At 34.5% G+C, this 115,343-nt stretch carries 77 protein-coding genes and 1 pseudogene (1 of these 78 only partly in view); 59 read left to right on the top strand and 19 right to left on the bottom strand.

The window, feature by feature from the left end:
- The 8 genes from ASE40_RS07745 to ASE40_RS07710 all read left to right on the top strand — a co-directional run.
- Positions 1–4,755, top strand: partial view of a pectinesterase family protein gene (locus ASE40_RS07745; RefSeq protein WP_082586775.1) — the 3' portion only. The gene continues 2,532 nt to the left of window position 1, outside the view; 4,755 of the gene's 7,287 nt are visible here — the last part of the coding sequence; the start codon falls outside the window, past its left edge; its stop codon occupies positions 4,753–4,755.
- Positions 4,756–4,840: 85 nt separating this feature from the next.
- Positions 4,841–5,491 carry a hypothetical protein gene (locus tag ASE40_RS07740; RefSeq protein ID WP_057116376.1) on the top strand — a complete coding sequence of 217 codons (651 nt, stop codon included), beginning with the start codon at positions 4,841–4,843 and terminating at the stop codon, positions 5,489–5,491.
- Positions 5,492–5,819: 328 nt separating this feature from the next.
- Positions 5,820–6,389 carry an RNA polymerase sigma factor gene (locus tag ASE40_RS07735; RefSeq protein ID WP_057116375.1) on the top strand — a complete coding sequence of 190 codons (570 nt, stop codon included), beginning with the start codon at positions 5,820–5,822 and terminating at the stop codon, positions 6,387–6,389.
- A gap of 196 nt (positions 6,390–6,585) precedes the next feature.
- The gene (locus tag ASE40_RS07730) at positions 6,586–7,725 is read left to right on the top strand and encodes a FecR family protein (RefSeq protein WP_057116374.1); all 1,140 of its coding nucleotides are present in this window, start codon (positions 6,586–6,588) and stop codon (positions 7,723–7,725) included.
- A 132-nt stretch (positions 7,726–7,857) separates the two neighbouring features.
- The gene (locus ASE40_RS07725) at positions 7,858–11,505 is read left to right on the top strand and encodes a SusC/RagA family TonB-linked outer membrane protein (protein WP_057116373.1); all 3,648 of its coding nucleotides are present in this window, start codon (positions 7,858–7,860) and stop codon (positions 11,503–11,505) included.
- A gap of 4 nt (positions 11,506–11,509) precedes the next feature.
- The gene (locus ASE40_RS07720; RefSeq protein ID WP_057116372.1) at positions 11,510–12,934 is read left to right on the top strand and encodes a RagB/SusD family nutrient uptake outer membrane protein; all 1,425 of its coding nucleotides are present in this window, start codon (positions 11,510–11,512) and stop codon (positions 12,932–12,934) included.
- A gap of 5 nt (positions 12,935–12,939) precedes the next feature.
- Complete coding sequence (locus tag ASE40_RS07715) at positions 12,940–15,384, top strand: zinc-dependent metalloprotease (protein WP_057116371.1); 2,445 nt, start codon at positions 12,940–12,942, stop codon at positions 15,382–15,384.
- Positions 15,381–15,902: a DUF3347 domain-containing protein gene (locus ASE40_RS07710; RefSeq protein ID WP_057116370.1), complete on the top strand. Its 522-nt coding sequence runs from the start codon at positions 15,381–15,383 to the stop codon at positions 15,900–15,902. The genes ASE40_RS07715 and ASE40_RS07710 overlap by 4 nt, the downstream gene beginning before the upstream one ends.
- Positions 15,903–16,053: 151 nt before the next feature.
- Here ASE40_RS07710 and ASE40_RS07705 read toward each other — a convergent pair whose 3' ends face one another.
- Both ASE40_RS07705 and ASE40_RS07700 read right to left on the bottom strand, forming a co-directional pair.
- Positions 16,054–16,872: an alpha/beta fold hydrolase gene (locus ASE40_RS07705; RefSeq protein WP_057116369.1), complete on the bottom strand. Its 819-nt coding sequence runs from the start codon at positions 16,870–16,872 to the stop codon at positions 16,054–16,056.
- 231 nt (positions 16,873–17,103) lie between these two features.
- On the bottom strand, positions 17,104–17,601 hold the full coding sequence (locus tag ASE40_RS07700; RefSeq protein ID WP_057116368.1) for a hypothetical protein: 498 nt from the start codon (positions 17,599–17,601) through the stop codon (positions 17,104–17,106).
- 226 nt (positions 17,602–17,827) lie between these two features.
- Between ASE40_RS07700 and ASE40_RS07695 the strand changes: the two genes are divergently transcribed.
- The 6 genes from ASE40_RS07695 to ASE40_RS07670 all read left to right on the top strand — a co-directional run bounded on the left by ASE40_RS07695 (position 17,828) and on the right by ASE40_RS07670 (position 23,328).
- Positions 17,828–18,796, top strand: a complete 969-nt coding sequence (locus ASE40_RS07695; protein WP_057116367.1) for a YheT family hydrolase — start codon at positions 17,828–17,830, stop codon at positions 18,794–18,796.
- Between the two features lie 253 nt (positions 18,797–19,049).
- Positions 19,050–19,877, top strand: a complete 828-nt coding sequence (locus ASE40_RS07690; RefSeq protein ID WP_057116366.1) for an STAS domain-containing protein — start codon at positions 19,050–19,052, stop codon at positions 19,875–19,877.
- Positions 19,878–19,895: 18 nt separating this feature from the next.
- Positions 19,896–20,294, top strand: coding sequence for an STAS domain-containing protein (locus ASE40_RS07685; RefSeq protein WP_057116365.1), 399 nt, complete (start codon positions 19,896–19,898; stop codon positions 20,292–20,294).
- Positions 20,275–20,688: an anti-sigma regulatory factor gene (locus tag ASE40_RS07680; RefSeq protein ID WP_057116364.1), complete on the top strand. Its 414-nt coding sequence runs from the start codon at positions 20,275–20,277 to the stop codon at positions 20,686–20,688. Before ASE40_RS07685 ends, ASE40_RS07680 begins: the two co-directional genes overlap by 20 nt.
- The gene (locus tag ASE40_RS07675; protein ID WP_057116363.1) at positions 20,681–21,694 is read left to right on the top strand and encodes a SpoIIE family protein phosphatase; all 1,014 of its coding nucleotides are present in this window, start codon (positions 20,681–20,683) and stop codon (positions 21,692–21,694) included. The genes ASE40_RS07680 and ASE40_RS07675 overlap by 8 nt, the downstream gene beginning before the upstream one ends.
- Positions 21,695–21,699: 5 nt before the next feature.
- Entirely contained in the window at positions 21,700–23,328 is a 1,629-nt protein-coding gene (locus ASE40_RS07670; protein WP_057116362.1) for a sensor histidine kinase, read from the top strand.
- Positions 23,329–23,385: 57 nt separating this feature from the next.
- On the opposite strand, the gene ASE40_RS07665 is transcribed toward ASE40_RS07670, so the two are convergent.
- The 4 genes from ASE40_RS07665 to ASE40_RS07655 all read right to left on the bottom strand — a co-directional run bounded on the left by ASE40_RS07665 (position 23,386) and on the right by ASE40_RS07655 (position 26,811).
- Positions 23,386–23,667, bottom strand: a complete 282-nt coding sequence (locus ASE40_RS07665) for a hypothetical protein (protein WP_057116361.1) — start codon at positions 23,665–23,667, stop codon at positions 23,386–23,388.
- Between the two features lie 6 nt (positions 23,668–23,673).
- Entirely contained in the window at positions 23,674–23,838 is a 165-nt protein-coding gene (locus ASE40_RS22000) for a hypothetical protein (RefSeq protein ID WP_157848504.1), read from the bottom strand.
- A gap of 250 nt (positions 23,839–24,088) precedes the next feature.
- The gene (locus ASE40_RS07660; RefSeq protein ID WP_057116360.1) at positions 24,089–24,652 is read right to left on the bottom strand and encodes a ferritin-like domain-containing protein; all 564 of its coding nucleotides are present in this window, start codon (positions 24,650–24,652) and stop codon (positions 24,089–24,091) included.
- Positions 24,653–24,669: 17 nt separating this feature from the next.
- A complete protein-coding gene (locus tag ASE40_RS07655; RefSeq protein WP_057116359.1) occupies positions 24,670–26,811 on the bottom strand; it encodes a catalase in 2,142 nt (713 codons plus the stop codon).
- A 432-nt stretch (positions 26,812–27,243) separates the two neighbouring features.
- On the opposite strand from ASE40_RS07655, the gene ASE40_RS07650 reads away from it, so the two are divergent.
- Positions 27,244–31,281: a PAS domain S-box protein gene (locus ASE40_RS07650; RefSeq protein ID WP_057116358.1), complete on the top strand. Its 4,038-nt coding sequence runs from the start codon at positions 27,244–27,246 to the stop codon at positions 31,279–31,281.
- A gap of 62 nt (positions 31,282–31,343) precedes the next feature.
- A complete protein-coding gene (locus ASE40_RS07645) occupies positions 31,344–31,724 on the top strand; it encodes a response regulator (RefSeq protein WP_057116357.1) in 381 nt (126 codons plus the stop codon).
- A gap of 56 nt (positions 31,725–31,780) precedes the next feature.
- Here ASE40_RS07645 and ASE40_RS07640 read toward each other — a convergent pair whose 3' ends face one another.
- On the bottom strand, positions 31,781–32,206 hold the full coding sequence (locus ASE40_RS07640) for a response regulator (RefSeq protein WP_057116356.1): 426 nt from the start codon (positions 32,204–32,206) through the stop codon (positions 31,781–31,783).
- 271 nt (positions 32,207–32,477) lie between these two features.
- Between ASE40_RS07640 and ASE40_RS07635 the strand changes: the two genes are divergently transcribed.
- Positions 32,478–33,113 (top strand): ferritin-like domain-containing protein, encoded by a 636-nt coding sequence (locus tag ASE40_RS07635; RefSeq protein WP_057116355.1) that lies wholly within the window; start codon positions 32,478–32,480, stop codon positions 33,111–33,113.
- 75 nt (positions 33,114–33,188) lie between these two features.
- On the opposite strand, the gene ASE40_RS07630 is transcribed toward ASE40_RS07635, so the two are convergent.
- Entirely contained in the window at positions 33,189–34,769 is a 1,581-nt protein-coding gene (locus ASE40_RS07630; RefSeq protein ID WP_057116354.1) for an FAD-dependent oxidoreductase, read from the bottom strand.
- A 211-nt stretch (positions 34,770–34,980) separates the two neighbouring features.
- On the opposite strand from ASE40_RS07630, the gene ASE40_RS07625 reads away from it, so the two are divergent.
- The 6 genes from ASE40_RS07625 (at position 34,981) to ASE40_RS07610 (ending at position 40,068) form a co-directional block, all read left to right on the top strand.
- On the top strand, positions 34,981–36,078 hold the full coding sequence (locus ASE40_RS07625; protein WP_057116353.1) for an alcohol dehydrogenase catalytic domain-containing protein: 1,098 nt from the start codon (positions 34,981–34,983) through the stop codon (positions 36,076–36,078).
- 295 nt (positions 36,079–36,373) lie between these two features.
- Entirely contained in the window at positions 36,374–36,544 is a 171-nt protein-coding gene (locus ASE40_RS22115) for a hypothetical protein (protein WP_166669287.1), read from the top strand.
- A gap of 53 nt (positions 36,545–36,597) precedes the next feature.
- Positions 36,598–36,759 carry a hypothetical protein gene (locus ASE40_RS21995; RefSeq protein WP_157848503.1) on the top strand — a complete coding sequence of 54 codons (162 nt, stop codon included), beginning with the start codon at positions 36,598–36,600 and terminating at the stop codon, positions 36,757–36,759.
- A complete protein-coding gene (locus tag ASE40_RS07620; RefSeq protein ID WP_057116352.1) occupies positions 36,756–37,412 on the top strand; it encodes a DUF6766 family protein in 657 nt (218 codons plus the stop codon). Before ASE40_RS21995 ends, ASE40_RS07620 begins: the two co-directional genes overlap by 4 nt.
- A 58-nt stretch (positions 37,413–37,470) precedes the next feature.
- The gene (locus ASE40_RS07615) at positions 37,471–39,657 is read left to right on the top strand and encodes a hypothetical protein (protein WP_057116351.1); all 2,187 of its coding nucleotides are present in this window, start codon (positions 37,471–37,473) and stop codon (positions 39,655–39,657) included.
- Positions 39,658–39,774: 117 nt separating this feature from the next.
- Entirely contained in the window at positions 39,775–40,068 is a 294-nt protein-coding gene (locus ASE40_RS07610; protein WP_057116350.1) for a hypothetical protein, read from the top strand.
- A 124-nt stretch (positions 40,069–40,192) separates the two neighbouring features.
- Here ASE40_RS07610 and ASE40_RS07605 read toward each other — a convergent pair whose 3' ends face one another.
- Positions 40,193–41,701 (bottom strand): hypothetical protein, encoded by a 1,509-nt coding sequence (locus ASE40_RS07605; protein ID WP_128414950.1) that lies wholly within the window; start codon positions 41,699–41,701, stop codon positions 40,193–40,195.
- 126 nt (positions 41,702–41,827) lie between these two features.
- Between ASE40_RS07605 and yiaA the strand changes: the two genes are divergently transcribed.
- Positions 41,828–42,301 (top strand): inner membrane protein YiaA, encoded by a 474-nt coding sequence (gene yiaA / locus ASE40_RS07600; protein ID WP_057116348.1) that lies wholly within the window; start codon positions 41,828–41,830, stop codon positions 42,299–42,301.
- 464 nt (positions 42,302–42,765) lie between these two features.
- Here the strand turns inward: yiaA and ASE40_RS07590 are convergent, their stop codons facing one another.
- The 7 genes from ASE40_RS07590 to ASE40_RS07560 all read right to left on the bottom strand — a co-directional run bounded on the left by ASE40_RS07590 (position 42,766) and on the right by ASE40_RS07560 (position 48,663).
- Positions 42,766–43,227, bottom strand: a complete 462-nt coding sequence (locus ASE40_RS07590; protein ID WP_057116346.1) for a hypothetical protein — start codon at positions 43,225–43,227, stop codon at positions 42,766–42,768.
- An 88-nt stretch (positions 43,228–43,315) separates the two neighbouring features.
- Positions 43,316–44,500 (bottom strand): DUF3570 domain-containing protein, encoded by a 1,185-nt coding sequence (locus ASE40_RS07585; RefSeq protein WP_057116345.1) that lies wholly within the window; start codon positions 44,498–44,500, stop codon positions 43,316–43,318.
- Between the two features lie 18 nt (positions 44,501–44,518).
- The gene (locus tag ASE40_RS07580; protein ID WP_057116344.1) at positions 44,519–44,752 is read right to left on the bottom strand and encodes a DUF4266 domain-containing protein; all 234 of its coding nucleotides are present in this window, start codon (positions 44,750–44,752) and stop codon (positions 44,519–44,521) included.
- The gene (locus tag ASE40_RS07575) at positions 44,749–45,642 is read right to left on the bottom strand and encodes an FAD:protein FMN transferase (protein ID WP_057116343.1); all 894 of its coding nucleotides are present in this window, start codon (positions 45,640–45,642) and stop codon (positions 44,749–44,751) included. Before ASE40_RS07575 ends, ASE40_RS07580 begins: the two co-directional genes overlap by 4 nt.
- Before the next feature lie 40 nt (positions 45,643–45,682).
- Positions 45,683–46,120 (bottom strand): thioredoxin family protein, encoded by a 438-nt coding sequence (locus tag ASE40_RS07570; RefSeq protein WP_057116342.1) that lies wholly within the window; start codon positions 46,118–46,120, stop codon positions 45,683–45,685.
- A gap of 109 nt (positions 46,121–46,229) precedes the next feature.
- Positions 46,230–46,919 carry a VIT family protein gene (locus ASE40_RS07565; RefSeq protein ID WP_057116341.1) on the bottom strand — a complete coding sequence of 230 codons (690 nt, stop codon included), beginning with the start codon at positions 46,917–46,919 and terminating at the stop codon, positions 46,230–46,232.
- A 235-nt stretch (positions 46,920–47,154) separates the two neighbouring features.
- Positions 47,155–48,663, bottom strand: coding sequence for an ATP-binding protein (locus ASE40_RS07560; protein ID WP_057116340.1), 1,509 nt, complete (start codon positions 48,661–48,663; stop codon positions 47,155–47,157).
- Between the two features lie 829 nt (positions 48,664–49,492).
- Here ASE40_RS07560 and ASE40_RS07550 point away from each other — a divergent pair.
- The 19 genes from ASE40_RS07550 to ASE40_RS07460 all read left to right on the top strand — a co-directional run bounded on the left by ASE40_RS07550 (position 49,493) and on the right by ASE40_RS07460 (position 87,813).
- On the top strand, positions 49,493–51,664 hold the full coding sequence (locus ASE40_RS07550; protein ID WP_057116338.1) for an alpha-N-acetylglucosaminidase: 2,172 nt from the start codon (positions 49,493–49,495) through the stop codon (positions 51,662–51,664).
- 277 nt (positions 51,665–51,941) lie between these two features.
- Positions 51,942–54,953 (top strand): SusC/RagA family TonB-linked outer membrane protein, encoded by a 3,012-nt coding sequence (locus ASE40_RS07545; protein ID WP_057116337.1) that lies wholly within the window; start codon positions 51,942–51,944, stop codon positions 54,951–54,953.
- Between the two features lie 19 nt (positions 54,954–54,972).
- Positions 54,973–56,586, top strand: a complete 1,614-nt coding sequence (locus tag ASE40_RS07540; protein ID WP_057116995.1) for a RagB/SusD family nutrient uptake outer membrane protein — start codon at positions 54,973–54,975, stop codon at positions 56,584–56,586.
- 348 nt (positions 56,587–56,934) lie between these two features.
- Positions 56,935–59,247 carry a GH92 family glycosyl hydrolase gene (locus tag ASE40_RS07535; protein ID WP_057116336.1) on the top strand — a complete coding sequence of 771 codons (2,313 nt, stop codon included), beginning with the start codon at positions 56,935–56,937 and terminating at the stop codon, positions 59,245–59,247.
- Positions 59,248–59,267: 20 nt separating this feature from the next.
- Entirely contained in the window at positions 59,268–61,544 is a 2,277-nt protein-coding gene (locus tag ASE40_RS07530; protein WP_082586774.1) for a GH92 family glycosyl hydrolase, read from the top strand.
- A gap of 13 nt (positions 61,545–61,557) precedes the next feature.
- Entirely contained in the window at positions 61,558–62,124 is a 567-nt protein-coding gene (locus tag ASE40_RS07525) for a hypothetical protein (RefSeq protein ID WP_057116993.1), read from the top strand.
- A 154-nt stretch (positions 62,125–62,278) separates the two neighbouring features.
- Entirely contained in the window at positions 62,279–63,130 is an 852-nt protein-coding gene (locus ASE40_RS07520) for a DUF4861 family protein (RefSeq protein ID WP_057116335.1), read from the top strand.
- Positions 63,131–63,144: 14 nt separating this feature from the next.
- Positions 63,145–64,974 (top strand): metallophosphoesterase family protein, encoded by a 1,830-nt coding sequence (locus ASE40_RS07515; protein ID WP_057116334.1) that lies wholly within the window; start codon positions 63,145–63,147, stop codon positions 64,972–64,974.
- 52 nt (positions 64,975–65,026) lie between these two features.
- A complete protein-coding gene (locus ASE40_RS07510; protein ID WP_057116333.1) occupies positions 65,027–69,061 on the top strand; it encodes a two-component regulator propeller domain-containing protein in 4,035 nt (1,344 codons plus the stop codon).
- A 286-nt stretch (positions 69,062–69,347) separates the two neighbouring features.
- Complete coding sequence (locus tag ASE40_RS07505; RefSeq protein ID WP_057116332.1) at positions 69,348–70,226, top strand: inositol oxygenase family protein; 879 nt, start codon at positions 69,348–69,350, stop codon at positions 70,224–70,226.
- 42 nt (positions 70,227–70,268) lie between these two features.
- A complete protein-coding gene (locus tag ASE40_RS07500; protein ID WP_057116331.1) occupies positions 70,269–73,409 on the top strand; it encodes a glycoside hydrolase family 2 TIM barrel-domain containing protein in 3,141 nt (1,046 codons plus the stop codon).
- Between the two features lie 103 nt (positions 73,410–73,512).
- Complete coding sequence (locus ASE40_RS07495) at positions 73,513–74,655, top strand: acyltransferase family protein (protein WP_057116330.1); 1,143 nt, start codon at positions 73,513–73,515, stop codon at positions 74,653–74,655.
- Between the two features lie 57 nt (positions 74,656–74,712).
- Positions 74,713–76,350 (top strand): sodium/sugar symporter, encoded by a 1,638-nt coding sequence (locus ASE40_RS07490; RefSeq protein WP_057116329.1) that lies wholly within the window; start codon positions 74,713–74,715, stop codon positions 76,348–76,350.
- A 30-nt stretch (positions 76,351–76,380) separates the two neighbouring features.
- On the top strand, positions 76,381–77,943 hold the full coding sequence (locus ASE40_RS07485; RefSeq protein ID WP_057116328.1) for a glycoside hydrolase family 28 protein: 1,563 nt from the start codon (positions 76,381–76,383) through the stop codon (positions 77,941–77,943).
- Positions 77,944–78,045: 102 nt separating this feature from the next.
- The gene (locus ASE40_RS07480; protein ID WP_057116327.1) at positions 78,046–79,485 is read left to right on the top strand and encodes a glycoside hydrolase family 28 protein; all 1,440 of its coding nucleotides are present in this window, start codon (positions 78,046–78,048) and stop codon (positions 79,483–79,485) included.
- Positions 79,486–79,504: 19 nt separating this feature from the next.
- Positions 79,505–81,484 carry an alpha-L-arabinofuranosidase C-terminal domain-containing protein gene (locus tag ASE40_RS07475; RefSeq protein ID WP_057116326.1) on the top strand — a complete coding sequence of 660 codons (1,980 nt, stop codon included), beginning with the start codon at positions 79,505–79,507 and terminating at the stop codon, positions 81,482–81,484.
- 14 nt (positions 81,485–81,498) lie between these two features.
- Entirely contained in the window at positions 81,499–83,967 is a 2,469-nt protein-coding gene (locus tag ASE40_RS07470; RefSeq protein ID WP_241774341.1) for a glycosyl hydrolase family 95 catalytic domain-containing protein, read from the top strand.
- Between the two features lie 23 nt (positions 83,968–83,990).
- Entirely contained in the window at positions 83,991–86,411 is a 2,421-nt protein-coding gene (locus ASE40_RS07465; RefSeq protein WP_057116325.1) for a sugar-binding domain-containing protein, read from the top strand.
- Between the two features lie 31 nt (positions 86,412–86,442).
- Positions 86,443–87,813 (top strand): glycoside hydrolase family 27 protein, encoded by a 1,371-nt coding sequence (locus tag ASE40_RS07460; RefSeq protein WP_057116324.1) that lies wholly within the window; start codon positions 86,443–86,445, stop codon positions 87,811–87,813.
- Positions 87,814–87,945: 132 nt separating this feature from the next.
- Here the strand turns inward: ASE40_RS07460 and ASE40_RS07455 are convergent, their stop codons facing one another.
- Positions 87,946–88,758, bottom strand: a complete 813-nt coding sequence (locus ASE40_RS07455; protein WP_057116323.1) for a T9SS sorting signal type C domain-containing protein — start codon at positions 88,756–88,758, stop codon at positions 87,946–87,948.
- An 853-nt stretch (positions 88,759–89,611) separates the two neighbouring features.
- Here ASE40_RS07455 and ASE40_RS07445 point away from each other — a divergent pair.
- The 6 genes from ASE40_RS07445 (at position 89,612) to ASE40_RS07420 (ending at position 96,765) form a co-directional block, all read left to right on the top strand.
- Complete coding sequence (locus tag ASE40_RS07445; RefSeq protein WP_057116321.1) at positions 89,612–90,949, top strand: DUF6734 family protein; 1,338 nt, start codon at positions 89,612–89,614, stop codon at positions 90,947–90,949.
- A 1,047-nt stretch (positions 90,950–91,996) separates the two neighbouring features.
- The gene (locus tag ASE40_RS07440) at positions 91,997–92,674 is read left to right on the top strand and encodes a GNAT family N-acetyltransferase (protein ID WP_241774340.1); all 678 of its coding nucleotides are present in this window, start codon (positions 91,997–91,999) and stop codon (positions 92,672–92,674) included.
- A gap of 165 nt (positions 92,675–92,839) precedes the next feature.
- Entirely contained in the window at positions 92,840–93,874 is a 1,035-nt protein-coding gene (locus ASE40_RS07435) for an SDR family NAD(P)-dependent oxidoreductase (RefSeq protein WP_057116320.1), read from the top strand.
- A 61-nt stretch (positions 93,875–93,935) separates the two neighbouring features.
- Positions 93,936–94,766: an AraC family transcriptional regulator gene (locus ASE40_RS07430; RefSeq protein WP_057116319.1), complete on the top strand. Its 831-nt coding sequence runs from the start codon at positions 93,936–93,938 to the stop codon at positions 94,764–94,766.
- Between the two features lie 289 nt (positions 94,767–95,055).
- A complete protein-coding gene (locus ASE40_RS07425) occupies positions 95,056–95,508 on the top strand; it encodes an Hsp20/alpha crystallin family protein (RefSeq protein ID WP_057116318.1) in 453 nt (150 codons plus the stop codon).
- A gap of 57 nt (positions 95,509–95,565) precedes the next feature.
- Entirely contained in the window at positions 95,566–96,765 is a 1,200-nt protein-coding gene (locus ASE40_RS07420) for a cation:proton antiporter (RefSeq protein WP_057116317.1), read from the top strand.
- A 115-nt stretch (positions 96,766–96,880) separates the two neighbouring features.
- Here the strand turns inward: ASE40_RS07420 and ASE40_RS07415 are convergent, their stop codons facing one another.
- Positions 96,881–97,696: a tyrosine-protein phosphatase gene (locus ASE40_RS07415; protein WP_057116316.1), complete on the bottom strand. Its 816-nt coding sequence runs from the start codon at positions 97,694–97,696 to the stop codon at positions 96,881–96,883.
- 26 nt (positions 97,697–97,722) lie between these two features.
- Positions 97,723–100,626: a TonB-dependent receptor gene (locus tag ASE40_RS07410; protein ID WP_082586773.1), complete on the bottom strand. Its 2,904-nt coding sequence runs from the start codon at positions 100,624–100,626 to the stop codon at positions 97,723–97,725.
- 219 nt (positions 100,627–100,845) lie between these two features.
- On the opposite strand from ASE40_RS07410, the gene ASE40_RS07405 reads away from it, so the two are divergent.
- From ASE40_RS07405 to ASE40_RS22325, 10 genes and pseudogenes are all read left to right on the top strand, one after another.
- The gene (locus ASE40_RS07405; RefSeq protein ID WP_057116315.1) at positions 100,846–102,033 is read left to right on the top strand and encodes a helix-turn-helix domain-containing protein; all 1,188 of its coding nucleotides are present in this window, start codon (positions 100,846–100,848) and stop codon (positions 102,031–102,033) included.
- Between the two features lie 140 nt (positions 102,034–102,173).
- Entirely contained in the window at positions 102,174–102,797 is a 624-nt protein-coding gene (locus ASE40_RS07400; protein WP_057116314.1) for a hypothetical protein, read from the top strand.
- A gap of 811 nt (positions 102,798–103,608) precedes the next feature.
- On the top strand, positions 103,609–105,654 hold the full coding sequence (locus ASE40_RS07395) for a GEVED domain-containing protein (protein WP_057116313.1): 2,046 nt from the start codon (positions 103,609–103,611) through the stop codon (positions 105,652–105,654).
- A gap of 647 nt (positions 105,655–106,301) precedes the next feature.
- Positions 106,302–109,304, top strand: coding sequence for a SusC/RagA family TonB-linked outer membrane protein (locus ASE40_RS07390; RefSeq protein WP_082586772.1), 3,003 nt, complete (start codon positions 106,302–106,304; stop codon positions 109,302–109,304).
- A gap of 11 nt (positions 109,305–109,315) precedes the next feature.
- Positions 109,316–110,665: a RagB/SusD family nutrient uptake outer membrane protein gene (locus ASE40_RS07385; RefSeq protein WP_082586771.1), complete on the top strand. Its 1,350-nt coding sequence runs from the start codon at positions 109,316–109,318 to the stop codon at positions 110,663–110,665.
- Between the two features lie 95 nt (positions 110,666–110,760).
- Entirely contained in the window at positions 110,761–111,714 is a 954-nt protein-coding gene (locus ASE40_RS07380; RefSeq protein ID WP_057116310.1) for an isoaspartyl peptidase/L-asparaginase family protein, read from the top strand.
- 8 nt (positions 111,715–111,722) lie between these two features.
- The gene (locus ASE40_RS07375; RefSeq protein ID WP_057116309.1) at positions 111,723–112,616 is read left to right on the top strand and encodes a cyanophycinase; all 894 of its coding nucleotides are present in this window, start codon (positions 111,723–111,725) and stop codon (positions 112,614–112,616) included.
- 4 nt (positions 112,617–112,620) lie between these two features.
- Positions 112,621–114,009, top strand: a complete 1,389-nt coding sequence (locus ASE40_RS07370; protein ID WP_057116308.1) for a YfcC family protein — start codon at positions 112,621–112,623, stop codon at positions 114,007–114,009.
- Between the two features lie 12 nt (positions 114,010–114,021).
- A complete protein-coding gene (locus ASE40_RS07365) occupies positions 114,022–115,071 on the top strand; it encodes a cyanophycinase (RefSeq protein ID WP_057116307.1) in 1,050 nt (349 codons plus the stop codon).
- Positions 115,072–115,138: 67 nt separating this feature from the next.
- A pseudogene (locus tag ASE40_RS22325) lies at positions 115,139–115,343 on the top strand (amidinotransferase); the annotation flags it as partial.

Raw genomic sequence — 115,343 nt, 5'->3', positions numbered from 1 at the left:
GAATACAATAGTGTAAACGGAAACGGAATTGCCGTTAATACTGATAATAGAACCAATACATTTACAGTAAACGGCATTTCGCAGACAGGAAATTATAATCCAGTTTTGACAAAAGCTCAAGCAGATGAATTCACAATTGAAAATGTGCTAAGCGGTACAGATAAATGGGACCCGCGCAGAGTTGTAGAACAAGTTACAAAACCAGCCAATCTTATTGCTGCTGGAAATAACACTTTAAAATGGGATGAAAATCAATATGCAATGTGTTATGTTGTGAGTAGAGACGGTAAAATTTTAGCTATTACGACTGAAGCAAGTTATGTAGAAACTTCTAAAACAGCAGGTACTTATGTTTATACCATACAAACTGCAAATGAATATGGCGGATTAAGTGATGCAAGCACTATCAATATGACAATTGGCGGAGCTGTTAAATCTTCTATTGCCTATTTAAATTCGATTGATGGTACTACTATATCAGGTTTAACACCAATAGAATATACTGAAGGCACAGCTCAAACACTTCCAGTTCCAACTTTAAAAGGTTACACTTTTTTCGGGTGGTCAGCTTCTGCTTCAGTTCCAAATTCTTTAAAAGAAATTGCAGCGACTGTAACAGGAAATCAAACATTATACGCTTTTTGGGGAACAGCAGGAAACAACAAACCTGACGAAGTAACTCCGCCAACAAATTTTGATTATGAATTTACAGCAGCAGTAAATAAAAGCTGGGATAATGCAGCAAATTTCAGTCCAGCTGAAATGCCAGCTGCAGGTAAAACTGTTTCAAGCACAAAAGAAATAGAAACAACAGCTACTGTTTTTCCAGCTGATATTATTTTTTCTGGCGCAGGTACACTTCGATTAAGAGGTGCTCATAAAGCCACAGGAAATTTAATTTTTAAAGACGGAACACGCGTATATTACAATACAAGCGGTGCAGGAATGACGTTAGAAGCTCCAATAGTAATTTCTGGAAATGTGAAATTTGAAATGATTTCAGGAATAGCCAATCAAACCATAATGACTCTAAGCGGACCAGTTTCTGGAAGTGGAAATATTATTCCGATGAATACGGGTCAAGGCGTTATTGCCAATACAGGTATTTTACTTTTAAAAGGAGACAACAGCGAATTTATAGGAACTTGGGATTTAACTCAAAAAAGTACAAAATTCCCAACACTAAATTATCCAACTGCGATTGATGGGGCATCTGCAAATGCTTTTGGTTCTGGAACAATAAACGTTGGTCAGGATAATTACGTAATTTTTAGTCATGAACGCGCTGCAGGGTCAAACTTAAATTTGAATATAACGGCTAATGGAAAAGCGGTATTAAATACTGTTTTGAATGTTCAAAAGCTTACTATAAATGGAGTAGATTTTAAAGAAGGACTTTATGACAAAACCACAAATCCTGAGTTTTTTACAGGAGAAGGAAAGATTGAAGTGAAAAAAGAAACTACTGGCGGAGGTACAGAAACTGTTCCTGCGTTTCCAGGAGCCGAAGGTTACGGTAAATACGTAACAGGAGGCCGCGGCGGAAAACTAATTTATGTAACCAATTTAAATGATTCGGGAGCAGGTTCTCTTCGTGATGCCATAAATCAGGCAGGTCCTAGAATTGTTGTTTTTAAAGTTTCGGGAAATATCGAATTGAAAAGTGAATTAAGTGTTACGGATAATATCACTATTGCCGGACAAACAGCGCCAGGCGGTGGTATTACGATAAAAGATTACAATGTTAAAGTAAGAGGAAATAATGTAATTCTTCGTTATTTACGTTTTAGAATGGGAGATACCCATGATGTAGAAAATGATGCATTAGGCGGACGTTTCCAAAAAAATATCATTGTAGATCACTGTTCAATGAGCTGGTCAACAGACGAATGTGTTTCTTTTTACCAAAATGAAAACTTTACGCTTCAATGGTGTATCATTTCCGAAAGTCTACGTAATTCAGTTCATGCCAAAGGAGCTCACGGTTATGGTGGTGTTTGGGGAGGTAAAAATGCTTCTTTTCACCATAATTTATTAGCGCATCATGACAGCCGTAATCCAAGGTTGGGAGAATATGCTAACGATATTTTTGCAAAAACCGATTTAGTGGATATTCGTAACAACGTCATATACAACTGGGGAGGAAACAGTTGTTACGGCGGAGACGCTATGAATGTGAATCTGGTTAATAATTACTGGAAACCAGGCCCTGGAACTTCTAATTCTACTAAAGAACGTATTTTATCAACGGGAAGAAGTTTAGATGCCACTTCTCCATTATACGGAATCTGGGGAAAATATTATGTAGACGGTAACTATGTTGTCGGGTCTCCAAGAACTACTCAGGATAACTGGACTTATGGTGTTTACAGTCAGTTTCATAGCAGCCAGCTGCCAGTAAGTGATGCTGATAAAGAAGAAGTTAAAATTGAAGCCCCGCATCCTTTTGGCGAAATTACGACACACAGTGCGACAAAAGCTTATGAATTGGTTTTAGAAAATGCGGGTGCCAATTTATACAGAGATGCTGTAGATAAAAGAGCCGTAGATGATACTCGCTCTGGAACTGCAAGTATTATGAATGGCGGTAACGGAAGTACAAACGGTTATATCGATACACCATCAGCAACTGGAGGATGGCCGGTTCTTCCTACTGGCGAAGCACCTTTAGATACAGACGGAGACGGTATGCCAGATAAATGGGAAACAGAGAAAGGGTTGAATCCTGCAAGTGCTGCTGATGGTAATTTAAAAACAGTTGATGGCATTTATACCAATATTGAAGTTTACATCAACAGCCTTGTGTATAATATTACGTCAACTCAAAACGGAAGTTTAGATGTTTATGTAAATCCGCAAAATTTTGTTGAGAAATATAATGCAGCAGAAGATGGTACAAAGTTTATTATGGCTGGCGGTACGTACACAACAAGTACTCCGCTAGCGGTGAAAAATCATAAATATACATTTGTTCCAGATGAAGGTGCAAAACCTGTTTTTGCTGGATCTTTTTATTCAGAAAATCCAGAAATCTTCTCAGGAAGTTTCAGTTTCAATGGTGTAGATTTTGATTTCACAAATGCTGATTCTAATGTAATGCAGTTTAAAAAAGGAGCAGGTTTATCTAATTTTGAAATAAAAAACGCTTCGATAAAAGGAATCAAACAAAGTTTATTAGTAACAGAAGGAACTAGCGACCATCCAATTTCAAAAATTGCTTTAGATAATTGTTTAATTGACGGAAGCAGCGCTCAGGGAGGTAATTTTATTCAGCCAGATTCACATATTGTAAATTCGGTTTCGATTAAAAACTCGACCATTTTCAATTATTCAAAAGGAAACAACTTTATAATTCTTCAGAAAAAAGATAATGTAAACGAGCCAATAAATGTAACGATCGAAAATAATACAATTTATAATGCCTGCAGTCAGGAAGGAAATGGTTTTGTATTTATAGATAATCAATACAGTAAAACATCAACTTTCACCTTCAAGAATAATATTATGCAGGACGAACGTGAAAATCCGAAAGCGATTTATATGTTCTATTCTAACAATGTCAATGGCGCAGGAACGGCAGTTTTAGACAACAATCTTTTTACAGGAGTATCTGCTCAATCAACAAAAGGAACTATTGCCGTTACAGAAACCAATGTTAAAACATTGACAGGTTTAGGTATGACAGCACTTTCATATCCTAATCCACTACAGGGAAATTTTAGTTTTTCTAAAAATTCTCCATTAGCAGCAGCAGGTATCGGCGGCGGAGCTTTGGGAGATCCGAGATGGTTAAAAGCAGATTCTAAATTTTCACCAATAAATTATCTGAATTCTATCGATGGAAAACCCATAACCCTTTCACCAGCTGAATTTATGGAAGGATCAGTTACCAATTTAGGAACACCAAAATTAGAAGGATATACTTTTTTTGGCTGGTCAAGTACAGCGACTTCGCCTGGATTAATTAAAAGTATTCCGGCTACAGCAACAGGAAATCAAGTGTTTTATGCTTTTTGGGGCGAAGGCGGAAACAACAAACCCGACGCAAAACCAGTTGTAAAATCTGCAATTTCTTATATGAATTCAATTGACGGTAAAGCTTTAACGGGTTTAACTCCCCTAGAATATACTGAGGGTACATTGTTAACGCTGCCCGTTCCAGTTTTAAAAGGGTACACATTTTTCGGATGGTCGGCTTCTGCCACAGTGCCTAATTCTTTAAAAGAAATTGCAGTTACTGCAACAGGAAACCAAGTTTTATATGCTTTTTGGGGAGCAGGAGGTAATAACAAAGCCGATGAGGTTGTGCCGCCTACTTTCTATAATATCTCTTATATGAACTTACCATCAGGAACAGTTAATCCTAATAAAGCAAGCGTAGAAACGGGAACGGTTTATAAACTTGAAGAGGCTTCCTGCGTAGGGTATCGATTTTTAGGATGGTATTCTGACAGCGCTTACGGAAAAGAAATAAGTGGATTTGACAGTAAACAAAAAGAAAACTTTACGCTTTACGGACGATGGAAAAAGTTAGGTGATTTTTATGCATTTCCAACAGTTGCAACTGGTAAAATTACCTTGAAATCCAGCATTGATTATGACAGCGTAGTAATTTTTAGTATGAACGGACTTCTAATAAAACAATTAGATACAGCAGGTTTTGAAACAGATATTTCTATATCAGATCTTGCATCAGGAAGTTATTTCATCAAAAGCCTAAAAACAGGATTATCTACTAGAATCATAGTTAAATAAGTTTGAAATCAGGGACAGGAATTTGATTTATTGTCCCTGATTATGAAAATGAATTCATTAGTATAAAAAATTTAATCATAAAGATATGAGTAACAGTATCAAATTATTAGCGCTGGTTTTCATAACATTATTTTCCTCCTGTTCCAAGGATGATGAGGAAAACTCCAATGGAAATGGAAATCAAGGTTTTTTAAAAATAGGGAATCAAAGTGTCGAGTTGTCGCAGGGTTATCTTGAAAATTTCGGCGTTAGAGGAAATGCCTATAACATTGATTTTTCATTAAAATCAAAGTCGATTTCTGGAGAAGAGGATGGGGCAGTAGTGTATTTTGAATTGTTTTCTTCCCTTCAAAATAATTTATCAAAAGGAGATTATGCCTTTGGAGGTTATTCAGAAGCAACTGCTTATACTTTTACAAGATGGGGACAATCTTTACTTGGCAAAAATATTAATTCTGAAAAAGGAGGAATGTCGGTTAAAAATGGTATCAGCATTAGACCTTCAGGCGGAACTTTTAAAGTTATAGAAAACGGTCAGTCGTATAAAGTTAGTTTTACAGGAAAAGGTACTGCCAGTTATTATAAAGATGGTGTACTAACTTCGAGTGAGAATGATGTGAGTTTTAGTATGCAATATCAAGGCGATGTAAAACGCTCTGAAGGAAAGACTTTTACAGCCAAAAAAGCAGTTTCAGAAGAACATTTAGAAAAAAATCATGCGGTTATTTTTAATTAAAAAAGTTTCTAAGAACAGAAAGCATTAATTAAAATTGCTTGATTGCATTCTAATCGAATTTATAAACAGAAATTGGTCCAAAAGATCATTTTCTGTTTTGTTGTTTTAGAATATTTCTGATTTTAATTGTAAGTGAAAATCTGAAATTTTTCATTAGAAAAAGAGACAGGTAAAATCGCTTTTTTCGCATAATGGAATCATCAATAAAAGGTGATGTAAGAAAAGGATTCTTATAAAACTATGCATCCTTTTGTAACTGAATCATCTTTTAGTTTTTAACACAAAAAATGTTTAATATTGCTTTTTTGATTCTCAACCCTTCCCATAAATGCCTGTTTATAGCGAATATGCTGATCATATTTTAGTTGATCTTCTTAAAGAAGATGATCAGCTAGCGTATACAGAAATTTTTGAAAGGTATTCGAAACTTTTATTGAATCATGCCTATAAAATACTTGAAAATCAAGATGAGGCTAATGATGTTGTTCAAGAAGTTTTTCTTTCGATCTGGAACAAACGTTACGAATTGATACTAACAGGATCTCTTTCTTCCTATTTATATAAAGCGGTAAAAAATAGAGTACTCAATTATATCGCTCACGAAAAAGTGGTTTCCCGCTATGCCGATTCCATTTCTAATTTTGTTGAAAACGACTATGTATTTGCTGATTCTAGACTTAGAGAAAAAGAATTAGAAGCAATAATTGCAAAAGAAATTGCTTTGCTTCCCGAAAAAATGCGCGAAGTTTTTCTCTTAAGGAAAGTAGAAGAACTTTCATACGACGAAATTGCACTTCAATTAAATATTACAGACAAAACAGCCAAACAGCAAGTTTATAATTCCGTTAAAATATTACGAGAAAAACTCAAAAATTTTATGGGTGTTTTTATGTGGTAACTATGTCGCTGTGTTTTTGTTAATTTCTCTCGTAAAATATTGATATATCGTTGTAATCCGTAAAGAAGAGTTAATACTATTCTTGCTTTATTAATGATATGATAATAATTTTTTAATTTTTTTTTGTCATTGTCTATGACAAAAGTCATTTCTAACTGTCTTACTTAAAAACGGGACCAAATTTCGTATTGTATTTATGAATGAAACGGAAATCTTAGCATTGCTAAAAAAATATCAGGAAGGGACTTTATCTCATGAAGATAAAGACAAACTCGATGCCTGGTATTTGCATAAAGCTTCGAATAGTAACAGCCAGCTTAACGAGTATGAACTACAGGATAGTTACGAATTGCTGCAATCGAAGTTACCTTTGTATAAAGAAACAAAGGTAATTCGTATTTGGCCTCGTGTTGCTGTGGCCGCATCAATAGCTGTATTATTGGGTACGGGAATATTTTATTTCACCAAACCCAAACAACAAAATATTGAGGTTGCTGCAAAACCACAAGAAATTGCTCCAGGGGGCACTAGAGGAATCTTAACGCTTTCTAACGGAAAACAAATTGTCCTGTCTGCGATTTCTGGAAAAGATACAATTGCCAAAGAAGGAGACGAGCAAGAAGTGACTATTAAAATGGGAGCAAATGGTGTTATTACTTATATCATTAACCCAAATGCTGATGCTTCAAAAGATGATCCAGATTCATTTAATACCCTTTCAACTCCAACAGGAGGACAGTATAATATTGTCTTGGCAGATGGAACCAAAGTATACTTAAATACCGTTTCATCCATTAAATATCCAACTCAGTTTAACGGCGATCAAAGAGTTGTGGAGTTAGAAGGAGAAGCTTATTTTGAAGTAGCCAAAAATAAAAATAAACCTTTTATAGTAAAGTCAGGCAACCAGTCGATTGAAGTACTGGGAACTCATTTTAACGTCCATGCTTATAATAATGAATCGGTTTTAAAAACCACTTTATTAGAAGGAAGTGTTGCGGTTTCTTATAAAAATCAAAAATCAATTTTAAAACCCGGACAGCAGTCTAGTGTATCTGACAATTTTGCTAAAATTAAAATTAAAGAAGTGGATACCGAAGCTGCGATTGCCTGGAAAAACGGCCGTTTTAAATTTGATAATGCCGACTTAAAAACAGTCATGAAACAATTAGAACGCTGGTATGGAATTAAAGTAGAATACCGCGGCGATGTTTCGGATGTCAGATTTAACGGAGGTACGTTTATGAATAAAAATTTATCTGAAGTATTAAAAGTACTTGAGCTTAGTAATATAAAATTTAAGGTCGAAGGAAAAACAATTATTGTTTATCCCTAAAGCTAGATTTACCGTATATATTGGTCTATAAACTAAAAAACCAGAGGCAGTTGCGATGCTTCTGGTTGTTATAAAAGTTTATAGCCAGTATAAGTTGTCCACCTATTGTTTAACTATAACCAATGTAAATGTATGAAATTAAATTTACAACCAAAAAAACCTTACAAAAAATCTGGAAAAAATATCCCCAGATTTAATTTTTCTACTTGTTTAAAGATATTCGGTGCACTTATTATGCTGCTTTGCAGTTATTCAGGACAAGCGCAGAATATTAGCATTAATTTCAAAGACGCACCGCTTGAAACGGTTTTAAAAGAAGTTGCTAAACAAAGTAACTACGAAGTCTTTTATACTCAGAAATTGCTCAAAGATTCGAATCCTGTTACTATTAATGTAAAGAATTCGAGTTTAAAAGAAACATTAAATCGAATTTTCAGTTCGCAAAATTTAAAATACTCGCTTACCAATCAAACCATTGTGGTAACTGCAGGAAAAGAAAAAGCGGAAAATTTGGGAAACGGATCAATCGACGTCCGAGGAAAGGTTTTAAATAATAAAAATGAGCCTTTTCCTGGAGTCACTGTTACCCTTGTAGGAACAAACAGAAATAGTATAACCGATTTTGACGGAAGTTTTACATTTGATAATGTTCCAGAAAATGGCATTCTTGAATGCTCTGGATTGACTATTGAGAAAAAATCTTTTGGTATCTCAGGCAAAACACAGCTGACCCTAGTTGTAGAGGACAAAGTGGCTGCGATGAAAGAAGTTGTGATAACGGGATTTCAAACCATAGCAAGAAGTAATTTTACTGGAGCAATTGCCAAAGTTGATGAAAAAACATTAAATGAAAACATTAATACTGATTTATCAAGTGCGCTGGAAGGTCGTGTTGCAGGTTTGATGTTTCAAAAAAATCCAAGCGGCGCTGCAGCAGATAAACCAATCTTGAGAGGTATAGGTACTTTTTCTTCTCTTGAAGTTGGTTACAGTCCGCTTATTGTAATAGATGGTCTTCCAACAGAATTGACTCTAAATGATATTAATCCTTATGATATAGAAAGTGTAGACGTTCTTAAAGACGCAGCTGCGGCTTCTATTTACGGTTCAAGAGCAGCAAATGGTATTATCGTCTTAACAACCAAAAAAGGAAATGGAAAATTAAAAGTAAGTATAAATTCAGATTTCTTTATTGCCGAAAAACCGAATTTGCGAGATATGAATTATGCTTCTACAAGTGATATAATTGATCTTGAACAAGCTGTATACAATAGAGAAAGAGCCAGATTTGCAAACACATCGACGATGTTTAACAATTATGGAGATATTGGAAACAGCAGTATGAAATATTACAGTCCTCTTTATCAACTGAACAGAAATTTGGAAGAAGGAAAAATTAGTAATGCTGATTACGACAGCACACTTGCGCAATGGAGAAAAAACGACTACATACAAGATTATCATGATAATGTATGGCAGAATGAATTCAGACAGCGTTACAATATTGCATTTTCTGGTAGTACAAGTAAACAAAATACATACGTGTCGTTAAATTACGACGAATCAAAAAATCGGGTAAAATTCAACCAAAGCAGAGCCTTTAATCTTTATGCAAAAAGCAGTTTTCAGATCAATAACTGGTTGAATGCAACATTTGGGGTAAATGGAACTTATAGCAATGACGACGTAACCGATGGTGATTATAATGATTACCTGACTATTCAAAAAAGATACGAGCGAATTACAGATGACAATGGAAATCTTGTAATAGCACCTTTTGTTGGAATTAGAGATGGTTTTACTTCCAGCGGTGTTATTAATCCAGCTGTTGCCGAAAAACTGGCAAGTTTAAGTGGTTTTAAACCAATGTCTTTTAATATTTTAAACTCACTTCAAGAAGGGATTGAGAAACAAAATTCACTAAGTTTAAGAGCATTTGCTAATCTAAAAGCTAAAATTTGGAGAGGACTAAGTTATAATACACAGTTTCAATATGAGGTAAGAAGAAACGATAATGAACAGTATTATGACATTAACTCTTATAAAATGCGTTATGCAATTAATACACTGACAGGATATAATCCAACAACAAATGTTTATACACCAGTAGAAGGCTTTTCTACAGGAGGACGTTACGAACAATCTAGTAATCAATCTACTAATTACTCTTTTAGAAATCAATTAGACTATGCTGAGGAATTTGGTGAAGGGAAACATTCTATTAATGCTTTAGCCGGTTTTGAAATGCGCGAAACTTTTCTGCCAAGAACTGTCGAGTCGCTGCGTTATGGTTACGACCCTGTAACGCTTACATCGGCTGTAATGAATAATCTTGCATTAAGTCAGACTGGAGTTTCAAGTTATATATTCGGAAATAATAGAACTTTAGGGGCTTTAGCGAGAACACAAAAAGAAATACTGCACCGTTATTTTTCAGTATTTAGTACTGCGAGTTACACCTATTTATCTAAATATAACTTAACAGGAAGTTACCGTGTAGATAGAGCAGATTTATTTGGAGTAGATCCGAAGTATAAAAATCGTCCTTTATGGTCTGCAGGTTTAGGATGGAATGTCAGCAATGAAGAATTCATGAAAGAAGTAAAGTGGGTAACCTCTCTTAAACTTAGAGGAACTTATGGTATTAACGGAAATATAGATCAAAGTACAACTCCATACATTACCGCTACAAGAAGAAACGATAACTTATATCAATCTTTACAATACACCAATATTACAGCACAGCCTAATCCTATGTTAAGATGGGAGAAAACGCAAAGTACAAACGTTGGTTTAGATTATAGTTTGTTTAGGGCGAAGTTAAATGGTAGTATTGATTTATACCGTAAATATAGCAGCGACTTATTGGCAACGACAGATTTAGATCCTACAGTGGGAGCTTTGACAAGAAGAATTAATGCGGGAGCCTTATTAAACAAAGGAGTCGAATTTACTGTTGGGTCTGAATGGTACAACAATGGTAGTTTTCGTGTAGCTTCTAATGTTGTATTTGCTTACAACAAAACAACTGTTAGAAAAGTGACAAGAGCACAGTCATCAGCTTCTGTATATATTGCTTCGCCTGGAGATTTCTTTGAAGAAAATGAATTGTACAATAGTTTATATGCATACCAATACGGAGGAACAACAAATGGTTATCCGTATGTTTTAGATGAAAATGGCAATCCATCAATTACTTTTGATGCAAATGGCAATCCAATTTCTACAAGTATAAAAACGGTAACAAATCCCGATGCATTAGTAAACATGGGAAGTTTAATGCCAACTTATACAGGTTCGTTATCACAGCGATTTTCGTATAAGCAGTTTGATTTGAATTTCTTATTTGTTTTCTCTGGCGGGAACGTAATGCGTAAAGAAGTTCTTGCGATGGATACAGATGTGGTAAACCTATCAGGTATTGCAGATCGTTACACAGATGCCAATCAAAATGGCAATACGCGTCTATATGTAGATTTAGACGAAAGTGTTAGAAATTACGCAACTACTATAAGCAGCCAGTGGAAAAATTCAAGTGCAAATGTTGTAGATGGAGATTATATCAAACTTAGAAACATTTCACTAGGTTATAATCTGCCAAAAACCTTTGCTGCTAAAATGAATATTTCATCAGCAAAATTTACTTTTCAAATGAATAATATTTGGTATTGGAGTGCAGCCGGAAATCGTATCGACCCAGAAGTTTACAGCGCAAACTCTGCTACACGTAATTTGCCATCGCCAAAAACGTATTTATTAGGCTTTAACCTTACTCTTTAAAAAAATGAAAAAGATATATATAACACTGCTGTCGCTGATGATGCTTACAGTAACATCATGCGAAGATTATACAGATATTACGCCAAAAGGAGCTTTAGTTATTGAAACACCAGAACAATTTCTTGAATTGGTATCGTTGCCAAACAGAGGTTATCCAATCAATAACTTTCAGTATTTGTCAGACGATCAATGGATGAAAGAAGCAAACGTAATAGGCAAAACTCCAAATGTAGATATTGTCAATTTTACTTTTGATGAAAGTGTAGATAGAGTTTCTTTAATTGGAAGTTCTAGTTTTTATAATCAGGCTTACACCTATATTAACAGATGGAATACCATTATTTCATTAGTAGATGAAAGTAAAGGTGATGAAAACACCAAGCGTTTAGCTAAAGCAGAAGCTAAAATTTACAGAGCTTATGATCACTTTTTATTGGTGAATACTTACGCAAAAGGTTATGATCCTCAGACTGCTGCTACAGATGGCGGAATTTGTATTATGGATAAATTTGATTTAGAAGCACAGCCTTCAAAATCTACCGTAGCCCAGGTTTACGATTTTATTCAGAAAGATATTGAAGATGCACTGCCGTTTCTCCAAGAAAAACCACTTGACATTTACCATCCTTCATTAGCTTTTGCTTATGCATTTAAGGCTAAAGTTCATTTGTTTAAACGTGAAATTGCCCAAGCAAAAGAAGCTGCAGAAAAATCATTAAGCTATAACAATCAAATATTTGATATGGTTGCTTATAATGCCCAAGGCGGACCAAATGTACTTGCTGTTCCAGCAGCAAATAATGTTGAAGTCCTAAGTTACATGTATATGACGGGTTATAATGAGATGAACTTTGCTTACCAATATATCATCAGTCCCGAGTTAAGGACTTTATTTGGTACAAACGATGCGCGTTTTAATTTGTTTTTCAATACTACAAGCGCAACCAATCTGGATCAGGGTTCAAATACCGCCTATTGGGCAACGGTATATACGAAATTCTTTTATCCGACAGTTGGTATGAAAACAACAGAGGTATATTTAATGCTCGCAGAATGTTACGCAAGAGATAACCAGTTTAAAGAAGCCGTTGATGTTCTAAATACATTAAGAGCAAAACGTATTTTATCTGGTACTGTTAACTTAACCGTTCCAACTACTCGTAAAGAAACAATGGACTTGGTTATTAACGAAAGAAGAAAAGAACTGCTTTTAGGCTTTAACCGTTTTTTTGATTTGAAGAGATTAAATACCGAAACAGAATATGCTAAAACAGTTACGAGAGTATTTCCAATTGTAAACAAAACTGTTCCTCAAAAAACATATACGTTGCAGCCAAACTCTAGATTATATATTATACCATTTCCTTTATCTGTTCTGCAAAAGAATCCTAAACTTACCTTAAACACAGACGAAAAGGTTCCATTTTAATTCTCATGAAGAAATTATTTATTTTAACAATCATGCTGGTGGCTATACACCAGCATGGTTTTGCCCAAACGCCCGAAAAAAAAGCGGATAGTATAAGTACACAGCCGAAAGGTTTACAGCCCTACGAGAAAATCATAAAAGACAATTCTAAAAATAAAGCTGGTCTTTTTACGATTAGCCAGGTAGATACGAAGTTTTACTTTCAAATTCCTGATAGTTTGTTTAACAGATATATGCTTGTTGTAACAAGATACCTTTCTACTCCAGAAGGAATGGGGGTTTTTGGCGGTGAAAAAGCCAACGAGCAGACTATTTATTTTGAAAAAGGAGCAAATAATACCGTTTTTTTAAGATCGTTACAATACAAACAAGATGTCCGCAACGCAGATTCGATGCTGGCAAAAGCATTAGCAGGTAGTAATGAAAATCCAATTGTGGCCGCTTTTCCAATAAAAACAACCAATCCTGAAACAGGAAATGTTGTTATTGATGTAACTGATGCCTTCAAGAAAGATAATCCAATGTTTTCTTTGGAAAGTAAAGAGAAAACAGAGAAAAAACTAACCTCTCTTGCAGATGATAAATCTTTTATTGAATCGATCGATACCTATCCAATTAACATTGAGGTAAAAACAACAAAAACGTACACCAACTCAACAGCGAGCAGCGGAAGTGTAACCTTACGATTAAATACTTCTATTGTACTATTGCCAAAAACACCAATGCGCAAACGTTTTGCCGATGAAAGAGTTGGTTTTTTTGCCAATAAATATGTTTTGTTCGATGATGATGAGCAGCGTGCGCAAACGAAATTCATAATTCAGCGTTATCGTTTGGAACCAAAAGACAAAGACATTAAGAAATATCTAAATGGCGAATTGGTTGAACCAAAGAAACAAATTGTTTACTACATCGACCCTGCAACGCCAAAAAAATGGAGACCGTATTTAATTGCGGGAATCAACGATTGGCAGAAAGCTTTTGAAGCTGCAGGTTTTAAAAATGCGATTGTGGGTAAAGAATGGCCGGAAGACGATAAAACAATGAGTTTAGAAGATGCAAGATATTCTGTAGTAAGATATTATGCTTCTGAAACACCAAATGCTTATGGACCGCGAGTAAGTGATCCACGAAGTGGAGAAATTATAGAAAGCCATGTTGGCTGGTATCACAATGTGATGAAATTAGTGCAAAGATGGTACATGATTCAGGCAGGACCTTTAGACGCCAGAGCCAGAAAAATGCATTTAGATGATGAATTAATGGGACAACTAATTCGTTTTGTGTCTTCTCATGAAATTGGCCATACAATCGGTTTACGTCATAATATGGGAGCGAGCAGCGCCACTCCGGTAGAAAAATTAAGAGACAAAAAATGGGTTGAAGCAAATGGACATACCGTTTCTATAATGGATTATGCACGTTTTAACTATGTTGCACAGCCAGAAGATAATATTAGTCCGCAAGGTATTTATCCACGAATTGGCGCTTATGACAAATGGGCTCTTAAATGGGGATACAGCTATTTTCCAAAAGCAAAAGATGAGTTTGAAGAAGAAAAAATGCTTGCAAAACTAACGACTGACAGCTTAACTGCAAATCCTAAATTATGGTTTGGAGGAGAAGGAAAAGATGAAGATCCGCGCAGTCAGACAGAAGATCTTAGTGACGATGCAGTAACTGCAAGTGATTACGGAATCAAAAATTTAAAGCGTGTAGTTCCAAATCTTATTCAATGGACGTATCAGCCAAATGATGCATATGATAATTTATCAGATATGCACAAAGCAGTTGTAAGACAATATGGTTTGTATTTATATCACGTACTAAAATATATAGGTAATAACTACATTACTAAAAGAACTGTCGATGAAAAAGGTGTAGTATACCAGCCCGTTCCAAAAGCAAAAGTAAAAGCAGCGATTGATTACGTAGGAAGACAATTGTTTGTTGCGCCTCTTTGGATGTATCCGCAGGAAATTAATCAATTAATTGCTTTAAAAACAGAAGATCAAATAGCAGATCAGCAAAATCAGGTATTAAATATGCTTTTGAGTTCTGGAATGCTTTATAACATCAGCCTTAAAGCAATGCAGTCAGAAGGAGCTTATACCGTTCCTGAATTTTTAAACGATCTTGGGCAAACCGTATGGATAAATTTTAGCGGGAATGAAAAATTAGATTTTTACAGAAGAGGTTTACAGCGTAGTTATATTGAAAAACTAAACTTGTTGTTATTGCCTAAAGAGGCAGACCCAGGGAAAGCTTTAAATACAGCGCAGCGCAGTGATGTACGATTATACGGAAAACAACATTTGGTCAAATTAAGAGCTGATGTTACAAAACTAATGAACGGAACAGCAGGATTAAATAAAGAACATTTCGATAGTATTTTGATTGAAATCGATAAAATCCTTTCAAAAATTAATACCACTACAACTACAATATGAAAAAAATAATAGCACTAGCATTTATTTGCTTAAGCAGTCTGGCTCAGGCTCAGTTAACATCAAAAGAAGAAGTTGCTCCAGAATTGACAGCAAAACGAGAAGCACAGAAAAAAGAAATCACAAGCAATTATCTGGCTTTAAAAAACAACCTTCTAATTTCAGATAGTGTTGCAGTTGTAAAAAATGCCACAGCATTACAGAATTCATTACAGAGTTTTAAGTTTAAAAAACTAACTCTCGAGAAAATGAACGAAGCAACGATAAAAAGAAAAGAAATCATAGAACTTGCGGCTCAAGTTGCTGCAACAAAAAACATCAATAAACAGCGCAAAGTTTTTCAATCATTGTCTGTCAAGTTTTGGGATCTGGCACCTAAATTCAAAGCAGAAGATACTGCATTGTTTTTACAAGTTTGTCCCATGACCGGGGCAGGATGGGTGAGTGACAGTAAGGAAATCAAAAATCCTTATTATCCAAAAAACATGTTGACTTGCGGTGAAGTGAAAGCAAGTTTATAGTTTTTTTTTAATTGAATTAGTTTGATAAATGCGGTATCCTTAATAGGAGCCGTATTTGTTTTTTAGCCAAATTGTTAATTACCTAAAAATAAAAACCTCCAAAAACATTTTGATTTTGGAGGTTTTTATATAGAAAAGCAGTTTGTTATTTTTAAGATTTAATAAATTCTAAAATATCTTTATTAATAGTCGCAGCTTCAGTTGTTGGCATACCGTGAGGAAATCCTGGATAAGAAATTAGTTTACCGTTTTTCAATAATTTAGCAGCTTTTGGTGCTTGATTATAAGGAACAATTTGATCGTCTTCTCCATGCAGTACAAGAACAGGAATATCTAAACTCTTAAGATCTTCTGTAAAATCAGATTCAGAGAAAGCCTTAATTCCTTCATAATGTGCTAAAACAGAACCCATCATTCCCTGACGCCACCAATTATGTTTAATTCCTTCCTGAACTTCTTTTCCTTCGCGGTTCCATCCATAAAAAGCAATTGGAAAATCATAAAAATATTGTGCTCTATTAAATCCAGTACCTTCCCTTATTTCGTCAAAAACAGATAGCGGAACACCATCAGGATTGGCTTCATTTTTTATCATAATTGGCGTTACTGCGCTAATAATGATAGCTTTTGCAACACGGTCTTTTCCGTATTTTGCTGCGTAGCGAATTACTTCACCGCCGCCGGTTGAGTGGCCAATATGAATAGCATCTTTTAGATCAAGTTCAGCTGTTAATTCCGCAATGTCTGATGCGTAGGTTTCCATGTTATTTCCTTCAGAACTTTGACCAGAGCGACCATGCCCGCGTCTATCATGTGCAATAACACGATATCCTTGTTTTAAGAAAAACATCATTTGTGCATCCCAATCATCACTTGATAAAGACCATCCGTGGTGAAAAACAATTGGTTGTCCAGTTCCCCAATCTTTATAATAAATTTCTGTTCCGTCTTTTACTGTAATTGTACTCATTTTTTTGGTTTTTTAAGATTAATAAATTTAGGAATATCCCAATTTGGTATTTGTTATTAAGATCTAAGTTTTTATCTGTTTTTTTTCTTAGATTTCTTTTACAAATTTATATAGGAGGCAGCAGCTTATCGATTAATCTAGATTAAGTTCTGAGGATTTATTTGTAAAATATTGTAATTTAGGTTTTTATATAAATTTAGCAGAATAAATTTAATTAAGGCTTTATATTTATCATTTCTTTTTATTCTCAAGCTGCACCTTAAATTTACCCCAATAAGGATTGTCAGCCATTTGCGAATGTCCAATTACAATAATATGATTTCCTTTTTGCGTTAACGGAATTTTCAAATCCATTCCAAAAGGTCCGTCTGAATTTTTATTTGGGAAAATAATTTGATTGAAACGAATGTTTCCTTTGCCTGCAGCTGGAATAATATTGCCATTCAATTCGCCTAAATCTTCATTTTTAAACTTAACATATACTTTTGGATGAATAGAATCCAGTAAACCATCAGCAATAAATAAACCTTGCTCATTTTTAGAATCCATGAAGATTGTGTCACCTACTTGTTTGTTTATTTCTTGTTTTGTATTCGTGACCATTTTAGTAGTTAAAGTGTCTTTATTGGTAGCAATTGAATCTGAGCCAGATACAGAAGTGTTTTTATTTTCTTTTGATTGACATGAAAAAAAGAAAATTGATAATAAAAGCATTAATAGATTTTTCATAATTGTATTTTTTAGTAAATCATCTCAAATTTATTTGTTTTCAGAGAATGAGCTATTACATAATAGCATTTCGATTTTGCAAGATCTAGACATAAATGTATTTTTCCTTAAAAAATACATTCGCATATTATTAATAATTCAGAAAATTGAAATTAAAAAGGCTGTATTAAATTTCCTATCGATTGATTTCTTAGCTTTGTATAAAGCACATTAAATCTTTTTTATCATGCCACTAATTGAACAATCAGAATATGATTTTCCTTCTATTATTCATCGAAACAGGCACGTTTCTACTATTTATGCTGCTTTGTTTAAGAAGTTTGATGTGCCAGGATACACAAGAGAAAAACTGGAGTTAAATGACGGTGATTTTATCAATATCGATTTTATGATAAATGATCCTAAAAAAGCGGTTATTCTGTGCCACGGTTTAGAAGGAGATTCTAGAAGAACTTATAATAACAGCTGTGCAGCTTATTTTCAGCAAAAAGGAGTTTCAGTCTTTGCATGGAACAATCGTACCTGTGGAGGAGAAATGAACCGCCTGCCAAGACTTTATCATCATGGTGCAGTTGACGATCTGGATGAGGTCGTGCAGTTTGTTTTAAAAAAAGGATTCGAAGAAGTTTATTTAATCGGATATTCAATGGGCGGTGTACAGCTTTTAAATTATTTTGGCTGGACAAAACTCGACGAACGCATAAAAGCAGGGGTTTCTATTTCAGTGCCAACTCATATTGCCACCAGTGCCGAAGTACTCAAACAAGGATTCAACAGAGTTTATCTGAAGAATTTTACAATTGATATTAAAAGAAAACTCAAATATAAAGCGGCTCAGTTTCCAGATTTTATTAACCGTGATCAAATCGATAAAATTTCTTCGTTTGATGAAGTTGATCAATATTTTACGGCACCGCTGCATGGTTTTGCGAGCAGAGATGACTATTACCAGCAGGTTTCCCCTGAATTTTCACTTAAAAATATTACTATTCCGGTTTTAATTATCAATTCGCTTGATGATCCTTTTTTAGGTGAAAGATGTTATCCTAGAGCTATAGCAAAAGAAAGTGAATACGTGTATCTGGAAACTCCAAAATATGGAGGTCACTGCGCTTTTCCGTTGCGTAATTCAACGTATTCCTATGCAGAAAAAAGAGCTTATGAATTTTTTGAATCCTGCAAGGCATTAGCATAGTATTATTTCCTGAAAATAACCTAATAACAACTATATGTTGAAGCAAAAAATTAAGGTTGTTTGTATGATGATTTTTTAAATTTTTATAATTGCTTCATACAATTTTTCTCAAAATTAATAAGTAATTACCTGTCATATAAAACGATAAAAGTTTCAAAATTTAGTAATTTTTTTTTTACATGTATTTTCTTGAATTGGAAATTATGGAGAATTATTTGTCTATATTTACATAAATATCCAAATATCACAGCAAATGCAAAATAATCTCCTTGGAAGCTTGAAAGAGCACCAAAACAAATTATTGACTACATGGTCTCAGCTTTTACAAGCAAATGGTTCTACTGATGGGGCGACAGAAGAAGAAGAATCAAAAGAGTTCGCAGCCCTTTTATTAGACGCCTTACAGCATTCAAACGGCAATACAAACTCACAAGAATTTGAGAGAGTAAATGATCTGCTAATTGGAATTTCAAGTTCAAGAGGGAGACGTGGTTTTTCACCTCGTGAAAATGCTCAGTATTTAATTACTTTTAAAGAAGCTGCTTCAAAAATCCTTTCAGAAATTGAGCCTGAATCTTCAAAATTATACGACGCAAATTTACAGCTAAGTACACTTTTGGACAATATGACGATTCTGACTTTCGAATCTTATATGAAAGGACGTGAAGATGTTATCGCTAGACAGATTGATGAAATCAGCGAAATTTCTACTCCGGTTATTAGAGTTTGGGACGGTGTTGTGGCACTGCCTATTATTGGTACACTTGACAGCTCAAGAACTCAGGTTGTAATGGAAAATCTTTTACAGCAGATTGTTGATACAGGAAGTTCTATTGCTATACTTGATATTTCAGGAGTGCCTGCAGTAGATTCGCTTGTAGCACAACATCTTATCAAAACGGTAAGTGCAACCAGATTAATGGGAGCAGAATGTATCATTAGTGGTATTCGTCCTGAAATTGCACAGACTGTAGTGCATTTAGGAATAGATCTTACAGGAATTATTACCAAAGCTTCACTTGCAAGCGCTCTTCAAACAGCTTTTGACATGCTTCAGCTTACGGTTGTGAAGAGAAAATAACGAATTAAGATTATTGAAATGGAAAGAATTCCTATACTCAAGATGGGAGATTTTCTTCTAGTTACAATACAAGTAGATTTGTATGACCAATTAGCGGAAAATCTTGAATCTGATTTAATAAATACTATAAATAAACATAATTCAAAGGGTGTCCTAATTGACATATCAGCGGTTTCTATTATTGACTCTTTTATGGGACGAATTTTAGGAAATATTGCGGTAATGTCAAAAATTATGGATGCACAAACAGTCGTAGTAGGTATGCAACCAGCAGTGGCTATTACACTCGTCGAACTTGGATTATCTTTAAATGGTGTTATAAGTGCCTTAAACGTTGAAAAAGGCATGGATTTGCTTCGCGCGAAAATGTACAATGGCGATAACGAGGAGCAGGTATATGACGACAGCAACGAATAAAGAAGAACTGCTTATTGTAAAAGAGCAGGATGTAGTTCCGTTACGCAATCGTGTAAAGGAATATGGCGTACAGATTGGAATGAGTATTTTAAATCAAACCAAATTAATTACGGCCACAAGCGAACTCGTCCGTAATCTTTTAAAGTATGGCGGAGGAGGAAAAGTCATTATTGAATCTGTAAGCAACGGACGCGATAATGGCGTGCGTGTGACTTTTATTGATAAAGGACCGGGAATAAAAGATATTGGAATGGCTATGCAGGATGGATACAGCACCGGAAAAAGTCTTGGACTTGGCTTGCCAGGGACAAAAAGACTAGTGAATGAATTTGATATACAAACCGAATTAGGAAACGGTACAACCGTTACTATAATAAAATGGAAAAATGGATAATACTTTTTCCGTTTACAAAATTGACGATAGGAGCTTAATTGCTTTTATAAAAAGAGAAATACATAATTTAGCATTACAGTTAGGTTTTACACCACACAGAGCTGCTGAAACGGATATTATAATTGCAGAACTTACTTCTAACCTTATTAAATATGCCGACGGCGGTGATCTGCTTTATAGAGCGCATTACAACGGAAGTCATAATGAAATAGAAATTTACTGTCTGGATAAAGGAATAGGAATTGAAAATGTAACCAAAATAATGAATGATGGTTACTCTACTTCAAACACACTTGGTCAGGGACTTGGAGCAATCAAAAGATTAAGTAATGATTTTCAGATTTACTCCATGCGCGGATGGGGTACTGTGCAGTATATAAAAATTTGTGATAAGGCTGATTTTTCCGTTATCCATTCAGAAAATGAATTAAACCTTTCTGCTATAAGTGTAAATTATCCTGGTGAAAGAGTTTGCGGGGATGGATATTACATTAAATATAGTAAAAAAGGTTTTCAGATTTTTTGCGGCGACGGATTAGGCCACGGTGCAAAAGCAAATGAAGCCGTACAGCAGGCTATAAGAGCCTTTAAACAATGTACAGAGAACGATCCGACATCTATTTTACGATATGTTCACGAACATGCTAAAAAGAGCAGGGGACTTGTCGCAACTATTGCCTGCGCAGATTATACAACCGAAACTTGGAATATATGCGGTATAGGAAATATCAATACACGTATCTATAACGGACTTGATAATAAAACTTATACGCCTTACAATGGTATTATTGGGCATAATATACCACGTACCTTAAACAATACGGTTGTTCCTTATCAAAAACATCAAATTATTATTATGCACAGCGACGGACTCCGTACTAGATGGAATCTCGCTGAGCTGACTTCGATAATTAAGCAAAGTCCTGGTATTATTGCTTCGGCTTTATATAAAGACAATGTAAGAGGAACAGATGATGCTACAATTTTGGTTGGAAAAATATTTTAGGGATCATGAAGGAAATTGTAAAAATTAATCTTGATAATGAAATGGACCTTATACTGGCCCATAAGCGTTCAATGAAAATTGCGGAAATGTGTGGCATGCCTTTACAGGCTCAAACCAGATTTTCGACAGCAGTTTCAGAAGTAGCAAGATGTTCCATAGCTAATGGAAAAAACTCTGTACTGGTATTAGGAATTAATATTATCAGAGCTACTCAAAAAGAGATATTGGCTGTTCTTACGGATGAAGTTGATCTGAAAAAATGCAATCCCGAGGCGTATAAATATGCAGCCAAAATATCTGGAAATATAGAATATATTTATACAGATAACCATTCAAAAACCACTCTCAGTCATCAAGTGCCTTCACCAGGACTTCTTTCAGATGCAAAAATAAAGACATTGGTAGACTACTTTAAATACGAACCGCCAATATCTGCTTATGATGAAATCAGAAAAAAGAATATTGAGCTTGTAGCACTTTCCGAAAAGCTTGGAGAAAGTGAAAATCGCTATAGAAAGTTAGTTGACACTATTCCTGTTTTAATCTGTATTGTAAATGACCGCAATAATGTACTGCTTTCAAATAATGCCTTCGAAGCCTATTTAACAGCACCTTTTAGTTCTTTTGATAAAAAAAGCATAAGTACTTTTATACATGATGATGATGTAGATCTTTTGATTGAAGGATGGAGCAGAGCCAAAAAGATTAGAGGAGATTTTTCGGCAGATATTAGAATTAAAAAAGATGATTATTATATCTGGCATAATGTTTCTATTATACCAAATAAATCTGAAGATGGTTCTTTTAGCAGCTGGCTTATTTATTTTGTCAATAATAATGCTCAGAAAATGATTGTTGAAGCCCTAAAAGACAATTCAGAATTAAAGGAGATTCAGCTTGAGCTCGAAAGTGCAAATTCAAAATTAAAATTCAAAAATAAAGAGCTGGAGCAATTTGCTTTTATAGCCAGTCATGACCTGCAGGAACCACTTCGAAAAATTATGATCATGCTGTCACGCGCATCAGAACATCTGACTGAAGAGCAGAAACAACTGTATTATTTTGATAAGATAACCTCTGCTGCGGGCCGATTGTCCAATTTAATATCAGATGTACTGAATTACTCTCGCATTAATAATCATGATAAATTTATTGGCAAAGTTGATCTTAATGAAGTCATCTCAGAAACTTTAGATGATTTAAGCCTGATTATCGAAGAAAAAAATGCAATTGTAAACGTAAATGTGCTTCCAACTGTGACTGGGCTTGAACCTCAGCTTCGTCAGTTATTTTATAATTTGATAAATAATGCGTTAAAATTTAATACTTTACAACCAGCGGTAAATATATCTTATCAAGAAATCTCAGCTAGCAGCGACAAATCTTTTGATCAGGCTGCTCCTGTAGGTAACTTTCACGTAATCTCGATTGCAGATAATGGTATCGGAATGAATAATGAATATTCAAGCCGTATTTTTGATATGTTCCAGCGTCTGCACCAAAGAGATCAGTACGGCGGAAATGGTATAGGTCTTGCTCTCTGCAGACGTATTATTGAAAATCATAACGGAATTATTAACTTCACCAGTATTCCTGAAGAAGGAACAACTTTTTGGATTTATCTGCCTGTTTAAGACCATATAAATAAAGAAGCCGCCTAAATTAGGCGGCTTGCTGTAAGAGAATATCCATTATTCGTTATCATAAGTGTCTCTTTCTTTCTTAATACTTTCTTCAGAATCTTGATCTTCGTCATCTTCATCGTCAAGATCATTTTCTAAATCATCATCGTCCTCTTCTTCAAGATTGGCATCTTCATTAATAACGAAATCCGTACTATAATCTGGTTCTGCATTTTCTGTAATAGAATGATCTACAGGAGGCAAATCAATATCTGGATCTTCATATTCATCTCGGTCGTTTTGAAAATACTGGTCTTTTTGCCCGTAATTTTCTTTTTCATCTAAATTCATACATCACTATTTTTTAGTTGTGGTTGTTCCTTTTTTTGTATCTGAAGCAACTTTTGAATCTTTCTTAGAATCATCCTTAGAATTGCTTTTTGATGCACTTTCTTTTTTATCAGTTTTTTTATCTGATGCCTTAGCACTATCAGTGCTTTTTTTTGTGTTTGAAGTATTCATAATGTTATTTTTTTTAAATTTTTATACTGTAAAAGTACACTTGCTTTATGTCTATAATTTTACATATGTATTTGTATTAATTGTATAATTAACAGTTAGTTAGGTCTAAGAGTTGGAAGTTTTATGCTTGAATAATGGATTGGATAATTTGGTTAGTAGTTTACTCTGCGCTCATCAAAAAAAAACATCTGCATTTGTACAGATGTTTTTTAGTGAAATTGAAAATATAAGTTAAAATGTTTGAAGAAGTTTATTCGGCTGCTACAATATTAACTGCATTTAAAGCTACATCATTCAGTATGCAGTCAGCTTCTTTTTCTTCTGCAAGAGTTTGCGTTAATAATTTTGCAGCATCATTCTCTCCCAGCGTTTTGGCAAAAGCGACTAAGGTTCCGTATGTTGCAATTTCATAATGTTCTATTTTTTGCGATGCGGCAATTATTCCAGCATCTCTCACCGCTCCAGGAGTAGTTTCTAAAAGAATGCTGTCTCCTTCTTTAAGAAGTCCAGCCATTGCTTCACATTTTTTTCCTTCGGCTTTTTCACCTAAAAGATCAAAAACTTGTTCTAATCTTTTAACTTGGTTTTTTGTGACATCAAGATGTTCTAATACAGCACTAGCAAGCCCTGGATCAGTAGCGTTGTCAGCCATTTTTGGAAGGGCACCTACTAATGCATTTTCAGCCCAGTAAATGTCTTTAAGACTGTCAATAAAAAGATCTTTTAATTCTGTTGCAGCGTCTGATGCAGGTTCAACAAAATTCTTGTTATTTTTTGCTGTTTTGTTTTCTATAGGTTTTTCTGAATTTTTCATGTGTTTTTTCTTTGAAATTAATTGTATAAGTTTGGTTCACGCTGCCAAAAACGGTGCATTGTCATTGCAGCGATAAAATCTTGAGCAAATCCTTCAGTTGCTACATCGCTTGTTATAATAATTCCAGCGTCATCATTTGTGATTTTTGAAGCAAAAGGTGCGCTGCTGATGATTTCTGATGCTTCGCCATCTGCTCCAATAACTTTACAGTGTTTGTAAGCGTCATTAACGAATTCTAGAAGATCTTCATTTTCTGCCAATGCATTTAATCCTAATCCGTGTGGAATGTAAACAGCATCAAATAATACCGATGAAGCCGTTAAAAAACTAAATTCGGCAGCAATTGCACCATCAGAATCAGTTATAATTGACCCTAAATGTGGCGCAATAATACATCCCTTAGCGTCTTCTTTTTTAAGTGCTTTTTTCATATTCAGAACAGCAGCTTCAGAAACACCATCAGAACAAATAATGGCTACTTTTCTAGAAGCAATTGTTGGTGAATTTGTTGGATTTTTAATCATGCTCAATGCTTCTGAAGCAGAAACACTAGATTCTACAGTTTGAGGTTCTTGAGGACCGCCTTCGTTTTCAGGAGATACACCTTTATTAATCGGCGTTTCCAAAATTGGCGGAACAGTAGCTCCAAGTCCAAGAGCCACTTTTTCAGCAAGAGTGGTATCAATTTGCGAAAGCAGTCCTAACACTCTAACTCTTATGGCAGTAGTTTCTACTTTGCCAAGTTCAAAACGCAATGCTTTTACAATATGGCTTTTTTCTTCTGGAGTCTGGCTGTTAAAAAATAATTTTGCCTGTCCAAAATGATCATTAAAGCTTTCGCTTCTTTCTCTTACTTTGTGCGCATCAACTCGTTCGTTAAAACTTGCAAAACCGCCTTGTTCAATTTTTGCTTGATAAGGACAGCCTCCGCCAAGTGAATTTGGATGATAACTTACACGACCTTTATTAATTTCCTGACGCATGTGTCCGTCACGTTGATTGTTGTGAACTGGAGCTACGCTTCTGTTAATTGGAATTTCATGGAAGTTCGGACTTCCTAATCTAGAAAGTTGTGTATCTGTATATGAAAATAATCTTCCTTGTAGAAGCGGATCATTACTAAAATCGATTCCTGGTACAATATGACCTGGGTGAAAAGCAATTTGCTCTGTTTCTGCAAAGAAATTATCTGGATTTTTGTTCAGAACCATACGGCCGACAATAGTTACAGGAACTAATTCTTCTGGAACCAATTTTGTTGGGTCAAGAAGATCAAATTCGTACTTATTTTCATCCTCAGCAGGAATTACCTGAACGCCTAATTCCCATTCTGGGAAATTACCCATTTCAATTGCTTCCCAAAGATCTTCTCTGTGAAAATCTGGGTTTTTTCCTGAAATTTTTTGCGCTTCATCCCAAGCAACAGCGTGAGTTCCTAATTTAGGTTTCCAGTGAAATTTCACAAAAACAGATTCTTCTCTTTCGTTGATCAATCTGAACGTGTGCACTCCAAAACCTTCCATCATTCTATAACTTCTCGGAATGGCGCGATCAGACATTACCCACATGATCATGTGCATGGATTCTGGCATTAATGAAATGAAATCCCAAAAAGTATCATGCGCAGATGCAGCTTGCGGCATTTCATTATGAGGTTCTGGTTTTACTGCGTGAATAAGATCGGGAAATTTAGCGGCATCTTGTATAAAAAACACAGGAATGTTGTTTGCAACTAAATCATAAATACCTTCTTGAGTATAAAATTTAACTGCGAAACCTCTGGCGTCTCTAGCAAGATCTGTGGAGCCTCTTGATCCTGCAACAGTAGAAAATCTTGCAAAAACAGGAGTTTTAAGACCTTTTTCTTTAAGAAAACCTGCTTTAGTTAATTCTGGAATTGGATTGGTTACTTCAAAAAATCCATGTGCTCCTGATCCGCGTGCGTGAACAATTCTTTCTGGAATTCTTTCGTGGTCAAAATGCGTTATTTTTTCCCTTAGTATGAAATCCTCGAGTAGAGAAGGTCCTCTTTCTCCAGCTTTCAGCGAGTTGTTATCATCATTAATTCGAAGGCCTTGATCTGTGGTTAGAAATTTGTTTGTGCCATCTGATTTGTTGATTGATAAATCGCGTTGTTTTTCGTCTTGAAAATTTTTCATAAAATATCTTATTAGTTAAATACTTTGAAATTTTGAAAAATTATAACCCTTACTTGTCAGATCTCTAGCTAGTTAAAAGTTGTAATTTTTCTTTTATCAAATGTAAATTATCCTAATGTCACGTATTTATAATATTACAATATATAGTTCTACAATTACCAGTAGGTCAGATAAATAAAAAATGACCATCAACGAATCACGTATTTTTTTGGCATCAGAACAAGATTAATTTTTTAGAATTTTTACTAAAGTTAATTTTTACAGATAGGGAATGACTTATAAACTAAATGATCTATTATTTATATTATTGAACGTAATTGCTCAAGTAATTACAGTTAATTTAGTTAATGATTTTTCGATACTGGACTTTTAAAAAATTGGTCATTCATTAAAATTGCTTTATCTTTCCACTTAAAACAAAATATTTCGCAGGTGCAGTTAAGTAAAAAAGAATTCGAAAATTCATTTCTAAAAAATGGAGGAGAATTAGGAACCCTAGTAAGGGAAATGAAATGGAGTAATACCTCTTTGGGAGAAACAGAATCTTGGCCGAATAGTCTTCGTACAGCTTTGAGTATTATGTTTGGTTCGAGTATTCCTATGTTTGTTGTATGGGGAAAAGACAAGATTTTTTTTTATAATGATTCTTTTCGCCCCTTTCTTTCTGGTACAGAAAAGCATCCGCATGCTTTAGGAAAATCATTAAAAGAAACTTTGCCGCTGGAATGGAAAAGTGTGTCTGATGCTATTTATAATATGATAGATGATGGTATTTCTAGATCTGAATCTAATATTGTAACAGTTCTCAATAGAAATAACGTTTCACAACGCGTATACCTGACTCTGGGATATAGTTCTATTTTCAATTCCAATAATACAATTGAAGGTGTTTTTGTCACCTGTACAGAAAATTCAGCAATTATTCCCGATCTTATAGAATCTGGATCTGTTCGATCACAGCTCAACAGCGTTTTAATGCAGTCCAATGCAGGAATTGCACAAGCCAATATTGAAGGGCGGGTAATAGAAGTTAATGACCGCTACTGTCAAATGCTGGGTTACAGCAGAGAGGAAATATTAAAAATGAATCTGGGAGAACTAACTCATCCTGATGATTTAGAAAACAATATGATCCTTTTAAAAGATTGTATTGCAAATGGAAAGGATTTTCTAATTACCAAACGCTACATCTGTAAAGACGGTTCTGTCATTTGGGTTAACAATAGTATTTCTTTAGTCAAAGATACAGCGGGAGAAAAATATATTACAGCAATTGCTATAGATATAACTGCCGAAAAAGAAAAAGAAAAACAATTGCAGGTCAGTGAACTTCGTTTTCGTGCACTTATTGAAAAAGCTCCTGTTGGTACTGCTTTATTTCGTGGCAGTGAATTTTATATTGAATTGGTCAACGATGCAATGATGGAATACTGGTCAAAAGACATTGCTATTATCGGCAAGAAGATAAAAGAAGTCTTTTCAGGTAAAGATTACGAGGATTTATATAGAAAGCTCAATGAAGTTTATGTAACGGGAGAAGAATATAAAATTTCTGGAATCAGAATTCGAAACGAAAAATCGAATCTAGAACAGTATTTCGATTACTCCCTTACACCTTTACGTGATGAGAAAAATACTGTTTATGCCATTCTCGTTATGGCTTCTGATGTTACCTCATCATTTAGGGCCCAGCAGGAAATAATAGCACGTCAGGATGAGTTGGTAACAATGTTCGAACAGTCACCTGTAGGTATTGCTACTATTAGTATAGAAGAAGATTTGATTTTTCAAAATGCTAATAAATTTTATTGTGAATTGGTAGGGCGCCAGCCTCATGAAATTATTGGGAAACCACTTTTGGAGGCACTTCCAGAACTAAAAGGTCAGGGATTTGACGACCTTTTAAGACAAGTGATCCAAACAGGTAATGCCTATATTGCCAAAGAAGTAGAAGTAGAATTGCTCCGCAAAGGCAGGCTCGAAGATGTGTATGTTGACTTAACTTATCAGCTTAACCACAATGCGCTTGGAGATGCAACAGTTTTATTAGTAGTAGCTACCGACGTAACGCAACAGGTCCTAAGCCGCCGTGAAGTAGAGGAGAGCGAAACCAAATTAAAAACCCTGATTGCTGCCGCTCCCGCTGGTATAGGTCTATTTGTTGGCCGGGATCTTATTATAGAATATCCTAACCAGACTTTTATTGATATAGTAGGTAAAGGACCAGATATTAAAGGACTTCCGTTGCGAGAAGCTATGCCAGAATTGATAACTGAAGGTCAAGCATACCTTAAAATACTCGATGATATTTTTACTACGGGAGTTCCTTTTATTTCACCTGCTTCGCTGGTCAAAATAAACCAGAATGGAGTCCTTAATGATAATTATTATAATATTTCGTATACACCACTGCGTAACAAGGCAGGAGAGATTTATGCAATTTTAGATATTGCTATTGATGTCACGGCACAGGTTATGGCACAAAAAGCAATGGAAGATAGTGAAGCCCATCTGCAGTTATTAAGAGATACTGTTCCGGCCATGATTTTTTATCTGGACGAAGAACAGCGTTATCAAACTTATAACAGTGTATTTATGGGGTGGTTCTCTGTAAATGAACATGAAGCCATTGGTAAAAGTGTACGGGAGTTTTTAGGAGAAGCTGCCTATGCAAAAACACTTCCGCATCTTGAGGTCGCTTACGGAGGTGAGCAGGAGAAATATGAAATGTTTGCTCCTTCGAGAATGGGAGTTACCAGATGGCTTAGTATTGTATATACGCCGCATAAAAATAACGAAGGAAAAGTAATTGGCTTAATTGTTCATGCTACTGATATCACACAGAGTAAATTAACGGAGATTGCACTTCGAGAAAGCGAATCTAAACTTCGTTCGGTATTAGCAGCTGCGCCTGTATCTATAAGTTTATTTGTAGGCGAGGATTTAATTATTGAGAATGCAAATGAACCCTTTATAAAGAAAATAAATAAAGGAGATTCAATAGAGCAACAATCCTTAATTACAGTCTTGGAAGGAAGTTCTCCTGAATTTATAAAAGCCGTACAAGAGGTTTATCGCAGTGGAGAACATTTGGCTGCCAATGGGGTAGCAGATATCCATACTACAGAAGAAACGCCGCAGTATCACAATATAAGTCTTACGCCTTTGATGGATAGTAAGGGTGAAGTATATGCGGTACTGTATGTAAGTTCTGATGTTACAACAGAGATCAATGCAATTAAGAAAATTGAACAAGCTGAGGAAGCACTTCGATCTGCTGTAGAACTAGCACAGTTAGGTACATGGTCAATGGATGTCAATACAAGAATGAGTACCGTTTCTGAACGCCATGCCGAAATGTTTGGACTTAATGGTACTCATGTATCATCTCAAGATATACAAGCGCTTATCAAGCCTTCAGATCATAAACGGGTAACAGAGGCTTTCTTTGCCGCACAACAAGCAGGATCTAGCGGAAAGTACGAAGCTGAATACCGCATTATTCATGGAGAAAGCGGAAAGGAAAAAGTAATTCATGCTGTTGGGCAAACGTATTTTGATATAGAGGGCAAACCACTAACAATTAGCGGGACGGCACAAGACATTACGATTCAGCGTGAACTGCAATTGGAACTGGAGATTGAAGTAGCACTTAGAACCAGAGAACTTGAAACTGTTTTACAAGAGCTGCAGGCTTCTAATTTAGATTTGGAGCAAACCAACTATGCCTTGAAACATTCTAACGAAGAACTAGCACAATTTGCATATGTAGCCAGTCACGACCTTCAAGAACCTTTACGAAAAATTCGAATTTTTGCAGGTTTGCTACAGGAAGAAAATTCAGGAAGAAATCCGAAAACTTTAGTGGAAAAAATTGCTTTTTCAGCAGCGCGTATGAGTCAGTTGATTTCAGATCTTCTAAGTTTTTCTCGATTAATACAACCCGAGAAAAGTTTACAGCCTGTAGATTTAAATAAAGTAATAGAAAATATATGGACTGATTTTGAGCTGGCTATTGAAGAGAAAAAAGCAGTGATTGAAATGGGAAAACTGCCAGTGGTTCAGGCTGTAGGTTTACAAATGAATCAGCTGTTTTATAATCTAATGAGTAATTCTTTAAAATTTACTAATCCAGAGGTTATACCACAGATTAAAGTTAGTTCGACTTTAGTTTCTCGAGAGTATGTAGCGCAGTTTACAGATTCTCCGCTAGTACTAGGCGAGTATCATCATATTTCATTTACCGATAACGGAATTGGCTTTAAGGAAGATTATAAAAATAAAATTTTTGAAATTTTCAAACGTCTGCATGGACAGAATATTTTTCCAGGAAGCGGTATTGGTCTTGCTTTGTGCAGAAGAATTGTTATGAATCATCAAGGAGTTTTATTTGCAGAATCTCAATTAGGAGAAGGATGCACATTCCATATTTTCCTGCCAGATTTCCCAAAAGATAGAAATAGTATTTAAACCTGATTAAAGAATAATCCGTATATTGGGATAATAGCACGCAAAAAAAAAAGAATAAAATTATGTTATACAAAGAAATTCTACTCATTGATGATGATATAGATGACGCTGAAATATTCATGGAAGCGGTCTATAGTATCGACACAGAAATAGTTTTTCGCGTCGAAAGTAACCCCGTTAATGCATTCAATAAATTAGAAAGCGCCGAAAAGCTTCCTGATTTGATATTTCTAGATTACAATATGCCACTTTTAAATGGTAAAGAGTTTCTGCAGAAAATAAAAAGTCATGAGAAACTGAAAGACATACCTGTAATCTTGATTTCAACGCCTTCCCAAGAATTTGTTCAGGACTTATTGCAAAAAAAAGAAATTATACACTATATGAGTAAGCCCAATAGTTATGATGAACTCATTAGTATGCTCAAATCTGTACTACAATAATCTAACTATTTCTTTATCTTAAGATTCAGTAGATTACACCAAAGTTTTTGATCTAATTAATGAGACGATGAAGGAGTTAAACTTGTACGCCAATATTCCATGATATTTTGAATCATTAACTTGTATGTTGGGAAATTTTCTTCTTTCGTAAAATAACCCTGCACATTATAATTGTAAGCTTTAGTTACATTTTCAGGATTTTTTGAAGTAGAAAGAAAAATATAAGGCACACATTTTTGACTTATTCCGTCATGAGCAAGAATCTGGCTGCGAAGTTCGAATCCATCAATTTTCGGCATATTAATGTCCGAAAGAATAAGAAAAGGATTTGTCTGAGGTTTTAACAAATAAGGAATTGCAAGTGTAGGGTCTTCAATGAATACAATTTTGTTCGGGTAGCCCAGACTATCAAAGATATCTTTAAGAAAATTTCTGTCATCTTCGTCGTCTTCTATTATAATGATTTCTCCATTTCTTCTCATGGTGTAAATATACCACAATTATTGGAAAAAGTAGTGTATTATAAAAAACGAACTTTTATATTTTGCAAGAAATTAAACTATAGTTTTAGTATTTGATTTCCCAATTTTATACAACCTAATTTAATAGTAGCTAAGAATTCATTATATTTTTTTCAATTTTCTACTGGTTGATATTCAAATATTTGAATGTTATAATATTGAATTAGAATTGTATAAGCTAACTGTTTGAATGCTCCCTACATTTGATAAACTAATTTTAAAAATTATTATCATGAAAGATTCAAATACAAAGACAGCTGCAAAAAAGCCAGCTGCATCTAAAACAAACGCATCTAAAACAAGTGCGTCTAAGACAAGTGCATCTAAAACAGCTGCACCAAAAGGAACTGTAAAAGCTAAATCATCAGCAGCAGAAGGATTAAGAGACTTATTTGTTGACTCTTTAAAAGATATTTATTGGGCAGAAAAAGCTTTGACTAAAGCATTACCAAAAATGGCTAAAAATGCAACCTCTCAAAATCTTATTGATGCAATTAATGAGCATTTAAAAGTTACTGAAGGACAAGTTACCCGCTTAGAAGAAGTTTTTGCATCTGTTGGAGAAAAAGCTGTTGCAAAAAAATGCGATGCAATGGAAGGCTTGATCAAAGAAGGTGAAGGAATTATGGAAGAGACAGAGCAAGGAGCAGTTCGTGATGCCGGAATTATTGCAGCATCTCAAAAAATTGAACATTATGAAATTGCAACATACGGAACACTTGCAGCGTTTGCTAAAACACTAGGTGAAGATGAAGCAGTATCACTTTTGGTTCAAACTTTAAACGAAGAAAAAGAAGCTGATACTACCTTAACAGAAGCGGCTTATAATACTATTAATTTTGACGCCACAGAAGGCGATGATAAATAATAGAAACGCTTAGTTATGAAAAAACCTCCATCTGAAATAAGGATGGAGGTTTTTTTATTTTATATTTTTATGAAATTATTTGACGTGTATTGGACTCAAATCAGTTTTTGCAGGACCATTCATTACCGTTCCATCTGATGCAAATCGAGAACCATGACACGGACAGTCAAAAGATTTTTCGTTAGTATTCCATTGCACGATGCAGCCTAAATGCGGACAAACAGCCGAGAAAGCATGCAGCGTATTATCATAATCACGATATACGGCAATTTTTTTCAAACCAGACGAAAGAACACCTCCTTCACCAGCATTTAAATCGGCAGTATTTTTTAAATCAGAAGCTTTTACCCAATCCAGATATTGTGAAGCCATATTCGCAGTTTCTTTAGCAAAATCTCCAATAGATTTGAGTGAAATTCTGGATGGACTGTATAATTCTTCCCATTTGTTCTTTATTCCAAGTATTGCATCACTGATAATCATTGCGCCAATTGTGGCATGAGTCATTCCGTTGCCAGAATCACCTGTTATAATATAAATATTATCATCACCAGGATTTTTCCCCATATAACCTAAACCATCTATAGGTTCCATTATCTGGCCAGACCATCTGTAGGTAATATCTTCAAGTACAGGAAAATAATTTCGTGTCCAGCTTTCCAGTCTTTCATATCGTTCAAATTCCGAAATTCCTTCTTCATCGGCCTGCCCAGTTTTATGATCTTCTCCACCAGAAATCAGCAAGTCATATTCGTCATCAAAATTTTCCAAACGAACATAATGATAGGGTTGCGAAACCCATTTCGAATTTAAATCGCCAGTATCCCACCATAAAGAATTTGGCAGTTTGCCTTTGGGAACTTTGCCCGCAATAACATAACTTCTGTAGGCCGCTTGTTTGGTGTGCATCGTAAAAGTATCGTTAATAGGCGAATTAGTAGCCACAACAATATGTTCTGCAGAAAAATTATACCCATTTACTTCTGCACCATCTTTAGTAATTTTTTCGGCTCTTGCTTCTGTATAAATAGTTCCGCCAAGAGCAATAACAGCATCAGCAACTCCTTTAAGGTATTGCAAAACATGAAATTGAGCCTGATTATTAAAAACAATGCATGGCATAGATTCCCCGCCGTTTATTGTTGGGGTTTCTTTTAAAAAAGCGGTGTCTATTCCAGCGTTTTGTGTGGCATTGAATTCCTTTTCTAGATTTTCTATTTTATCCGAAGGATGCAGAAACAAATAACCGTTTACTCTTTTGAATGAACAATCGATATTTAAAGTCTGCACTATATTTTCTATTTCATCAATTGCAGCACTGTGGCTTTCGGCTGCTAATTTTGCTCCATCTTTGCCAAAAGTATCTTCTAAATAATAATATCGATCATCTAAGGCGCAGGACAAATGTGCTGTAGTGCGGCCGGTTTCTCCGCTTCCTATCACACCATCGTCTACTAAAACCACTTTTTTACCTGCTTTTAATAATTTATAAGCTGTAGTAAGACCAGCAATTCCGCCGCCAACAATAAGGACTTCTGTTGTAATATCTTGGTCAGGATTTTGAAAAGCAAGAATAGAAGTAGAATCAATCCAATACGATACATTGCTTCCTGACGAAATGCTGCCATCATTCCATTTATCATCTGTTTGTGACATAATAAAATTGTTTTAAGGATTATTGGATTTGAATCAGATTTTTCAAATCTCTCTCAAATTTATAAAATCAACACCCCAAAATATTATAGCTTAAAATGATTAGTTTACATCATTACCAGTCAATTTTTATGTAAGAAAATGGAATTAAAATATAATATTAATGGTTTAAATAAGAGTTACTTAGCGTTCTATTAATGTAAAAATAAATATTATGAAAGCAGCAGTTATCCATGGACCTGGATCCATAAAATACGATACAGTCGATGACCCAAAATTAAATGCAAAAGACGATATCATTCTTAAAGTTACTTCGACAGCAATTTGCGGATCTGATCTTCATATTTATTCAGGAGGATTTCCTCAGCCCAGACCTATGGTTCTCGGACATGAATTTATGGGGATAGTAGAAGAAGTTGGTTCTGAAGTAACTCATGTTAAAAGGGGCGATAGGGTTGTAGTTCCTTTTCCTATTGCATGCGGAAATTGTTTTTTCTGTAATCACGATGTTCCAGGAAATTGTGAACATAGCAATCCTGAACATTATGGACCTGAAGGAGGCATAGCCACAGAAAAAGGAGGGGCACTTTTTGGATATACAGATCTTTACGGAGGTTATGACGGAGGTCAGGCTCAATACGTAAGAGTTCCTTATGCGAATTATGGACCAAGAGTTGTTCCTGATAATTTAACAGATGAGCAGGTTCTTTTTCTAACTGGTTCGGGACCAGTTGGTTTAATGGCTGCCAAAAGTGCCTGGCTAAGAGGAGCAGCGCAGGTTATTGTTGTAGATACTCTTCAATACAGACTTGATAAAGCAAAAGCTACAACGGGCTGCACTACTATTTTATGGGAAGACGGACCAAAAGATGTTGTAGAACATATTCGTTCTCTAACAAACGGCCGCGGTGCAGATGTATGTATTGATGCCGTAGGTTTTGAACCTGATCGAAATCTAGGTGACCGAATTAAAGCAACTATTAATTTTGAAAAAGGTTCCATAAAAGTACTAGAAGCTTGTATGAGTGCTGTAAGAAGAAGTGGAATAGTTGCTGTACTGGGCGTTTATCCTGTTAATTACGATAATTTTCCGTTGGGACAATTCTTTGACAAAGGAATTATCCTAAAAGGCGGACAAGCTCCTGCTCATAAACATATCGATAAATTATTAGAATATGTGGTTCAGGGAAAAGTACAGCTTGATGATATTATTACACACAGACTGCCATTATCTGAGATTTCGCATGCTTACGACATTTTTAAAAAACGCGAAGACGGATGTGTAAAAGTCGTTTTAGATCCTTGGAAGTAATTCAACTCTATATCACGTAGTAATTTATTATTGAAGTAAAAAGAAAGGGAAAACTTTAAAACTATTTAAGCTTTCCTTTTCTTTTTTTAAAGCAGCACTATTTATTTAGGGATTTTAGAAGACTTGATATTCAATAAATCATTTAATAATATAATAAAGCTCTATAATGTTGTAAAATACTGAAAGCCAGTATAAGTAATTTTAACATTGAGAAAAATAAATGAATTTTCATGTTGTGATTTATTTATTAAATAATGAAAAGAGAAGATTTTGTATAACAATAAGGATTAAGATTATGTTTAAGAAAGGTCAAAAAGTACAGCAGGAATTTGGTAATCAAGTAATGAAAATTATAGATTTTGAACCAGATTTGATAGAAAATGTCATTACCCAATGGGAAGATGAACAAGGAACTATTGTTACGGGAAAATTTATGGAATCTCAGCTTTTACCAGCAGATGAATAAATGCAGAAGATAGAGGGATTATGGTTTAATATAATACACCTAAAATTATGAAAATGAATTCAACATATAATAAGAACACTTTCTATGATTATCAAGAAAAGGATATCGAAAGTTTATTTGGTTACAAAAAAATAACTACAATACAAAAACTGTTTTATGAATTGCCAAGTGCTGGCGGTATATCAGTAATGTTTTCTGAAATGAACATATTATGAAAACTTTTATACGCAACAACGGACTTTCAATTTGTTTCTTATTATTATTTTTTGCTTCGTTTGCCGGGCAGATTCTTTTTGGTTTTAAAGAATATAATAAAGATCTTATTGAAAACGGAGTGACTCCAATTACTATATTATCTTATTTCTCAACAGGACATTTTGTAGAGTCTACTTTTGAAAATTGGGAAAGTGAATTTTTGCAAATGGCGCTTCTTGTTGTATTAACCATTTTTTTACAGCAAAAAGGATCTTCAGAATCTAAAGATTTTGATAAAGAAGAAGAGGTTGACCGTGAACCTTCTCCCAATAAAAAAGACGCTCCTTGGCCCGTTAAAAAAGGAGGATTTATTTTGGCTCTTTACAAGCATTCACTTAGTATTATGTTGTTTTTATTATTTGCGCTTTCATTCGTTGCACATTTTTATGGAAGTTTAAAAGACGAAAATGAACAGCTCTCTTTTAAAGGAATGCCCCTAGAAACAGCATCAAAATATATTACCGATTCAAGATTTTGGTTTGAATCATTTCAAAATTGGCAGAGCGAATTTTTATCAGTATTTGCAATTATAGTACTTTCTATTTATTTGAGACAGATAGGTTCATCTCAATCAAAACCTGTAGATGCGCCTCACGCAGAAACTGGCGAGTAATATTTGTTTAAATAAAACTTCAAAATTTACCATTAATGCTATCTTAAACAAATGATGTATGCATACAATTTCACCATGGGCAGCCACAGTGCAGGCCGATTTAGAAAACAGCGTTTTAATATGGGAAAAGGAATTTCATAACTATTTTTTCCAAGTTTATAATACAGGCGATTCATTATGGATTTTGGTGATTTGGCCAAATCAGGTAAAGATGGCCTTTCGTGCCGCATTTGCTATGAATAGTTGTTTTGAAGTCACAAATCTATTTGATGACGACCAAATACTCATAATTAATTTAGAAACAAAACTGGGCACCTACAGCACAGCTATTTCTTTTCCGAATTCTGATAAAGCTTTACTTCATTATAAAACTACATTTAAAGCTAATCAGCCTTTTATGATTCCATTTTGGCCAAGAGATATAATTCCTGTAACACAAACTGGAAATGTTGCCAATACAAATGGTACCATCCATACCAATCAAATAGGTTCAAGGTCTGGACTACTTTTTGCAAGTATGACCAAACCAAAAGGAGGTTCTTTTTTTTACTTTCAAGATTTGGGCTCTATAAGCGAATATTGTGAGGCAACAGAAACATCATTAGAAAATACTGTTGGCGGAAGCTGGCCTGAAATTGGTTTTCAATTACCAATAACAGAAGAAAAACCTTTGCCTTCAGATAAAGCCTATGTAATATCAGATGCCTATGTTTTATTTTCTGAAGATACAATTGAAAATGAAATACAAGAAACGCAAGAGTTTATTAGAAATTTGGCAGATGTTTATTGCGTTTTACCACATCCTGAAATCATTTATCACAACTGGCCTGAAATTACCCAAAATTGTCTGGACGAGTTGTATCATAATAAAGGATCTTGGACTCAGACAAAAGGAAACTCTTTTTTAAATGCTTATTTATGCGATTACGATACTCCGGCAGAAGTTATGGTTCAGCTCGCCGTATTAATGCCTCTTAATGAATTAACACTCTGGTACGGAGAAACACATCCAGTTTATAATGATTTGCTCGAAGGAATAGATTCGTTTTATGATCCTAAAATAAAGACAATCAACAGATGGCTTCCAGAACTTATTGAAGAACTTGATAAGTCAGAAGAACAAAAGAAGGAAATGGTAATGGATTCCTGGTACCTGCATCATCCTCTTATGAATCTGACAAGACTCGCTTTGAATGGCGAAAAAAAAGCAGAAGATCTCGTTTTAAAATCTGTCGAATTTGCCATTAAGGTTGCGCATCATTTTGATTATAAATGGCCGGTATTTTATAAAATGGATACTCTTGAAGTTGTTAAAAAGGAAACTGCTCCTGGAGAGGGAGGTGAAAAGGATGTGCCGGGATCATATGCACATTTAATGCTGCTGCTGTATCGCTTGACAAAGGAGAAACGTTATCTAAATGAAGCTGAAAAAGCAGTTAAGAAACTCATAGGCTGTGGATTTAGTATTTTTTATCAAGCCAATAATACCGCTTTTTCTGCTGGAGCACTTTTAGAATTATATAAAATTACGAACAAAAAAGAATACCTGGATTTAAGTTACGCTTGTCTGGCTTGTCTTTTCAAAAATATGCAGATATGGGATTGCCAATACGGATTTGGGAAAAACTACCCAAATTACTTTTCTGTTTTTCCTCTTAACGAAGCACCTTATACTGCCGCATACGAAGAAATGGAAGTATATGCAGCGCTATCAGAATATTTAATACAGGCCGAATCGATAGATCTTGAACCCGCATTAAAAATTCTTATTCCAGAATTCTTAAAATATGCTATCAGCAGATTTCCTTATTATTATCCAACCAAACTTCCTCCTGAGATGGTTTCAGACGAAGCTAAAACAGGCGAAATAGGCAAAACATTTTGGATTCCGCTCGAAGATCTTTATAATGGATGGGAAAAAAGCGGACAGGTAGGGCAGGAAGTTTATGGAGCTGGCGTGGGTTTTGGAGTTATGACAAGACAATATCATCAAGTAAGAAATGAAGACTTTTTAATTTTTACAGATTATCCAATTGTAAATTTTAAAAAAGTAAAAAAAACAATAACATTTAAAGTTTTAGGAAATGCGGATTTCGAATGCAATTTTAAAATTCTACTAAATGAGAAAAGTAAAATCGATTTTGAAGTTTTCCAAAATAAGAAAAAGATCGAACCTGAATCTAAATCCAAAACTTTAGCAGAGTACAAAATAAATGGAGATTCTTCTGTAAAAATAATTTTGTAGTGTTTGTTGTTTGATTTTCAGATAGATGTATGAAATATATAAAATCTAGAGATCGATAATGTAACAATAAAAGAGTGTGGAGAAATAACTTTGAATAATAACTAAAAAATAAAAATTATGAAAACTATATTCAAAACCTCGATATTAATCTTCTTGTTTGCAGCGGTCATTTCTTCATGTAAAAAGAATGAAAATGCTGCTGAAGATAATACTTACACCAATAGTGCTGATTCAACAGAAACAACTATTGATACTGTCGGACCAAATTCTGACACCACAAATACTAGTACAAATGGAACAACCGGTGCCGTTGGTGAAGGTTCTACAGGTTCTGGATCTGACGGAACAACGCAAAAAGGAAGTACTAGTGTAAAAACAGACTCAACATCTAATAGTAAAGGCAGTAAATAACTGCCCTGGTTGATTACTTAATGTTGAACCTGCAGCAGTTGCTTGCTGCAGGTTTGTTTTTTGTAAATAAACAAAAAATCATCAAATACTAGAGAATCAAAATTACAATTTCTTTATCGAAAATTCAGGCAGGAAAATAGGTAGTTAAAAGATTTAAAGTTGTCTCATAAATAGGCTTCTGTCGTACTTTTGCAAGCAGCCATGCCAAAAAGCTCATGATCAAAATATCCTTCGGTCCGTTTTGAGATGTAATGATAAAATCTTCAATTGTTTTTTGAAATTTTTCAGTTTTTATAATTTCTGGTTTCAGTACATATTGTTCTACAAATAAGAGATACTGCATAACTCGCTCTTCATTTACCGTTAAAAGATATTTTTTGTAACGGCGTTTAAAACTTTTTATACGCGATATTGCCAGTTCTGTATTTTCTTCCTGTACATGAAGCAAGATTTCTACAAGACACTTTTTAATTGTCCAGTCCATTCCCATTTTTTTTTCGTACCAGCTGTCGGTATGGTTTAGTTTTGCCATTTCTTTTACGGCATTACGTCCTGAATTTTGCTGTATATAAAAAACGATCAGCATCAAACGAATATCGTTACTGTCATTAGGATCTGTCTTTTTATTTAAAGTTAAAGACTTCTCGGCAGTCTCTATCGCTTTTTGAAAATTTCCAAGATAATTTTCATTGAAAGAAAGCAGTAAAAAATATCTCAGGCAAAAACGCTGATAATACTTACCAGACTGATTATTCAGTTGTGTAAACATCGAATTCAAATAGCTTAAAGATTCTTTAAATTGACCATTTCTAAAATAGAAGTTCGCTATAAAATATAATATGTAGATATGATAGTACAAATGCTTATTTGTCAAATCTGCTTTTTTACTAATGAAGCGATAGCTTTTAATAACAAATGGCTGTATAAGCGAGAAATTATTGTTTATAGAGGCATACTCATTGGCAATGAATAAGATCTGGTAAAGCGATTTAAAAGTTAATCCTTGTTTTAAAGAAATTCCGTATGTTTCAATAGTGCTTTTTATAAGCGACTGGAAGTCTACAATCCGGCTTTCATGATAAATAGCAGCCAGTTCGCGTCGCAAAACAGCATAGCCCAAATTAAGCTGTTCTTCGTATTCGAGCTGTTTTTTATTTGCTTTGAAATTCTGTATTATTTTTTCAATTGGCTGTGACAGATCGAAGTGGGCAAACTGTATCTGAGTCAGATATATTTCATTAAGCAGACTAAAATGTTCCAAGTTGACTGCAATTTCTTCAGCCTTTGCCAAACATTTGAAAGCCGTTTTTTCGAGTTTATGTTCAAAAAATAGGCGGCTCACAACAATAAGACGAAGTATTGCATTTTCTTGTGAAGTATCATTTTCAAAACTTCGATTAGCCATGAAGTCAATCATGGTGTCATAAAGTCTTTTTCTAAGGGCATGATACGCATCTGTACTTTTTGTATCTAATAAATTCTTTTTTTTAAGTTTTATATCGTCAGTTTTTAAAGAATTAAATAAAGCTATATTACCTGCGTCTTTTCGCTTGTTTTTTCTTGATAAATACTGTATGAATGCCTTTTTATCATTCTCATTCATTATGTTTGATATTTCTTGGAGTGCATTCATAAATAAGATTTTTATTGAGGTAAAAATAATAAAATGTATTTTATATCGTCAGTTTTATATGGAAATTGATTTTAATAACTCCTGATTCATCCTGAAATTTGTCTCATAATTATAAAACATAAAATTATGGAACCGCTAAAATCAAATGAATCAAACAACAATTCAGAATCAAAAAATGCAAAATCAAACAATGGATTTAATCCGTTAAAACCGAGCGCTGCCTTTGTGGGAGCATCTTGGATGACATTAATTATTGGTATGACCTCTTACTGTATTGGTCTTTACAATTCGGAAATGGCTTATAACGAAAAAGGCTATTATTTTACAATTCTTCTCTTTGGTCTTTTTTCTGTAATATCAGTACAAAAAAGTGTGCGTGACAAGCTGGAAGGAATACCAGTAACCGACTTATATTACAGTATAAGCTGGTTTAGTACTATTGCCTCTATAGTCTTACTTATAATAGGTTTGTGGAATGCTAGTTTACTATTGAGTGAAAAAGGTTTCTTCGGAATGTCATTCGTATTAGGATTGTTCTCGGCTCTGGCTGTGCAAAAAAATACCCGAGACCTTAAACAATTTGAATCTACTATTGTATAATATTTTAGCGGAGCCTCATTACTGTCACAGCAATGTGCAGTTTTGAGGTTTTCTAAAGTTTAATTCGTATGATTATGAAATCTAGATACAAAATGATTATTTATAGTATGGGAGTATTATTGCTTGCCATTAATGTTCTAGATAAAATTTGGTGGATATATATAAGCAAAATCTACACTGAGTTTGAAGATTGCAAGACAGCTTATCTTAGTGTGTTTCCCGAATGTATTCAAGATGCTTTTCTTTTAACAGTTATTGAAATATTTTCATTAGCAATAACGGCGATTATCTTTTCAAAAGCTAAAAAGGCTGCTTATCTAAAAAAGACATCCAAAATTCTGATGATAATTTCTTTAGTACTCTGNAAAAAAAAACACTTCACAATGAAGTGTTTTTTACTTGGTTGCTAATAAATAATCTAGATATTTTATATAAAAAAGAGGCTCCCCAAAGCCTCTTTTGCATTAATGTTTCCCATTTCCTTTGCCCTTACCATTTCCATTATGGTTCCCACTATCGTGATGTCCATTATTCCCTTTACCAGGTTTTGGACCAATTGTTTTTTGAGGTTTTCCTTTATAACCTTTTGCATATTTTACCTTATGGGTTTTAAAATTGTCATAAGGACGGTCTCCTCTATAATCTGTCAAAACTACTTTGTACTCATTGTAAAGATCATAATTTCTATAGGCAGCAGGCAATGCTCTTGTTCTGACCCATCTTCCGTTGTTTAAGTACACATAATTTGACGTGCTTACATCATAATAAGTCTCAAGATCTGGAAGATAATAATAGCGAACATCTGTGTAGCCCACCGGACCCCATGCAGGAGGAGTTCCTATATTTACATTTACAGATACTTGTGCTTGAGATTGACTAAAAGAAAAGAATACGATTCCAATCAATAAATATTTTAAAGTTTTCATAATTTCATTTTTTTAATTCATTACTGTATTTAGAATAAACAAGAAGCGTGCCTAAATTTATTTTATTTTTTAAGTGGTTGATTATCTTTTATTTGTATTTTATATTAATGCTGATAATATCCGAAGTCATATTAGTAGTTCTAGTATAATGCCCGTAACGGAGTTCTAATGTATTCCAGTGTTTAAGTCCAAAAATTCCGTTTAGAGGCGTAAATTTCATTCCCATTCCAAAGAAACTACTGTTAAACTTAGATAAATCATAATTGCTGGTGTAATATTCATCAGCTGCAGTATGTTCTCCGTATGGTTTAAAATATTTAGTTCCTGTTTGTGTATAATATCTATAAAAAGGACTGACTGAAAAAGCCTGGGTTAATTTCACAGGAATTTCAATATCGGCAGTATGCGCTTTTAAGCTCCAATCGTCAGTATAATATCTGTAATAAGCACGAATAATTATATTGTCTCCCAAGAAATAACTGGCTCTGATTCCCAATGGAATTTTGAATCTGGTATCCGGCATTTTTTCCTGATGCACCGAGCCATCTGCAAAATAAACTCTATGAAAAGGAAGGCTTAAGTATCCATTTTGGCTGATTACATCTCCTACAAGCATTACCTGCAGGTTCTTGTTTACAACCTGCGAGTAGCTTAAAGTTCCTGCAAAAGTATTACGGTTGGCGCTGCCATAGCCTTCCTGGCCTGGAGGGCGGAGCTCGACTGGTTCAATTAATTTTAACTGATCTATAAAGGTCTGAAATTTAGCTGTAAATTCTCCGTTTCTGTCTTTTGTTTTTTGTGAGAAGCTGATGTTTCCTCCAAAGGACTGGTAGTCAAACTCCGTTGATGATGAAACTCCAATTCCCAATGTTCTTCCTTTTTCTTCATTCTCTCTCAAATAAGTCAACGAAGGATAGAAGCGGTTGTCTGAAGATGATGCAGATGAATTGGCACTCAAATCAATCATATCTGATGATGCTGAGGTATAGTGATCTATACCAGCTTCGATATCAAAAGTGTGCTTAATTCCAGTTTCTCCGTATTTTACTAATTTTACATCAATAGTATTTGCTATATCTGTAAGGTGCTCAGAACCAATACCTCCAGTAACGGCAGAATTATCTCCATCCTGTTTATAATAACTGGAAACCAGATTTACTTCTTCCAGCTTTAATTTTTTGCTTTTATAACTAATAGAATCAGTAGGAACATTTTGTGCTTTTGTCTGAAATAATGCCAACAAAGCAAACCCTGTTATGAATATTCTTTTCATTTTTTTGTAGTATGAAAATTAGTTACACCCGCAGCCGCCACCGCTTTTTCCTGAATTTGCTCCGGAAGCTCCTTCACGGTAGGATTGAAAACTGAGTTCTGTCTTTTCGATTTTTCGATTAGAAAGTACCATTTCAGAATCGTTGATTTTTCCCTTCTGGTATTCTTTTACCGAAGTACAAGAGGTGAACAGAATAGCTGTAAAAGCAATGCTGCAGAACAGTACCAGTTTTTTTTGCTTTGGCTTTTTCATTTCAGGTTAATGTTTTTTGATGTGTAAATTTTATTGCTGTCATCGATAATAATACAATATAAATCAGGGATCTGATCTATTAAAAATAAGCCTGCCTTAATTCCCATAACTGCTATTGGAGTTGCCATTGCATCTGCAAATTCTGCATTAGAAGCGATAATGGTAACACTTTTTATTCCGGTTATTGGCAGCCCTGTTTTTGGGTCAATGGTATGCGAATATTTTTTTCCATTAATGGTTACGAATTTTTCATAGTTGCCAGAGGTTGCTACTGCTTTATTGGATATTTCCATGTACGAAAAAGCACCATTTGGAGAGTCAGGGTTTGCTACGCCAATTGTCCATTTTTTTCCATCAGGCTGTAATCCCCACGCAGATAGATCTCCACTGGCATTTATAATGCCGCTTTGAACATTTTGTTTTAAAAGGATCTGTTTGGCCATTTCAGCGGCATAACCTTTTCCAATACCTCCAAAACCAATCCGCATTCCTTTTTCTTTTAGAAATACAGTTGAGTTTTCTTTGTCCAGCATGATATTTCTGTAATCAATAAGGTGCACCATTTTTTTTGCTGTCAGTGCATCAGGAAGTGTGGTCATTGTTTTGTCAAAATTCCAAAGACTTTTGTCGATACTTCCGTAAGAGATATCAAATGCACCTTGTGTGATTTTCGAAATTCCAATGGATCTTTCGATAAGATTAAAAACTTCCAGATCTACTTTTACAGGCTGAATTCCTGCATTATCATTAATCAGATTGGTCTGGCTATCTGTGCTATAAGTAGTCAGCAGCTTTTCAATCCGCCTGATTTCTTCAATAGCAAGATTAATATTCTCATTTCCTTTTTTCTCATTTTCAGCTACAACTGTAATGGTAAAGTTGTTTCCCATGAGTTTTAGGGATTGTGAATATTTTTGCTTTTTGAATATGTTATTTTCGGCTTTCACAGATCGCTTTTATTTCGGCAGTCCATTGTTCAGGTGAGATTTCAGGTTTTCCGTGCCAGGTTTTGATTACTTTGCCATCAGCATCTAGAAGAAGTGTTAGAGGAAAACTACCTTCTTTATTATATATTTCAGCTAAGGCTTCATTACGCTTAACTTGTTCGGCTGTTCCGATGTTTTTCTTTTTTCTTGGAAAATCAGCATTAACCAGTACTAAATTTTCATTTGCCATATCTGTGAACACCTGACTTTCAAAATATTCTTTGCGCGTTACGATGCAGGGTCCGCACCAGTCTGAACCAGAGAAGTTCAAAAGAATTAATTCGTGCTTTTCTTTTGCAATTTTTTTTGCATTATTAAAATCAGGTTCCCAATTTACAGGAGACATAAATGTTAATAGGAGAAACATTGCGATAAGCTTCATTATTCAGTTTGTTTTTAGGTATATACGAAATAACGAATTAGAAGGGATCTTATTTTTTTTTATCGCTTAAGATTTGATTAAATTTATATTACATTGAAATCCTAACTTTTTAAGCGGTCTGAACTCCAAAAATATAGCCAACTAGCGCAGATGCTGCCATTGCAAAAGTACCCCAGATACAGATACGCATTACTGCTTTTAAAATATTTGATCCGCCTGCCTTTGCAGCTAGTATTCCAGATAGTGCCAAAAAAAGTATTGAAAAACCATATTGATAAAATACCATTTGTTTAATAGGAGCGAGAATAGCTACTACAAGCGGTAAAATACCTCCAATAATAAATGAAACAGCCGATGCAAATGCCGCCATTAATGGATTGGCCTGCGTAATTTCATTTATTCCTAGTTCATCTCTTGCGTGAGTTTCAAGAGCATTATGAGCGGTTAGTTCATGAGCGACCTGTTTTGCTAATTCTTTATTTAGTCCCCTTTGAATGTAAATATGTGTCAGTTCTTCAAGTTCAAGTTCTGGCATATTTTCCAACTCTGCTTTTTCTCTTTTAAGATCAGCAGATTCAACATCAGCCTGGGAGCTTACAGATACATATTCGCCTGCTGCCATAGAAAGGGCACCAGCTACTAAACCAGCCGTTGCAGCCAGTAAAATAGGTTCTCTTGTTACACTCGCTGCAGCTACACCAATTGCTAAACTTGTAGTAGATAAGATTCCGTCGTTTGCACCTAGGACAGCTGCCCTTAACCAGCCGCTTCTATTGATATAATGATTTTCAGTATTCATAGTTCATGTAAATTATTTGTCCAGTCGAAATAAGTTTTAAGAAATTCCCTATTTTATAATTATGTTTCATTCTGGGCAGGCTTTTGTCTATATCATTTATTTTTCACTTTTATATCCAAATAAAATTAACTGAAAATGTCTTCTATCATGTGATTAGTACAAATAGAATGATTCTAAATTTTAGCCATTATAATTTTTGATCTTAATTACCGTAATCAAAAATATTTATTCAATATTATATACTTTGTGTTGTTTGTTTTAAAGGCAGCGTTACTGTAAATTCGGCTCCATTATCTTTTTCTCCGGTGGCTGTAATTGTACCATGATGTCTTTTTGCTATTTTTCTGCAAAGCGAAAGCCCGAGTCCATTTCCTTCATATTCGTCTTTAGAATTTAATCTTTCAAAAGCATTAAAAATCCTTTCAGCGAAAACAGAGTCGAGTCCGATGCCATTATCTTTAACGACAATTTGTACAGCATCTTCACCATTTAAAGTTGTATTTGCACAAGTAATAATAACTCTTGGCGGCTCATCTGCTTTTGAGAATTTTAATGCATTTTGTATAAGGTTATAAAAAAGCTGTGTAATAAGAATAGGCGCTCCTTCTATTTCGGGCAGGTCACAAGAACTCAATATTGCGCCTTTCTCTTTTATAATCAGTTCTAGGTCTGTTTTTATACCGTCAATAACTTCATTGAGATTAATTTTTTCAATTGACTGCTTGGTTTTATCAATAGTAGAGTAGCTGAGAATACCTTCTATTATATTGTTCATTCTAAGTGTAGACTGGTCTATTTTATGGAGATATTTTTTACTGCTCTCATTAAAATTAATTTCTTTTTCATTTTTTAAAAGAGTATTGAAAATTTTAATTTTTCTTACAGGTTCTCTTAGATCGTGACTTACTACATTTGCAAAATGAAGTAGATCATCATTTGATCTCCTTAGTTCTTCGGTGCTGTAAGCAACCTGTTTTTTTAATTCTTCTTCAAATTGCCTCTGCTCACTAATATCCTGAATAATTCCAATTATAGTGATTGGAATTCCATTTTCATCTTTAATAATCTTGCCATTAATTTTTGTCCATCGTATGGATTTATCATTATTTACAATTCGAGCTTCATAACATATTTTCCCTGTGCTTTCAGCTTCTTTATGTGCTTTTTCACGAGCTGCTAAATCGTCTGGATGAATTTTTGCGACTAATTCTTCAGTGGATATTTCTGATTCAATAGCGCATATAGAATTGAAATTCCCACAAGTTTTGATTTTTTTGGTTACAAGGTCTATTTCATAAGTTCCCATTCCAGATGACTCTATTGCAATTCTAAGCCTTTCTTCTGCACTCTGAACCTGTTGCGTAGCCATATGTAAATCAGTTACATCTGCGCCAGTATTCATTACTCCATAAATTTTTCCTTGTTCATCAATAAGAGGAATGAAACTATAATTGAAATAATATGAATTTGTGACGCCATTACTAATTAAATCTACCTTTTTGTCTTGAGCATGAAAGGGAATTCCAGTTTTAAGGACATTAAGGGCCTCATCAAAAAAAGAATCTTTTTTAATCTCAGGAAGAATATCAAGATAATTTTTGCCTATTACATTATTGCCTTTCCCCCAAAGTTGAATCATAGCAGTATTGGCAAGCTCAATTTTTAGATTATCACCTGTATAAACTGCGATAGGCAATGGTGTATGGTCAACTATATCTTTTAAGATCCTCACATTTTGATACATAGCAATTTATTTTAGGTTTTTGTTTGACAAATCTAATTTTTTATTAAACATTTTTGTTACACTAATAAGCTAAAGTGTTTCATAATTTGTGGCTAATATTAACTCCAAAGTATCTTTTTAATTTGGGGTTTTGTGTTATTACAAGGAAAGCTTATTATTGAAATCTAAATTAAATAAACAATTTTATTTTGTTTAACCTTGTTTTAAAATAATTAAACAAAATAAAATATTTAACAATTAAATAGATCAATTATTTAGAAATTGGAAAATTAAGAGTAAATGATTTAAAATTTTAATACTTAATATCTCATTTTTAAATTTGGTATTGTAAAGTAGATTAAAGTAAATGTAATTGATTTTTCGACAGAACTTTAATTTTTAAATCAATCATATTTTAAATTCTAAGTTTTGCATCGATTTTGTCAAAAAACTTTTCAGGAATTTTTACAAGGTCAAAAAATGTTTTTACACAAAAAACTAATAGTATCATTTTTTAGTCTCTAAGATTTAAACCTTTTCTTCGGCAATCAAAGAATGAATAAACAATTCCTTTAATATGTATTTTCAACAATACCATTTTTAAATAAACAAACTGTAAAATATGTCTATGTTTTTGATTGATGAATCCATCTTTTCTGATAGTCTTATACATAATTTTATTTTCCAGTTCAGAGCCCATTATTTTGCTCTAAATTTTATTAAATAAGAATTGTTAATTATTAGTAATAGATTTTTGTTTGGTTTGTTTTGTGGGGGAGATTAAATAGTTAATCTCCCTTATTTATGTTTTAGAAATGTTTTAAGACAATTTAATAAATATGTGATTGATATGAAAAAAGAGAATTTTCTAAATAAAAAGCACGGTTCTTTAAAAAGAATTGTACCATTTCTTATGCTGCTGTTTTTTTGTGTAGTGAAAGTATACTGCAAAAATGAAGAAAAAACAGAAAGTGCCCAAAAGGTAATAGAAAGACTTATAGGTAATCGTGCCAGCGAGTTCGAATTAAGTATTATTGAAAACAAAGGGAATAAATTAGATTGGTTTGAAATTGAAACAACAAACAATAAAGTAAAAATAAAAGCATCAAATAATACTGCTGTCTGCTATGCTGCTTATAATTTTCTTAGGGATATAGGTGCAGTTTTAGTCAGCTGGGAAGGAAATAGAATTCATTTACCCGAGACATGGCCAAAATATTCTAAAAAGAGTGAGACACCATTTCAATATAGAGAATATTTAAATGCCTGTACTTTTGGTTATACGACACCATGGTGGGATTGGAAACGATGGGAACAAGAAATCGACTGGATGGCGATGCACGGAATAAATCTTCCTACCGCAATGGAAGGTCAGGAAGCAGTATGGCAGGAACTATGGAAAGAGTATGGCTTGACCAGCAATCAGTTAGAAGCTCATTTTGCAGGGCCAGCCTATCTGCCATGGCAGCGAATGGGGAATATTAATAGTCTAGAAGGACCATTGCCAAAAGAATGGTTTAGTAAAAAAGAAGAGCTGCAAAAGAAAATATTGGAAAGGATGAGAGCCTTAGACATGCATCCTGTTGTTCCTGCTTTTAGTGGTTATGTGCCTAAAGCTTTTGCCGAAAAACATCCTGAGGCTAAAATAACAGAATTAAAATCTTGGTCGGGAGGCGGCTTTGCAAGCACTTTTCTATTAGATTCCAAAGATCCATTGTTTAAAAAAATAGGAAAACGTTTTATTGAAATTTATACCCAAAAGTATGGCGCATCTAATTTCTACTTAGCAGATTCTTTTAATGAAATTGAACCTCCTGTTTCTGAGCATAATAAATACGAAGAACTTTCTAATTACGGAAGTGCAATTTACGAAACTATTAATGAAGCAGCTCCTGGTGCAGTATGGGTAATGCAGGGATGGCTTTTTGGAGACAATAAAGAGTTTTGGACAAAAGAGGCAACCAGCGCATTTTTAAGCAAAGTTCCAAATGACAGATTGATGGTTCAGGATTATGCTAATGACAGGTATAAGGTATGGGAAAATCAAGAAGCTTTTTATGGTAAACAATGGACTTATGGTTATGTCCATAATTATGGAGGATCAAATCCTGTATACGGAGATTTAAATTTCTATAAAAATGAATTGACAAGTTTGCTGCAGAATCCAAATAGAGGAAATATTGTGGGTTATGGGGCAATGCCAGAAGGCTTAAATAATAATTCAATTGTTTATGAATACATATATGATCTTGCGTGGACTAAAGGAGAGCAGCCTCTTAATGACTGGCTGACTAAATATTTACATGCGAGATATGGACAAAAACCTACTCAATCTATTTTTCAAGCTTGGGAATTATTACTAGAATCTGTTTATAATGTGAAATACTGGGAAACTCGCTGGTGGAATGATAGGGCTGGAGCGTATTTGTTATTTAAACGCCCAACGGCCACAATTACAGAATTTAAAGGAAATCCTGGAGATAAGGAAAAATTAAAAGAAGCTTTGGATATCCTTCACAAAGAAGCTGCAAAGTATGATAAAAAGAATTTTATTAATTACGATTTAATTGATATTTCAAGACATTATTATTCATTGTGTATTGATGAGGATTTAATGAAATGTGTAAAAGCGTATCAGCAGAAAGATGTTATCAAAGGAGACCAGCTTTTTAAAAAAATAGAAAAGCAAGCTTTGGAGATTGATAAAATGATGTCCGGGCAGCCATTAAATAGTTTAGATCAATGGGTAAAATCGGCTTCTGATTACGGAAGTTCAGCAGAGGTTTCAAAATTATATGTAAAAAATGCAAAAACACTAATTACGCTTTGGGGTGGAGAAGGTCATTTGAATGATTATGCTTCCCGATCATGGCAGGGAATGTACAAAGGATTCTATTGGCCGAGATGGAAAATGTTTTTAGAAGCCTTTAGAAAATCAGTTGTAAACAATACTCAATTTGATGAATCTAATGAAAGAGAATTAATCAAAAATTGGGAAATTAAATGGACTGAAAGTAATTAAAATAATACTTAATTGCGATTAATTCGTAGATACATAAAAAATAACCAATACTTCATAACCAAAACCAAAACAACAATGAAAAACAGGAACTGAATCTTCGCGAAAACGATTTATTAGTAAGTTTTTAACTATAGAATTTTAGAAAAATAACTTTGGCAAGCCTTACTATCACTGACTTTATAGAAATTATCCATGTTTATGAATAACTTGTCCATTTCTTAACATTTCATTAGCACTAATTTCGTCAGTACTATTTAACCAATTAACCAATATCACAATGGAAAAACTTAAACTTTTATTATTAGCCCTTTGCTTTGGCTTCTCAATTAATACCTGGGCACAAAAAACAGAAGTGTCCGGTGTAGTTTTAGATGACAAAGGCATTCCACTGCCAGCCGCCAATGTACTAGAGAAAGGTACAACGAATACAGTAACAACAGATTTTGATGGGAAATTTAAAATTTCAGCTTCAAACAAAAATGCGACACTTATATTTTCCTTTATGGGATTTGATGATCAACCGGTAAAATTAGACGGGACAAAATCAAATTATACGGTTAAATTACAGTCAACAACAACTAACTTAGAACAAGTAGTAGTTGTAGGTTACGGAAAAGGATCTCGAAAAAACCTTACTACTTCTGTAACTTCTGTAAAAGCCGAAGATTTAAACCGAGGAGCAATCAGTGACGTGGGACAGCTTTTGCAGGGTAAAGTTTCTGGTTTGAACATTTCCTCTAGTGGTGACCCAACTAAAACAGCATCTGTAGTTTTGCGTGGAGCATCAACATTAAATAGTTCTCAAGGACCATTTTATGTAATAGATGGAATTCCAGGAGTCGACATTTCTGTAATCGCTCCAGATGACATTGCTACAATTGACGTTTTAAAAGATGCTGCTGCAACAGCAATCTACGGTAACCGTGCGGCAAATGGTGTTATCATGGTAACCACAAAAAAAGGAAGTAAGGGCAGAACACAAATTGCATACAATGGTTATGTGGGCTGGGAAGAAGTTTCAAATAATCTGGACATGATGAATGCAGATCAGCTGAGAGCTTTTACAACTAAAAACAATTTGAATTTTACTCCAGAAAATGATAAAGGCGCTAACACTAACTGGCAGAAAGAAATTTTAAGACCAGGACGTGCGGCATCAAGCAGTCATAACTTGTCTATGAGCGGAGGAGGCGATCATGGAAACTATACCGCAAGTATTACTTCTCTTAACAAAGAAGGAGTAATGTTGAAAAGTGATTTTTCTCGTATCATTGCTCGTTTGTCAGTCGAACAATTTGCTTTTGATGATAAGGTTAAATTTGGTTTAAATGTTACTAATTCTAGTACAAAATATCAAAATGTACCACAGCGTAATACTGTTCTTTTACAAGCAGCAAGTTATCTTCCTGTGTCGCCAGTAAGAAATGCTGATGGAAGTTATTTTGAAAATTTTGTCAGCCCAGGATATTTCAACCCAGTAGCTTTAATCGAGCATGGTACTGACGAAACTAAAACGGATAACCTTGTTGGGAATCTTACTGCAGAAGTAAAACTACCATTTGGAATTACTTATAATTTGAATTTAGCACATCAAAGATTAACTGCATCTCATGGAGAATTTTACGACAGTTATTATTCACAATACAATAGTGCCAACTTCTACAACAATCCAGATCCTCCTTTGACAAAATCTTTGGTAAATTTTGGTGTAAATGGTTCTGCATTGAGAAATTCTTATGAAACAAGAAACAATATTATTGAGAGCTTCTTTACTTGGGATAAATTAATAGGAGAGCACAAAATAAAAGCGGTTTTAGGGTATTCTTGGCAAGAAAACACTTTAGGTGATGGTTTTCAAGCTACAACAACAAACTTTCCTGTAGACAATGTTGGATATAATAACCTTGCTTTAAGTAATTACACTTCTGTTAATGGGTATGTAGTAAATTTTGGAGATAGTAAAGCATATCAAAAAACACGTTTGATCTCATATTTTGGACGTTTAAATTATAACTATAAAGATAAATATCTTTTACAAGGATCTCTTAGAAGAGATGGAGGCTCTATGTTTGGAGCAAATAACCAGTGGGGATATTTTCCTTCTGTAGGTGGTGCTTGGAGATTAGACAAAGAAAGTTTTATGCAGAATCAAAGCTTTTTTAGTGATTTGAAAATCCGCGGAAGCTGGGGGGTAACTGGAAACTCTTCTGGATTTAATGCTTACACAGCTCAATTTATTTCTGGAAGTTTAGGAACTTTCTATTATAACGGACAACAAATTGGAGCTTACGGGCCTAACCAAGCCGCTAACCCAGATTTGAAATGGGAAAAAACAGCTACTTCAAATATTGGAGTTGACTTCGCTATCTTAAAAGGAAAAGTTACAGGTTCTGTTGATTTATATAATAAAAAGACAACAGACATGATTTTCAATTATAATGTTAATCCTGTACTTGTACCAGTAGGAACAATTGTTGCAAACGGTGGTACAATGTCTAATAAAGGTATTGAGGTTAGTTTAAGCACAACTCCAGTTAAAACAGCAAATTTCAGCTGGACAACTAATCTGAATTTATCACATAATAAGAATGAAATCGTAAAATTAACCAGTCCATTCTTTGTTGGAGGTGATTCCATTCGTCGTGTACAGCCAGACGGTGGTGGACAAACAGGAAGTACATTACAAATCTTTAAAGAAGGAAAACCTTTAGGACAATTCTTTACATTGAAATATGCAGGAAAAAATGCTGCAGGAGTTTCACAATACTATGATAAAAATGGTGATTTAACTACTACACCTCAAATTGGAGTAGATTATCATTATGCAGGAAGCGCACAACCAAAATTATTGGTAGGATGGGCAAATAATTTTCAATACAAAAAATTTGATTTAAGTATTTTCTTCAGAGGAGTATTTGGTAATAAAATTTTCAATGCAACTCGTGCCGATTTATTCAGGCCAAGCACCGCAATGACCAATAATATTTTAGTTGATGCAGGAAATGAATCACCAAATGACTTAAACTCTTACAAGTATTCAGACCGTTTTATAGAAGACGGCAGTTACGTAAGACTAGACAACATGACTTTAGGATATAATTTTGGTAAGGTGGGCAAATACATACAAAGCGTACGTATTTACCAAACAATAAACAACGTATTTGTTATTACCAAATACACAGGAATTGATCCGGAAGTAGAACAAGGAGGAACAGCTCCGGGTGTAGATTCAAATAATTTCTATCCAAAAACCAGAACTTATATGTTTGGTTTAAATGTGATCTTCTAAAAATTAAATGCTAAAAATTATGAAAAAGATATTAAAATATTTAGGACTTCCAGTACTTATAGCTGGTTTAATATGGTCTTGTGACGATCTAGAAGTGCCTATTACAACACAATTAACACCTGAAGTATTTCCTCAAAACTCAACACAATATATTCAAACTACTGGACCTGTTTATGCAGCTTTCCGCGGTGAATTTTCATTTGCCTGGTGGTGGTCTCAATCTTTATCTACAGATGAAGCTATTTTGCCGTCAAGAGGAGGTAACTGGTTCGATAATAGAAACTATATTTCGATGCATTATCATGATTGGAATGCTGATAATGGTATTATCGGAAGTCTTTGGGATTGGTCTTCTAAAGTGATAGGAACAAGTAATCAGGCAATTTCTATTTTAAGACAAACAATGCCGGAGGGTGCAGAGAAAAAAACTTTGATTTCAGAGTTAAAAACTATGCGTGCTATTTCGTATTTCATGTTAATGGACAGTTATGGAGATGTACCTTTAGATACCTTATATGGAGATTTTACATCTCATGCTAAAACACCAAGAAAAGAGGTTTTCAATTTTATTGAGAGCGAATTAAAAAATGCAGTTCCTAATCTAAATCCAGCAGCAGGAATTACAACCTACGGTAGACCAAATAAACAGACTGCTAATGCAATGCTTGCTAAATTGTATTTAAATGCTGAAGTTTATACAGGGACACAACGTTATAATGAATGTATTGCAGCTTGTGATGAGGTAATTAACTCTAATTTATATGCTGTTGAACCAAGAGCGACGTATTTGCAAATGTTTTATCCAGCAAACGGACCACAAATGAAAGAGTTCATTTTTGCAGTACCTTATGATCCAGCAGCCGTTACAGTTGGTTATAACGGACAAATGTATCACGCTCGTTATGATGTGCCACGTTCTGAAAGAACTAAGTTTGGTCTTCCTTATACACCAAGTGCACCAAGAAGTACGCTGCCAGAATTTTATGCTTATTTCAATGATGCAAATGACATTCGTAACAAACAGTGGCTTACGGGTCTCCAGTATATGAATGATGGAGTTACACCAGTAATGGTTACTACAACCAAAAAAGGATATGATCAATTTTATACAGGATCTGATGGCGGTGCAACTTACACGTATCAGGTAAATTTAACACCAGATATTATCCTTCGTCAAAGTGTAGCCTTATTCGATCTTGGAAACGATGAAATTGCTTGGAATATGGGGTATAGAAATATTAAATTTTATCCAGATGCAACATCAACAAATCGTAACCAAAAGAACGACGTTCCTTTCTTGCGTTACTCAGATGTTCTTTTAATGAAAGCAGAGTCAATTCTTCGAGGTGGAGCAGTAACTTTAGGACAAAGTGCAGATGCATTAGTAAATATGGTTCGCTCTAACCGTACAACATCTGCAGCCTTGAGCGGTGTAACTTTAGAAGAGCTTTACAAAGAAAGAAGCCGTGAATTTGCTTGGGAAGCTTGGCATAGAAATGATATGATCCGTTTTGGAAAATATGAAGGACAATGGGGATACAAAACCAACACAGATGTTTATCGTCGTGTTTTCCCAATTCCAACGAACGCGATGGTCTTAAATCCAGCCCTGATTCAGAACGATGGATATTAAAAATAAAGTTTTAGTTAAGTACGCATTGTAACCCAATTTTAATTTTGAAAAGGAGAAGAGCGTAAAAATTCTTCTCCTTTTTTACTAAAGAAAAACTGGTTTCTAGTTGCTCGTGAGAACCAGTTCAGTTTCATTTTCATTTTTTTGAATGAATGCAAAGCTTAATCAAATGCCGATCTTGAAAGTCAATGAAAGATTAAGCTTTGTACCATTCTATCAATTTATACTTTAAAGAATAATATAACTCTTTGTTGTTTAGAAAATAGTATCTCTACTAATTTCAATTAGCCTATATCCGAACAAAAAAATTTGTCTAAACCATATTTGCCCCACCAATAAATAGAATAAATGAAACTAAATAAAATCTATAAAATAGGACACATTGTAATAGGTTTAACTCTTATTTTTTTAGTGTCATGCAATGCTCAGAAAGCTGTTAATTTAAAGAAAAAACAGCTGTCTGATATGGTATATCCGTTGTTGGACACCGAAAATTCTAGATGGTTTTACTTTTCATCAGCAAGTCGTCCCTTTGGAATGGTAAACCTAAATCCTGATACCGAAATTAACGGCGATTGGGGTGGCGGTTATAAATATACTACAGATACAATTAAAGGTTTCAGCCACATTCACGAATGGCAAATGTCAGGAGTATCAGTAATGCCCGTAACAATTGCACCAGAAAATAAACCAACAATCTTTAAAGACTTTTATTCCAAATTCAGTCACCAAACCGAAATCATTACTCCAGGATATCATTCTTTAAAACTAGATCGTTATCAAATAATTACAGAATTAACCAGCACACAAAGAGTTGGTTTTCATAGATATACTTTTCCTGTAAAAGCACAAAAAGCAGTTCTTTTTAATTTGAACACTATTTTAGGACCTTGCGAAAATACAAATGGGAAATTAGAAAAAAACAATGATTATGAACTTTCAGGATCATTAGTTTTGAGTACCAATTTTAGACGTCCAAAACCATTAACCGTATTTTTTAAAATTAGAACCAATCAGCCTATTACGACTATAGAAAGAGATAATCTAACAGGAAATTATTTAGTTTATTTTAATAAAACAAAAGAACAATTATTGATGAAAGTGGGAATATCCTACACTTCAATTGAAAATGCCAATAACAATATAGAAACCGAATTACCAAATTGGGATTTTAATAAAACAGTTGATAATTCCAGAAATGAATGGAGTAATTTATTAGGAAAGATAAAAATAGAAGGCGGAACCGAAACCGATCAAAGAAGATTTTATACAGATCTTTGGCATGCCCTGCAAGGGAGAAAAATGATTAGTGATGCAAATGGATCCTATCCTGATAATACAGGGGAAAAATTCAGGGTGGGACATTTGCCTGTAAATGCAGATGGAAAACCAAAATTCAATCATTACAATTCAGATGCTTTTTGGGGTGCACAATGGACAATAAATAATCTTTGGGGACTTGTATATCCTGAAATTATGGAAGAATTTGTGTATTCGCTCATGCAGTATTACAAAGACGGAGGCATGATTCCGCGCGGACCTTCTGGAGGAAATGATACTTACGTCATGACAGGAGCTTCTGCAACACCATTTATCGTAAGCGCTATTCAAAAAGGAATTGTAAAAGATGATTTAGAGGAAATTTATACCGCACTCAAAAAAAATCATATGCCAGGCGGTATTATGGAAAAAGCAGGATATGAACATAATACGAACATTGGAGGCGGATTAAAATATTATTTGCAAAAAGGATATGTACCTTATCCGCTTCCAGAAGGTAATTTCGGAAGCCATGAAGACGGTGCAAGCCAGACTTTAGAATACGCTTACCAAGATTGGACTTTGGCACAATTGGCTAAAAAATTAAATCATAAAGAAGATTATAAGTATTTCATGAAAAGAGCCCAAAACTATCAGAATATTTTTGATAGCAAAATAGGCTGGGTGCGTCCGAAAAATGTAGAAGGAAAATGGCGAGAAAATTATGATCCGTATCAATATGAAAATGGATTTATAGAATCGAATGGAGCGCAGTCAACCTGGTTTGTGCCGCACGATATTGAAGGTCTGGCAGTTTTGATGGGAGGAAAAGAGAAAGCTGTCGTAAAATTGAATACTCAATTTGAAACCGCTAAAAAACAAAAGTATACTTCAGGTACATCGCACGATGCAGAATTACACCCAGAATTCAGTAGAATTCCTGTAAATTTTGGAAATCAGCCATCTATGCAGACCTCTAATATTTTTACGGTTTTAGGAAGACCAGATTTAACACAGTATTGGACAAGAAACGTAGTAAAAGAAACTTTCAGCGGATTATCACCTTCAACGGGATATAATGGAGACGAAGATCAAGGATTAATGGGAAGTTTAAACGTTTTGCTCAAATTGGGTTTATTTCAAATGAATGGAGGAACAGACCAAGATGCCGTTTACCAGATAGGAAGTCCAATATTTAATAAAATTTCGATAGATTTAAATCCAAAGTATTATTCAGGGAAAACATTTGTAATTAAAGCAGCCAGCAACAGCAATGAAAATGTTTATATAAAAGACATAAAATACAACCATACAGAAGTACAAAATTTTAATCTTTCACACCAAGATATTACCAGTGGAGGTGAGTTGATCTTAGAGATGGCTTCTCAACCAAACCCTTAAAACTAAAGAAATAATACACAATGAAAATAATATCCAAGTTTATCTTTTTTTTAGGAATATCAATTTTTAGCGCAAGTACGGCTAAAGCACAGCAAACAGTTCATCAATATGTAGATCCGATGATAGGATCAGAAGGAGTTGGGCGGGTTTTCATTGGTCCGTCTTGTCCATACGGAATGGTAAAGCCAAGTCCAGATTGTACCTCAAGTCCCAACAGCGGCTGGCTTCCAATGCCAAAAGAAGTTACAGGTTTCAGCCAGGTACACGTAAGCGGAACAGGCGGAGGCCCGAAATACGGAAATATTCAAATCATGCCATTTTCTGGAGCTTTAGATAAAATGGATCAAACATCCTTTAGAACAGAAGAAAATGTAAAACTCGGATATTATGAAACTGTTTTTAAAGAAAATAAAATCAAAACAGAAATAACCACTGGAGAAAAAGTATCTTTTTACCGTATTACTTATCCCAAAAACATTTCAAAAGAATTAAAAATTGATCCCGGATTTTTTCTGGGAGAAGAAAAGATTCCAGATGCCAGAGAAGCTCAGCAGTTTGTAGGTTCGCAGATTGAAATCGTTTCGGATACCGAAGTTCGAGGATACAGCAGAATAAGAGGCGGATGGAATAACGGACGCGCTTATACCGTTTATTTCTGGGCAGTTTTCGATCAGCCAATTGCAAAATATGTAATCTTTAAAGATGGGAAATTTTACAACAATCAAAAAGCGCAGTTTGATTCAGGAAAAAAAACTGGAGCTCTCATTTCTTTCGGAAACACAGGAAAAGAAGAACTAAATGTCAAAATAGGAATCTCATTTTTAAGTGACTTAAAGGCAAAAAATAATATTGAAGTAGAAATCCCACATTGGAATTTTAATACTGTTTTAGCTGAATTAGAAAATAAATGGGAAACATTATTAAACCGAATTAAATTATCGGAAGATACATCAGATGCTTATAAAAAAATGTTTTACACAGGTTTATATCATACCATGATTATGCCAGTTGACCGGACAGGAGAAAATCCGTTATGGACAAATGATGAATCATATTACGACGATTTTTATACAATTTGGGATACGTTTAGAACTTCGAGCCCTCTAATTACTTTGATTGACAGCAAAAGAAAAGTTGAAATAATCAATGCGATGCTGAACATTTACAAACGCGAAGGATATCTGCCAGAAGGAAGAAGCGGAAACGACAACGGAAGAACTCAAGGAGGTTCTAACGCTGAGGTTGTTATAGCCGATGCTTTTGTCAAAAACTTAAAAGGAATAGATTACGAAATGGCGCTTCAGGCTATGATCAAAGACGCGACAGTACCGCCGGGAGGAAATGAAGAAAAAGAAGGAAGAGGCGGATTATTAGATTATCTAAAATTAGGTTACGTTCCCTACGGAACAGACCGCGCCGGAAACCGAACAATCGATTATGCATACAATGACTACAATATTGCTATTGTAGCTAAGGGATTAGGTAAAATAGATTTGTACAATCAATACATGAAACAAGCAGACAGCTGGCAGAATTTATGGCGTTCGGATTACGAAAATAATGGCGCCAAGGGTTTTATTATGCCAAAAGACAAAGATGGAAAATGGCTGGATGATGTTGTTTTTGGAGAATCAAAAATTCAGAAACCTACTTTCAAATATACGCCAGTAATTATCGAATCTCCTTGGTATGTCTGTCATTGGTGTGTGTTTTTCTACGAAGGAAATTCATGGGAATATTCATTTAGCATTCCGCACGATGTTCCAGAACTGGTTCGTAAATCTGGAGGAGAAAAAGCTTTTGAAGAAAGATTGAATACCTTTTTTAACTCAGATTTATATAATGTTGCCAACGAGCCGTCATTCTTAACACCATGTCTATATCACTGGATCGGGAAACCGTATAGGAGCAGTGACAGAATCAGGACGATTATCAAAAATAATTTCAATACCTCAAGAGAAGGTCTGCCTGGCAATGATGATTCTGGGGCAATGTCTTCCTGGCTAGCTTTCCACATGATGGGATTGTATCCAAATGCAGGACAGCCTTACTATCTTATTAATACACCTTTGATAAAAGAAACAACGATACAATTGGAGAATGGTAAAAAGTTTAAAATCTCAGCTAAAAAAATGAACGATAAAAGCAAATACATAAAAGCTGCTTGGTTAAACGGAAAACCGTACAATAAAGCGTGGATTTTACACGATGATATAAATAATGGAGGAGAATTAATTTTAGAAATGGATTCAAAACCTTCCGTATGGGGAACAACAGTTTTACCGCCAGCAAAATAAAATGATGAACAAGATGAAAAAAATAATAGTAGTATTTCTGTTTTTATCATTTTATGAAACAGGAAAAGCACAAACCTACATTCCGACACTTAAAAACAATACAGAACTGAATTATGTCTGCAAATTGCACGGACAGACCAGAACTTTATCCCTTAAAGCGGAAACAGCAAAAGGCGGTCTAACGTTTAAACTAGAAACTAGAGGCGTAAAAAGTAGTATTGTAATGCTTCCCGAAGCTGTTGAAAAAGGTAACGCCCTAAGCTTTAACCAAGGAGAATATGCGCCAGTTTTAAACTTAAAACCAACAGAAACTTTTTTTATGATTTCAAGATCGGCATATCAAGATCTAATAAAAAGTAGTTCATTCGTTTATAATAACACAAATTATGTCTTAGATAAAAGCGAAGATAAAAATCCTGTTTCTATTGATGGAAAAATAGTCGATGCTTTGCACGTAATCGCGCAAATTGATGAAACCGAAATGTGGATCGTAAAAAATACTGAATATCCGTTAATCTGTAAAATAATTAAAAACCCGTTAGGGATAAATTTTGTTTTGGTGAAAGTGGATGATAAGTAAAGAAAATATTTTCCCTCCTGTTGTTTTGTAGTGCTGCTCTTTTTTTATCACAAAATGAGTATTTATTGAGAAATCGTTTGCGTAATAGTGAAAGTATTGAAATCTTAGTTTAAATTTACGAGAATTAAATTTTAAACTATAAATAATTGAAATTATGAGATTATCAGTCATCATCACTTTACTTTTTTGCTGCATTTGTTTTGGACAGAATAATACAGACACCAGTTTGTATATGAAGTCTGATAAAATTACTTATTTGACAGATATTGGCTCAGAAACAGGAGATTTATATAAAACCATTGGACATCACGGTCCAGCTGTTGAAAATGAATGGATGGCTTTGAGAATTTATTTTAGCGATAAAGTAGCGATTGACGTTTATTCTAAAGCTAAACCAGGTTTAGAGTTAAGAAAAGCAAATTGGTACCCAACACCGCAGCAGCAAAAAGAAGGATGGGGAGCTGATTATTATAAAGTAGCATCAACTGTTGGTTTGGGAGGTGTAAAACTTTGGGACGGCGAAAAAGTTGTGCCTTTAAATCCAGTAACAAATCGTTTAGCACGTGTAGGAAAAACAGATACTACTTCGTGGATGGAAATGATTTCTAGAGGGGTGCCATACAAAGGAAAAAAAGTAGACATCTTAGTTCGTGTTACAGTGTTTTCTGGTAAAAGAGAGGCTAAGGTTGAAGCAGTTTCTTTAAGCGGAGAAAAAGTGCAGTTTGCTACAGGAATTAATTATTTCAAAGATTTTGGAACTAAAAAAGGAACAAATTATATCGCAGTCTGGGGAAAGCATCCCGAAGATGTTGCCGCTGAAATCGTAGAGATTGGAGCAGCAATTATTTATAATCCAAAAGATTATGAAAAAAGTACAGATGACGGAACTCAATATTTATTGATCTCAAAACCTACGAAAAATTTACAAACAACAATTATTTCTTCAAGTGCAAGAGAAACAGAATTAAACAATTTAGATAAATTGGAAGCTTACATTAAAAAATAAAGCATAAAAAATACATGTTTAGAATATCGGCTATAGTAGTACTATTACTTTTTTTATATTCCTGCAAATCGCAAAAGGTCTCTAAAAAAGAAGTTCAAATCGCTTTTATAGCCGATGTTCATTTACAAGATATTTTTGCAAAATTTGAGGATAACGATTATCAGGGAATCAAAAATCCGATTACTGGCGAATATGCCAATATCAGAACAATGAATTCTCAGCTGCATTCTACCAGAATTTTCAATGAAAATTATTTTGCCTTTTTAGAGGCCTTGAATAATATTGTAAAAAGAGGTATCAAACAAGTTGTGCTTCCAGGCGATTTTAGCGATGACGGACAACCCGTTCATGTGCGCGGATTGAGAAAAATACTTAATGGATATTCTCAAAAGTATGGTTTATCTTTTTGGGTGACCACAGGAAATCATGATGTTGTAAGGCCATTTTCGCAAGATGCAGTAAAAACTGATTTTCTGGGTAAAGATGGAAAAGAGCAGATTATAAGCAGTTCTAAAGAAAATGTCAACAAAAATAAAAGTGAATTAGAACCTATTATTACTTCTGATATAAAAAATTGGGGCTATAAAGAAACCATTCACGAAATGCGTGATTTTGGTTTTTTTCCGAAAAAAACAGATTTGTATTGGGAAACGCCTTTTTCAAATTATGCGTATGACCAATATAATTTTGAAGAAGCGCAAAAAGAATCTTCTTTAGAAAAAAGAACGTATGCAATTAAAAATACCAGTTTGTTTCTTACAGATGCCAGTTATGTAGTTGAACCTATTAAGGGAATCTGGCTTTTGGCTATAGATGCCAACGCTTATGTTCCGAATGAAAAATTATCAGGAAAACCAGATAATCCCCAAGATTTTTCAGGAGCCAATACAGGTTACAATAACGTTCTGGTTTATAAAAGCCATTTATTAAAATGGGTGAAAAAAGTTTCAGCAGAAGCGAAACAAAGAGGAAAAATACTGATTGCTTTCAGTCATTACCCGATGGTAGATTTTAACGACAACGCATCGCCTGAATTAAAACAGCTTTTTGGTGCCAATAAAATGCAATTACAAAGAGTTCCTGATGAAGAAGTGGCACAGCAATTTGCAGATGCTGGAATTCACATTCATTTTGGCGGCCATATGCATATTAACGATACAGGAGTAAGAACTTCTGCAAAGGGGAATACTTTGTTTAATATTCAAACACCTTCATTAGCTGCCTATATGCCGGCTTATAAAATATTGACCATTCATTCTGATTCTGAGTTTGAAGTTGAAACAATTATCATTGGCAAAGTCCATAAATTCAATAGTTTATTTCCTTTTTACGAAGAAGAATATGCTCATTTGCAAAACACGAAAAGTGATCATATTTGGAATAAAGAAATTTTAAAAGCTGAAGATTATAAAGAATTTACAAATTGGCATTTAAAAGAATTGGTGCGTTTAAGATTTCTGCCAGAAGATTTTCCAGAAGATTTTCTAAAATCAATTATAAATATTTCAGGCAAAGATTTAGTAGAAATAAATAAAAATACATCAGAGATTGCCAAAGATTTAAAATCAAACTCCCTGTCAATTTCCGATTTTGAATCATGGACTGGTTTTGATATGATTTTCGATTTTTACCGTTTAAAAAATGCCGGTGAATTGGCTGTTTCACAAATTGGAAAAAAGAGATTAAAGCAATATGAATTGGTTTGCATCCAATTGAAAAAATCAAATAATCCCAAACTCGTTTTATGGGCCGAAATATTCTTGAAAACCATGAATGGAGAGCCTTCTGATCATTTTAAAATTGATTTAGAAAACAACAAAATTGATAATTTATCTGTTAAATAATTTTGATATTTATTAAGTCAAAAAGTTTAAATTGCATTTATAATTTATTTTAATGAAACAGCAATCCCTTGTAGCAGTCTTGTTTTTTACCATTTTTTATCATTCTTATTCACAGAATATAAAATTTGCGCATTATAATGACAATAACGGATTGTCTCATAATTCGGTGCGCCATATTGTACAGGATAAGAAAGGTTTCATGTGGTTTGGAACGTTTTCAGGATTAAATCGTTTTGACGGTTACCAGTTCAAAAACTATATGAGTTCTACCCCTGGAAAGAATAAACTATACAACGATGACATAACAGCTTTGGAGCTGGATGAACAATCCAACCATTTATGGATTGGTACCAGAAAAGGATTGACTCTTTTCAAAATGGATACACATGTTTTTACCACTTTTTTTCATAAAAATGAAGATCCAAATAGTCTGCCCGACGACGAGGTGCGATCTGTTTATGTCGATAAATTTAAAAGAGTCTGGGTTGGTACTAAAACAAAAGGAGTATATCTGTTTTTTCTCAAAGAGAACCGATTTGAAAAAATTAAGCTTAAAGGTTTTAATTACGTAAAAGAAATTTTTGAAGACAAAAAGGGCAATGTCTGGATAGGAAGTTATGAAAAAGCATCGGTAGCAAAAATTACTATGGATGCAAAAGGAGCGATAGTAAAGATTAACAATTACACGCTATCTGTTCCAAATTCAAACATAAAAAATCCGTATCTTAATTTTATTTACGAGGATGGCAAATCGGATATTTTTGTTGGAACCCGTGAAGGATTATACAAGCTCGATCGAGCCACTGACCAGTTTGTGAATTTATATATAGAAAACAAACAAATTAGAGGCGCTTTAGGTCCGTATTTTTTATCAGTAGCCCGCGCTCCAGACGGAAAATATTGGGTAGGAACTTTGGGAGGATTGTTGGTTTGTAATCAATTAGAAGACATTCAGAAAGGAAATTACAAATGGTATTATTCTATTTTATCAGATGATACTTCACTTGTAGATAATTTAATTTCAGCCCTTTATTTTGATGCATCAGGAGTTTTGTGGATTGGAACAGAAGATGGATTGGATAAGTATGATCCTTATGAAAATCAGTTCACTTTAAATAAAGATATATCACGTTCTATTGGCAATCAGGCACCTCGTATAAGGGGTTTTGCTAAAACTTATGACGAAAAAGTGATTGTGGCAACCTATCACAACGGACTTTTTATTTCTAATACAAAGGGCTCAACTCCTTTGCACAATACAGGAAAAGACATTGCCAGTATTTATTCTGATGATGGAAAAATATTTTATTGTGGTCTTTGGGATGGTAATATTTTAGTTTACAATTACAGCACAAATTCTTCGAGAGAAATAAAAGCTGGATTTGATAAATCGCCTGTTTTTGCTTTTAGAAAAATTACAGATGATTTGATGATAGTGGGTTCTTTTGGAGAAGGCGCAGTGATTTTGAATACTAAAACACTTCAAGTACAAACTTCTAGTAAACTTTTGCCAGACTTTCAAATTAATGCCATTGAAAGAGATGCCAAAAACAATGTTTGGTTTGCCACCGAAACAGGAGTGGTAAAATACAATATCAATTCAGGAAAAATAGAAACCTATTCATCCCTTTTTATCAAAGAAAAAGGAGTGCCGCACGATGAAAATGTCAGCGATATTTTAGTAGATGCAAAAGGAAAAATCTGGGCGTCAACACGTTTTGGATTATGTTTATACAATCCGAAAAATAATCAATTTGAGCCTGTAAAAAATCTAAAAGAACTTTCAGGCAAATGGATTACCGATATTTTATCTGATGCCAACGGAAATTTGTGGCTGAACATCAATAATAATAACATTGCTTTTGTTAAATCTAATTTGAAAGATATTAGTAGTTATCACGTAAACAGCGGTAACAGACTAGACGTTTTTAGTTCTAGCGGCTTTTTTTACTTTAATAATTCTAATATTTTCCTTGGAGGTAAAAACGGAATTATTTCTTTTTCACCGCCAGAAATGAAAAGAAATAAATGGTCGCCATTGCCTGTCATATCCGAATTTAAAATTCAAAATGAGGAAGTATTTCCCGAAATGGAGATCAATGGAGAAATTCCGCTTTCAAAAGATTTGAATTATGGAAAAGAAATAGAACTTACCCATAAAAACCGCAATTTTTCGATTCAGTTTTCTGCTCCTTCATTTGCAAATGAAAAGCTGAATAAATTTCAATACATGCTGGAAGGTTTTGATAAACATTGGATTACGGCAAATAGTACTTCTAGAATAGTCCAGTATACCAACCTTTATCCAGGAAATTATGTCTTTAAAATAAGAGCAAGCAACAGTGACGGATATTGGAGTAAATCGGTTTCATATAAAATAAAAATCCTGCCTCCTTTCTGGCTTACGCCGACTTCTTTTTTACTGTTTTTAGCACTTTTATTTGGTGTTTTTTATTTCATCAGAAAAGAAATTAAAAACCGAATTCGTTTAAAGCAAGAATTGCTTACTGAAAAAGTAAACAGGGAGCACGACATTAAACTGAACAATGAGAAGTTACGCTTCTTTACCAATATTTCGCATGAATTAAGAACCCCGTTAACGCTTATTTTAGGTCCGGCAAAACAGCTTTTGGACGAAAGCAGCAATGCTACCGATTATGAAAAAAGCAGATACAATCTGATTTATCAAAATGCCAGCAGATTGCTGAATTTAGTAAATCAAGTATTAGATTTTAGAAAAGCACAATCTGGTGAATTAAAATTAAAGGTAACTCAAACGGATATTCTTGCTTATTCGAAGAATATATTCGATTCCTTTAAAGAAATGGCTTATAATAAAAAGATTAAGCTCAATTTTATTACTGAAGATGAGGAAATAAATGGCTGGCTGGACAATGATAAATACGATAAAATTCTTTACAATCTGTTGTCGAATGCCTTAAAGTTTACTAATAAGAACGGAAACGTAGATTTTTACGTCAGGCTGAAAGATAGTGTTGAAGATATTTTAGTAATCGAAGTAACGGATGACGGAATAGGAATTCCATTAAAGAGTCAGGATAAAATTTTTAAACGTTTTTATCAGGCAACAAACAGTAAAGCCAATAATACAGGATCTGGTATTGGTTTGTCGCTGGTAAAATCTTTAGTAGCAATTCATAAAGGAACCATTTCTGTAGAAAGCACACCAAGTAAGGGAAGTACGTTTAAGGTTGAAATTCCAATTGACAGAGCATCTTATGAACATAAAGAAGTTTTTGAATATGCGCTGAAAAATGATAATCTGAGTATGCTTATTCCAGAAAAAGCGGCTAAGAAAATCATTCAGAACACGGAACTTAAAGAGAAAATATTGGTAATTGAAGATAACAGTGAACTCAGAAAATATCTGGTTGACTATTTGTCTGATTATTACAAAGTTTATGATGCAGAAAATGGTGAAGAAGGTTTGAGAATCTGCAGACAAATTAAACCCATTTTATGCGTTACCGATGTTATGATGCCCGTGATGGATGGACTTGAATTTTGCCGACAACTTAAAAACGATGAGTTCATTAGCCATATTCCCGTGGTAATGCTTACTGCCCTTTCTGAAAACATGGATAAAGTTAAAGGGTACGACATGGGTGCAGACGGCTATTTGGTTAAACCCTTTGAGCCATTACTGCTAAAAACAGTGATTGAAAACATGATTAAATCAAGGCTGGAGCTTAAACAGAAATTCTCTGGAGAAGTAGAAGGAAAAATCAGCATGCTGACTCACTCTCCAATTGACGAAGAATTTATGGAAAAAGTTACCAAACTAATCAATGATAATTTAAGCGAAGTAGATCTTTCAACAGAATTTCTATGCGATAAACTGGGAGTTAGTTCTTCAAAATTGTACAGGAAAATTAAAGAACTGACCGATTTGGCACCAAACGAATTCATCAGAACCATTCGTTTAAAAAAATCAGCAGAACTGCTTAAAACTAAAAAGTATAATGTATCAGAAGTCACTAATTTGGTTGGTTTTAATGATCCATTATATTTTAGCCGTTGTTTCAAAAAACAGTTTGGTTTTCCACCTAGTAAAATAATCAATTAGTTTTTAGCCGCTACTTATACGAATTATTTTTCGAAACATAGCCTAAGGTTTCCACTTTCGGCGCGCGTTTCAAATTCGCATTGCAAATCCACAATCTAATTTTTCAGGCTTTCTCACACAGTCTAAACCGTGGGCTGTATTAAAATGCGGGAATTAAAAAAAGTCAATAAAAAAGTATAAAAATCTTACAATAATTAAAATTATCCATGTTTTTGATGTATTAATCCATTTTGAACGGTAGATGTAATTCTATTTTTGTCTTATAACTTTTAAACTTTTTAGCATTATGAAAAAGCATATAGACACAGATAATCCGTTGAATAATTTAGATGAATGGGAAGATGATTTGTTGCTGCGATATCCTGATCCTTCAGAAAGTACACCAGAAAAACAAAAAGAAGAATTTAGAAATTACGTCGATTCGGAAAGAGTAGAAACGGTTAAGGAGTTTTATAGAATAAACCATACTTATCAGACTTATGATTTTGTATGCAGTAAAGAACAGGATTTTCTGCAGTTTAATAGAAAAGAAATGTCAATCTGGGAAGCTGTTGAGTTTTTAAACACACTTGTAGATGACAGCGACCCAGATATTGACTTAGACCAGACACAACATCTTTTACAGACTTCTGAAGCCATTCGAGCAGACGGACATCCAGATTGGTTTGTATTGACAGGATTTATTCACGATTTGGGTAAAGTTTTATGTCTTTTTGGAGAACCGCAGTGGGCGGTTGTGGGCGATACATTTCCAGTGGGCTGTGCTTATTCGGATAAGATTGTTTATTCGGAGTTTTTTAAAGAAAATCCAGATTATACCGACGAAAGATTCAATACCAAATTTGGTGTATACACAGAAAATTGCGGGCTGGATAATGTAAAAATGAGCTGGGGACATGATGAATATCTGTACCAGATTATGAAAGATTATCTTCCAGATCCAGCTTTATATATGATTCGCTACCATTCCTTTTATTCACAGCATAAAGAAAATGCTTATGCTCATTTGATGAATGAAAAAGACATCGAAATGTTTGACTGGGTAAGAAAGTTCAATCCCTATGATTTATATACCAAAGCACCTGTTAAGCCAGACGTAAAAGCACTACTTCCATATTATAAAGAATTAGTGGCTAAATATTTACCTGAGAAATTGAAGTTCTAGGAATATCAAAATTTCATTTGAAAGCTATCTAAAACCAAAATAATGTATAAAACCAAAACCAAAATATTTTTTATAAACCTTTTACTGCTTATCACGGCAGGAATTTCGGCTCAGGAAAAAGACCGCAACGACTGGGAAAATCCACAGGTATTTCAAATTAACAGAGAACCTGCCCGTGCAGCTTTTCTTCCTTATGCAGATGAAACTTCTGCGATAAGCGATAAATATGAAAATTCACCTTGGTATTTTTCTTTAAATGGTAAGTGGAAATTTTCCTGGTCGCCAACACCAGATCAGCGCCCAAAAGATTTTTATAAAACGGATTTTAGCACCCTGCACTGGAAAGAACTTCAGGTGCCTTCAAATTGGGAACTAAATGGTTATGGTATACCAATTTATACCAATATAACCTATCCTTTCGAAAAAAATCCGCCCTTTATAAATCATTGGGATAATCCTGTTGGTTCTTATAAAAAAGATTTTGTACTGCCTGAAAACTGGAAAAACCGACATGTTTTTCTTCATTTTGAAGCAGGAACATCTGCCATGTATATTTGGGTAAATGGTGAAAAAGTAGGATATACCGAAAACACTAAAAGTCCTGCAGAATTTGATATTTCTAAATATTTAAAACCTGGAAAAAATGATCTGGCTATAGAAGTTTACAGATGGAGCGATGGCTCGTATCTGGAAGATCAGGATATGTGGAGACTTTCTGGAATTGACAGAAATGTATATTTATACAGCACAGATAATGTTCGCATTTCAGATTTTTTTGCCAGACCAGATTTAGATACAAAATACAAAAACGGAAGTTTGAATGTCGAAGTAAGTTTAAAAAACCTTACGTCGACTGCTGTTAACAATCAAAAATTGACAGCAAAATTGGTAGATGCTTCTGGAAAAAACGTATTTACAAAAGAACTTAATGTCAATTTTGAAGCTTCAAAAATTCAGACAATCAATTTTTCACAAAAGGTATCCAATCCTAAATTATGGAGTAGTGAAACGCCAAATTTATACACCTTGCTTTTGACTTTAAAAAATGCAAAAGGAGAGATTATCGAAACCGTTTCCACTCAAATTGGATTCAGAAAAGTAGAATTACAGGGCGGACAATTATTGGTAAACGGAGTTCGAATAATGGTTCATGGTGTAAATATTCATGAACATAATCCAAAAACTGGACATTATCAGGACGAAGCCACGATGATGAAAGATATCAAAATGATGAAGCAGCTGAATATTAATTCCGTACGCTGCAGTCATTATCCAAACAATATTTTATGGGTAAAATTATGCAACAAATACGGTTTGTTTTTGGTAGATGAAGCCAATATCGAAAGCCATGGAATGGGAGTAGAGGGACAGCCTCTTATTTATATGAATCCAAAAACGAATCCTGGCCACCTTCCAGAATGGAGAGAAGCGCATCTGGATAGAATCTATAGTCTTGTTGAAAGAGATAAAAATGCGCCATCTGTCATTATTTGGTCATTAGGTAATGAAAGTGCCAATGGACCTGTTTTTCATGAAGCCTACAAATGGATCAAAAAAAGAGATCATACAAGATTGGTTCAGTTTGAGCAGGCAAAAGAAAATGAAAATACAGATATAGTATGTCCGATGTATCCAACAATTGCTTATATGAAGGAATATGCTGCACGTAAAGAAGTCAGCCGTCCATACATCATGTGTGAGTATTCGCATGCAATGGGCAATAGCAGTGGTAATTTTCAGGAATATTGGGATATCATTCGCGGCAGCAAAAATATGCAGGGCGGATTTATCTGGGACTGGGTAGATCAGGGATTTGAAGGAACAGATGAAGCAGGCAGAAAATATTGGACCTACGGCGGCGACATGGGGAGCCAAAACTATTTAAACGATGAAAACTTCTGTCACAACGGATTAGTTTATGCAGACAGAACTCCACATCCCGGAGCATTTGAAGTAAAAAAGGTATATCAGGATATTTTATTTAATGCCATTGATATCAAGAACGGATTAATTGAAATTGTAAATGATTTTGGATTTACAAACCTAAATAAATACAACTTTAAATATGAGGTTTTAGAAAACGGTAAAGTAATTAAAGAAGGAATAATTAATGTTGCTCTAAATCCAAAAACAAAAAAGCAGTATAAGCTCGATTTACCGACATTAGAGTCAAAAGAAGGAACAGAATATTTATTGAATGTCTTTGCGTACACCAAAACGGGATCAGAATTACTGCCTCAGAATTTTGAAATTGCGAAAGAGCAATTTGTTATCGAAGACTCCAATTATTTTGCAAAATCAGAAAAGATAAATACTGCTAAAATTCAAGACGAAAAAGAGCAATTTGTTCTGACGTCAAATAATGTTGTTGTAAAAATCAGCAAATCAACTGGATTAATTTCGTATTACAGTTTAAATGGTGAGGAATATTTTAAACAATATCCTGAACCCAACTTCTGGAGAGCACCAACTGATAACGATATTGGAAATAAAATGCAGATTAGAACTAATGTTTGGAGAACGGCAGGAAAAAATACCACTTTAGAAAACATTCGGCAGACAGAAGAAAATGGGCAGCAGTATGTGATTGCAAAATTAAAACTGAACGATGTTGCATCTGATTATACTATCAAATATTCATTAGGAAATGATGGTGCTTTAGCAATACAATCATCTTATAATAAAGGCAGTAATCCGTTACCAGAATTACCTCGTTTCGGAATGATTTTTACCTTGAAAAAGACATTGGAAAATCTGGACTATTATGGAAGAGGACCTTTAGAAAATTATCCAGACAGAAAAACAGCCTCATTCAAAGGAATTTATAATAGTAAGGTTGCAGACCAATATGTGCCTTATACACGCCCACAAGAAAATGGATACAAGACCGATATACGCTGGTTCAAATTGTCAAGCAATAAAGGAAATGGCTTGGAAATAAAAGGTCTGCAGCCTTTATCTATGAGTACTTTGAATAATTATCCTAGTGATTTTGACGGAGGAATTTCTAAAAAGAATATTCACTCCAGCGATATTACCCCAAGAGAAGAAGTAGTAGTTTGTGTCGATTTAACACAGCGAGGTTTAGGAGGAGATAACAGCTGGGGATTGCCGCCGCACGAACAATATGTACTAACAAAAAGTGAATACAGCTACGGATTTGTTATTCAACCAATAAAATAAGTTTGCAGTTTGCAGCCTCAGTATTCAGCATAAACTACACTGCATACTGCGACTGCGGCTGAATACTAAAAAAACTATCAACCGACCAGTGAATATTAAAAAAATGAATAAGCCTACAAATGGAAGATTAATTTCCTTAGATGCACTGCGGGGATTTGTGATGTTTTGGATTATGAGCGGGGAACATATTATCCATGCTCTTGCAAAAGCAGCTCCAATTCCTGTTTTTATCTGGATGTCATCACAGCTGCATCACGCAGAATGGAATGGAATTACTTTTTATGATATGATTTTTCCTGTGTTTCTATTTGTTGCAGGAGTTTCTATGCCATATTCTTTTGAAAAGAAAATGAGTTTAGCGGGAGTAAAAACACCGCAGGAATTGCCTTCAAAAGAAAAACGAAAGATTTATTTTTCCATGCTGAAAAGAACCTGTATTTTACTGGTTTTAGGTCTTGTAGTAAATGGATTGTTGCGATTTGACGGTGTTGACCACACGCGTTTTGCAAGCGTTTTAGGGAGAATTGGACTAGCATGGTTTTTTGCCGGAATCATCTATTTGAATTTTGATTTGAAAAAACAATTGATCTGGTTCTTCGGAATTTTAATTGGTTATTACGCTGCAATGAAATGGATTCCCGTACCAGATTTTGGAGCTGGAGTTTTGACCAAAGAAGGATCGCTGGAGGGCTATATTGACCGTTTGCTTTTACCCGGCAGACTGCACAGCACAGTTTACGATCCAGAAGGCATATTTTCAACCCTGCCCGCTATTTCGACCGCTTTGCTGGGCGTTTTTACGGGAACATTTTTAAAATCAAGATGTCATTTATCTATAAAAGTAAAAGTTCTTTTAATGGCTCTTGCAGCAGTAATTTTAATTATTGCTGGTTTAATTTGGGATATTAATTTTCCAATCAATAAACATTTATGGACAAGTTCTTTTGTTTGTTTTGTTGGCGGGTTTAGTATTTTATTTTTTGTTTGTTTTTATTTAATTATCGATTTACTAGATTTTCATAAATGGGCATTCCCTTTAATTTTAATCGGTTCAAATTCTATTTTAATTTACATGGCCGCCGAAGGTTTAGTAGATTTTAAACATACGGCAGATTATGTCTTTGGCGGACTTATAAATTTTCTGCCGCTTATTTGGCAGCCCGTATTTGCCTCTTTATCAGTAACTGTTATACAGCTTCTTTTACTTTATTTTCTATATAAAAGAAAATGGTTTCTAAAAATTTGATACGAATCAAATCTTAAAATACATTTTACTATCTAACCACACAATAACCACACAATTATGAATGTATTACAAACCGCAGATTACATTGTTTTCTTTATTTACTTTGTCATAGTTACAGCTTATGGAATGTATATTTACAGAAGCAAGAAAACTGCAGCCACTAGTTCCAACGAATATTTTTTAGCCGAAGGATCGCTAACTTGGTGGGCAATCGGAGCTTCTTTGATTGCTTCGAATATTTCAGCAGAACATTTTATAGGTATGAGTGGCTCGGGGTTCGCCATCGGACTTGCGATTGCTTCTTACGAATGGATGTCGGCTGCTACATTAATTATAGTGGCAATGTTTATTTTACCAGTTTATCTTAAAAATAAGATATTTACTATGCCGCAATTTTTGGCCAAAAGATATAGCGGAACAGTCAGTACTATCATGGCTATTATTTGGCTGTTAATATATGTATTTGTAAATCTTACGTCTATTATTTATTTGGGAGCTTTGGCGATTTCATCTATTGCGCCGGTAAGCTTTCAGTTTTGTGTTATTGCATTAAGTTTATTCTCGGTAATTGTTACTTTAGGCGGAATGAAAGTGATTGGATATACCGATATGTTTCAGGTTATAGTCCTAATTCTTGGAGGATTGGTAACAACTTATTTAGCTCTAACATTACTTTCGGATCAGTTTGGTTTTGGAAAAGACATTTTAAAAGGACTTTCTATTATTGCCCATGAAGCGCCAGGACATTTGCATATGATATTAGACGAATCGAATCCGCATTACAATGAACTGCCTGGAATGTCTGTTTTAATAGGCGGTATGTTAATCAATAATCTGGCGTACTGGGGATGCAATCAATATATTGTTCAGAGAGCTTTGGGAGCCGATTTAAAAACTGCCCGTAAAGGAATTTTATTTGCTGCTTTCCTAAAATTATTGGTTCCAATTATAGCTGTTTTACCAGGAATCGCGATGTTTGTAATGCATGAAAACGGCATGTTTCAGCAGGAAATGGTAGATGCTGCTGGGGTTTTAAAACCAGATCATGCGTATCCAACTTTAATGAATTTACTTCCTGCAGGTTTAAAAGGAGTAGCTTTAGCGGCTTTAACAGCTGCAATCGTAGCTTCTTTAGCCGGAAAAGCCAATAGTATTTCGACTATTTTCTCTTTAGATATTTATAAAAAATATTTTAATTCTCAGGCATCAGAAAAAAAGCTGGTTCGTACAGGAAGATGGTGTGTGGTTGTCTGCATGATCATTGCCGCTTTTGTTGCGCCGGCATTAAAATCATTAGATCAGGCCTATCAATTCATACAAGAATATGTGGGCTTCTTTTCTCCTGGAGTTTTAGCCATTTTCTTATTGGGAATGTTCTGGAAAAAAACAACTCCGTCAGCGGGACTTGCAGGAGCATTATTGACAGTTCCACTTGCGGCAGTTTTAAAATTCCTTCCAATGTGGACAGAAGGCGCTTTCCCAGATTATCCTTTTTTAGACAGGATGACCATTGTTTTTTTCATGATTGTGTTGATAATGGTTGGAATAAGTCTGGCAAAACCAGTTTCTGAAGAAGAATCTGAAATCCATAAAATAGAGGTAGATAAATCAATGTTTAAGGTATCTTCAGAATTTATTATCGGGTCATTTATTATCAGTGGCGTTTTAGTGGCTTTATATACTGTTTTTTGGTGATTTTAATTAGTAATTGAAAAAGAAATAAGTATGAATATTTACAACAAACAAGTTTTCAAGAATTGCCTCATTTTGTTTTTTCTTTTGCAGCTGAGCTTCAATCCAGAAACGTATGCTTTTAAAAAGAAAGATTATTTAATAACTGCTTATGGCGCCGTAGGAGATGGTAAAACTTTAAATACTAAAGCTATTCAAAAAGCTATCGATGCAGCAAATAAAAATAAAGGAGGAAGAGTTATTTTTTCTAAAGGTAAATTTCTATCCGGTAGTATCGTTTTAAAAAGCGGAGTAGAATTGTTTTTTGAAGAAGGGGCAGTATTATTAGGAAGCATCAATCCAAATGATTATCCAAAGTACGGAGAAATAAGAGCTTTGATTGTAGCAAATGAATCAAAAAATATTGCCGTAAATGGAAAAGGAATTATAGATGGACAAGGAAGAGAACTGGCATTGGCAATCGACAGCCTGCATCATACTGGAGTTCGAATTGATCCAAAATACAATTATAGAAGAATGCGTCCTGAAGATGGAAGAGGAAAACTGATTTCGTTTGTAAAATGCGACTCGATAACCATGACTCATATTACCTTAAAGAATAGTCCAGGCTGGGTGCAGTGTTTTACAGATTGCAAAAATATTGTAATTGATGCTATGCAAGTCAATAGCAGAGCTTACTGGAATAATGATGGGATTGATATTGACGGATGCGAAAATGTTCGCATAACCAATTGCAATGTAAATGCAGCAGATGATGGAATATGCTTAAAATCAGAAGTACCGGGCTTGCATAATAATAACATTTACATTGCAAATTGCACGATCAGATCAAGTGCCAATGCCGTAAAATTTGGAACTGGCTCTTATGGCAGTTTCAAAAATGTAACAATTGAAAACATCAATGTTTTTGATACGTTCAGATCGGCAGTTGCAATTGAATCTGTTGACGGGGCAGCAATTGAAAATATTAATGTTTCCAATATAACCGCTGTAAATACAGGAAACGCAATATTGATTCGTCTTGGCCATAGAAATGGAGATAAACCGGGATATATCAAAAACGTATCGGTTAAAAATGTAAAAGTGCAAGTTCCTTTTGGGCGTCCAGATATAGATTACGATATGCGCGGGCCAGAAGTAGATTATTTCCATAATACGTTTCCTGCTTCGATCGTTGGAATTCCAGGACACCTTATAGAAAATGTGACTTTAGAAAATATAGAAATTACATATCCCGGAAGAGCTTCAAAAGGAATGGCATATCATCCTTTAAGCAGATTAAAAGATGTAAAAGAAAACATAAGCGGTTATCCTGAATTTACCATGTTTGGAGAACTGCCTTCTTGGGGTTTTTACGTTCGTCATGTAAACGGAATCGAAATGAAAAACATAAAACTGATACTGGAGAAAGAAGATTTTCGTCCCGCTTTTGTTTTTGATGATGTACAAAATCTGACAATGAAAGGTATTGATGTTCCTTCTGATAAAATCAGCCAAATTATTTTTAAAGATGTTCCATCAAGTAATTTGGACAGCGAATCTTTAAAAAGAAAAATAGAGCCAGAACAAAATAAGTTTGAACTGCCTGCTAAATAAAATTGCGCCGCAGAGACGCGAACCAGCAGTATAAGATTAAAAAAATAAACCGAAAACTTTGCTAAAGCTATTTTAAACAAGGTTTTTAATAAATAAAGTAAAATGAAAAAGAAATCTATAATTGCGATCCTGATTTTTTGTCTGTCTTTAACAGTCTCGGCACAGAATGTTTATGACGTTAAAAAGTACGGAGCAAAAGGAGATGGTAAAACCAATGATGCAGCAGCCATTCAAAAAGCAATTGATGCCTGCAGTAAAACCGGAGGAAGAGTTTTAATTCCGGCACCATTTACATTTTTAGCTGGACCAATTGATGTTAAATCAAAAGTAGATCTTCATATCGAAGCAGGAGCAAAATTATTGGCTAGTCCAGATGAAAAGTTATATACAAGAAGCGCTTTTAGGACCAATCCAGGAGAAGGTACAATATGGATTGGAGGAGAAAATGTAGAAGATTTTACCATTAGCGGAAGCGGCAAAATTGATGGAAACGGAATTTCTTTCATGGGCGAGGAATTAGAAGATTCGTATGTTTTAAAACCATTTAATGTACTGGATCCAAGACCGCATGTGTTAACCATTATTGGAGGAAAAAATATCAGAATCAAAGATGTTCATATTGGAAATTCAGCTTATTGGACCATACATTTAGTAGGTTGTAACGATGTTGTAATAAGCGGGATTACTTTATTGAACAGCTTAAAAGTACGCAATAGTGATGGTATCGATTTGGATCATTCTAAAAACGTAAGAATCAGCGATTGTTATATTGAAAGCGGTGACGATTGCATTTGTTTAAAGAACAGAAGGGAATTTGAAGAATTTGGCGCCTGCGAAAATATAACAGTGACTAATTGTACAATGACCAGCAGCAGCTGTGCGATCAAAATTGGATCAGAAAACATGGATGCAATCAGACAAGTAGTGTTCAATAATTGCATCATTAAAAACAGCAATCGAGCATTAGGAATTCAGAACAGAGATGAAGGAACAGTGAGGGATGTCATTTTCTCAAATATCATTATCGAAAGTAAGTTGACCACAGATACTTGGTGGGGAAAAGCAGAACCCATTTATGTAACGGCTTTTAGCAGGGCAAAAGGAAATCATAAAGATGCCAATTGGCGTTTTCCAAAAGGTGCAACAGAAGGAAAAGTGGGTGAAATAAAAAACATCTATTTCTCTAATATTCAATGTACAGGAGAAAATGGTGTGTTTGTGAGCGGCGAATCAAAAGATAAAATAAAGAATATTGTTTTTGACAATGTGAGTGTTTTTATAGATAAGACAACGTCTTTTCCAGGTGGAGTATACGATAGAAGGCCTTCTAATGTTGAAGGTTTTGTAAAAGGAAGTACTTCGGGATTTTATTTTGATGCTGCTGAACGTATTAAAGTTCAGAATTGTACTGTACAATGGGGGAAAAATAAACCAGAATATTTTAAACATGCAGTAGAAAGTAAAAACGTAGATCAATTAATCGTAACAAATTTAGACGGAGAAGCAGCTTTTCCAGCTAAATTAGAGGCAGTAAAAAAATAATTCTTTCATTCCAAAAACTATGAAAAATAAGATCCTTACAAAATTTACTATTTGTGGTATTCTTTTAAGCAGTTTTTATATAAATGCTCAAAAAGTAACTTTAGAAGTAGATGCCTCTAAAACCATTACTAAAATCCAGCCAACCATGTTCGGGTTATTTTTTGAAGATATCAATTTTGCTGCAGATGGAGGACTATATGCCGAAATGATTAAAAATAGATCTTTTGAATTTGAAAAACCATTAATGGGATGGGAACAGCCCAATACAAAAAGATCTTCATTAAATAAAGAATCGGGTAGCGCAGCGCCAATAAAAATTGAGGCAGATAATACTGTTTTTTGCAGAGTTGAAATTAATAATGCAAAAGGTTATGTTTTAATAAATGAAGGTTTTAGAGGAATGGGAGTGAAAAAGGATGCAAAATATAACCTTTCTTTAAAAGCAGCAAATCATAACCAAGGTGTCAAAAAGATTATATTTCAACTTATTGATAAAGATCAAAAAGTAATTGGAGAAACCAGTGTCGATCCAAAATCTGAAAAATGGACCAATTATACCGCGCAAATAACAGCACTTCAAACGGAAGCCAAAGCAAAATTGAAAATAACTTTTGAAGGAACAGGAACTATAGATTTAGATATGATTTCATTGTTTCCTGAGGATACTTGGAAAAACAGAAAAAATGGTCTTCGTAAAGATTTGGTGCAGCTTTTATATGATATGAAACCTGGTTTTTTACGCTTTCCGGGAGGCTGTATTGTTGAAGGAAGAACGTTGTCAGATCGTTACCAATGGAAAAAATCAGTTGGAAATGTAGAAGACAGAAAAACGATGATGAACCGTTGGAATGTAGAATTCAGTCATAAACAAACTCCAGATTATTTTCAAAGTTTTGGATTAGGATTTTTTGAATATTTTCAGCTTTCAGAAGATATTGGTGCAGAACCGCTTCCCATTTTAAGCTGCGGCATGGCTTGTCAATACAATACTGGTGAATTGGCTCCAATAAACGAACTTGACCCTTATGTACAGGATGCTTTAGATTTAATTGAATTTGCCAATGGTGCTGTCACAACTACTTGGGGGAAAATCCGCTCGGATATGGGGCATCCAAAGCCATTTAATCTAAAATATATTGGAGTTGGAAACGAACAATGGGGACCCGATTATATTGAAAGATATAAAGTTTTTGAGAAAGCAATAAAAGCAAAATACCCAAACATCATTATTGTATCTGGAAGTGGTCCTTCTCCAGACGGTGAACATTTTGATTTTGCTATGGAAGAACTTAAAAAACTTAATGCAGAACTTGTAGATGAGCATTATTATAAAAGTCCGCAATGGTTTAGAGAAAATGCCGGGCGTTATGATAATTATGACAGAAAAGGTCCCAAAATATTTGCTGGAGAATATGCTGCTCAAAGTATTTCAGGAGCCAATCCGAATAACAGGAATAATTGGGAATGTGCTTTTTCTGAAGCTGCTTTTATGACCGGACTGGAAAGAAATGCAGAAGTAGTTCATCTAACATCTTATGCCCCTTTAATGGCTCACGAAGATGCTTGGCAATGGACTCCAGATATGATTTGGTTTAATAATCTACAATCTTATGGTTCCGCCAATTATTATGTACAGCAATTGTTTTCAACCAATAAAGGAACAGATTTATTGAGTATTACTAAAGACGATAAACCATTAACCGGGCAAAACAATTTATACGCATCTGCAGTAAAAGATGCCAATACAAAAGAAATAATTGTGAAATTGGTTAATACATCGGCATCAAATCAAGAGGTTTCGATTGATTTGAAAGGAGTAAAATTAGGTTCAAAAGGAAGTATGATTACACTTGTAAGTCCGAATGTTCAGGATGAAAATACGTTTGCAGATCCGAAAAAAATAAGTCCGAAAACAGGCGAATATAAAATTGCAAAAGGGAAACAGCAATTGAATCTTCCTGCGTATTCGGTAACGGTTTTAAAACTGAAAACTATTTAATTAAAAATTTAAAAATGATGCTTTACAATCTTTTAAGAAAAAGTTTTTTGCTTTTGTTTTTGTTCCATTTTGGGGGTTATGCCCAAGATTTAAAACTCCAATACAATCAGCCCGCTGTTGAATGGACAGAAGCTCTGCCAATTGGAAACGGAACACTCGGCGCAATGGTTTTTGGAAGAATAGATTCTGAATTAATTCAGTTGAACGAAGCAACTTTGTGGAGCGGCGGACCTGTGCAGAAAAATGTAAATCCAGATGCTTTTAAGAATCTGGCTCTAATTAGAGAAGCACTAACAAATGAAGATTTTGAAAAAGCCTATGCTTTGACTAAAAACATGCAGGGGGCATACAGCGAAAGTTTTATGCCCTTGGGAGATCTTATTTTGACACAGGATTTTGACGGACAAAAAGCAGCATCTTATAATAGAAGTTTGGATTTACAAACGGGATTAGCATCTACCAGTTTTAATATAAACGGTGTAAATTACAAAAGAGAAATATTTGCTTCTGCACCAGCGCAATGCATTGTAATTAAACTTTCGGCAGATCAGTTGAAGAAACTTTCAGTAACAATTGATGCTTCAAGTCTTTTAAGAAATCAAAAAACAGTACAAAATCAGTCAGTGGTTTTAAAAGGCAAAGCACCTTCGCATGCAGATCCGAATTATATTGATTATAACAAAGAACCAATCGTTTATGAAGATGCATCTGGCTGTAGAGGAATGCGTTTTGAATTGATTATTAAACCCGTAATAAAAGACGGTGTAATGAATTCTGATGGAAATAAATTAGTAATTAAAAATGCATCTGAAATACTACTTTTCGTTTCGGCAGCAACCAGTTTTAATGGCTTTGATAAATGTCCAGACAGCGAGGGAAAAGATGAACATAAATTCGCAGAAAATCCAATTAAAAAAGCTGTAACAAAGAAATATGATAATTTACTAAAAGATCACGTTGCAGATTTTCAGCATTTTTTTAATAGAGTTTCTTTAAAGCTTAATGAAAAAGAAACCGATAAATCGAATCTGCCGACTGATACAAGATTAGAGCAATATGCAAAAGGCGAAAAAGATGCTGGTCTTGAAGCTTTATTTTTTCAGTTTGGGCGTTATTTGTTAATTTCTTGCTCGCGTACACACAATGTGCCGGCCAACCTTCAGGGAATCTGGAATAACAAACTTCGCGCACCTTGGAGCAGTAATTATACGACAAATATTAATTTGCAAATGAATTATTGGCCTGTTGAATCGGGAAGTTTGTCTGAATTGTTTTTTCCGCTTGACGAGTTCATTAAAAATGTTTCGGTAACAGGAACAGAAACAGCCAAAAGTTATTATCATGCCAATGGGTGGGTACTGCATCATAATTCAGATATATGGGCAATGACCAATCCTGTAGGTGATTTTGGAAAAGGAGATCCTATGTGGGCCAACTGGTATATGGGAGCCAACTGGCTGAGCAGGCATTTATGGGAACATTATGAATATACAGGTGATAAAGAATACTTGAAAAAAGTTTATCCAATTATAAAAGGAGCAGCAGAATTTAGTTTAGACTGGCTTCAAAAAAACAAAGACGGCTATCTGGTAACGATGCCTTCGACATCGCCAGAAAACAAATATTTTTATGATGGAAAAAAGCAAGGAACTGTAACGACAGCTTCTACCATGGATATCGGAATCATAAAAGATTTATTTGAAAATACCGTAGAAGCATCTAAAGTCCTAGGCACCGATTTAGAATTCAGGCAAAAAGTTAACAAAGCTTCAGATCAATTACTTCCTTTTCAAATTGGAAATAAAGGACAACTTTTAGAATGGTATAAAGATTTTGAAGAAGAAGATCCGCATCACAGGCATACATCACATCTTTATGCTTTACATCCTGCAAATTTAATAGCGCCACTAAAAACACCAGATTTGGCTGCGGCAGCAAAGAAAACATTAGAATTGCGCGGCGACGATGGTACGGGCTGGAGTCTGGCATGGAAAGTAAATATGTGGGCGAGACTTTTAGATGGGAATCACGCTTATAGATTATTTAAAAACCAATTAAGATTAACAAAAGAAAACAATACCGAGTATAGCCGACATGGCGGGTGTTATCCAAATCTTTTCGATGCTCATCCACCTTTTCAAATCGATGGGAATTTTGCAGGAACAGCTGGTGTAATAGAAATGCTCATGCAAAGCCAGAACAAAGAAATACATCTGCTTCCCGCTTTACCAGATTCGTGGACAGATGGAGCAATAAAAGGGATTACAGCAAAAGGTAATTTCACTGTAGATATTAAATGGAATGATGGCAAAATGAGCCAGGCCAAAATTGTATCTAATAAGGGAGGCATTTGTGCTGTAAGAGCAGGAGAACCATTCGTCATTGAAAAACTTAATATCAAAAGCGAGAAATCGTCTATTGGTTACACCGCAGTATTTGAAACTAAAAAGGGAACATCTTATACCATAAAACCAGTCAATTAAAAAATATATTAAAGCTAAAGATAATGTATACAAATAAGATCTTATTACCCATATTTCTCTTCTCCTGTTTTTCGGCAATCAGCCAGATTTCGTTTGGAGATTCGAACAAAATCAATGACAACTGGAAATTTAATCTTCAAGATATTTCTGATGCCAAAAACGTTTCATTTGACGACAGTAAATGGCAGCAGGTAAATGTGCCGCATGACTGGAGCGTAAAAGGACAGCTGAGTCCGACTCTTGCAAGCTGTACAGGTTATCTGCCGGGAGGAATTGCCTGGTATAGAAAATCTATAACTATTCCCCAAAGTAAATCGGGCGAAAAAGTCTATTTATATTTTGAAGGGGTTTACAATAGAAGTGAAGTTTTTATTAATGGACATTCATTAGGAAAGCGTCCAAATGGTTATATATCGTTTGCTTATGACGCTACTGGATTTGTAAAATATGGCAGTGAAAATATCATTTCTGTTCGTGTAGACCACAGTCAAAGTGCTGATTCAAGATGGTACAGCGGTTCTGGAATTTATAGAAATGTCTGGTTAGTTTATGCAAATCCAGTACATATTGCACAATGGGGAGTTTACGCTTATCCAGAAGTAAAAAAAGGAAATGGAATATTAAATGTTGAGGTTGAAGTCGAAAATAGCTCAAAAGAAAAAACTAGCCTTACAATTATAAATGAACTTTTTTCGCAGGATAGAAAATTAGTAGCAAAATCTTCTTCTAAAGTTGAAGTTGCAGCAAATCAGAAAGGAAAAATAGCTGCTAAAATAAACGTAAAAAATCCACAATTATGGGATTTAGATAATCCGAATTTATACGAACTCAAAACTACAGTTTTACAAAATGGAAAAGAAATTGACAAAACAGTAACACAAACAGGTTTTAGAACTTTTACATTCGATCCTAATAACGGTTTTGCCCTTAACGGAAAATGGATGAAAATGAAAGGCGTTTGTTTACACCACGATGCTGGAGTTCTAGGTTCTGCCGTTCCTAGAGAAGTTTGGAAGACCAGATTGAAAACCCTGAAAGAAATTGGAGTAAATGCGATTCGTACAAGTCATAATCCGCAGGCACCAGATTTTTATGAGCTTTGTGACGAATTAGGATTATTGGTTTTAAACGAAGCTTATGACGAATGGGAATTTCCAAAACGCAAATGGTTACAAGGCTGGAATTATGGAACGCCAGGATTTGAAGGTTCATTTGATATTTTTGCCAATTGGGCAGAAAGAGATTTAGAAGATTTTGTCCGTCGTGATAGAAATCATCTTTCCGTATTTGCGTGGAGTATTGGCAATGAAGTAGATTATCCAAACGATCCGTATTCGCATCCAGTTTTAGATAAAGGAACCAATGGTTTTGGACAGGCTGCGTATGGTGGTTACAAAAAAGATGCACCAGATGCCATGCGACTAGGGGCTATTGCCAAACGCTTGGTTGCAGCGGTTAAAAAATACGACAAATCTCGTCCTGCAACGGCTGGTTTGGCGGGTGTTGCAATGTCTAACGAAACAGAATATCCAGGTGCTTTAGATATTACAGGATACAATTATACAGAAAGTAAATATCTAGAAGATCACAAAAAATACCCTCGAAGAGTGATTTATGGAAGTGAAAATACGCATAATATAGAGCCTTGGCTTGCTGTAAAAAATAACAAACATATTTTCGGGCAGTTTCTCTGGACAGGAATTGATTATCTAGGAGAATCTGGAAGATGGCCCTCGAGAGGATTTTATTCTGGTTTAGTTGATTTTGCGGGCGTAATCAAACCAAGAGGATATTTCCGCCAGTCATTGTGGTCAGATAAACCAATGGCTTATTTAGGAACGTATCCGCTGACAAATGAAAAAGATATTTCTAAAGATGCTTGGGCAATCTGGAATTACGAAACTGGACAAAAAATTCGCGTGGTTTGTTATACCAATGCGGCAAAAGCACGTTTAGAATTAAATGGAAAAGTAGTAGGCGATACCAAATCGTACGATGAAAAAACGGGAATAATATATTGGGATATTCCGTTTGTTTCAGGAAAATTAGAAGTAGTTGGTTTAGATAAAAGCGATAAAGAAGTAACTCATTATGCAATTAAAACAACAAACCAGCCAGTTGAATTAGTTATTGACAATAAGGATATTACCATCAGCAGAGACAAAGGAGTAGCTAAAATTATGGTTCAGGTTAAAGATCAAAACGGTCTTCCAGTTATGCTTTCAGACAATGAAGTGACATGTACAATAAGCGGACCCGGAACTTTATTAGGACTTGAAGCAGGAAACAACAGCGATATGACAGATTACACAGATAATGTACAGCGAGTTTTTCATGGACACATTGCAGCTTACATTCAGGCAAATGGAGAAGCACAACCTATCAAAATTAAATTTACGAGCCAGTGGTTAAAACCTGATGAAGTAACCATAAACGTTAAATAGAAAAATAGTATTCAAATTAATTCAAATTAAGATGAAGATAAAAAACACAGTTGTGTTGGTATTAGGAATTATTATGTATTCGATCTCATCGAATTGTCAAAATAAAACCTTTCAAAAAGAAGAATTCAAACAATGGGCTCAGACACCGCCAATGGGGTGGAACAGCTGGGATTGCTATGGCCCAACAGTTGAAGAACACGAAGTAAAAGCCAATGCCGATTACATGGCAAAAGAGCTCAAGAAATTTGGATGGGAATATATTGTTGTTGATATTCGATGGTTTGTTGAAAATGATAAAGCAGGAGGTTATAATCAGACAAACCCGCGATATGTAATCGATCAGTACGGCAGATATCTTCCAGCCGTTAACCGATTTCCTTCCGCGAAAGATGGACAAGGTTTTAAGCCTTTAGCCGATTATATCCATAAAAAAGGATTAAAATTCGGAATTCATATAATGCGTGGAATTCCGAAGAAAGCAGTTGAAGATAAACTCCCAGTAAAAGGAACCAACGGAATCACAGCAGACCAGATTTATTCTACGGCATTACAATGTGAATGGTTAAGAGATAATTATACTGTTGTGGCAGATAAACCCGGAGCTCAGGAATATTATAATTCTATCTTCGAATTATATGCACAATGGGGAGTAGATTTCATTAAAATCGATGATTTATCAAGACCTTATCACGAAGGAGAAATCAACTTAATAAGAAATGCAATCGACAATTGCGGACGTAAAATAGTCTTGAGCACTTCACCTGGAGAAACACCAATTTCTGCTGCACCACATGTAACTACACATGCCAATATGTGGCGTATGGTGGATGATGTTTGGGACACATGGCCGCATATCACACATTTGATGGATGTAGCACAAAAATGGTATCCATACATTGCACCGGGAACATGGCCAGACTGCGATATGATTCCGTTAGGACGTATTTCGATTAGAGGAGAGCGTGGCGAAGAAAGAATGACGCGTTTAACAAAAGACGAACAATATACGTTGATTACATTTTTCAACATTTTTAAATCACCATTGTTCTTTGGGGGAGACTTACCTAGCAACGATGCCTTTACGCTCTCTTTATTGACAAATAATGAGGTCGTGAAAATGCATAACGAAAGTACAGCAGTAAAACAACTTTTACAGAAAGAGGGAAAGATTGCCGTGACTTCAAAAAATGCAAAAGATGGAAGTATTTATCTGGCTTTGTTTAATATCTCAGATACAGTTTCAAAAAAAGTAACTGTAAACCTTTCAGATCTTGGAATTTCAGGTTCTGTGGAGGTTTTAAATATGTGGACAGGCGAAAAATCAAAAATAATTTCAAAAGAAATAGGAACAGATTTAAAACCGCACAGTTCTGTTTTATATCAATTAAAAAGTAAAAAATAGATAAATGAATATTTTTACTCTATTAGTATCTTTTGAAATATAAACAACAAATGTTCTTAAAATTACATAAAAAAAGCCAGCGGAAACTTGATCGTATCCGCTGGCTTTAATTTTTTTTGTGCTTTTTTCAAACTAGAAAAGTACCTTCTTAGTTATAATGTGGCCATCATCTAATGTTGTTTTAACTAATAAAATTTGAGGCCCTGATTGAATGCTGGAAATCTCTAATTCTGACTCCCCGATATTTTGTTTATTGTAAAGCAGTTTTCCTGCTATGTCGAAAACAGAAACCTCATTTAATCCTGTCTTGTCAGATTTTAACCTGATGGTTTTATCCTTCGATGCAACATTTAATTTCTGTGGAACATTTTTAAAATCATCTATTCCTAAGTTTTTATCAGTACCATAACTTATAAAGAAACGATCTGTAAAAACACCTGTAGGAGAGGAGAATGTATAACCGCCACTTTTCAAATTATGAACAGTACCAGTTTCTTTATCATGTAAATAAATATTGTAGTTTAATAAATCGCCATCAGCGCGATCAATGGCAATAGTCAAATCTCCAACAATACTGGATCTGTAACCAAGAGGCACTGTATCGGCTAAATCGAATGGCAGCGCACGTCCTTGAATAACGAGTTTTTTATCCTCATTGATACTGTAAAAATCGGCGAACTTGTTAGCATCCAATGAGACAGCGTCATAATTGAGATCCCATCCGTTGGTGGCTCCTTTTACATATCCGATAAGAATTTGTTTAAATAAACCGTTGGGATTTGTTAGATTAATCCACACCCTGTGTCTTTCTGTTTCAAGTGGGCTAATGGATTTTGTAAAGCCTACAGCTTCAAAGATTTGATAAGGGCTGACAGCAATAGGATTAGATAAGAGAATCGAATTAATAGGAAAAAGCAGGACAGATGATAAGAAAAGTTTTTTCATAATACGATAATTTAAATGTTTAATAAAGAGATATACGCTGATACCTTGGTTCTCTAAAAATTTTAAAATATCATCAATAGAAAAGATGCACAGAATGAATATTCTGAAACTAGAAATACAAAATAAATACAAAATAGATTGTGATAAGTAGTTTTTTCTCCCTAGCGATGATTTTTAAATTTGTAATTTGTTTTTAATTATTAATAAATAGTAAAATTTTATTGATCGATGGTAAAAAGCCATGCATTTGTTTTTTAATAAATTTAGGTAATACATCGGTTTTTTTAACCGTTAGTCGATCAATTATTATGTTAAGTTAAGAAATTTTCTTTCATTATAAAAGTTAAAAAATAAATAAAATGTGATTTTAACACTATTTAATTTCTGGCTTTTAGTCTGTTTTTACAAAAAAATACATGTTGAACAATAGGAAGCGATTCAAATAAAGAATTAGATCGAGAAATTAAATTTAAAAGCAGAGGTTTTGAAAAGGGATATTGATGATTGTACTGTTTATTAAAATCCTGTGTTTTCAAGGCCTCTTTCATACTGTTAAGATATCCTGCTCCCATCTACTTCTGCTGGCTGTATTAGTGTTGTCAGCTACATCATCCATTTTTTATTTTTTTGGACTCCAGTTGGATATAATGTTTTGAACGGCTGAGAGTCGAATCTCTTGATAATACGGAATACCGTAAAAAACTTACAAATAATTAAGTTATATTGCAAGTGGTATTATACTGATTCAAATTTGAAAAATGATGTTTAAGGCATTTTTATAGGATACAGTATGAATCAAGAATCGGGAATAATTGGCATTTTAATTTAAAAAGATAAGCTCAGCTCCATTTAAATGAAGATAATACAAAGTTTTTGGACCGGTAATTCAACTGATATAAAAAGTAATTATGGCTGGTTTTCCTATAAATACAATTGGCTGAGCTGGATTTTAAGCTGTCACCAATTGGTGAAATTTCATAAAGATGTTGAATTGTACACAGATCGTTTCGGATATGATATCTTAATTACAAAACTTCAGCTTCCGTATACCAAAGTTCATGTCGTTTTAGATGATTTAAATGATTATCACAGTGATCTCTGGGCTGTTTCTAAAATTAAAGTATACCAGATGCAGACCGAACCGTTTCTGCACATTGACGGAGATGTTTTTGTTTGGGAATCTTTGAATGAAAAATTTCGGGATGCGGCTGTACTCACTCAGAATTTAGAAATTACTGCTAGTAACTATGCTAAAATGTGGAATGAAATTTCACCCGAACTTCTCTACATGTCCGGTGAAATGGAGAGCTATCACAAGCGTCCCGATAATTTTGGATGTAACATGGGGGTTACAGGGGGAAATGATATTGATTTTTTTAAAGAGTACGCCAGAATCAGCATTGATTTTTTAGATAAAAACAGAAAAGCCTGGTCCAAAATTAACTGCCTTAATTTTAATCTATTTTTTGAGCAGGTGCTGTTTTATCAGTATGCTCAGAAGAGGGAGGCAAAAATTGATTTTTTGTTTAGTGAATTGTACAATGACGGCTACTATTCTGGTTTTGCTGAATTTCAGGATGTTCCCGATAAAAAGTATTTACATTTACTGGGAGCCTATAAAAAAAATCCTGCCGTATGTAAAGCTATGGAAGTCTATGTAATGAAAAATTATCCACAGTATTATTCAAAATGGGCCGTAATGATCAATGAGGCGGAAGGCGAGCAGAATGAAATTGAATTTTTGACACCAGAAATGGCAGCAGAACTGATTTCTATGTTTGATCATGAGCTCAAAAGTAAAAAGTTTTCTGCTGAGCATTATCTGCTGAAAAGAGACCTTTATACAGAAGGTCTGTCAGGTTATCTGAAAAGCCTGCTTGGGAAAAAGGAAGATTTTAATATCGCGCTGTTAGACGGCCTTGAACAGACAGTCTCTGAGCTCAATGATGAAGAAGTCTCTTTTCTGGAAATAAAGGAGCATAATGCTGCTCCTGGAAAATACCAGCTGGATGATTTAGATCAAATTGCATTAGGCGCAATAGAACCGGGAATCCTGTATTCTGAGTTTATTGCAGAAATGCTGGTTCATTTTGATTACGACACACAGGAGCAGCAAGACGGCATTTTAACACTTTTAAACGGACTCCTGACCAGTTATATTGTTTTAAAAATAATCGCAATTTATAAATAAGAATAATCTAAAGCATATTGGTCAAACATTTCATGGGTTCATTGTTTCATGAATATTTTTAGATACTCCTTGTTATAAAATCAGTAATTATGTTAAAATTTAAAAAAAAGAAGCTAAAAGTAAGTAATTATCGTAAAAATAAATCATATTTGTAAGTATAATTTTGGTTTTGTGGATACCAGAACTTAATCATGACCTTGCACAGTTAATTCAAAGATATTTAAGCAGTAAAAAAACTGCGCTAAAACAGACATAAATTCCAAGTGTCTTTAAATGATTGGAATAATAATCACTTTAAAACTATAAGTTATGTTTAACAAAAAACCAAAAGACAAAGAAGTTAAAAAATTTCTACCGAGTGATGTGCAAAAACTAACTGAAAAACAGTTAAAACAGACTATGGGAGGTTATCAGTATCCTAATCTGTGTTATGATGAAATTAGAAACAGATATTATAAGTGTTAATTCAGCCTTGAATAGAACAGCAGGATCTTGAAGCTCATTTTAGTGCTGTTCTTAAAGACACTTTATAATTACAAATTAAAACTGCCAGTATTTATGCTGGCAGTTTTTTTTTATCCAAAAAGTAATTGAAAGTTCTTTGGTCATAAACTTTTGGGATGTCTTATGGGTTAAGAAATTTAATATTATAAGCTTAGTGTGCCTCTCATTTTGATTATTATCTTATCATTTTGATAATAATTTGAATAGTGTAATTACTATTTTGTTATTTATTATCTTGATAATTAATTACTTGCAAATATTTGTTTTTCTTGGCATACCCTTTGTTTTTTAGCTTTCAGAAAAATTACAGTTGTTTTAAACTTGATAGAATCGAATTGATTTGTAGGTTCTAAAACTTTTGCTGCAACTTTAACAATATAGATATATGAAAACAAATAAGACTAGAAGTAAAGAGATTACGAAACAATACATAACAAATAAATCTACACACAATAAAGGAAGGGTAATAAATTTAATGGTGTTCACCATAGTTTTCTTTATTACTGTTTTGTTAATCTCTAAAATATTGTAAACTAGATTATTATGAAAATTATAAACCCTATTATAGATCCTAAAATACAGCTGCCTAGTAAAAGTGCTTTATTTTCCAGCTCATTTTACACTAAAACAATCCCTTCAACTGCCGCGGATGTTTTGGAACCAGTTGAATTTATTATTGAGAAAGCCAGATCTGTTCATACTTTTTGGATCAAGCAAATCTGTGAGGTAACATTATCATCGGCTATCGCACGTGGAACAGGTATTTCTCAGCGCTCTCCAGAAATGCTTGAAGCAAAAATGAAAAAAGGAGAAGCTGTCATCGCTTTTGCATCAGATGGCAGGTGGGCAGGTTTTTCTTTTATTTCTGCATGGGAGAACGGAAAATATGTTTCTAATTCAGGATTAATTGTAGCACCTGAATTCAGACATACTGGACTTGCAAAAAGGATTAAGAAAACTATTTTTGAGCTGAGCCGTGAGAAGTATCCAACTGCTCGTATATTCAGTTTGACTTCTGGTCTTGCCGTAATGAAAATGAACCATGAACTAGGTTTTGAACCGGTTACATTCTCGGAACTTACAAGTGACGATCTTTTTTGGGAAAATTGCAAGACTTGCGTGAATTGCCCAATATTGCTCAGTAAAGACAGAAAAAACTGTTTGTGTACGGCAATGCTTTATGATCCGAAAGCTGATGCATTTTCATCTGAGGACAATTGATCTCAGACGTATAATATTTCAGTTTGGAAAGCTTCCTTTATAATAAGGAGAGAGGTGTAAGCACATTAACAACAACCGACCCTATAAACAAAGTAAATAGGACTTTTAAACAAAGTTTGCGGGATAAATGCTTTTTATTTTTGTTCTAATAAAATTTTTAAAAAAATGGGACAAAATAATTACAACGGAGCTTTACAAAAACCGATAGGTTCAGGCTTCAACAAAGCATCAACAACAACAGATGTTATCCAAGGAATCGATCTTACAGGTAAAACCGCAATTGTTACAGGTGGTGACGGTGGACTTGGATTAGAGATCACCAAAACACTGACTTCGGCAGGGGCAACAGTTATCGTTCCAGCAAGAGATACGGAAAAAGCAAAGAAAAATCTGCAAGGAATTTTGAATGTAGAAGTAGAAATATTAAATCTAACAGACCCAGATTCTATTGATGCATTCGCTGAAAATTTTTTAGCTTCGGGCAGACCGCTGCATATGCTTATAAACAATGCAGGTATTATGTGGACGCCTTTGCAGCGTGATCAGCGTGGTTACGAAGGACAATTTTCTACCAATCATTTAGGGCATTTTCATTTGACTGCGAAGCTGTGGGACGCCTTGAAAAAAGCAAATGGAGCAAGGGTGGTAAATGTTTCATCCTCAGGGCATCACTTTTCGCCAGTTCTTTTTGAAGATGTAAATTACAATGTTAGGAAATACGACAAATTTGAAGCTTACGGGCAAGCCAAAACAGCAAACGTGCTTTTTGCGGTAGAACTGGATAAAAGAGCACAGCAGTTTGGTGTTCGTGCTTATAGCTTACACCCTGGTTTAATTCTAGAGACGAATTTGAGCAGATATTTAACTTTTGAAGATTTTGTTGCAATAGGTGCACTGCATCCAGACGGAACACCAAACATTGAAGCCGAAGCAGAAATGAAAAAAATACAAAAAACCAAAGAACAAGGAGCTGCCACAACCGTTTGGGCAGCTACGAGTCCTAAACTTCAAAATATTGGAGGTGTATATCTAGAAAATGTTGAAATTGCAGACTACAACCCTGGTTTCTACGATAGTGAAGCTGGCAGAAAAAGTCCTGCTGGAATAGCTGGGGTTGCACCATTTGCAGTGGAAGACCAGGCTGCCCAAAGACTCTGGACTATAAGTGAAGAATTGACTGGTGTAAAATTTGACATTTAATATAATTGAAAGAAATAAGGCTTACATAGTTGAGCCTTATTTCTTTTTTTACATTTGCATTATGGCAACAAGACAGATAAATAACCATGCTGAAATTGTTTTTACTTGCAGCGAAGCAGTTCATCACAATACCGAAATGATAGCTGAAGAACATTCTGTTGTTCGGGTTTTGTCGGGCGAGTTAAAAGTAGTCCAATCCAATAGAACGTATGTTTTGGGAGCAGGTGAAACATTTCTGTTTCCACGAAACAGGCTGGCTTCACTTATAAAATCTGAAAAAGACGGTCTGCCTTACAAAGCAATTATCGTAAAACTTACCCACGATGTTTTGAGAGATTTCTACGAGCATAAAAATATGGAAACCTTTCTGGCTTCCAAAACTGATAACATTATTCCGTTCCCCAAAGATCCTTTGCTGGACAGTTTTTTCGCTTCAATGCTACCCTATTTTAACTTGGATTACAAGCTGCCACAAGACCTGTCGACATTGAAAATTCAGGAAGCTATTACTATTTTACGTTCTGTAAATAGAGATATTGATACTATTTTGTCCGATTTTTCAGAACCGCACAAAATCAATATTTCAGCGTTTATGCAAAGAAATTATATGTTCAATATGCCAATAGAAAAATTTGCTTATTTGACTGGACGCAGTTTGACTACTTTTAAGCGGGATTTTAAAAAGGCATTTGATACCACACCACAAAAGTGGCTGACAATGAAACGGCTGGAACTTGCCCATTACCAGCTGACCGAAAAGCATAGAAAACCTATTGACGTTTTTTACGAAGTTGGTTTTGAAAACTTATCACACTTCTCGTATGCCTTTAAAAAACAATTCGGACAGTCGCCAACAGAGCTTGCTGTAAGAAAAACAGATATTAGCAGCTAGCCGCATTCTAATATGGCGAGTTAATTACGAAATTCATTGCCATTTCTCTAATGAAATCCTGAACTGAATCTTTGCTCTTCGATTTCAACTACTCCTTCAAGACGTTATATTCTGCCTAAACTGACAGTTCGACAAACGAACTTAGAAACCTTGATTAGTGACATTTTTTCATCATAATATATGAAAAAATGTCATTTTTTTCCACTGGCACATAATTTGTTTTTTTTCTTGTGCACGCTGGTGTGCACGTTCAAATTTTTATTGTCTAACAATTTTAAAAATTAATGTTATGAATCTTATTAAAAGAGATGCAGGCCGTATACCGGCTTTTCAACGCTTGTTTTTTGATGATTTTTTTGGCCGTGATCTTTTCAATTGGGAAAACAACAATTTTTCAGCAACAAGCACTACACTGCCGTCTGTGAATATTAAGGAAACAGATGAGAATTACGAAGTCCAAGTCGCCGCACCGGGAATGGACAAAAAGGACTTTAAGGTTACTCTTGACAATGGGCAGCTCACTATTTCTTCGGTAAAACAAAATGAGCATAATACCCAGGAAGAAAATTTTACTCGCAGGGAATTTAGTTATCAGTCCTTCCAGCGAAGCTTTACCCTGCCTAAAAATGTAGTGGACGAAGATAAAATCAGTGCTCGTTACGAAAACGGAATTTTACTGCTGTCTATTCCAAAGCTCGAACAAGCCAAAGAAAAATCTCCCCGTCTGATTGATATTTCTTAAGTTAAACAACACAGTTAGAAAGCTGCCTCCGGCAGCTTTCTTTATAATCATTTCCACATGTTATCACAATTATTCTCTGGGATAGCTGTGCTGTCCTTTGTTATTTTACTGCTTATCTTGCTTCTTCGCGGTTTAAAACAGCCATATTTTATCGCTTATATAGTCGCTGGAACATTTTTAGGGCCTCAGGCTCTCAATATTATTGACCATCCAGGAGTGATTGCAGAAATAGGTGAAATCGGAATTGTACTGCTCATGTTCTCCATTGGCCGTGAGATTGATATTCAAAATCTGAAACGAAATATTCATAAACCGCTTTTAATCGCTTTTGTGCATCTGCTGCTGAGTTTTTTCTTTATGCATACCATTGGGGCTTATGCAGGATGGAAAATGACAACTACAGTTTTGATGGCTTTTATTATAAGCATAAGCAGCTCTGCTATAGTATTTCAATATCTGGCCAGAACGGGAGAAATTAACAGTCGTCTGGGAGTGATTACAGGAGGTGTGCTTTTGCTGCAGGATATATTGGTTATTCCAATGATGCTGATCCTAAATTTTATGTCAGGAAATCATATCTCGCAGACCCAGCTGATTAAAGTGTGCGCTGCTGGACTGCTTATGCTGCTATTTTTAAAACGTGCAGTGGGGCAGAAACCACTGAAACTTCCCATGAGCAGCGAAATTGCGGCAGACCACGAACTGCAGGTTTTCATAGGTTTCAGCTTGTGTTTTGGAATGGCCTGGATAACTGGAGCGCTCGGTTTATCAACCGCTTTTGGGGCTTTTGCAGCAGGAATTTTAATTGGTCATGATAAAGCGACTCATTGGCTCGATAAATCCCTTATGCCGTTCAGGGTCTTCTTTATGGCTTTCTTTTTTGTAGCCGTCGGACTGCAGTTGGATATTAAATTCTTTTCGCAGCATACTTTAACCATACTGCTGATTTCAATCGCGGTGCTTTTCAGCAATAGCGTCATTAACGCGGTTCTCTTTAGGGTTACAAAAAATTCTTGGCGTGATAGTATATACGCAGGCGCATTATTATCTCAGATAGGAGAGTTTAGTTTCGTATTAATAACGACCGCTTCCTCACTAGGTTTGATAGGTCCTTTTATGTACCAGATTACCTTAGCAGTAATTACCTTGACAATGGCTTTTACCACTATATGGCTTATGGTAATCCAGAAGCTGATTTACAAAATCAACAAGAAGGGTAAGACGGGTTTCAAATGCTCGAACAAGAGCTTGTCTTAAAAAAAGAGACTAGTAAAATATCTCTAAAAACTACCTGAATTTTTGCGGCAAAAAATATACAAGCAAAAAAGCGATTGAAAAATCAATCGCTTTTAAAAACAACAACCTGAAATTATTATTTAGTATATTTTTTTCTTAGAATGTTTATTTCCTTAGGTCCGATTCCCATTTCCTGCTGTAAAAAGTTTTCTATACTTCCGTATTGCGTTTTAATGCCTCCAAAAAACGAACGGATAAGTTCTGGTTTTAATGCCATTTCATTTTCTACCTGTGCTTCAGTCAAACCGCTCATTTTTGCAAGCGGAGCCATCATTCCGTTGTTCATTTTCTTAAGATATACATTAGATGCCATATAATCTTCTTCGATGGTTTTCTCAGGAACGTTTAAAACATACAAAAATAAGGCAGTTGCCATACCGGTACGATCACGTCCGCCGGTGCAGTGGTACATTACGGCTTCTTTTTTATCAGCAGTTAATAATTTTACAAATAACGGACGGAACCTGTCTCCGCTGTATTTCACAGCATCAATCCCATAAAATTTTTCAAGAAAACCTCCTTCTTTTAAAAGTTTAACCATTTGAGCAGGATTTGGAATACTGTCACTTCCTGCTGGGCTTAAAGTGTAATCTGTATTTTGAGGTAAACGGTCTGGAGCTGCTTTAGATTCTGCAACGCCTCTGAAGTCAACTACTGTATGGATTTTCTTTTTATCCAAAAGCGCTAGATCTTCATTTGTCAATTTATCAATTCCAGCACTTCTAAATACTTTTTCCCAAACAACTTCTTTTCCATCTGTAGTTTTGTATCCGCCTACATCTCTAAAATTTAATGCACCTTTTACAGGAACGAGTCTTTTAATACTGTCAGTAAGCTGAGCATTTGCTAATGTCTGTACTAAAATTGCAGCTATAATAATTGTCTTTTTCATTTTTATATTGATTAATTTATTTGTTTTTAAAATATGTCATAACGCAGACCTGCCTGTCCTCGGCTTCCGTACCATTCCTGCGAAGTAACACGGCGTTTATCATTCCCCATATACATTTTTACTGGTGAATCACTAAGGTTGTTTAACTCAATAAATACTTTAAGTTTTTTATTGATATTGACAGTTGCAGAAGCATCAATTGTGAAATTAGAATCGGACCAGATGTAATAATCAGGACCTAATTGCTGATTTATGGTTTCTACAGAATTGCCGCGGTAATTGCCTGCAAGACGAACCATTACGCCATTTCTTTCATAAAATAAAATAGCATTGAAAAGATTCTTAGACTGGTTAGGAAGACTTGTTTTGTCATTGAAAGTATTTGTTCCGTTAACACGCGGCACATCGGTTTTTGAGTCTAAATAAGTGTAATTAAATTCTACTCCGAAACCGCTCCAGAATCCATTAAGGAAATCAAACCTTTTATTAATTCCAGCTTCAAATCCTACTAAAGATGCTTTGTTTAGGTTTTTTGCCTGAGTAATCAAATAATCATTTCCGTCAATGTTCTGCATACTTACATCTGTAAATACCACATCTGTAATATTTTTGTAAAATACACCTCCTGAAAGAATTCCCACATTATCAAAATAGTATTCTCCCATTACGTCAAAATTATTACTGAATGTTGGCTTTAGATCAGGATTTCCTTGTGTAATAGTCATAGGAGAAGCTGTTGTATTTGTGGAACTTCCAGGTGTCATGTCTCCAAAATTCGGACGGACAAATGTGCGGGTGTATGCGGCACGAAGATTTGATTTGTCGCTTAATTTATATTTTAAATGAAGCATTGGAAGAAACGAATTATAATTATTCTCGACCACAGACGGACTCAGCGTTATTACTGCAGGAGTTCCTTCAGTAGTAGCTTTAGTTCCGTTTAAAGTCATAGCAGTATACTCATTACGTAGACCTCCAACTATCTTTAGGTTATCTGTTGCATCGATTTCTGCCATTGCGTAACCTGCAATTACATTTTCATCACCTGTATAAAAAGAAGTTGCATTTGTTTTGGATGTAAAATCCATAAATCCGTTAGCAGTCTGGAAAGATTGTCCGTACATATTAAACAACTGATCTTTAGTCAATGGTTTTACGATGAACTGGCTGAAATCACCATTCATGTTTCCAAAAAATTTGCTTCCGTTAGGGAAATTAGTAGTCTGCAATGCTGAAAGTGGCACTAAAGCAGGCGAATTTGGAATTCCGACAGCTGCTCCAGGCAGATAAACAAAATTAGATCCGTAAGTGTTTGTTCTGTCTTTATGACGGTATTTTGCACCGAATTTCAGGTTTACTTTGGAACTGGCTTCTACTTTTAAATTAATTTGCCCGATCTGGTCTCTCTCACTGTTATCAAGCTGCGCAATTACAAGTTGGTTTAATAATAGTTTTGAAGGATCCATCACTTCGTTTGTATTTGCAATACCAGTTTCGAAGTGATCTACGGTACCGCCGACTCCGTTTGGAGAATCAAATCCCCAGTAACGTTTTCCATCACTGGAAAGATCATTGAAACCGCCTGTTATTTTCTGGCGGAAAGTAGCAATAGGAAGTCCTTTGTTGCCTGAAGTTGGAGGAGTATCTAAGTAATATTCTGATTTATGATTGCTGTAGCTCCAGTCTATTTTAAATTTTTCACTCATTTGATGTTCACCACCAACTTCAAAACCATTTAAAGCAGTTTGGTAGTGCGAGTATCTATAATTGTATTGAAAACGAGAATTAGTATAATCAATATAAGATTCATAAACAGGACGAATGTCATCAAATTTATTTGCCATCCCCCTGAAGAATATTTTATCAGATGGAGTAAGTTTATATTCAGCACCTACATTTAATCCTTTCGTTTCACGCTCTCCCATATAGCGTTTAAAAAGAACGGTATTAAGAGATTTTTTCTGTTCAACAACAGTCGCACCGGTATTATAAGTTGCAGCAAATTCATCAGATCCCCATTGTCTGCTCCAGATTGCCCCAGAAACAATTACTCCCAATTTATTATTAAAGAATCGGTCTCCGTAAGTTACAGAAGCATTGTAAGTACCATTTTCGCTGAATGTATTGTAACCTCCGGCCGCGCTGACATTCAAAACACGTTTTGATGGAGCTGTGCGTGTAATAAAATTGATGGATCCTCCAATAGCGTCACCTTCCATATCTGGGGTAACAGCTTTGGCAACCTGAACATATTGAATCATTTCTGAAGGAACGGCATCTAAAACTGATGAACGATTTCCCATAACATTAGAACTCGGAAGACGATTTCCGTTAAAGAGTGTAGAAGTCCACGCAAAAGGAGTTCCCCTGACCGTTGCCTGATCGGCCTCTCCATGATAACGTGCTACGGCAACACCCTGCATACGCTGTACCGCTTCGGCGGCATTACGATCTGGTAATTTACCAATAGCATCGGCCGCCATTACATCCATTATGGCAAGCGAATTTTTCTTGATGCTGTAAGCTTTTGCCTGAGAAGGAGCCATTGTTCCTTTTACCACAATTTCTTTTAGTGCTGCTGAGCCGTCTGGTGTCATTTGAATCAGCCCCAAATCATTTATTCCTTTTGCCAGATTTACAGTTATCGATTTTGTTTCAAATCCAATATAGCTGATCTCAATAACAGCTTCTCCTTCGGTCGGTGCTGTAAGGGTGAAAGCACCCTGCAGATCTGAAACTGCCGAGTTATTAAATGTTTTTCCAGAAATGTTGGCTGTAGGCAGTGTTCCTGCATCGCTTGTAACAACTCCTTTTATGGTCTGTGCATTATTCGATACGATAGAACCAATTGTTAGTGCAGCAGTGAAAAGTATTTTTTTAAATATCTTTTCCTTTTTAAACAAAGATTTTAAAATAATTTTAGGTATCATGTTTTGTAGTTTTTCTGCAAAGATTGCTTCGATTTAAACTAGGAAACGACTTTGTCGAACTAGAACTACTTTTAGAAAGTGTCAATCTTTTGATTAGGTTGTAAGATGTTCATTTTTAATGTTTTAATTTTTGTTATTAAATTGTTATGAATCAATTATTTCGCATTTAATAAACATTAAATTAACAGCCTCATGGTACTTTAGCACAAAGATTTTAAGATGAAATACATTATTGCAATAGGAATTTTTCAGGCTCTTTTAGCCGCAGTATTACTTTTAAGAAGCAGGTACAGAAAAAATGCAGATGATTTGCTGATATCTCTCGTAGTATGCATTGGGCTGCATCTTTCTATAAAATTTTTCATTTTTACTTTTGTGGAGGATCAGCAGGTTTTAAATATGATGAATACCTTTATCGGGTTCTGCTACATTCCATTATTGTACCTCTATACCTTAAAAACAATCCGTCCTGAATTCGTAACTGCTTCAAAATGGTATCTTTTTATTCCGTTTATTATCGGTGCTATAGGTTATTTTTCTACTGTTTGTGTTTTATCAGTAACATCGCCAAAAGCTTATTTAGTGCTGTACTGGTACAATACAATTAGTCTTTACACACTGCTTCCACTGGATATTATTTTTTCATGCGGCATCATTTACCTGGCGATGAATAAGCTGCCAAGAAACAGTCAGGAGAAAAAGTTAGTTGTCCAGCTTGCTTCTCTTTTTTTATGTGTTGGGGTTTTAGGAGTCTTGTTTGTAATTTTCAACTCTTTCTTCGACTCTTCAAATTATTTGTGCCGATCTATAATTTATACTCTTCTTATTGTCATTACAATTAGAATAATAAATTATAAATATGGGGCAGTAACAGGAACTGAAATGCTTTTATCTTCTGGAAATTACAATGGTGATGAGATTACTACTGAAATGGAGCCAAGCAGTGTAAGTAATTTTGTATTGGATCCGATTGAAAATATTCAGAGAGAAGAAAGAGAGATATCCGTACTTCAAAAGAGAAAAGAAATATTAAGCCAGAGTGAAATGTTTAAGATACTGCTGAGACTCGAAAAAGCAATGGAAAAGGAGCAGTACTATATGGACAGCGAACTCACGCTTGATAAGCTTGCAAAACTTACGAACGTCAATAAATATCATATAAGTGAGACATTAAATCATTTTGTAAATAAGTCTTTTTATACTTTCATAAATGAATACAGAATCGAATATGTAAAAGAAAAACTTAAAAGTTTATCAGAAAAAAATAGCAGTATTACTATTTTGGAATTGGCGTATGAATCTGGTTTTAATTCTAAATCATCCTTTAACAGATATTTTAAAGAGATAACTACATACACGCCTAGAGAATACCTGAATTTAATTGCGGCAGAAGTTTTAACGACTTAGAAGAACTCTGTTGTTTTGCAGTATTTTAGAATTATTACTTCGAAGTTTAATTTTTTTAGAAAAAATACAGCTTTAGTTTTTTCTGTATTTTTGTTTACATATGAATTAGTCGAGAGTTGGAAAATTGAACAATTAAGAAGATGGTTAAAAAATATTCGGTTTTACTATGTCTGTCCATTTCCTTGATTTTGATGGTAATAGCGGCCTCACTTTATCCTGGCGGCTCATTGTTTGACAAGAATTCCATAGGGTTTGGCTGGTCAAAAAATTTCGTAAGCAATTTATTTGCTGCAAAAGCGATAAATGGTTCAGAAAATCCCGGCAGGATCTGGGCAGTTATTGCGATGGCATTCCACTCGGCGGGTTATGGGATTTTTTTTATTAATATGTCAAAAAAAATACCTTCTGTACAATGGGCCAAAATTTTAAAATTTATTGGCATCGTTAACATAGTATTTATTTTCTTAATTGCAACGCCCTTGCATGATCTGGGAACCATATCGATCGTTTTAACATTGTTTGGTCTCTTTACAATTACGATATATATTCTAAAGTCAAAACTTCATTTCCTTAAATTCTGCTGTATTTTATGCTTGTTGACCTTTTACTGTTTCTTTTTTCTATTTGGATTTGGTTATTTGGGTTTGGCAGTCATAATGCAAAAAGTATATAATGCAAGCGCAATACTATTAGTTTTGGCATTGGAGTACTTTACCAACTATGAGGATTTTAAAGAAATCAAATCGGCAGGTCAAAAAATATAAGATTGGGTATTAACAAATACAGCGCATACCGATAGATTTCCTGCAGATTACCTCTTTCGAACGATAAATTTCCTTTCCTGATTTTCCTGATTTCGAGTCCAATTTACACGTGTGTTAGAATAGTTTAAATATTTTTTAAAGCTCCATTAAATCAATTTTAAACTCATGATAAATTTTTATTTATTCAATAAATTTTGATTTTATGTGCATTTAATTTATATAAAAATAATAATTGATGAATTAAGTTTAATGAATTTGTAAATTTTATTTTATTGAATCATTTTTTTTTATATTTTTGGTTAAATAAAATCTACTGTTTTGATTTCTAGGAAAATAAATAAAATTTTAAAAACTAAATCTCTTACTTTAAGAGGTCTTCAGCCTATTTTTAATTGTTGAAGAAAATTGTTACGGACCTTTGCTTTTAAAAGCTTCTCGTTTACAATTTAGTTATTTTATTTTTAATTTTCTCAACTACAAAAAATGAACTATAATAACTTAGCACTCGTTTGTATTGATTGCAAATCACTTTATTTAAAAGGGTTGCAGCCAATATTCAATTGTTGAAAATAGCTTTCTTCATACTTAAAGTTTTCAATATATTAATTTCTACTTTCTACTTTGGAAATTGTATTGAAAACTAATATTCCATTTTATTAATTTTTAAAAGATTGGAAAATACAATTTTCAATAGCATTTAAAATTCTGTAAACATTGTTGTAATATGTTTTAAACATGTTGCAACAGTATAATTTGCGATTTTAGGACTATTGTTAGTTTTTAAATTTTAACATTAAACAAAAAACATATTATGAAAAATATTTACAATATCAAGAAGAATTATTTGAATATAGTATTATTTCTATTCACAATAAATTTTGCCTACTCACAAACTTATACAAGCTGGATAACAGGAAGTACTTCGGATGTTAACACCACAACTACAGGAGGTACATGTTTAATGGGAGGCGGAACGGATAATGATGATGCAATAAAATGGATGATACAAAAATCAGGTGGCGGTGATTTTGTTGTCATTAGATCTGCAGGTACAGGAGCTTACAATGATTATATCTATGGATTGGGAACAGTAAATTCTGTAGAAACAATTTTAATAGATACTAGAGCAAAGGCCAGTATTGCAGAAATTGCCACAAAAATCAGAAATGCTGAAGCTTTATTTATTGCAGGTGGAGATCAAGCTACTTATGTATCTTATTGGAAAGATACTCCGGTCGAAGACGCTATAAATTATCTTATAAACACAAAGAAAGTACCTGTTGGAGGAACCAGCGCTGGATGCGCTATTCAAGGTAAATATTATTATAGTGCTGCAAATGCAAGTGTTACATCAGCTCAAGCCTTGGCCAATCCATATAATTCAGATATGACCATTGGAGCAAATGATTTTATAAACAATCCAATACTGGCTAATGTAATTACTGATACACATTATAATAATCCGGATCGCAGAGGTAGGCAAACCGCTTTTATTGCCAGAATGTGGAAAGATTTGGGTGCGGGATTGAATGCAAAAGGAATTGGGGTTTATGAAAAAACGGCAGTTTGTATTGATCAGAATGGCATTGCTAAGGTTTTTGCTCCGGCAAGCGCAAACTATGCTTATTTTTATCAATTTGATACCAGTTCGTTACCAGAAACCGTGACTTCAGGCTCTGCTTTAACTTGGAACAATAACGGAAAAGGAGTAAAGATCATCAAAATTGAAGGGGATAGTACAGGGTCTACCACACTAAATTTAAACGATTGGACAACAGTTTCAGGATCTAAAGCAAGTTATGGAGTGATTAAAGTAGTTAATGGGACTTTAACAGAAACATTAGGTACTGCACCATCAGGCTGTCCTATGCCTACAAATTTAACTGTAGGCAGCATAACAACTAATTCTGCAATCCTTAACTGGGCGGGTACTGCAACAAATTATACTGTTAAATATAAGACAAATAGTTCATCAACTTGGACAACACTTAGCGCTACAACAGCAACTTCAGTTAATTTAACAAGTTTAAATACTAATACTGTTTATAATGTTGAAGTTTATGGCAATTGCACAAGTGGTTCTTCTCTAGCAGCAACGATAAACTTCACCACAACATCTGGAGGGGGCGGTACAGTGACCTATTGTTCTTCCGCCGGAAGTGATGCCAGTAGAGAATGGATTAAAAAAGTAGCAATTGGCAGTATTAGTAATTTAAGTAATTCAAATGGAGGTTATGCCGATTTTTCTTCACAAGTAGCTAACATCTCTAAAGGAACCGCGACCACTTTGACATTGACTCCTGGATTTAGTGCAACGAGAAAATTATACTGGAAAGTATTTATTGATTTAAATAATAATGGTGCATTTACCGATTCGGGAGAAGAGGTATATTCTATTTTTAGCAGCTCCACTTTAACACCTCAAATCACAATACCGTCATCAGCCGTAAATGGAAACATCAGAATGCGGATCATAGTAAGTTACAATTCAATTACATCTTCTTGCGGTACTTATACTTATGGCGAAACAGAAGATTATACATTGAATGTTTCAGGCGGAACCGCAAAATTTAAGGAAATTAAAAATATAGAAGTGACGAATAATCCGATAGTAATTTACCCAAATCCGACTGTAGATATCCTTAAAATTGATTTTGCAGTGGCAGAAAAAGAAGATATTCAAGTTTCTATTTATGATCTTAATGCTTCGCTTTTAAAAACAATTAACGTTAAGGGGAATCCTGGTGAAAACAGCTTAGATGTGAACGTTTCAGATCTAAAAGCGGGTCAATACTTACTTTCTATCAGAAAGGGAGACCAAGTCGTAAAACGTTCTAAATTTATAATATCAAATTAATTTTTTTGTTTTTTAAAGCATTCCGCAGATAATGACAAAGCAATCAATTTTCATACTTCTTTTTTAGAATTATTTATTTTGATATTGGGAAACTATTTTTCAAATGAATATGTTTTCCAATATTAGATTTTTAGAAAATCTTTTTGTTTTATTTGGCAGGAATCTTAAAATTATAAAGAAAAATCATTATAAAAACTAAAAGGGTAAATAAAATTTAATTAAAAGTGTGATTTTTATTTTTTAATTCATTTTTTTTTCTACTTTTAACATCAAATAAAATCAGTCTCTTTTGATTTCAGGAAAAGCAAATACAATCACAAAAACAAAATCTCTTACTTTAAGAGGTCTTCAGCCTATCTTTAATTGCTGAATAAAATTGATATTTATACACCACCGTTCTGGAGTGTTTGATATCATTATTGTATTTTTTTATTTTCTCAACCAAACTAACCCAAACCAAATGAATTTTACCAATTTATCAAACCGCTGTATTGATTGCAAATCACTTTATCTAAAAGGTTTGCAGCCAATATTTAATTGTTAAAGTTTCCCTTCTTCGTTTACAGATTTTTATGCCAAAACGCTTCATTTTCATGAATAGTTAAGGTATTTCTATTGTCAATTTTATTAAATTTTAAATCAAGAAAATGAAACTAAACAATAAACTAAAGCTAATTGTTGTGTTGTTATCATGCATTTCAACATACGCTCAAAAAACTATAAAAGGAACTGTTGTAGACAAACAATCCAATATACCCATGGCAGGTGTCAATGTTATTGCGCCTAATTCAAAAGCAAGTGCAATTACAGATTTTGATGGAAAATTTGAACTTCAAATAGCTGATAACAGCAATTTAATAGAACTCTCTTATATCGGGTTTCAAACTCAAAAAGTAATTATAGATGGAAAATCCAATTACACTATTTTTATGACATCAGGACAAGGCCAAAGTCTAGATGAAGTGGTGATTATTGGTTACGGAACACAATCTAAAAAGGATGTAAGTTCGAGTGTACAATCTATAAAAACAAAAGACCTGCCTCAGGGAACCTCCTCAAGTTTTGAAAATAGTCTCCAAGGGCAGACTCCAGGGGTGAATATTAGTTCATCTTCGGCTACGCCGGGAAGTGCTGTGAGTGTTAATATCCGTGGTGTATCTTCTATTTCGGCCAGCAGCCAGCCTTTATACATAGTAGACGGAATTCCAATAGTATCTCGAAATAATTCAGCCTTGAATACTAATATACAGCCTGTTAATCCTTTAGCGGATTTGAGCCCAAATGACATTGAATCTTTTACAATTTTAAAGGATGCTGCAGCTGCAGCTATATATGGATCAAGAGGTGCTAATGGTGTAATCTTAATTACCACAAAGAGAGGTAAAACTGGTGCAAGTATTGTCGATGTTAATTACTATACTTCTTTTGCTCAAATTTCAAAATATCCAAAAATGGTAGACAGCGAGAAGTTTAAAAAATTTTTTAATACCGCTGCAGAATTTGACGGACTAGGTTCTGATTATTTTGATTGGATTGATACTTCAAAAGGAATCAACACCAATATCTATGATGAAATTTTCAGAGTGGGTGTAACGCAAAATTTAGATCTTAGTGTTAAAGGCGGAAGCGAAAAAACAAGTTATTACTTAAGCGGGAATTATTATAATCAGGAAGGAATTCAATTGGGGCAAGGCTTTAAGAGATTAAGTGCCCGTATGAATCTGGATCATAATATTAATGAAAAATTCAAAATAGGAAATACTTTTTTTATAACTAGAAGTAATCATCAGCGAACAATTGGAGAAAACGATGAATATGGAGTTGTAATTAATGCGCAGGGATGGGATCCTACAGAACCAATTTATGATGATAAAGGGAATTACACCAACCCATTCAAATACAATACTTGGTGGCCTCTTGAGAATCCTGTTCAAATTGCCAAAGAATATAAAAACAACTCTCAATCGACACGTGTACAAGGAACAGCATATGTGGAATGGAAAATTATTCCAGATTTAAAATTTAAGTCTGCTTTTTCATTAGAATATTCCAACTTAGTTGAGGATTCTTACGTTCCGTCTGGCACAAATAAATCTAAAACAGGTGAAGGTATTTTTGCGACTTATGAAGAAACCAACTGGCTTTTGGAAAATACTTTAAACTACAACAAACAGTTTGGCGAAAAGCATAATTTCGGAGCTATTTTAGGATGGACAATACAAGAAAATGAAACTCGTTTTTCAGATCAATCTGGTGTAGGATATGCTACCAATACAACATCCAGTATTTCGGCAGCAAGTACAATTATTGCGAGTACGTCTGGTAGAAATCAATACGGATTGCAGTCTTTTTTTGCTAGAGCAAATTATGTTTATGATGATAAATATATAGCATCATTTACGGTGAGAGCTGATGGTTCTTCCCGCTTTGGAGAGAACAACCAGTATGGTTATTTTCCGTCAGGATCACTAGCTTGGAGAATTAATAAAGAGAAATTTTTCAAAATTGAAAGTATTTCTGATTTTAAAATCAGAGCCAGTTACGGACTGACAGGGAATCAGGAAATTGGTTCAAACTGGAGAGGAACTTATACTTTGAATGCTAATTATAATGGAGTTCCCGGAATAGCTCCTAATCGATTAGAAAATCCAGACTTGGGATGGGAAAAAACAAAACAGCTCGATATTGGTTTAGATTTTGGATTGTTTAAAAACCGAATCAATTTTACGGCAGATTATTTCAACAAACAAACAGATGATCTTTTATTGCAGGCTAAAGTTTCGGGACTTACAGGCTTTAACTCCGTTTACCAAAATGTTGGAGCTATAGAAAATAAAGGATTCGAATTTGGAATTAATGCTGCTGTCTTTGATGGAAATGATTTTAAATGGAATACAGGAGTAAATTTTACGCTGCTTGACAACAAGATTAAAAAATTAATCAATGATGGAGAAGAAGTAGGAAGAAATCATATTCTTAAAGAAGGACAAGAGGTTAGTACTTTATATTTAATTAAATTTTTGGGTGTGGATCCTCAAACTGGAGACGCAAAATTTGATGACGTGAATAAGGATGGAATTATTGATTTCTCTGACAGGCAGATTGTTGGCGGTGCATTACCAACTTATTTTGGCGGATGGAGCAATAATTTTACATACAAAGGATTTACCTTAACAGCAAACTTCGTATTCTCTGGAGGAAATAAAATATTCAATCAAAGCCGACATGTTTATGATAATTATGGTTATACAAAAAGCGGCATCCCTTATTCTAATATAAGCGAAAGAGTATATGATAATTATTGGAGAACGCCTGGGCAAATTACCGACGTACCAAGACCATCAACAAAAGATGGGCAAATGCAGCGTTTTAGCACGCAGTTTTTGGAAGACGGTGATTTCATAAGATTGAAAACGTTAAGTCTTGCTTATAAACTGCCCTCTAATGTTATTCATAAAATTGGTTTAAATAGTCTTTCTCTTTACGTACAAGCTCAAAATTTGTTTACCATAACAGATTATTTAGGTTTTGATCCTGAGGTTTCTACAAATACTTCAAGTCAGCAAGATTTAAACAGCATGCAAGGGGAAGATTTTGGAACTCTAGGTCAGGCGCGCACTTTTACATTAGGACTAAGTACAACATTTTAAATTTTAAAATCATGAAAAATAAAAAGATATATATATTCTTGTCTATGCTGCTTGCCTTTACAGTTTTAGGATGTGACGATGTATTAGACACTAAATTAGATGATGAAATTCCAGCGGCAACTGCAATAACTGATAATATTTCATTAAAGGCAGCAGCTGTCGGATTATATGATGTGATGCAAAGCGGCACTTACTATGGAGGTGAATTTATATTGGCTCAGGAATTAACAGGCGGTAATGCTGATGCGACAGGCTTTCAGGAACGTTTTACACAATTAGACAATGCTATTGTCCCTCCCTCAAATGCTTATATTCAAAGCAATTGGGTAAATGTTTATTCTCTTGTTAATGCCAGTAATTTGATTTTGCTAAAAATGGAAGAGCTTCAGTTACAAGATGATAATTCTAAAGGAACTGCACTTTTCTGCAGGGCATTAGGGCATTTTGATGCGCTGCGTCAATTTGGACAATTTACAGATCTAAACTCAAAATATGGTGTTCCTGTTTCAACTAAATATTTGGATGCAAAAGCGGCAGCCGAAATTTCTAGGTCTACTGTTGCAGAATCTTATCAGCAGATAATCTCAGATTTAAAAGAAGCTATCGGAATTTTGAAATATGACAGTGCTAGATTTTTTATTACAAAAGCAGCAGCCGAGGCTTTACTTGCAAGGGTTTATTTATATCAAGGTGATTATGATAACGCTATATTGTACGCCAGTAAAGTGATCAGTAATAGTACTTATAAATTAAATACAAAATTTAATGATATTTATGATGTTGAAGGTTCGTCTGAAGCTATACTGGAGTTACAGTTTTTAGGTATTGACGGTAATAGTTTAACCGAATATTTATCAGTTTCGCCTCCAGAGGTTTCTGCCAACTACAATAATTTCTTCAAAGCAATGGACGCTGATAACGATCCAAGAAGCTATAAATATTATGATTCAGGAAAAGAAGTTTTTTGTGATAAATATGGAACCCGTGACAGCGAGATAGATGGAAATGCAATTATCCTCAAACTTTCAGAAATCTATTTAATCCGCGCAGAGGCACTGGCAAAGAAAGACCCGCAAAATTTAACTTTAGCTTTGGCTGATTTAAATGTGGTGCGTCAAAGAGCTCTGCCTGCTAAACCTTACACTTTAGCGGAGATTCCAAATCTAGATGCTTTTATTAATATTCTCATTGAAGAAAACAAAAGAGAGTTAGGCTTTGAAGGACATCAGTGGTTTACTATAGTTAGATTAGGAAAGGCATCTTCAATTTTAAATATTCCTGCCTTTAGAACAACTTATCCGATTCCGCAAAATGAAATTACGATTGCGCGCGGCAAATTAGAACAAAATCCAGGATATTAAAATCAAAATAAGAAGCTGCTACTGCGGAATCCATCAATAAATGGTATTTCGCCAGCAGTCTTCTTTCAAATCAAAAAAAAAGAAAAAAGAAAGAAATGACAAATAAAAAAACCTTTGCACTTTGTATACATGGAGGTGCCGGTGTAATAACTCCTGAGAATTTATCACAAACAGACAAAAATAAAATAAAAAATGACTTAATTCTTGCCTTGAATGCAGGAGAAGCAATTTTAGCAGAAGGAGGCAATGCTGTTGATGCTGTTAGTGCCGCTGTAGTAGTTTTAGAGAATAGTATCCATTTTAATGCAGGAAAGGGAGCGGTTTATTCTCGTGAGGGCAAACATTTACTGGAAGCGTCAATAATGGATGGTGCTACTTTAGAGGCTGGAGCGGTAGCGAACAGTATGAAAATTAAAAACCCTATTTTATTTGCCAAAAGCTTATTAGCAAATAAAGATATTATAATGATTTCAGGCGAGGCTGCGGATAGTTTGGCACAACAAACTAATCATGAATTAGTGGATAACCATTATTTTGACACTGATTTTAGAAAAGAACAATTTTTGGAGGCGAAAAAAATTTCTGAAACAGCAAGTTTTTTGGATCATACCAATTTAAAGATGGGAACTGTTGGCGCTGTTGCTATTGACAGAAATGGTAATATAGCTGCAGCAACTTCAACTGGAGGTATGACCAATAAATTGGATGGACGTATTGGTGACTCTGCAATTATTGGTGCTGGTACTTATGCCAATAATAAGACTTGCGGCGTGTCCTGTACAGGTGTTGGAGAATATTTTATCAGGGCCACAGTCTCTTCAATGGTTTCAAATTTAATGGAATTTGGGAAAATGTCTCTTGAGCAGGCAACTGAAGTAACCATCAAAGGCCATTTGACAAAGCTTGGAGGAGAAGGAGGACTTATCGCAATTGATAAGGATGGCAATGTTAATTTTTCTTATAACTCGGAAGGAATGTATCGAGGATATGTGAGTGAAAAAAATAGTGAGAAGAAAGTGTTTATCTGGGATCTGGAAGAAAAAATTTAATATCAAAAATGAAAACTTTCAAACAATTAGCAATGATAATTTTATTACTAAGTTTATCATGCAAATCAAAACAAAATAAGTCTTTCAAACAAGATAATTTACCAGCAGGCAAAATTGTAAAAAATACAGCCAAAGGAAACTTATTTATAATTGGAGGCGGTAAAATATCTAAATCACTGATTAAGGAATTGATAAGCACTAGTAATTTGAAAGATAACGATTTTATTGTAATACTTCCAATGGCAAGCGAGGAGCCAGACTCTGCGTCATACTATGCTAAAAAAAGTTTTGTTGACGTAGGAATCAATGCGGATAAAATAAAAACATTTAATTTAAAAAAAGAGCTGCAAAGCATTCGTCAGATTGATTCTATAAAAAGAGCATCCTTAGTTTACATTACTGGCGGTGACCAAAATTTATTTATGTCCCAAATTCTTCACACACCAGCATACCAAGCCATACACACCGCATACCAAAATGGTGCGACAATTGCTGGAACAAGCGCTGGCGCTGCTGTAATGAGCAGGGAAATGATAACTGGTATTGAGTATAAACATTCTCAGTACACTGGTAACTTTCGAACTATTGAGTCAGAAAATTTTGAGATTAAAGAAGGACTTGGACTAATGCCCTCTGCAATCATAGATCAGCACTTTATTTACAGGATGAGAATGAACAGGCTCCTTTCAGTTGTCTTAGAGCATCCTGATAAAAAAGCAATTGGTATTAATGAATCAACTGCCCTAATTGTTCATGGTGACTCAGCAGTAGTTTCTGGAGAATCACAAGTTATCATTTTAAAAAACTCGAATAAAAATAGTATTAAAACAAAAGATGGTCTTTTGGGCGGTGAAAATATTCTTATAGACATTCTTCTACCTGGAGAAAAATTTAAACTTTAAAAAAATGAAACTATTACAAAAATTTCCAGATACAATCACTATTATTTTAGTGATCACTATTCTTTTTATTGGTTTAACCTGGGTTATTCCTGCAGGAGAGTTCGATAGGTCACACGGAAACAATACTGAGAAGATTATTGCAGGTTCGTACAAACATGTAGCGGCATCTCCTCAAGGAATTAAAGCTTTTTTAGAAGCTCCGATTAAAGGTTTTATTTCCGCATCGCAAATTATTGCTTTTGTATTTTTGGTTGGAGGTGCTTTTTCTATTATAAATTTGACAGGTGCCATAAATGCTGGACTTTTTAATGTAATTGAGTTCAGTCAAAAAAAGCCAAAACATAAAATTTTCATTATTCCTTTTTTAATTATATTGTTTTCTTTTGCTGGAGCTACTTTTGGATTGAGCGAAGAAATTTTAATATTTATTTTAATTACCGTACCCATGGCAAAAGCGATGGGTTATGATGCTATTGTTGGTGCCGCTATTCCAATTGTTGGCACTGGTGTTGGTTTTGGAGGAGCCTTTAGTAACCCATTTACTATTGGTATTGCACAAGGTATTGCACAAATTCCAATTTTTAGCGGGATGGAATATAGGATTTTTGTTTGGTTTGTTTTGACAACCTGTGCCTGTACTGTAATCACTCACTATGCAATAAAGATCGAAAAAAATCCCGAGAAAAGTCTATTATTTGGCAGTACTGATGAAAAAGAGAAAAGCAGTCTTGAGGTATCAGATTTTAAATTAGACGGTTCAAGAAAAATAATTTTATATGCACTTTTTGCTTCAATTATCATATTAATTTATGGGGTGAGTAATTATGATTGGTACATAAACGAAATTGCTGCTTTATTTTTGGCATTAGCAATTTTTGTTTCCATTATTTACAGAATGTCTATGTCAAAAGCGATAGATGCTTTTGTATCTGGAGCTAAAGATATGATGACTGCAGCTTTGGTAATTGGATTGGCTAAAGGACTATTAATCATTGCGCAGGAAGGCAAAATTATTGACACAATACTTAATTCCATTGTATCAATAACGCAGGACACGCCGAAGGCTATATCCGCTGAATGTATCTTTTTTTTCCAATCATTTTTAAACTTTTTTATTCCTTCAGGATCAGGACAAGCTTCTTTAACGATGCCTATTATTATTCCTATTTGTGATGCATCAGAAATAAGCAGACAAATGGCTGTGCTTACTTTTCAATTAGGTGATGGTTTTACTAATCTTATCATTCCCACAAGCGGGGTTACAATGGGAGCGCTTTCTTTGGCGAAAATACCCTATAGTAAATGGTTTAAATGGATGCTGCCTAGAATGTTGGTGTTTTTAATAGCGTCTATGCTGCTGATTCTCCCTCCTTTATATTTATTTAATTGGTAAAATCATAGTAAAATGAAAATAATTACGATAACTTTTCTGCTGATTTTAAGCGGTTGTTCTTCTGAAAATAATCAGGAAAATTCAGTTCAACAAAAACCAGAAGTAAAAAACTATGTGTCTTATTTTACAGGAAATAAAGTAGATAAAATTACTGTTCCAGAAGGCGGAATCTGCTTAATGGGAGGAGCCACCGAAAATGATGAAGCAATGAAATGGTTTCTAAAAAGGGCAGCTGGCGGAGATGTTTTGATATTAAGAACTTCGGGATCCGATGGTTATAATTCGTACTTACACTCTTCTTTAGGTGTTGCCGTTAATTCTGTTGAAACCGTTGTCTTTAAGACTGCTGCAGCGAAGTCAGATAAGTATATACTGGATAAAATAAATAATGCTGAGGCGATATGGTTTGCAGGCGGAGATCAATGGGAATATATTTCGTATTGGAGAAATACTCCAATTTCAGAAGCAATTAATAAAGCTATTAAAAGAAAGGCAGTTGTAGGCGGAACCAGTGCTGGAATGGCTATTCAGGGTGGTTTTTATTTTTCGGCTCAAAACGGCACGATAACTTCTCAAGAAGCTTTATTGAATCCTTATGATACTAAAATTGCACTATCAAATGATTTATTTTTAGATAATGCAATATTAAAAGATGTAATTACCGATACGCATTATGATAACCCCGATAGAAAAGGAAGGCACGTGACTTTTTTATCTCGAATTATAAATGATTATAAAGTAGAAGCTAAAGGAATTGCGTGTGATGAATACACATCGGTATGTATCGACGAAAAAGGAATTGCAAGAGTCTTTGGCAATTATCCTGCAAGGGAAGATATCGCATACTTTATAGTACCAAATACAGAAATTCCAGATAACAAGCCAGAAATTTGTAAGCCTAACACTCTATTAGAATGGAATCGGAATGCAGCTGCAATTAATGTTTATGAAATTAGAGGAACTAGTACAGGAGTCAATACATTTAATTTGAATAATTGGAAGGATGGAGTAGGAGGCATATGGAAAAAATGGTTTGTAGAAAGTGGTAAACTAAAAGAGTAAAGAAGCTAAAGAAAAATGCATTTTAATGAAAGATGAACCATTTTTGTCTTTAAAATATAATAAAGTTATGTTGCAATTAAATGTAAAGAACGAAACGTCAAGACTGCGTGCCGTAGTTTTGGGTTCTGCCGTTCATAATGGGCCGACTCCTTCATTAGAAGAAGCCTATGATCCTAAATCATTGGAACATATTAAAGCAGGAACATATCCTGTCGAAAAAGATATGACTGCTGAAATGGATGCTTTTAATGCTGTGTTTCAAAAGTATGATG

Origin of the sequence: Flavobacterium sp. Root935 (assembly GCF_001429295.1) — a bacterium.
In the GTDB taxonomy this organism is placed as follows: domain Bacteria; phylum Bacteroidota; class Bacteroidia; order Flavobacteriales; family Flavobacteriaceae; genus Flavobacterium.
The sequence above is the reverse complement of the archived record's forward strand: the minus strand, read 5'-3'. Positions and strand labels throughout refer to the sequence as shown.

Coding starts and splice junctions, on each gene's coding strand:
- ASE40_RS07435 (WP_057116320.1), top strand. CDS start 92,840: ATGGGACAAAATAATTACAACGGAGCTTTACAAAAACCGATAGGTTCA.
- ASE40_RS07365 (WP_057116307.1), top strand. CDS start 114,022: ATGAAAATAATTACGATAACTTTTCTGCTGATTTTAAGCGGTTGTTCT.
- ASE40_RS07545 (WP_057116337.1), top strand. CDS start 51,942: ATGGAAAAACTTAAACTTTTATTATTAGCCCTTTGCTTTGGCTTCTCA.
- ASE40_RS07605 (WP_128414950.1), bottom strand. CDS start 41,701: ATGAATGCACTCCAAGAAATATCAAACATAATGAATGAGAATGATAAA.
- ASE40_RS07495 (WP_057116330.1), top strand. CDS start 73,513: ATGAATAAGCCTACAAATGGAAGATTAATTTCCTTAGATGCACTGCGG.
- ASE40_RS07625 (WP_057116353.1), top strand. CDS start 34,981: ATGAAAGCAGCAGTTATCCATGGACCTGGATCCATAAAATACGATACA.
- ASE40_RS07675 (WP_057116363.1), top strand. CDS start 20,681: ATGGATAATACTTTTTCCGTTTACAAAATTGACGATAGGAGCTTAATT.
- ASE40_RS07505 (WP_057116332.1), top strand. CDS start 69,348: ATGAAAAAGCATATAGACACAGATAATCCGTTGAATAATTTAGATGAA.
- ASE40_RS07590 (WP_057116346.1), bottom strand. CDS start 43,227: ATGAAAACTTTAAAATATTTATTGATTGGAATCGTATTCTTTTCTTTT.
- ASE40_RS07660 (WP_057116360.1), bottom strand. CDS start 24,652: ATGAAAAATTCAGAAAAACCTATAGAAAACAAAACAGCAAAAAATAAC.
- ASE40_RS07380 (WP_057116310.1), top strand. CDS start 110,761: ATGACAAATAAAAAAACCTTTGCACTTTGTATACATGGAGGTGCCGGT.
- ASE40_RS07390 (WP_082586772.1), top strand. CDS start 106,302: ATGAAACTAAACAATAAACTAAAGCTAATTGTTGTGTTGTTATCATGC.
- ASE40_RS07550 (WP_057116338.1), top strand. CDS start 49,493: ATGAAAAAAGAGAATTTTCTAAATAAAAAGCACGGTTCTTTAAAAAGA.
- ASE40_RS07410 (WP_082586773.1), bottom strand. CDS start 100,626: ATGATACCTAAAATTATTTTAAAATCTTTGTTTAAAAAGGAAAAGATA.
- ASE40_RS07525 (WP_057116993.1), top strand. CDS start 61,558: ATGAAAAAAATAATAGTAGTATTTCTGTTTTTATCATTTTATGAAACA.
- ASE40_RS07685 (WP_057116365.1), top strand. CDS start 19,896: ATGGAAAGAATTCCTATACTCAAGATGGGAGATTTTCTTCTAGTTACA.
- ASE40_RS07610 (WP_057116350.1), top strand. CDS start 39,775: ATGAAAACTATATTCAAAACCTCGATATTAATCTTCTTGTTTGCAGCG.
- ASE40_RS07735 (WP_057116375.1), top strand. CDS start 5,820: ATGCCTGTTTATAGCGAATATGCTGATCATATTTTAGTTGATCTTCTT.
- ASE40_RS07670 (WP_057116362.1), top strand. CDS start 21,700: ATGAAGGAAATTGTAAAAATTAATCTTGATAATGAAATGGACCTTATA.
- ASE40_RS07635 (WP_057116355.1), top strand. CDS start 32,478: ATGAAAGATTCAAATACAAAGACAGCTGCAAAAAAGCCAGCTGCATCT.
- ASE40_RS07465 (WP_057116325.1), top strand. CDS start 83,991: ATGTATACAAATAAGATCTTATTACCCATATTTCTCTTCTCCTGTTTT.
- ASE40_RS07645 (WP_057116357.1), top strand. CDS start 31,344: ATGTTATACAAAGAAATTCTACTCATTGATGATGATATAGATGACGCT.
- ASE40_RS21995 (WP_157848503.1), top strand. CDS start 36,598: ATGAATTCAACATATAATAAGAACACTTTCTATGATTATCAAGAAAAG.
- ASE40_RS07480 (WP_057116327.1), top strand. CDS start 78,046: ATGAAAAAGAAATCTATAATTGCGATCCTGATTTTTTGTCTGTCTTTA.
- ASE40_RS07455 (WP_057116323.1), bottom strand. CDS start 88,758: ATGAAAAAACTTTTCTTATCATCTGTCCTGCTTTTTCCTATTAATTCG.
- ASE40_RS07405 (WP_057116315.1), top strand. CDS start 100,846: ATGAAATACATTATTGCAATAGGAATTTTTCAGGCTCTTTTAGCCGCA.
- ASE40_RS07710 (WP_057116370.1), top strand. CDS start 15,381: ATGAAAAAAATAATAGCACTAGCATTTATTTGCTTAAGCAGTCTGGCT.
- ASE40_RS07535 (WP_057116336.1), top strand. CDS start 56,935: ATGAAACTAAATAAAATCTATAAAATAGGACACATTGTAATAGGTTTA.
- ASE40_RS07395 (WP_057116313.1), top strand. CDS start 103,609: ATGAAAAATATTTACAATATCAAGAAGAATTATTTGAATATAGTATTA.
- ASE40_RS22115 (WP_166669287.1), top strand. CDS start 36,374: ATGTTTAAGAAAGGTCAAAAAGTACAGCAGGAATTTGGTAATCAAGTA.
- ASE40_RS07615 (WP_057116351.1), top strand. CDS start 37,471: ATGCATACAATTTCACCATGGGCAGCCACAGTGCAGGCCGATTTAGAA.
- ASE40_RS07375 (WP_057116309.1), top strand. CDS start 111,723: ATGAAAACTTTCAAACAATTAGCAATGATAATTTTATTACTAAGTTTA.
- ASE40_RS07695 (WP_057116367.1), top strand. CDS start 17,828: ATGCCACTAATTGAACAATCAGAATATGATTTTCCTTCTATTATTCAT.
- ASE40_RS07585 (WP_057116345.1), bottom strand. CDS start 44,500: ATGAAAAGAATATTCATAACAGGGTTTGCTTTGTTGGCATTATTTCAG.
- ASE40_RS07725 (WP_057116373.1), top strand. CDS start 7,858: ATGAAATTAAATTTACAACCAAAAAAACCTTACAAAAAATCTGGAAAA.
- ASE40_RS07425 (WP_057116318.1), top strand. CDS start 95,056: ATGAATCTTATTAAAAGAGATGCAGGCCGTATACCGGCTTTTCAACGC.
- ASE40_RS07580 (WP_057116344.1), bottom strand. CDS start 44,752: ATGAAAAAGCCAAAGCAAAAAAAACTGGTACTGTTCTGCAGCATTGCT.
- ASE40_RS07530 (WP_082586774.1), top strand. CDS start 59,268: ATGAAAATAATATCCAAGTTTATCTTTTTTTTAGGAATATCAATTTTT.
- ASE40_RS07510 (WP_057116333.1), top strand. CDS start 65,027: ATGAAACAGCAATCCCTTGTAGCAGTCTTGTTTTTTACCATTTTTTAT.
- ASE40_RS07665 (WP_057116361.1), bottom strand. CDS start 23,667: ATGAATTTAGATGAAAAAGAAAATTACGGGCAAAAAGACCAGTATTTT.
- ASE40_RS07630 (WP_057116354.1), bottom strand. CDS start 34,769: ATGTCACAAACAGATGATAAATGGAATGATGGCAGCATTTCGTCAGGA.
- ASE40_RS07420 (WP_057116317.1), top strand. CDS start 95,566: ATGTTATCACAATTATTCTCTGGGATAGCTGTGCTGTCCTTTGTTATT.
- ASE40_RS07715 (WP_057116371.1), top strand. CDS start 12,940: ATGAAGAAATTATTTATTTTAACAATCATGCTGGTGGCTATACACCAG.
- ASE40_RS07400 (WP_057116314.1), top strand. CDS start 102,174: ATGGTTAAAAAATATTCGGTTTTACTATGTCTGTCCATTTCCTTGATT.
- ASE40_RS07485 (WP_057116328.1), top strand. CDS start 76,381: ATGAATATTTACAACAAACAAGTTTTCAAGAATTGCCTCATTTTGTTT.
- ASE40_RS07575 (WP_057116343.1), bottom strand. CDS start 45,642: ATGGGAAACAACTTTACCATTACAGTTGTAGCTGAAAATGAGAAAAAA.
- ASE40_RS07415 (WP_057116316.1), bottom strand. CDS start 97,696: ATGAAAAAGACAATTATTATAGCTGCAATTTTAGTACAGACATTAGCA.
- ASE40_RS07640 (WP_057116356.1), bottom strand. CDS start 32,206: ATGAGAAGAAATGGAGAAATCATTATAATAGAAGACGACGAAGATGAC.
- ASE40_RS07470 (WP_241774341.1), top strand. CDS start 81,499: ATGATGCTTTACAATCTTTTAAGAAAAAGTTTTTTGCTTTTGTTTTTG.
- ASE40_RS07560 (WP_057116340.1), bottom strand. CDS start 48,663: ATGTATCAAAATGTGAGGATCTTAAAAGATATAGTTGACCATACACCA.
- ASE40_RS07440 (WP_241774340.1), top strand. CDS start 91,997: ATGAAAATTATAAACCCTATTATAGATCCTAAAATACAGCTGCCTAGT.
- ASE40_RS07730 (WP_057116374.1), top strand. CDS start 6,586: ATGAATGAAACGGAAATCTTAGCATTGCTAAAAAAATATCAGGAAGGG.
- ASE40_RS07680 (WP_057116364.1), top strand. CDS start 20,275: ATGACGACAGCAACGAATAAAGAAGAACTGCTTATTGTAAAAGAGCAG.
- ASE40_RS07690 (WP_057116366.1), top strand. CDS start 19,050: ATGCAAAATAATCTCCTTGGAAGCTTGAAAGAGCACCAAAACAAATTA.
- ASE40_RS07445 (WP_057116321.1), top strand. CDS start 89,612: ATGAAGATAATACAAAGTTTTTGGACCGGTAATTCAACTGATATAAAA.
- ASE40_RS07655 (WP_057116359.1), bottom strand. CDS start 26,811: ATGAAAAATTTTCAAGACGAAAAACAACGCGATTTATCAATCAACAAA.
- ASE40_RS07430 (WP_057116319.1), top strand. CDS start 93,936: ATGGCAACAAGACAGATAAATAACCATGCTGAAATTGTTTTTACTTGC.
- ASE40_RS07620 (WP_057116352.1), top strand. CDS start 36,756: ATGAAAACTTTTATACGCAACAACGGACTTTCAATTTGTTTCTTATTA.
- ASE40_RS07520 (WP_057116335.1), top strand. CDS start 62,279: ATGAGATTATCAGTCATCATCACTTTACTTTTTTGCTGCATTTGTTTT.
- ASE40_RS07740 (WP_057116376.1), top strand. CDS start 4,841: ATGAGTAACAGTATCAAATTATTAGCGCTGGTTTTCATAACATTATTT.
- ASE40_RS07500 (WP_057116331.1), top strand. CDS start 70,269: ATGTATAAAACCAAAACCAAAATATTTTTTATAAACCTTTTACTGCTT.
- ASE40_RS07460 (WP_057116324.1), top strand. CDS start 86,443: ATGAAGATAAAAAACACAGTTGTGTTGGTATTAGGAATTATTATGTAT.
- ASE40_RS07720 (WP_057116372.1), top strand. CDS start 11,510: ATGAAAAAGATATATATAACACTGCTGTCGCTGATGATGCTTACAGTA.
- ASE40_RS07570 (WP_057116342.1), bottom strand. CDS start 46,120: ATGAAGCTTATCGCAATGTTTCTCCTATTAACATTTATGTCTCCTGTA.
- ASE40_RS07475 (WP_057116326.1), top strand. CDS start 79,505: ATGAAAAATAAGATCCTTACAAAATTTACTATTTGTGGTATTCTTTTA.
- yiaA (WP_057116348.1), top strand. CDS start 41,828: ATGGAACCGCTAAAATCAAATGAATCAAACAACAATTCAGAATCAAAA.
- ASE40_RS07370 (WP_057116308.1), top strand. CDS start 112,621: ATGAAACTATTACAAAAATTTCCAGATACAATCACTATTATTTTAGTG.
- ASE40_RS07385 (WP_082586771.1), top strand. CDS start 109,316: ATGAAAAATAAAAAGATATATATATTCTTGTCTATGCTGCTTGCCTTT.
- ASE40_RS07565 (WP_057116341.1), bottom strand. CDS start 46,919: ATGAATACTGAAAATCATTATATCAATAGAAGCGGCTGGTTAAGGGCA.
- ASE40_RS22000 (WP_157848504.1), bottom strand. CDS start 23,838: ATGAATACTTCAAACACAAAAAAAAGCACTGATAGTGCTAAGGCATCA.
- ASE40_RS07705 (WP_057116369.1), bottom strand. CDS start 16,872: ATGAGTACAATTACAGTAAAAGACGGAACAGAAATTTATTATAAAGAT.
- ASE40_RS07490 (WP_057116329.1), top strand. CDS start 74,713: ATGAATGTATTACAAACCGCAGATTACATTGTTTTCTTTATTTACTTT.
- ASE40_RS07515 (WP_057116334.1), top strand. CDS start 63,145: ATGTTTAGAATATCGGCTATAGTAGTACTATTACTTTTTTTATATTCC.
- ASE40_RS07540 (WP_057116995.1), top strand. CDS start 54,973: ATGAAAAAGATATTAAAATATTTAGGACTTCCAGTACTTATAGCTGGT.
- ASE40_RS07700 (WP_057116368.1), bottom strand. CDS start 17,601: ATGAAAAATCTATTAATGCTTTTATTATCAATTTTCTTTTTTTCATGT.